Origin of the sequence: Collinsella sp. CLA-ER-H5 (assembly GCF_040092375.1) — a bacterium.
Classification (GTDB): Bacteria; Actinomycetota; Coriobacteriia; order Coriobacteriales; family Coriobacteriaceae; genus Collinsella.
The window spans coordinates 1-113,431 of sequence record NZ_JBBNLR010000004.1 but is presented as its reverse complement, the minus strand read 5'-3'; the positions used below and the strand labels follow the sequence as shown (position 1 = coordinate 113,431).

Annotated in this window: 108 protein-coding genes, 1 tRNA gene and 1 pseudogene (1 of these 110 cut by a window edge); 33 read left to right on the top strand and 77 right to left on the bottom strand. The window is 59.0% G+C overall.

From position 1 onward, the window contains the following. Together AAAX31_RS02860 and AAAX31_RS02855 are read right to left on the bottom strand one after the other, a co-directional pair. A protein-coding gene (locus AAAX31_RS02860; protein ID WP_117769879.1) for an ABC transporter permease crosses the window boundary here: on the bottom strand, nt 1–198 show its beginning. It extends 2,025 nt beyond the left edge of the window; only the first 198 of its 2,223 coding nucleotides appear in the window; the start codon lies at nt 196–198; the stop codon falls past the left edge of the window. Further along, nucleotides 188–973 carry an ABC transporter ATP-binding protein gene (locus tag AAAX31_RS02855; protein WP_117769880.1) on the bottom strand — a complete coding sequence of 262 codons (786 nt, stop codon included), beginning with the start codon at nt 971–973 and terminating at the stop codon, nt 188–190. The genes AAAX31_RS02860 and AAAX31_RS02855 overlap by 11 nt, the downstream gene beginning before the upstream one ends. Nucleotides 974–1,121: 148 nt before the next feature. On the opposite strand from AAAX31_RS02855, the gene vsr reads away from it, so the two are divergent. From vsr to AAAX31_RS02840, 3 genes are all read left to right on the top strand, one after another. Further along, nucleotides 1,122–2,108: a DNA mismatch endonuclease Vsr gene (gene vsr, locus AAAX31_RS02850; RefSeq protein ID WP_349076102.1), complete on the top strand. Its 987-nt coding sequence runs from the start codon at nt 1,122–1,124 to the stop codon at nt 2,106–2,108. Between the two features lie 498 nt (nt 2,109–2,606). Continuing rightward, entirely contained in the window at nt 2,607–3,536 is a 930-nt protein-coding gene (locus AAAX31_RS02845; RefSeq protein WP_158556899.1) for an AraC family transcriptional regulator, read from the top strand. Nucleotides 3,537–3,592: 56 nt separating this feature from the next. Then, on the top strand, nt 3,593–4,216 hold the full coding sequence (locus AAAX31_RS02840; protein ID WP_117769883.1) for an HAD family hydrolase: 624 nt from the start codon (nt 3,593–3,595) through the stop codon (nt 4,214–4,216). A 224-nt stretch (nt 4,217–4,440) separates the two neighbouring features. Here the strand turns inward: AAAX31_RS02840 and AAAX31_RS02835 are convergent, their stop codons facing one another. Continuing rightward, complete coding sequence (locus AAAX31_RS02835) at nt 4,441–5,298, bottom strand: class II fructose-bisphosphate aldolase (protein WP_022095149.1); 858 nt, start codon at nt 5,296–5,298, stop codon at nt 4,441–4,443. A gap of 335 nt (nt 5,299–5,633) precedes the next feature. Here AAAX31_RS02835 and AAAX31_RS02830 point away from each other — a divergent pair, with 335 nt between their 5' ends. After that, complete coding sequence (locus tag AAAX31_RS02830) at nt 5,634–6,437, top strand: DeoR/GlpR family DNA-binding transcription regulator (protein ID WP_117769884.1); 804 nt, start codon at nt 5,634–5,636, stop codon at nt 6,435–6,437. A 65-nt stretch (nt 6,438–6,502) separates the two neighbouring features. On the opposite strand, the gene AAAX31_RS02825 is transcribed toward AAAX31_RS02830, so the two are convergent. Then, on the bottom strand, nt 6,503–7,663 hold the full coding sequence (locus AAAX31_RS02825; RefSeq protein ID WP_187364997.1) for an FprA family A-type flavoprotein: 1,161 nt from the start codon (nt 7,661–7,663) through the stop codon (nt 6,503–6,505). A gap of 129 nt (nt 7,664–7,792) precedes the next feature. Beyond that, nucleotides 7,793–8,779: a LacI family DNA-binding transcriptional regulator gene (locus AAAX31_RS02820; protein ID WP_117769957.1), complete on the bottom strand. Its 987-nt coding sequence runs from the start codon at nt 8,777–8,779 to the stop codon at nt 7,793–7,795. A 383-nt stretch (nt 8,780–9,162) separates the two neighbouring features. Between AAAX31_RS02820 and AAAX31_RS02815 the strand changes: the two genes are divergently transcribed. Then, nucleotides 9,163–10,368, top strand: a complete 1,206-nt coding sequence (locus AAAX31_RS02815; RefSeq protein ID WP_117766485.1) for a galactokinase family protein — start codon at nt 9,163–9,165, stop codon at nt 10,366–10,368. After that, nucleotides 10,359–11,987 carry a UDP-glucose--hexose-1-phosphate uridylyltransferase gene (locus AAAX31_RS02810; protein ID WP_187364996.1) on the top strand — a complete coding sequence of 543 codons (1,629 nt, stop codon included), beginning with the start codon at nt 10,359–10,361 and terminating at the stop codon, nt 11,985–11,987. The genes AAAX31_RS02815 and AAAX31_RS02810 overlap by 10 nt, the downstream gene beginning before the upstream one ends. 343 nt (nt 11,988–12,330) lie before the next feature. Here AAAX31_RS02810 and AAAX31_RS02805 read toward each other — a convergent pair whose 3' ends face one another. The 7 genes from AAAX31_RS02805 to AAAX31_RS02775 all read right to left on the bottom strand — a co-directional run bounded on the left by AAAX31_RS02805 (nt 12,331) and on the right by AAAX31_RS02775 (nt 18,588). Further along, nucleotides 12,331–13,266: a hexose kinase gene (locus AAAX31_RS02805; RefSeq protein ID WP_117746107.1), complete on the bottom strand. Its 936-nt coding sequence runs from the start codon at nt 13,264–13,266 to the stop codon at nt 12,331–12,333. Nucleotides 13,267–13,322: 56 nt separating this feature from the next. After that, nucleotides 13,323–14,204: an aldose 1-epimerase family protein gene (locus AAAX31_RS02800; RefSeq protein ID WP_117766479.1), complete on the bottom strand. Its 882-nt coding sequence runs from the start codon at nt 14,202–14,204 to the stop codon at nt 13,323–13,325. Between the two features lie 203 nt (nt 14,205–14,407). Beyond that, nucleotides 14,408–14,932 (bottom strand): galactose-6-phosphate isomerase subunit LacB, encoded by a 525-nt coding sequence (lacB, locus tag AAAX31_RS02795; RefSeq protein WP_006234831.1) that lies wholly within the window; start codon nt 14,930–14,932, stop codon nt 14,408–14,410. Nucleotides 14,933–14,995: 63 nt separating this feature from the next. Continuing rightward, a complete protein-coding gene (gene lacA, locus AAAX31_RS02790; protein ID WP_006234830.1) occupies nt 14,996–15,424 on the bottom strand; it encodes a galactose-6-phosphate isomerase subunit LacA in 429 nt (142 codons plus the stop codon). A 307-nt stretch (nt 15,425–15,731) separates the two neighbouring features. Then, nucleotides 15,732–16,745 carry a hypothetical protein gene (locus AAAX31_RS02785; protein ID WP_117766477.1) on the bottom strand — a complete coding sequence of 338 codons (1,014 nt, stop codon included), beginning with the start codon at nt 16,743–16,745 and terminating at the stop codon, nt 15,732–15,734. A 285-nt stretch (nt 16,746–17,030) separates the two neighbouring features. Next, the gene (locus AAAX31_RS02780) at nt 17,031–17,369 is read right to left on the bottom strand and encodes a PTS lactose/cellobiose transporter subunit IIA (protein WP_006234827.1); all 339 of its coding nucleotides are present in this window, start codon (nt 17,367–17,369) and stop codon (nt 17,031–17,033) included. 214 nt (nt 17,370–17,583) lie between these two features. Further along, nucleotides 17,584–18,588 (bottom strand): LacI family DNA-binding transcriptional regulator, encoded by a 1,005-nt coding sequence (locus tag AAAX31_RS02775; RefSeq protein WP_117766475.1) that lies wholly within the window; start codon nt 18,586–18,588, stop codon nt 17,584–17,586. Nucleotides 18,589–18,945: 357 nt separating this feature from the next. On the opposite strand from AAAX31_RS02775, the gene AAAX31_RS02770 reads away from it, so the two are divergent. After that, complete coding sequence (locus AAAX31_RS02770; protein ID WP_117766473.1) at nt 18,946–20,721, top strand: lactose/cellobiose PTS transporter subunit IIB; 1,776 nt, start codon at nt 18,946–18,948, stop codon at nt 20,719–20,721. Between the two features lie 66 nt (nt 20,722–20,787). Further along, a complete protein-coding gene (lacG, locus tag AAAX31_RS02765; protein ID WP_349076101.1) occupies nt 20,788–22,227 on the top strand; it encodes a 6-phospho-beta-galactosidase in 1,440 nt (479 codons plus the stop codon). A gap of 334 nt (nt 22,228–22,561) precedes the next feature. Here lacG (AAAX31_RS02765) and AAAX31_RS02760 read toward each other — a convergent pair whose 3' ends face one another. Further along, on the bottom strand, nt 22,562–23,563 hold the full coding sequence (locus tag AAAX31_RS02760) for a LacI family DNA-binding transcriptional regulator (RefSeq protein ID WP_117766469.1): 1,002 nt from the start codon (nt 23,561–23,563) through the stop codon (nt 22,562–22,564). A gap of 283 nt (nt 23,564–23,846) precedes the next feature. Between AAAX31_RS02760 and AAAX31_RS02755 the strand changes: the two genes are divergently transcribed. From AAAX31_RS02755 to AAAX31_RS02745, 3 genes are all read left to right on the top strand, one after another. After that, nucleotides 23,847–25,625, top strand: coding sequence for a PTS lactose transporter subunit IIBC (locus tag AAAX31_RS02755; RefSeq protein ID WP_117769885.1), 1,779 nt, complete (start codon nt 23,847–23,849; stop codon nt 25,623–25,625). Between the two features lie 75 nt (nt 25,626–25,700). Then, entirely contained in the window at nt 25,701–27,122 is a 1,422-nt protein-coding gene (lacG, locus tag AAAX31_RS02750; RefSeq protein WP_199411358.1) for a 6-phospho-beta-galactosidase, read from the top strand. Nucleotides 27,123–27,432: 310 nt separating this feature from the next. After that, the gene (locus AAAX31_RS02745) at nt 27,433–27,591 is read left to right on the top strand and encodes a hypothetical protein (protein WP_171021499.1); all 159 of its coding nucleotides are present in this window, start codon (nt 27,433–27,435) and stop codon (nt 27,589–27,591) included. Nucleotides 27,592–27,678: 87 nt separating this feature from the next. Here AAAX31_RS02745 and AAAX31_RS02740 read toward each other — a convergent pair whose 3' ends face one another. Beyond that, a complete protein-coding gene (locus AAAX31_RS02740) occupies nt 27,679–28,047 on the bottom strand; it encodes a hypothetical protein (RefSeq protein WP_147333352.1) in 369 nt (122 codons plus the stop codon). Between the two features lie 106 nt (nt 28,048–28,153). Here AAAX31_RS02740 and AAAX31_RS02735 point away from each other — a divergent pair, with 106 nt between their 5' ends. Further along, nucleotides 28,154–29,065 carry a hypothetical protein gene (locus AAAX31_RS02735; protein ID WP_147333353.1) on the top strand — a complete coding sequence of 304 codons (912 nt, stop codon included), beginning with the start codon at nt 28,154–28,156 and terminating at the stop codon, nt 29,063–29,065. Here AAAX31_RS02735 and AAAX31_RS02730 read toward each other — a convergent pair. Both AAAX31_RS02730 and AAAX31_RS02725 read right to left on the bottom strand, forming a co-directional pair. Further along, complete coding sequence (locus AAAX31_RS02730; RefSeq protein ID WP_117769888.1) at nt 29,034–29,330, bottom strand: hypothetical protein; 297 nt, start codon at nt 29,328–29,330, stop codon at nt 29,034–29,036. The two genes, AAAX31_RS02735 and AAAX31_RS02730, sit on opposite strands and share 32 nt — an antisense overlap. A gap of 76 nt (nt 29,331–29,406) precedes the next feature. Beyond that, entirely contained in the window at nt 29,407–29,724 is a 318-nt protein-coding gene (locus AAAX31_RS02725) for a hypothetical protein (RefSeq protein ID WP_117769889.1), read from the bottom strand. A 175-nt stretch (nt 29,725–29,899) separates the two neighbouring features. Here AAAX31_RS02725 and AAAX31_RS02720 point away from each other — a divergent pair, with 175 nt between their 5' ends. From AAAX31_RS02720 to AAAX31_RS02705, 4 genes are all read left to right on the top strand, one after another. Then, nucleotides 29,900–30,097 carry a hypothetical protein gene (locus tag AAAX31_RS02720; protein ID WP_117769890.1) on the top strand — a complete coding sequence of 66 codons (198 nt, stop codon included), beginning with the start codon at nt 29,900–29,902 and terminating at the stop codon, nt 30,095–30,097. Nucleotides 30,098–30,236: 139 nt separating this feature from the next. Then, complete coding sequence (locus tag AAAX31_RS02715) at nt 30,237–30,689, top strand: hypothetical protein (protein ID WP_349076098.1); 453 nt, start codon at nt 30,237–30,239, stop codon at nt 30,687–30,689. Next, nucleotides 30,670–30,921: an ABC-three component system middle component 6 gene (locus tag AAAX31_RS02710; RefSeq protein ID WP_320677919.1), complete on the top strand. Its 252-nt coding sequence runs from the start codon at nt 30,670–30,672 to the stop codon at nt 30,919–30,921. Before AAAX31_RS02715 ends, AAAX31_RS02710 begins: the two co-directional genes overlap by 20 nt. After that, nucleotides 30,902–32,626: a DUF2326 domain-containing protein gene (locus tag AAAX31_RS02705; protein ID WP_117769893.1), complete on the top strand. Its 1,725-nt coding sequence runs from the start codon at nt 30,902–30,904 to the stop codon at nt 32,624–32,626. The genes AAAX31_RS02710 and AAAX31_RS02705 overlap by 20 nt, the downstream gene beginning before the upstream one ends. A gap of 17 nt (nt 32,627–32,643) precedes the next feature. Here AAAX31_RS02705 and AAAX31_RS02700 read toward each other — a convergent pair whose 3' ends face one another. From AAAX31_RS02700 to dcm, 3 genes are read right to left on the bottom strand one after another with little or no spacing between them, the layout of a single operon-like run. Further along, entirely contained in the window at nt 32,644–32,949 is a 306-nt protein-coding gene (locus AAAX31_RS02700; protein WP_117769894.1) for a hypothetical protein, read from the bottom strand. A gap of 38 nt (nt 32,950–32,987) precedes the next feature. After that, the gene (locus AAAX31_RS02695; protein ID WP_117769895.1) at nt 32,988–34,205 is read right to left on the bottom strand and encodes a type II restriction endonuclease; all 1,218 of its coding nucleotides are present in this window, start codon (nt 34,203–34,205) and stop codon (nt 32,988–32,990) included. Further along, a complete protein-coding gene (gene dcm / locus AAAX31_RS02690; protein ID WP_117769896.1) occupies nt 34,186–35,358 on the bottom strand; it encodes a DNA (cytosine-5-)-methyltransferase in 1,173 nt (390 codons plus the stop codon). The genes AAAX31_RS02695 and dcm overlap by 20 nt, the downstream gene beginning before the upstream one ends. A 731-nt stretch (nt 35,359–36,089) precedes the next feature. On the opposite strand from dcm, the gene AAAX31_RS02685 reads away from it, so the two are divergent. After that, entirely contained in the window at nt 36,090–36,356 is a 267-nt protein-coding gene (locus AAAX31_RS02685) for a type II toxin-antitoxin system Phd/YefM family antitoxin (RefSeq protein WP_117769897.1), read from the top strand. Continuing rightward, entirely contained in the window at nt 36,346–36,651 is a 306-nt protein-coding gene (locus tag AAAX31_RS02680; RefSeq protein ID WP_117769898.1) for a type II toxin-antitoxin system RelE/ParE family toxin, read from the top strand. The genes AAAX31_RS02685 and AAAX31_RS02680 overlap by 11 nt, the downstream gene beginning before the upstream one ends. 97 nt (nt 36,652–36,748) lie before the next feature. Here AAAX31_RS02680 and AAAX31_RS02675 read toward each other — a convergent pair whose 3' ends face one another. After that, nucleotides 36,749–37,513, bottom strand: a complete 765-nt coding sequence (locus AAAX31_RS02675; RefSeq protein WP_349076097.1) for a DeoR/GlpR family DNA-binding transcription regulator — start codon at nt 37,511–37,513, stop codon at nt 36,749–36,751. A 205-nt stretch (nt 37,514–37,718) separates the two neighbouring features. On the opposite strand from AAAX31_RS02675, the gene AAAX31_RS02670 reads away from it, so the two are divergent. Further along, on the top strand, nt 37,719–38,771 hold the full coding sequence (locus tag AAAX31_RS02670; RefSeq protein ID WP_349076096.1) for an aldose epimerase family protein: 1,053 nt from the start codon (nt 37,719–37,721) through the stop codon (nt 38,769–38,771). A gap of 326 nt (nt 38,772–39,097) precedes the next feature. On the opposite strand, the gene AAAX31_RS02665 is transcribed toward AAAX31_RS02670, so the two are convergent. Then, nucleotides 39,098–39,580 carry a PTS sugar transporter subunit IIB gene (locus tag AAAX31_RS02665; RefSeq protein ID WP_271738170.1) on the bottom strand — a complete coding sequence of 161 codons (483 nt, stop codon included), beginning with the start codon at nt 39,578–39,580 and terminating at the stop codon, nt 39,098–39,100. 207 nt (nt 39,581–39,787) lie between these two features. Here AAAX31_RS02665 and AAAX31_RS02660 point away from each other — a divergent pair. Continuing rightward, nucleotides 39,788–39,863, top strand: a tRNA-Thr gene (locus AAAX31_RS02660). 271 nt (nt 39,864–40,134) lie between these two features. On the opposite strand, the gene AAAX31_RS02655 is transcribed toward AAAX31_RS02660, so the two are convergent. Then, nucleotides 40,135–40,662, bottom strand: a complete 528-nt coding sequence (locus AAAX31_RS02655; RefSeq protein ID WP_271807475.1) for a hypothetical protein — start codon at nt 40,660–40,662, stop codon at nt 40,135–40,137. 24 nt (nt 40,663–40,686) lie between these two features. After that, on the bottom strand, nt 40,687–41,094 hold the full coding sequence (locus AAAX31_RS02650) for a hypothetical protein (RefSeq protein WP_250787248.1): 408 nt from the start codon (nt 41,092–41,094) through the stop codon (nt 40,687–40,689). 296 nt (nt 41,095–41,390) lie between these two features. Between AAAX31_RS02650 and AAAX31_RS02645 the strand changes: the two genes are divergently transcribed. Then, on the top strand, nt 41,391–41,639 hold the full coding sequence (locus AAAX31_RS02645) for a hypothetical protein (protein WP_349076095.1): 249 nt from the start codon (nt 41,391–41,393) through the stop codon (nt 41,637–41,639). A gap of 36 nt (nt 41,640–41,675) precedes the next feature. On the opposite strand, the gene AAAX31_RS02640 is transcribed toward AAAX31_RS02645, so the two are convergent. The 4 genes from AAAX31_RS02640 to AAAX31_RS02625 form a co-directional block, all read right to left on the bottom strand. Continuing rightward, nucleotides 41,676–43,313 (bottom strand): ABC transporter ATP-binding protein, encoded by a 1,638-nt coding sequence (locus tag AAAX31_RS02640; protein ID WP_349076093.1) that lies wholly within the window; start codon nt 43,311–43,313, stop codon nt 41,676–41,678. 610 nt (nt 43,314–43,923) lie between these two features. Beyond that, nucleotides 43,924–44,127 (bottom strand): hypothetical protein, encoded by a 204-nt coding sequence (locus tag AAAX31_RS02635; RefSeq protein WP_195404844.1) that lies wholly within the window; start codon nt 44,125–44,127, stop codon nt 43,924–43,926. Further along, nucleotides 44,128–45,216, bottom strand: a complete 1,089-nt coding sequence (locus tag AAAX31_RS02630) for a radical SAM protein (protein ID WP_271807472.1) — start codon at nt 45,214–45,216, stop codon at nt 44,128–44,130. A gap of 8 nt (nt 45,217–45,224) precedes the next feature. Beyond that, complete coding sequence (locus tag AAAX31_RS02625) at nt 45,225–46,085, bottom strand: PqqD family protein (protein WP_195404846.1); 861 nt, start codon at nt 46,083–46,085, stop codon at nt 45,225–45,227. Nucleotides 46,086–46,430: 345 nt separating this feature from the next. On the opposite strand from AAAX31_RS02625, the gene istB reads away from it, so the two are divergent. Beyond that, nucleotides 46,431–47,225, top strand: a complete 795-nt coding sequence (gene istB / locus AAAX31_RS02620) for an IS21-like element helper ATPase IstB (protein ID WP_349076092.1) — start codon at nt 46,431–46,433, stop codon at nt 47,223–47,225. Between the two features lie 496 nt (nt 47,226–47,721). Here the strand turns inward: istB and AAAX31_RS02615 are convergent, their stop codons facing one another. From AAAX31_RS02615 to AAAX31_RS02595, 5 genes are all read right to left on the bottom strand, one after another. Further along, nucleotides 47,722–48,657, bottom strand: a complete 936-nt coding sequence (locus tag AAAX31_RS02615; protein WP_225093920.1) for a relaxase/mobilization nuclease domain-containing protein — start codon at nt 48,655–48,657, stop codon at nt 47,722–47,724. A gap of 26 nt (nt 48,658–48,683) precedes the next feature. Further along, complete coding sequence (locus AAAX31_RS02610) at nt 48,684–50,588, bottom strand: type IV secretory system conjugative DNA transfer family protein (protein WP_349076091.1); 1,905 nt, start codon at nt 50,586–50,588, stop codon at nt 48,684–48,686. A gap of 9 nt (nt 50,589–50,597) precedes the next feature. Further along, nucleotides 50,598–50,936, bottom strand: coding sequence for a plasmid mobilization relaxosome protein MobC (mobC, locus tag AAAX31_RS02605; protein ID WP_349076090.1), 339 nt, complete (start codon nt 50,934–50,936; stop codon nt 50,598–50,600). A gap of 325 nt (nt 50,937–51,261) precedes the next feature. Beyond that, nucleotides 51,262–52,128, bottom strand: a complete 867-nt coding sequence (locus tag AAAX31_RS02600; protein ID WP_225093923.1) for a DnaB-like helicase C-terminal domain-containing protein — start codon at nt 52,126–52,128, stop codon at nt 51,262–51,264. Continuing rightward, nucleotides 52,116–52,370: a helix-turn-helix domain-containing protein gene (locus AAAX31_RS02595; RefSeq protein ID WP_225093924.1), complete on the bottom strand. Its 255-nt coding sequence runs from the start codon at nt 52,368–52,370 to the stop codon at nt 52,116–52,118. The genes AAAX31_RS02600 and AAAX31_RS02595 overlap by 13 nt, the downstream gene beginning before the upstream one ends. A 292-nt stretch (nt 52,371–52,662) precedes the next feature. Here AAAX31_RS02595 and AAAX31_RS02590 point away from each other — a divergent pair, with 292 nt between their 5' ends. Further along, nucleotides 52,663–53,397, top strand: a complete 735-nt coding sequence (locus tag AAAX31_RS02590; RefSeq protein WP_225093925.1) for a hypothetical protein — start codon at nt 52,663–52,665, stop codon at nt 53,395–53,397. 37 nt (nt 53,398–53,434) lie between these two features. On the opposite strand, the gene AAAX31_RS02585 is transcribed toward AAAX31_RS02590, so the two are convergent. Continuing rightward, on the bottom strand, nt 53,435–54,712 hold the full coding sequence (locus AAAX31_RS02585) for a tyrosine-type recombinase/integrase (protein ID WP_225093926.1): 1,278 nt from the start codon (nt 54,710–54,712) through the stop codon (nt 53,435–53,437). Between the two features lie 1,053 nt (nt 54,713–55,765). On the opposite strand from AAAX31_RS02585, the gene AAAX31_RS02580 reads away from it, so the two are divergent. Further along, complete coding sequence (locus tag AAAX31_RS02580; protein WP_117564756.1) at nt 55,766–56,131, top strand: hypothetical protein; 366 nt, start codon at nt 55,766–55,768, stop codon at nt 56,129–56,131. Nucleotides 56,132–56,266: 135 nt separating this feature from the next. On the opposite strand, the gene AAAX31_RS02575 is transcribed toward AAAX31_RS02580, so the two are convergent. The 3 genes from AAAX31_RS02575 to AAAX31_RS02565 form a co-directional block, all read right to left on the bottom strand. Next, nucleotides 56,267–56,740 (bottom strand): YhcH/YjgK/YiaL family protein, encoded by a 474-nt coding sequence (locus AAAX31_RS02575; RefSeq protein ID WP_117778978.1) that lies wholly within the window; start codon nt 56,738–56,740, stop codon nt 56,267–56,269. Nucleotides 56,741–56,944: 204 nt separating this feature from the next. Beyond that, a complete protein-coding gene (locus AAAX31_RS02570; RefSeq protein ID WP_117778979.1) occupies nt 56,945–57,880 on the bottom strand; it encodes a hexose kinase in 936 nt (311 codons plus the stop codon). Nucleotides 57,881–57,939: 59 nt separating this feature from the next. After that, a complete protein-coding gene (locus AAAX31_RS02565) occupies nt 57,940–58,821 on the bottom strand; it encodes an aldose 1-epimerase family protein (protein ID WP_349076089.1) in 882 nt (293 codons plus the stop codon). 157 nt (nt 58,822–58,978) lie between these two features. Between AAAX31_RS02565 and AAAX31_RS02560 the strand changes: the two genes are divergently transcribed. After that, entirely contained in the window at nt 58,979–59,563 is a 585-nt protein-coding gene (locus AAAX31_RS02560) for a hypothetical protein (protein WP_117648434.1), read from the top strand. A gap of 75 nt (nt 59,564–59,638) precedes the next feature. Here the strand turns inward: AAAX31_RS02560 and nagA are convergent, their stop codons facing one another. The 21 genes from nagA to tmk form a co-directional block, all read right to left on the bottom strand. Further along, nucleotides 59,639–60,808, bottom strand: a complete 1,170-nt coding sequence (gene nagA, locus AAAX31_RS02555; protein ID WP_117646248.1) for an N-acetylglucosamine-6-phosphate deacetylase — start codon at nt 60,806–60,808, stop codon at nt 59,639–59,641. Nucleotides 60,809–60,926: 118 nt separating this feature from the next. Beyond that, nucleotides 60,927–62,093 (bottom strand): SIS domain-containing protein, encoded by a 1,167-nt coding sequence (locus tag AAAX31_RS02550; protein WP_250787258.1) that lies wholly within the window; start codon nt 62,091–62,093, stop codon nt 60,927–60,929. Nucleotides 62,094–62,207: 114 nt separating this feature from the next. Beyond that, nucleotides 62,208–62,939: a GntR family transcriptional regulator gene (locus tag AAAX31_RS02545; RefSeq protein ID WP_349076088.1), complete on the bottom strand. Its 732-nt coding sequence runs from the start codon at nt 62,937–62,939 to the stop codon at nt 62,208–62,210. Between the two features lie 184 nt (nt 62,940–63,123). Further along, nucleotides 63,124–64,206, bottom strand: a complete 1,083-nt coding sequence (locus tag AAAX31_RS02540) for a PTS system mannose/fructose/sorbose family transporter subunit IID (protein ID WP_349076087.1) — start codon at nt 64,204–64,206, stop codon at nt 63,124–63,126. After that, nucleotides 64,196–64,996 (bottom strand): PTS sugar transporter subunit IIC, encoded by an 801-nt coding sequence (locus AAAX31_RS02535; RefSeq protein ID WP_022094610.1) that lies wholly within the window; start codon nt 64,994–64,996, stop codon nt 64,196–64,198. The genes AAAX31_RS02540 and AAAX31_RS02535 overlap by 11 nt, the downstream gene beginning before the upstream one ends. Nucleotides 64,997–65,086: 90 nt before the next feature. Beyond that, on the bottom strand, nt 65,087–65,569 hold the full coding sequence (gene agaV, locus AAAX31_RS02530) for a PTS N-acetylgalactosamine transporter subunit IIB (protein WP_022094611.1): 483 nt from the start codon (nt 65,567–65,569) through the stop codon (nt 65,087–65,089). 36 nt (nt 65,570–65,605) lie between these two features. Next, nucleotides 65,606–65,887 carry a preprotein translocase subunit YajC gene (gene yajC, locus AAAX31_RS02525; protein ID WP_022094612.1) on the bottom strand — a complete coding sequence of 94 codons (282 nt, stop codon included), beginning with the start codon at nt 65,885–65,887 and terminating at the stop codon, nt 65,606–65,608. Then, entirely contained in the window at nt 65,887–66,330 is a 444-nt protein-coding gene (locus AAAX31_RS02520) for a PTS sugar transporter subunit IIA (protein ID WP_035137680.1), read from the bottom strand. Before AAAX31_RS02520 ends, yajC begins: the two co-directional genes overlap by 1 nt. A 631-nt stretch (nt 66,331–66,961) precedes the next feature. Next, on the bottom strand, nt 66,962–68,056 hold the full coding sequence (locus AAAX31_RS02515) for a hypothetical protein (RefSeq protein WP_349076085.1): 1,095 nt from the start codon (nt 68,054–68,056) through the stop codon (nt 66,962–66,964). 126 nt (nt 68,057–68,182) lie between these two features. Then, a complete protein-coding gene (locus tag AAAX31_RS02510) occupies nt 68,183–69,268 on the bottom strand; it encodes an isocitrate/isopropylmalate family dehydrogenase (protein WP_349076084.1) in 1,086 nt (361 codons plus the stop codon). Between the two features lie 6 nt (nt 69,269–69,274). Then, on the bottom strand, nt 69,275–69,973 hold the full coding sequence (locus AAAX31_RS02505) for a hypothetical protein (protein WP_117564743.1): 699 nt from the start codon (nt 69,971–69,973) through the stop codon (nt 69,275–69,277). Between the two features lie 15 nt (nt 69,974–69,988). Then, nucleotides 69,989–70,417, bottom strand: a complete 429-nt coding sequence (locus AAAX31_RS02500; protein ID WP_055310425.1) for a hypothetical protein — start codon at nt 70,415–70,417, stop codon at nt 69,989–69,991. 5 nt (nt 70,418–70,422) lie between these two features. After that, nucleotides 70,423–71,502, bottom strand: coding sequence for an NAD(P)-binding domain-containing protein (locus AAAX31_RS02495; protein WP_349076083.1), 1,080 nt, complete (start codon nt 71,500–71,502; stop codon nt 70,423–70,425). A 98-nt stretch (nt 71,503–71,600) separates the two neighbouring features. Continuing rightward, entirely contained in the window at nt 71,601–72,554 is a 954-nt protein-coding gene (locus AAAX31_RS02490) for a DegV family protein (protein ID WP_349076082.1), read from the bottom strand. Nucleotides 72,555–72,633: 79 nt separating this feature from the next. Next, a complete protein-coding gene (gene raiA, locus AAAX31_RS02485) occupies nt 72,634–73,218 on the bottom strand; it encodes a ribosome-associated translation inhibitor RaiA (RefSeq protein ID WP_035137685.1) in 585 nt (194 codons plus the stop codon). Nucleotides 73,219–73,535: 317 nt separating this feature from the next. Continuing rightward, nucleotides 73,536–74,561, bottom strand: coding sequence for a transporter substrate-binding domain-containing protein (locus AAAX31_RS02480; RefSeq protein WP_349076106.1), 1,026 nt, complete (start codon nt 74,559–74,561; stop codon nt 73,536–73,538). A gap of 732 nt (nt 74,562–75,293) precedes the next feature. After that, a complete protein-coding gene (locus tag AAAX31_RS02475; RefSeq protein WP_349076080.1) occupies nt 75,294–76,403 on the bottom strand; it encodes a hypothetical protein in 1,110 nt (369 codons plus the stop codon). A gap of 11 nt (nt 76,404–76,414) precedes the next feature. Next, on the bottom strand, nt 76,415–77,221 hold the full coding sequence (locus tag AAAX31_RS02470) for a phosphoribosyltransferase family protein (RefSeq protein ID WP_349076078.1): 807 nt from the start codon (nt 77,219–77,221) through the stop codon (nt 76,415–76,417). A 102-nt stretch (nt 77,222–77,323) separates the two neighbouring features. After that, on the bottom strand, nt 77,324–79,024 hold the full coding sequence (gene ricT, locus AAAX31_RS02465) for a regulatory iron-sulfur-containing complex subunit RicT (RefSeq protein WP_349076077.1): 1,701 nt from the start codon (nt 79,022–79,024) through the stop codon (nt 77,324–77,326). After that, the gene (locus tag AAAX31_RS02460; RefSeq protein WP_349076076.1) at nt 79,015–80,142 is read right to left on the bottom strand and encodes a DNA polymerase III subunit; all 1,128 of its coding nucleotides are present in this window, start codon (nt 80,140–80,142) and stop codon (nt 79,015–79,017) included. Before AAAX31_RS02460 ends, ricT begins: the two co-directional genes overlap by 10 nt. A 1-nt stretch (nt 80,143) precedes the next feature. Beyond that, nucleotides 80,144–80,827 carry a dTMP kinase gene (gene tmk / locus AAAX31_RS02455; protein WP_349076075.1) on the bottom strand — a complete coding sequence of 228 codons (684 nt, stop codon included), beginning with the start codon at nt 80,825–80,827 and terminating at the stop codon, nt 80,144–80,146. 226 nt (nt 80,828–81,053) lie between these two features. Between tmk and AAAX31_RS02450 the strand changes: the two genes are divergently transcribed. Then, the gene (locus AAAX31_RS02450; protein ID WP_349076074.1) at nt 81,054–82,037 is read left to right on the top strand and encodes a zinc-ribbon domain-containing protein; all 984 of its coding nucleotides are present in this window, start codon (nt 81,054–81,056) and stop codon (nt 82,035–82,037) included. A 122-nt stretch (nt 82,038–82,159) separates the two neighbouring features. On the opposite strand, the gene AAAX31_RS02445 is transcribed toward AAAX31_RS02450, so the two are convergent. The 7 genes from AAAX31_RS02445 to AAAX31_RS02415 all read right to left on the bottom strand — a co-directional run bounded on the left by AAAX31_RS02445 (nt 82,160) and on the right by AAAX31_RS02415 (nt 89,100). Further along, nucleotides 82,160–84,736: a DNA topoisomerase I gene (locus tag AAAX31_RS02445; RefSeq protein ID WP_349076073.1), complete on the bottom strand. Its 2,577-nt coding sequence runs from the start codon at nt 84,734–84,736 to the stop codon at nt 82,160–82,162. A 54-nt stretch (nt 84,737–84,790) separates the two neighbouring features. Further along, nucleotides 84,791–85,474 carry a hydrogenase nickel incorporation protein HypB gene (gene hypB, locus AAAX31_RS02440; RefSeq protein WP_117736066.1) on the bottom strand — a complete coding sequence of 228 codons (684 nt, stop codon included), beginning with the start codon at nt 85,472–85,474 and terminating at the stop codon, nt 84,791–84,793. Nucleotides 85,475–85,529: 55 nt separating this feature from the next. After that, nucleotides 85,530–85,886: a hydrogenase maturation nickel metallochaperone HypA gene (hypA, locus tag AAAX31_RS02435; protein ID WP_117565013.1), complete on the bottom strand. Its 357-nt coding sequence runs from the start codon at nt 85,884–85,886 to the stop codon at nt 85,530–85,532. A 6-nt stretch (nt 85,887–85,892) separates the two neighbouring features. Then, nucleotides 85,893–86,684 carry a twin-arginine translocase subunit TatC gene (gene tatC / locus AAAX31_RS02430; RefSeq protein ID WP_055285525.1) on the bottom strand — a complete coding sequence of 264 codons (792 nt, stop codon included), beginning with the start codon at nt 86,682–86,684 and terminating at the stop codon, nt 85,893–85,895. Beyond that, nucleotides 86,684–87,277, bottom strand: coding sequence for a twin-arginine translocase TatA/TatE family subunit (locus AAAX31_RS02425; RefSeq protein WP_349076072.1), 594 nt, complete (start codon nt 87,275–87,277; stop codon nt 86,684–86,686). Before AAAX31_RS02425 ends, tatC begins: the two co-directional genes overlap by 1 nt. Nucleotides 87,278–87,429: 152 nt before the next feature. Beyond that, on the bottom strand, nt 87,430–87,744 hold the full coding sequence (locus tag AAAX31_RS02420; protein ID WP_349076070.1) for an STAS domain-containing protein: 315 nt from the start codon (nt 87,742–87,744) through the stop codon (nt 87,430–87,432). A 51-nt stretch (nt 87,745–87,795) separates the two neighbouring features. Then, entirely contained in the window at nt 87,796–89,100 is a 1,305-nt protein-coding gene (locus tag AAAX31_RS02415) for an aminotransferase class I/II-fold pyridoxal phosphate-dependent enzyme (RefSeq protein WP_117847893.1), read from the bottom strand. A gap of 149 nt (nt 89,101–89,249) precedes the next feature. On the opposite strand from AAAX31_RS02415, the gene AAAX31_RS02410 reads away from it, so the two are divergent. Beyond that, entirely contained in the window at nt 89,250–89,504 is a 255-nt protein-coding gene (locus tag AAAX31_RS02410) for a hypothetical protein (RefSeq protein WP_117847892.1), read from the top strand. Between the two features lie 86 nt (nt 89,505–89,590). Here the strand turns inward: AAAX31_RS02410 and nhaA are convergent, their stop codons facing one another. The 3 genes from nhaA to AAAX31_RS02395 all read right to left on the bottom strand — a co-directional run bounded on the left by nhaA (nt 89,591) and on the right by AAAX31_RS02395 (nt 93,215). Further along, nucleotides 89,591–90,949, bottom strand: coding sequence for a Na+/H+ antiporter NhaA (gene nhaA, locus AAAX31_RS02405; RefSeq protein WP_117847890.1), 1,359 nt, complete (start codon nt 90,947–90,949; stop codon nt 89,591–89,593). 267 nt (nt 90,950–91,216) lie between these two features. Then, the gene (locus AAAX31_RS02400) at nt 91,217–92,140 is read right to left on the bottom strand and encodes a manganese-dependent inorganic pyrophosphatase (protein WP_117840131.1); all 924 of its coding nucleotides are present in this window, start codon (nt 92,138–92,140) and stop codon (nt 91,217–91,219) included. Between the two features lie 121 nt (nt 92,141–92,261). Beyond that, entirely contained in the window at nt 92,262–93,215 is a 954-nt protein-coding gene (locus tag AAAX31_RS02395) for an ROK family protein (protein ID WP_231500764.1), read from the bottom strand. Nucleotides 93,216–93,497: 282 nt separating this feature from the next. Here AAAX31_RS02395 and AAAX31_RS02390 point away from each other — a divergent pair, with 282 nt between their 5' ends. After that, nucleotides 93,498–94,217 (top strand): GntR family transcriptional regulator, encoded by a 720-nt coding sequence (locus AAAX31_RS02390; protein WP_117840133.1) that lies wholly within the window; start codon nt 93,498–93,500, stop codon nt 94,215–94,217. A gap of 68 nt (nt 94,218–94,285) precedes the next feature. Beyond that, nucleotides 94,286–95,224 carry a type I phosphomannose isomerase catalytic subunit gene (locus tag AAAX31_RS02385; RefSeq protein ID WP_117840134.1) on the top strand — a complete coding sequence of 313 codons (939 nt, stop codon included), beginning with the start codon at nt 94,286–94,288 and terminating at the stop codon, nt 95,222–95,224. Nucleotides 95,225–95,502: 278 nt separating this feature from the next. Here the strand turns inward: AAAX31_RS02385 and AAAX31_RS02380 are convergent, their stop codons facing one another. Both AAAX31_RS02380 and AAAX31_RS02375 read right to left on the bottom strand, forming a co-directional pair. Beyond that, entirely contained in the window at nt 95,503–98,403 is a 2,901-nt protein-coding gene (locus tag AAAX31_RS02380) for a UvrD-helicase domain-containing protein (RefSeq protein WP_117847888.1), read from the bottom strand. Nucleotides 98,404–98,698: 295 nt separating this feature from the next. Continuing rightward, the gene (locus AAAX31_RS02375; protein ID WP_117847886.1) at nt 98,699–99,679 is read right to left on the bottom strand and encodes an undecaprenyl-diphosphate phosphatase; all 981 of its coding nucleotides are present in this window, start codon (nt 99,677–99,679) and stop codon (nt 98,699–98,701) included. A gap of 247 nt (nt 99,680–99,926) precedes the next feature. Between AAAX31_RS02375 and AAAX31_RS02370 the strand changes: the two genes are divergently transcribed. After that, entirely contained in the window at nt 99,927–100,364 is a 438-nt protein-coding gene (locus tag AAAX31_RS02370) for a universal stress protein (RefSeq protein ID WP_006235921.1), read from the top strand. Between the two features lie 214 nt (nt 100,365–100,578). On the opposite strand, the gene AAAX31_RS02365 is transcribed toward AAAX31_RS02370, so the two are convergent. From AAAX31_RS02365 to AAAX31_RS02350, 4 genes are all read right to left on the bottom strand, one after another. Then, complete coding sequence (locus AAAX31_RS02365) at nt 100,579–101,622, bottom strand: sensor histidine kinase (RefSeq protein ID WP_117847885.1); 1,044 nt, start codon at nt 101,620–101,622, stop codon at nt 100,579–100,581. 9 nt (nt 101,623–101,631) lie between these two features. Then, nucleotides 101,632–102,303: a response regulator transcription factor gene (locus AAAX31_RS02360; RefSeq protein WP_117847883.1), complete on the bottom strand. Its 672-nt coding sequence runs from the start codon at nt 102,301–102,303 to the stop codon at nt 101,632–101,634. 169 nt (nt 102,304–102,472) lie between these two features. Beyond that, entirely contained in the window at nt 102,473–103,603 is a 1,131-nt protein-coding gene (locus AAAX31_RS02355; RefSeq protein WP_117847881.1) for an aminotransferase, read from the bottom strand. A 24-nt stretch (nt 103,604–103,627) separates the two neighbouring features. Continuing rightward, complete coding sequence (locus AAAX31_RS02350) at nt 103,628–104,662, bottom strand: ornithine cyclodeaminase family protein (protein WP_349076069.1); 1,035 nt, start codon at nt 104,660–104,662, stop codon at nt 103,628–103,630. 214 nt (nt 104,663–104,876) lie between these two features. Between AAAX31_RS02350 and AAAX31_RS02345 the strand changes: the two genes are divergently transcribed. Beyond that, nucleotides 104,877–106,058, top strand: coding sequence for a PucR family transcriptional regulator (locus AAAX31_RS02345; RefSeq protein WP_117847878.1), 1,182 nt, complete (start codon nt 104,877–104,879; stop codon nt 106,056–106,058). Nucleotides 106,059–106,076: 18 nt separating this feature from the next. Here AAAX31_RS02345 and AAAX31_RS02340 read toward each other — a convergent pair whose 3' ends face one another. Beyond that, complete coding sequence (locus tag AAAX31_RS02340) at nt 106,077–106,787, bottom strand: hypothetical protein (RefSeq protein ID WP_199412364.1); 711 nt, start codon at nt 106,785–106,787, stop codon at nt 106,077–106,079. Between the two features lie 277 nt (nt 106,788–107,064). Next, a complete protein-coding gene (gene purH, locus AAAX31_RS02335) occupies nt 107,065–108,672 on the bottom strand; it encodes a bifunctional phosphoribosylaminoimidazolecarboxamide formyltransferase/IMP cyclohydrolase (RefSeq protein WP_117847877.1) in 1,608 nt (535 codons plus the stop codon). Nucleotides 108,673–108,949: 277 nt separating this feature from the next. Between purH and AAAX31_RS02330 the strand changes: the two genes are divergently transcribed. Beyond that, the gene (locus AAAX31_RS02330; RefSeq protein WP_117847875.1) at nt 108,950–109,591 is read left to right on the top strand and encodes a GNAT family N-acetyltransferase; all 642 of its coding nucleotides are present in this window, start codon (nt 108,950–108,952) and stop codon (nt 109,589–109,591) included. A gap of 138 nt (nt 109,592–109,729) precedes the next feature. On the opposite strand, the gene AAAX31_RS02325 is transcribed toward AAAX31_RS02330, so the two are convergent. Beyond that, on the bottom strand, nt 109,730–111,673 hold the full coding sequence (locus AAAX31_RS02325; protein ID WP_349076066.1) for a DUF2207 domain-containing protein: 1,944 nt from the start codon (nt 111,671–111,673) through the stop codon (nt 109,730–109,732). Nucleotides 111,674–112,188: 515 nt separating this feature from the next. Here AAAX31_RS02325 and gluQRS point away from each other — a divergent pair. Beyond that, the gene (gene gluQRS, locus AAAX31_RS02320) at nt 112,189–113,190 is read left to right on the top strand and encodes a tRNA glutamyl-Q(34) synthetase GluQRS (RefSeq protein ID WP_117847874.1); all 1,002 of its coding nucleotides are present in this window, start codon (nt 112,189–112,191) and stop codon (nt 113,188–113,190) included. A 15-nt stretch (nt 113,191–113,205) separates the two neighbouring features. Here gluQRS and AAAX31_RS02315 read toward each other — a convergent pair. Then, nucleotides 113,206–113,431: pseudogene (locus AAAX31_RS02315) on the bottom strand (metallophosphatase); the annotation flags it as partial.

Sequence of the window (113,431 nt, the reverse complement as noted above, 5' to 3'; positions counted from 1 at the left end):
CAAAAAGTACGTTAGGTCGCCGAGTATGCTGCCCATAACCTGCGCCAAGCCCTCTTCATCGATGCCGGCGATGTCGACCTGCATCGAGATGGTGTTAAAGGCATAGAAGACCGTGACGCCCAGGGTGAGCGTCAGCAAGTAGACGAGGTAGTCGCGGCCGGCGCGGCGGACGTTGCCCCAAGCGAGTTTACAGAGCATCGGAGCCCTCACCGCCCATCATGGCAACGACCTCCATAATGCGGTCGAAGAACTCTCGGCGGTCGATGTCGCCGCGGCGCAGCTCGGTGAAGATCTTGCCGTCGCGAATAAACAGCACACGGCTCGTGTAGCTGGCGGCAAAGCTGTCGTGCGTGACCATGAGCACGGTGGCGCGTAGGCGGCGGTTAAGGGCCTCTAGGCTCTCGAGCAACAGGCGGGCGCTTTTGGAGTCGAGGGCGCCGGTAGGCTCGTCGGCCATGATCATGGTGGGGTCGGTGACGAGCGCGCGAGCCGCGGCAACGCGCTGCTGCTGACCGCCGGACATCTGGTAGGGATACTTGTCGAGCACCTGGCTGATGGACAGGCGCGCTGCCACATCCTGCACGCGAGTCGAGATCTCTGCCGAGTTTGTGCGGGCGATGGTGAGCGGCAGAGCGATGTTCTCGCGTGCCGTGAGCGTATCGAGCAGGTTGGAGTCCTGGAAGATAAAGCCGAGCTCCTCGCGGCGGAACTGCGAGAGTTTGGCCTGCTTCATGCGCGTCACGTCCTGGCCGTTAATGCGGATCGTGCCGCTCGTGGCGCTATCGATGGTCGACACGCAGTTGAGCAACGTCGACTTGCCCGAGCCCGAAGCGCCCATGATGCCAACAAATTCACCGCGGTTGACGGTAAAGCTGACGTCGTTGAGCGCGCGGGTCACGTTGCCCAGCGCTCCGTATACCTTTTCGAGATGCGCGACCTCCAGTACCGGGGTCGCCATGTGCGTGGTTTGCATACCGAGTCCTTTCTTGCAATTAGTCTACGGCATCTATAGTCGCAAGAAGACGAGTCGGCTACCATCGATATGGCTTACGCTTGCCTTACCGTTGTGTAAGGTACGCGTAGCTACCCTGCCACGCGTTGATGTTGAGAGAGGACTCCTGTTGAAGACTGTTCATGTTGCCGCTGGGATCATTCGCAAGGATGGATCTGATGAGCTGCTTGCCGTGCAGCGCGGCTATGGCGACATGCAGGGACTTTGGGAGTTCCCCGGTGGCAAGCTCATGCGCGGCGAGACGCCCGAGGACGCCGTACGCCGCGAGCTTATGGAAGAGCTGCAGGTAAAAGTCACCAACCTGCGCGATTTCTACACCGTTGAGTATGACTACCCCGATTTCCATCTCTCCATGGAGTGCTACTACTGCTCGCTCGCCGATGAATCCGATGAGCCTCAGAAGCACGACCGCCAGCTCGATATCCGCTGGATTCCGCGCACCTCGCTTGCCACGGTGGAATGGATGCCCGCCGACAAGGGGCTTATTAATGCCCTGATTGAGCTGAAGGAAGACCGGCTTGAGGCAAGCGCCGCCGATGACGCCGAGGCCGCCATGGCCGACGAGTCTGCCGCCAAACCCAAGCGCGCACCTAAGCGCCGTAGCAAAAAGCGCCCCAAGCCCGGCCTGCTGGACGGCATCGATACCTCGGACCTTTCTGCCGACGAGCGTGAGCTCGTGCGCCGTCGCGCCGCTATAAAAAAGTCCATGAAGGGCAACAAGCGTGCGAACACCAAACCTGAGCTGCTCGTTCGCCAGCGCCTGCGCGCCGCAGGCCTTACGGGATACCGTCTGGAATGGAAGGTGCCCGGAAAACCCGACATCGCCTTTCCCGGGCGCAAGATCGCCATCTTCGTCAACGGCTGCTTTTGGCATCGCTGCCCCAAATGCAACCCAAGTCAGCCCAAGCGCAATGTTGAGTTTTGGGAGGCAAAGTTCCGCCGCAACGTCGAGCGCGACCGAGCCGCCGTGGCAGCACTCACTCAAATGGGCTGGACACCCATAACCATCTGGGAATGTGAGCTCAAAAAGGACCGCATCGACGCCACGATGGAAAAGGTCATCGAGCAGGTGCGCACCGCAGAGCTGCAGCGCTAGGAACGAGCCGTCCACACGCCCCGCACGTCCGCGCCACATCCACGTCACAAACCTTAGAAAGCTCTTAAGCCCAAAACCTTTCAAGAGTGTTACTCGATAGCTTTTACCTGCGGTTTCATCGTAACACCAAACCAGGTTAAGCCTTTCTTTAGCGCTTCTTTGCGACGTCCGCGGCATAATACTGCCAACGCACGGGATCTAGCAGCACACCCCGTGCGCAAACTTTTGGTGGACATCGAGGAGGCCGCATAAGCATGCATTCTTCCAATGACGCAGCACAGCAGCCATCCCTAAATCATGCGAACCTTTTCTCCTTCCCCCCGACACAGAGAAACGGCTTCCTCGACTCCCCCACCACAAAAGCCAAACGCTCAACCGACCAGAGCCACAACTTGCGAGCATCGTTCGAAAAGCTCCAAGCATCCCTAGACAAGGCGTTCCCCGAACAGGCAAGAGCAATCTAAGCCCATCGCGCTTTATACTGATGCCATGCGAAACATGGATCACATAGAATTGCACCGCGGAGGACGCGAGGAAGCGTTTCCCGAGACCGGCGAAGACTGGCCCTATATTGCCGAACGCGCAGAATTCGCTCGCTATCCGGGCAATTCCGTCCCCTGGCACTGGCATTCCGAAGTTGAGCTTTTCTACATGGAGCAGGGAGCGATTGACTATCGAACGCGCGCGGCTCATGAGCACGTACGCTTTGAGGAAGGGTCCGCCGGCTTTATCAACGGCGGCGTTTTGCACAGCACGCTGCAATCACCCAATTCGGCACCAGCCATTCAAATGTTGCATATCTTTCAGCCGTCGATGCTCGGCGATCCCGCGGGACGCCTTCAAAAGCGCTATATCAATCCTTTGCTGCAATGTCGAGGCGTCGATGTGCTCAAATGGTCGCCCACCAACCCCGACGATATGCCCTTTATCGATTTGCTAAAGAGTTCCTTTAACCACGACCTTCAACGGCCGCAGAACGAGATGGCGCTTCGAAATAGTTTGTCAGAGCTCTGGATTCAGATTTACGCCAAGGCCGAACCGCTCTTTTCCTCCGACAACACCTCTTGGATGACCAACCGCGACGTACAGTTCAAGGCAATCCTGGACTATATCCGCGCAAACTATGCAGCCGCTATAGATGTGCCCCAGATGGCATCTGCATCCGGCGTAAGCGAAAGAGAGTGTTACCGCATTATCGAAGCTTGCGCAGGAACGACCCCGGCGGCATATCTGCGCGCATACCGCGTAAACCGTGCTTGCGAACTTTTGGCACACACCACGCGAACGGTCCAGACAGTCGCGCGCCAATGCGGCTTTGCGACAGCAAGCCATCTTGGCCAGGTATTTAAAGAACAAATGGGATGCACTCCTTCGAGCTATCGAGCAGCGAGGCAGAATCTCGATAGTACCAGGCAGAAATCCCGCTAGCCCTTTTTCTGTCACTGCATCAAACTTGCAGGCAAACAACAGAGAGGAGCAATCATATGAAGCACTTTGACCATATCGTGTTTGACGTTGATGGGACATTGGCAGATACAGAAGAAAGCGTGCTGTCATCGCTTGGCCAGATTGTCCAAGAAGAAACCGGCAAAACGCTCCCCCGACACGAGCTTGAATTTGCCCTCGGCATACCCGGCAAGAACGCCCTTGAGAAACTTGGGATCTACTCACAGGCAACGCTGGATCGCTGGTGCCAAGTTGCCGCCAGCTTTAAAAGCACCATCAGCGTGTTTCCCGGCTTGCACCAAGTTATCGCAACACTCTCCGACAATGGCTGCAAACTTGGCATCGTCTCCTCACGTGCGCGCGACGAATACGCAGAAGAAATTGCACCCCTTGGCTTCGATAAGTATTTTGAGCACATCATCCTTGTCGAAGACACAACCGAACATAAACCCGCACCCGCTCCCATGCTCGAATATCTCCGGCGTACGGGCGCGAATCCTGGCAACGTCGTCTACGTTGGCGACACCGTCTACGACGAACAATGCGCAACTTCGGCAGGGGTCAGTTTTGCCCGAGCAGCATGGGGATCACACCAAGATATCCCAAACGCCACCTACAACCTCAAAACCCCCAACGACCTACTAACCCTAACAACCAAATAACCCACGCGTCCCACCCTTTCAGCCCCAACGCCACAAGGGCGATTGAGCAGGACGGTTTGGGCGGGTCCCGTACTTAGTTTCCAAAATCATTCCGCAGCGCGAAGGCCCCCGTTGTCAACGCTTCGAAGAAGCGAGACAACGGGGGCCTTCATGCGCGAGGACGTTTTGGAAACTAAGTACGGGACCCGCCCAAACCGTCCGGTGGGATCAGAGTACCCTTGTTGTTACTCTGCTTTGCCCACAGAGTTGAGGTTGGTCATGCGGATCTTAACCAGCTCGGTGATCTCACGCATGCCCTCCTTGGCCGGCTTCTTGGGATCGAAGCAGGCGGGGTTCTCGGCCATGTAGGCCATGAAGCCCTTGGTGTAGGCCTGACGCAGCTCGGTGGCGTAGTTAACCTTGCAGATGCCGTTCTTCACAGCCTCGGCAACCTGCTCATCGGGCACACCGGAGGTGCCGTGCAGGACCAGCGGCACGTCGACGGCGTCGCGGATGGCCTTGACCACGGACTGCTCGATGTGCGGATCGCTCGTGTACACACCGTGGCTGGTGCCAACGCCAATTGCGAGGGAGGTGCAGCCGGTACGCTCGACGAACTCCTTGGCCTCGGCCGGATCGGTGTAGGGGCTCTCGCCCTCAACCGCGGGACCGTCGTCCTCCTTGCCGCCAACCTTACCGAGCTCAGCCTCGACGGGCACGCCCATGGCGCGGCCAGCGTCGGCGACGGACTTGGTCAGGGCGATGTTGTCCTCGAAGGACTCGTGCGAGCCGTCGATCATAACGGAGGTGTAGCCCGTGCGGAAAGCCTGCATGCAGCGGTCATAGCCATCGCCGTGATCGAGGTGCAGGGCGACGGGTACGGAAGCGCGCTCGGCAGCGGCCTTGACCATGCCGTAGAAGTAATCCAGGCCAGCGGTCTTGATGGTGCCCGGGGTGGTCTGCATGATGACTGGGGACTTGGTCTCCTCGGCAGCGGCCAGAACGGCCATAACAAACTCGAGGTTCTCGACGTTGAAAGCGCCAACAGCGTAGTGGCCGGCCTGAGCGTCCTTGAGCATCTTTTCGGTGGTAACAAGTGCCATGAGCGTTTGCTCCTCTCCCTCGCCCGCATCTGGACATCGGGCGTAGTTGTTCACAAGGCGTTTTACCTTGCGTTTTGCTGCGCTCATTGTATGAAATTCAGCGGGTATGCATGTGCGAGATATTGTCATCGCGCGAGGTCCAACCTTCATTTTTGAAAAGTAAACGGAAGGGGTCGAACCCGAGCGCGCGTGTTCGAAATTGAGTTTTGAGCCTTGATTATCTTTCTTTTATAGAAAAAGTAAGTAATCGAAAGGCGTTTTCTTACTTAAAAAGAAAATGAACGAAAATAGACTCAACACAATTCCTGCAAATTTCAGACGATGATGGAGCGGATATGGCCCATGCAACAACCCGAGCTTTCGCCGATGAGCGTCGGTCCGCCATTATGGAAATGCTCGAGCATAATGCCTCGGTGCAGGTAGCAGAAATCGCCCAGACCTTTGGCGTGTCCTCCGTCACCGCCCGCGCCGACCTGGACGCGCTCGCCGAAGCAGGCAAGCTGCGCCGCACACATGGTGGTGCCGTATCGCTCCACAAACGCCTGACCGTTTCCACGCAGGATCGCCGCATCAATGTCAACGTCGCTGCCAAGCAGGCCATCGCGCAAAGCGCCATCGAGCTTGTCAATGACGGCGACACGCTGCTCGTCGATTCGGGCACCACGGCGCTTGAGTTCGTCCGGCTCCTCGACCAGCGCGACGGCATCACCGTTATCACGGCCGACATTACCATCGCTGATTATATCGACGAGAGCATGCCCTCGGTCGATGTCGTCATGCTGGGCGGGGCACTGCGCAAAGGTCATCGCTATCTGTACGGCCCACTTACCATGCAGGCGCTCCAAATGGTCCACGCCGACCTTGCCGTCATGTGCCCCGGCGCTTTTGTTCCCGGCTGCGGCTTTACGACCGACTTTCCGCAGATGGCCGAGACCAAAGCGGCTATGGTCGGTGCCGCCCGTCAAAGCGTCGCCCTCATGGATGCCAGCAAGGTCAACGGACGTGGCATGTACCGCTTTGCCGAGCTTACCGACGTCGACACCATCGTGATGGACCGCGACCCCGATCACACCGTAGCCACCTCAATCGCCGATATCGTCGACGACGCCCGCCCAAATCTCGTCATCGCCGGCGCTTAAACAAAAACCACCACAAAGGTGCCTGTCCCCTTTGTGGTGGTTTGAGCGTTAAAAGCGATATATCGCTACTTGGAAAGCTCGTCGGCGAGAACCTCGATCTGAGCGCGCGAGGCGTCGTTGAGCGAGCCCAGCACGGTCACCTTGTTCTGCGCCAGGGTGATGTCCTTCATGCCCTCGAGCTCCTTGGTCATAACCTTGGCAGCGGTGGGCGCCCAAGAGCCGGCCTCGACGAGTGCCACCGTACGGTTCTGATAGGCGTGCTCGGCAAGCGTATGGATAAAGGTGCTCATGAACGGGAAGATCTCGCCCTGATAGGTGATGGAGGCGAGCACCAGACGGTCATAGCGGAACGCATCCTCAACGGCCTCGGCCATATCGTCGCGTGCCAGGTCAAAAACGGAAACCTTCTGGCCGCGAGCCTCGAGCGCAGAAGCGAGCTCCTCAACAGCAGCCTTCAGATGGCCATACACGCTCACATAGGCGATCGTGATGCCCTCGTCCTCGGGCTGATAGCTCGACCAGGTGTTGTAGGTGTCGAGGTAATAGCCCAGATTCTCGGTCAGCACGGGGCCGTGGAGCGGACAGATAATCTGAATGTCCAGGTCGGCGGCCTTCTTGAGCACGGCCTGCACGAACTTGCCGAACTTACCGACGATGCCAAAGTAGTAGCGGCGCGCCTCGCAGGCCCAGCCTTCCGGGTCCTCGATGTCGTTGGCGCCGAACTTGCCAAAGCCGTCGGCACTAAAGAGCACCTTGTCGGTAGACTCGTAGGAGAAGATCACCTCGGGCCAGTGCACGTTGGGGGCGCAGACAAACGTTAGGCTGTGGCCACCCAGGTCGAGCACGTCGCCCTCTTTGACGACTATCTTACGCTCGGGGTAGTCGGTGCCAAAGTAGTTGACCATCATGCGGAAGGCGCCCATGCTGGCCACAATCTGTGCCTGGGGATAGCGCTCCATAAAGGCGGCGATACCGGCGGAGTGATCGGGCTCCATGTGATGGACGACCAGGTAGTCGGGCGTACGGCCATCGAGCGCGGCCTCGAGGTTGCCGAGCCATTCGTCGACAAAACCGCCATCGACTGAATCGGCGACAGCGATCTTTTCGCCCAAGATAACGTAGCTGTTGTATGCCATACCGTTCTCGGACACGTCGTACTGGCCCTCGAACAGGTCAATGTCGTGATCGTCGACACCGATGTAGCGGATATCCTTGGTGATCTCCATCAGGCAAAGCCTCCTAGATAGACAAAAGAACCCGTCTATCATAACACTCGGCAGTATCCCAGCTGTTATCTGCCGGCATCCATACCGATTGTTATTGAAATACGATAAATCGCCGTTTACCTGCGCAAACTATGCGCGCGGTATCGCCGTGCTATGTCGAATAATGAGCTGGCCGGGAATACGAATGGCAACGGTTTTGCCCGCCGTACCCGCCTCGGGAACCGCATGCTCGAATACCTCGCGTCCGCGCTGATGTAGATCAAATCGCACGGTCGTGAGCTCGTTGTGTGCCACAAAATCATCGAGCGAATCATCGACGCCCACCACGCTCACGTCCTCGGGCACGCGCAAGCCACTATCGCGCAGCGCTGCAATTGCGCCGTTTGCCATCTGGTCGTTTGCCGCGTAAATCGCCGTCATGGTGCGGTCGTGCTCGGCCAGATATCTGCCGGCCTCGTAACCGCTGTTGGCAGACCAGTCGCCCTCGAGCGGCGTCTGCGGCTTAATGTGCCTACGCTCGAGCGCATCCTGCCAACCGGCTCGACGAAATTGCTCGTCGACCGAGAACGACGGGCCGCCAATATAGCGAATTTGCTCATGCCCCAGCTCAAACAGGTGATTCATAAGCAAGAGCGAGCAGCCGTAATGATCGGAGTCTACCGTGGTCACCCGCGGGTGCGCGTACATGGTAACGATGACCGTGCCAATGCCCGGCAGTGGATCAAACGTCTCAAAATCGGGCGCCATACGGCTCATGCCGATAATGATGCCGTCCACCGGCAATGCGGCCATACGACGCGTGGCCTCGGCAAGCGAAAACTCCTCGGTCTTGGACATCTCGACCAGCGTGATGGCGCAATTATGCTCGCGAGCAGCGCTGGCGATGCCGTCGATCATTGAGAGGTTGCCGAACTTGGTGACATCGTTGACGCACAGGCCGACCGAATGATAACGGCCGTCGCGCAGCGAGCGACCGGCATAACTCGGACGAAAGCCGAGCTTTTGCATAGCGGCCTGTACGCGCTGGCGCGTCTGCTCGTTAACGTTAGGCAAGCCGTTGGCGACGCGCGAAACCGTCTGCTGCGAAACGCCGGCAGCGCGGGCGACGTCGGCCATGGAGACCGGACGCGAACTGGTATCGTTGGACGGGCGCCTTGCCACAGGATCACCTTCACCCTTGCGAGATCTGAATAGCGTGAATGCCGGCCCGGGCAGAAATACATCCCGCGCCGAGGCCCGCTATCGTCGGACGCATGTTAACGTACTCTACTTTTTCTATCTGCATCTCTTCTGCTTTATAAGTCCATACGGCAGTACCGTTCACGGCTGAATTTCTACCGATTACCAGATTCTCAAAAAGTGACAAGCGATGTGTTATGAGTACGTTAACATAGCCCGTAACGTGCGGTATTGTGAACACTTGGTTCATGCCGCTTCAAGTTGTTAACGTACTCATAACGACGCAAAACCCACCCGTGCGCGCCAAGGAAAGGACTCCCATGACCACCCCCGACGAAAAGACATTCGCCACGCTCACCAAGCTGTTCGAGGAGGAGTTTGGCCCCATCGGCGACCGCCAGGTGCTCTACGTGCACGCGCCCGGCCGTTCCGAGATCAGCGGCAACCACACCGACCACGAGGGTGGCCACGTTATCGCCGGCTCGCTCGATGTCGCCGTCGACGGCATCGCCGTGGCAACCGATTCCAACAAGGTTCGCGTTGCCGACGAGGGCTATCCCACGTTTGAGATCGCGCTCGACACGCTAGACGTTCAGGAGTCCGAGAAGGGCACGTCCGCAAGCCTCGTGCGCGGTATGGCCCACGAGGTCGCAGCCCTTGGCGTTGAGCCCAAAGGCTTCGACTTTGCCTTTACCTGCTCCGTCCCCTCGGGCGGCGGCCTTTCCAGCTCTGCCGCCGTCGAAGCCGCGTACGGTCGTGCCATGGAGACGCTCTGGGGCGCGCCCGCCATTGAGCCCGTCACGCTCGCCCAGATGAGCCAGCGCACCGAGAACAACTACTACGGCAAGCCCTGCGGTCTGATGGACCAGGCCGCCGTTTGCTTGGGCGGACTCGCCTACATGGACTTTGAGGATCAGGCCCAGCCCAAGACCCAGAAGCTCGAACTCAACTTTGAGGATCACGGCTATGCACTCGTGCTCGTTAAGGTCGGTGCCGACCATGTGGCAGCTACCGACGACTACGCCGCCGTTCCGCGCGAGATGCAGGACGTCGCCGCCGAGTTTGGCAAGGCGCGTCTGTGCGAGGTAAACGTGGCGGACTTTGACGCCAAACTCCCCGAGCTGCGCGCCAAGCTGGGCGACCGTGCCTGCCTGCGCGCCGTTCACTACTGGTACGAAAACGGCCTAGTCGACAAGCGCTGGGCTGCCCTGAACGCCGGCGACATCGACCAGTTCCTGGTCCTGACGCGCGAGTCCGGCGCCAGCTCTGCCATGTACCTGCAGAATGTCGTTGCCAAGCTGGGCTCCGAGCAGCCTTCCATGTACGCCTTGGCACTGGCCGAGCATGTCCTCGACGGCCGAGGCGCCGTCCGTATCCACGGTGGCGGCTTTGGTGGCACCATCCAGGCCTTCGTGCCGCTCGACCTGGTCGACACCTTCATCGCCAAGATGAACGGCTGGCTGGGCGAGGGCTCTGCCCGTCATTACGCTATCTCTGACAAGGGGGCTTACGCGGCATGGCTGTAATGACTGATGTGCGCGAGGCTGCGCAGGGCCTGACTGAGTATGCTATCCACCGATCGATGATCGGACAGGACGACCGCATCTGGGCCTACAACACCATTCTGGAGTGCATCGGCGCCACGGGCCCCGCGCTCGACATGACCTGGGCGTTGCAGAACGAGAAGCTCTCGCTCTTGCACCCCGATACGCTCCCCGATTTTGACCTGGAGGGCACGCTTGCCGCGCTTTCCGAGGCCGCCGTCGCCAACGGTGCCGCCGAGGACACGGCATCGGGCCGCGACCGCATCGCCATGCGCATCATGGGCGTGCTGATGCCGAGGCCTTCGATTGTAAACGAGGAATTCAACGGCCGCATGGGCGTCGACGAGCCCCGCGCCGCGACCGACTGGTTCTACGGCCTGTGCTGCGACGCCGGCTACGTGCGCCGCGCCGCCATCGCGCGCAACATCAAATGGAGCACCTCCACCAACTGGGGCGACCTCGAGATCACTATCAACCTGTCGAAGCCCGAGAAGGACCCGCGTGACATTGCCGCGGCCGGCGTTGCAAAGAACACGGGAGATAAGTATCCCGCCTGCCAGCTCTGCATCGAAAACGAGGGCTATCCCGGACGCTCTGCCGCAGCCGACGGCGGCGCTCACCCCGCCCGCCAGAATCTGCGCGTTATCCCCATTCAGCTCAACGGCGAGCGCTGGGGCTTCCAGTACAGCCCGTATGCGTACTTTAACGAGCACTGCATTGCCATGAGCTCTGAGCATCGTCCGATGCACGTCGACCGCAAGGGGCTGACCTGCCTGCTCGACTTTGTCGACCTGTTCCCGCACTACTTTATTGGCTCCAACGCCGACCTGCCCATCGTAGGCGGCTCGATTCTGTCGCACGACCACTTCCAGGGCGGCGCGCACGAGTTCCCAATGATGCATGCCACCGAGGTCTCGCAGTTTAGCGTGCCTGGCTTTGACCAAGTCAGCGGTACCGTGTTGCAGTGGCCGCTTTCGGTGCTGCGACTGCGCTCGCACGACCGCGCCCAGCTGCTCGACGCCGCCGAGAAGATCATCCTCGCTTGGCGCGAGTGGACCGATGAGTCGGTGGGCGTCATCGCGCACACAGCCGACGGCGTAGCGCACAACACCGTGACGCCCGTCATCCGCCGCGTCGACTCCCGCGGCAACGCCGGCGGCGAGATCTACGAGGCCTACCTGGCGCTTCGCTGCAACATCACGACCGGCGAGCATCCGCTGGGCGTTTTCCACCCGCATGCCGAGTACCACCATATTAAGAAGGAGAACATCGGCCTGATCGAGGTCATGGGCCTGGCCATTCTTCCGCCGCGCCTGGTTCCCGAGCTCGGCGCTGTCCGCGAGCACTTGCTAGCGGCCAAGGCCGATGCCAGCTACGACCTTGCCGGTGCGCTCGAGGGCGATGATCTATGCCGTAGCCACGCCGCATGGGCCGAGGACGTCTTTGCCCGCCGCGCCGACGAGCTTACGGCCGAAAACGCCATCGACATCCTGCACGAGGAGGTCGGCGTGGTGTTTGGCCACGTGCTCGACAACGCCGGCGTCTTTAAGTGGGACGAAGCCGGCCGCGCCGCCCAGCAGCGCTTTATCGACTCACTGTAATGGTCCCTTGGGGACGGAGGAAAACAGATCATTTCGTCTTCAAGACAACGGCGCCCGCCGGCAACATCGCCGACGGGCGCCGTTTTTGAGTGTAGTCATTGGGGTCATTCTTAAGGGGCGTTCTTAAACGACTAGTCATTAAAGAGCGTCCCCAATGACTACTTGCGACCAAGGCAACGCCGGTGTCTTGGCAACGACAGCGAAAACGCCCCTAAGCGAGCAAGGTGACGTGAAAGAGGAGGGCATTGACCTTTTGGTCATGCCCGACGATTGAACGTCAGATTGCCGCTTAGGGGCGTTTGCAGCGTCGCGCCGTTACGCGGTTTGGTAAAACCGCGTAACCCTACAGTTCAGTCACGACAACGCTGTTGTAGACCTCGTCCCAGCGGTCCATGACCAGGTGGCCGGTCTTGGGATCCATGGCGTTGAGCTTGCCGCAGGTATTGGCGGTCTTGAGCACCGTGACGTCGTCGGCGCCGGCAGCAATGGCATGCGCAAAGCCGGCGATGGTCGAGTCGCCGGAACCCGTCGCGTTCACAGCCGCAATCGCGGGCGTCTTGGCGCGGAACGCGCGACCCTCATGGAAGCCAACCGAACCGGCAGCGCCCATCGAAACGACAACCCAGGGAATACCGGCAAAGCGGTCATCGGCGGCGAGCGCCTCGCGCAGGGCATCGACATCATCGGTCGTAAAGGACGTACCCAGCAGGCCGTTAATCTCGGTCAGATTGGGCTTTACGAGCTCGGGCTTAGCGTCGGACTCCAGCGCGGCCTCCAGCGATGCACCCGAGGTGTCGAGCAGCACCTTGGCGCCCGCCTCCTCGGCGATCTTGACGAGCTCGGCATAGTAGCCGGCATCGACGCCACGCGGCAGCGAGCCCGAAAGCGTCACAACGTCCGCCTTCGCTGCAAGCTCGGCGAACTTGGCCGTAAAGGCCTCGAGCTCGGCCGGGGCGATCTGCGGACCGCTCTCCAGCAGCTCGGTCTGATTGCCCTCGTGCAGAATATTCAGGCAAATGCGCGTCTCACCGGCGATGGGCACAAAGTCGTTCTTGACGCCGTCGGCATCCATAAGCTCGGCCATATAGGCACCCATGTGGCCGCCGAGCAGACCGGTCGCGAGCACATCGTCGCCCAACTGCAGCAGCACGCGGCTCACGTTGAGGCCCTTACCGCCAGCGGTCTTTTCGGGCGTCACACGGTTAACATCGTCGATGATCAGCTTGTCGAGCTGATAGCGCGTATCAATCGACGGATTCATGGTAACGGTCAGAATCATATTGAACTCCTGTTTCCGGGGCACGGCACGCGCGGCCCCAAACATACGATAACTCGTTAAAGGATCTCGATCTCAAAGCCGCAAGTGACGGTCTCTCCCGGCTTGGCCACCAGGCAGCCACGCTTGTGCTCCAGAATATCGTCCTCGTCGGAGCAGGTGGACAGACCACCCCACGGTTCAACAGCCACAAAGTCGCCCTCGGGCTTGCTCCACACAATCAGGTACGGCATATCGGGGAACGTCAGGCGCACGCCCTTGTCCTCGGTTTTCTTGGTCAACGTAACCACGCGGCTCTCGAGCACGTCAAAGATGGTCTCCGCGAAGTCGAAGAGTTCGTGGGTAAGCGGCAGGTTCTGGCCGATCATGGGGTTCTTGCTGCGATGCTCAACATCAATCAGGCCCGTCGAGGGAACGGCAGTACAGAGCTCGGCAGCCTCGCGCTGCTCAAAACGGAGCTCGTAGTCGTCATAGGACTCGCCCTCATCAAGCGGGCACTTAAAGCCAGGGTGACCGCCCACAAAGAACGGCATGTCCTCGGTGCCCTCATTGGTCACCTCGTACGACACGGCCACCTTTTCCGCATCGATCGTGTAACGAGCAACGATCTTAAACGGATACGGGTACTGCTCGAGCAACTCGGCATGGTCGGCAGAGCTTAGGCTCAGCGCAACCATGTTGTCGCCCTGCTCATCGAGCTTCCACTCCTGTTTGCGCGCAAAGCCGTGACGGGCAAGCTTGACCTCGCGGCCGCCCATGGTCATTGCGCGACCGTCACGAAGGCCGCCGCAGATCGGGAAACAAATGGGTGCCTGGCCCGACCAGACCGCCGGGTCACCCTGCCACAGGTACTCACGGCCGTTGGCCGTAATAGAAGTGAACGATCCGCCAGCCGTGCTCAACGCAATGCGGACAGAGCCGTTATCAAGAACAAACTCCATGGGAATCTTCTCCTTCACATATCATCTCGCACGATCCATTGTGAACGTCGTGCCTTTAGCAGAAAGGTAATGAGGCAGCGCCGCAAACAAAAGAACAATGCACGTCCAGCCCGCTGGGCCAATTGGGCTGATAGAAAACCGGCTCGCGCCCCCTCACAGAAACGCGAGCCGTCAACGGACTAGTTAATTACGCCGGATACCCGCTAATCGTGGTATTCGCCGCGGTCCCACTTCTCGAGGAACTCGTCAAAGAAGTGCGGGTCAGCCTGAGCCTCGGCATCGGCCTTATTGCAGGCATCGATCTTGGCGATCAGGGCATCGTGCTCGGGGGTCTTCTCGTAGGGCTCCTCCAGGAAGGCAAGCATGATATCGGCCATCAGGAACTCGCCGGTGATCTTGCCGCCAAAGCCCACGATGTTGGCGTTGAGCTCGCGACGGGCATACAGGGCAGAGGTCATGTCGCGAACCAGGGCGCAGCGGGCGCCGGGAACCTTGTTGACGGCGTTGGTGATGCCAATGCCGGTGCCGCACAGGGCCACGCCAAAGTCGGCCTTGCCGCTGGCAACAGCCTCGCCCACGGCCTTACCGTAGATGGGATAGTGCGTACGGGTGTGGCTGTAGGTGCCGCAGTCGAGCACCTTGTAGCCAGCCTGCTCCAGGCGGTCGGCCAGATAGATCTTCTCGTCCGTAACGATATGGTCGCAACCGATTGCGATGGTCTTCTTCATCAGAACGTCCTTTCGTCTGAATTCACAAGTTGAGGTAGAAGTTCGAGTTCTCGGTGGCTCTCGTTAGGCCATCTTGTTGAGCATGTCGACACGGATCTGGTGACGGCCGCCGGCGTACTGGGCGCGCAGGAACTCGCGGGCGATCTTCTTGGCAACCTCGGTGCCCACAACGCCCGGGCCCATGGTGACCATGCGCGAGCCGTTGTGCTCGCGGGTCATGTAGGCGGAACGCTCGTCGGAAATGTTGGCGACGACCATGCCCTTGATCTTGACGGCGGCCATATAGGAGCCGACGCCGTACTTATCGAATGCGAAGCCCTGGGAATCCTTGTGCTCCAGCAGGTCCTTGGCAACGGCGGTCGCGGAATCGACAAAGTCCGCGGCAGGGGTCTCGGAATAGTCGACGACCTCGTGACCGTCGGCGATGAGCATCTCCTTGATGGACTCCTTCATCGACATACCGTCGGCATCGGAAGCGATTACAACCCTCATGACATCCTCCTTGAGAGATACGCAGGTGCGTAGTTTCTGTTTGGAAGTGTTGAATCGCGTTCAGGTCCGGGCATCTGAATGTGCGGTTCTTCACTGTTCGTGTTTATTTGAACACATTCGAACATCAACTGCAAGAATTATTTGTTTATCTTTGTTCTTTTTTGAACAAATACCGTTCACGGATGATTGCCGACCGTCTGGACCCGGCGCGGACGTAGCGACCGCGTATTCAACAAACAAAAGGGCGGCCGAGAACGTGTCTCGGCCGCCCTTCTTACAGTTGATCTTCCAAAGAACGCTTTGCCGCCTACTCAGACTGCCTGCCCTTCTTGGCGTGCTTGGACGGAGCACTCAGAAAGCGGCCCGTCAAATAGTTCGCCGGGCCGGAAATATCAATCCCCAGCAGGGTGTGGCCCAGCCACAGAAACGCCGCGAGCACCAGCAGCGGGATAACGCACGAGGTCACGATCATCACAATGACGCCTTCGATGAGATCGGTCACCTGCTGCACGATCTCGTCGGTCATCTGCTTGGCGCCGCTGGTCACCGACGTGACGAGACCCGAGGCGCCGTCGGCAAGCTGCTCAAGCACATTCTTGGACTCTGTGGACTCGGTCTTTTTCTTGCTTACTTTGGAGCTGTCGCTATCTGCCGCACCCGCAGCGTCGGCCGCCTTTTGCTCGGCCGTCTCGATGCTCACTCGATACGTTTCATCGACCTTCTGCGACACCCATACGCTCGCGGGCACGAGCGCCATGCCGATCACGGCAACCACCAGCACGCGCGTCGCCACACGGCGCAGGACGGCGCTCGTGCTCCAGCGCCCGTGAATGCCGAGCGACACCGCAAAGAGCACCAACGCAAACGGGATTAAGATGCCCAGGCCAACCGACCACAAAATGGTTAGCAGGTATTTCTCGAGGTAGAGCACAGCAAGCACGATACCAAGGTTGCCTGAAAGCTGCGCGAGCTGCTCGGCAACTGGCGTTCCCGTATCGCCCGGCAGCGCAGTGATACCCGCAGATAGGGCGACGCACGAGGTCGTGAGCGCCAAAACATTGCCCTTCTTTTGATCGATGACCTCGATGGTAGAGTCCCAAGTTTTGGTATCGGCAAAATGCGGACGAGCTACAAAGCCCGACAGCAGCGCCAGTACCACGAGCGCAACGATAAAGCCAATCTGCAGCTTTTTGTTTGCGCACACGACATCGGACAGGCTGGGCTGCAGCTCGGTTACCGTCGTATGCTCGGTTATCTGGACAGGACGCCCATGAGCCATCTCGTGCGCATCTGTCTTTTGAATCAATCCGTTGTCCGGCATTTGGACACCTCCTCATTCCGGCCTGCATTGCGGATGGAAGTATACCCACCCATCGAAAAACCGAACGGGAGGGCGTGCAGAAGCTCCAAGACTGTCCCCAACGACTAGTCGTTTAAGAACGTCCCCAATGACTGTCTCGGGATGAGTTGCGGTGGAATAGGGTTTGTTTTGTGCCCGCCGGCCCCTATTCAGTCCCTATTTCACCGCAACTTGGAGGAGGACAGAAAAAGCCCTGCCGCGGGTAGCGGCAGAGCTTTTGGAAGGGGACTTGGTTGTGCGGGCTCGTTAGGCGAGCTTGGCCTCGAGCTCGGCGATGCGCTTGTAGGCATCGATGGTAAAGCGGGTCTGCTTCTCCAGGATCATAGTGGTCATGAGGGTGTCCTGAGCGTGAGCCATGATGAAGGTCATCTCCATCTCGCCACCGCCGGCCTCCTGCGAAAGCAGCTTGGTCTGCGTGTCGTGGGCACCGATGAGCGCATCGCTGGCATCCTTGTGCAGCTGCTCGGCCTTCTCAAAGTCACCCTCGCGAGCAGCATCGAGCGCTGCAAGCAGATCGGTCTGGGCGTCACCTGCGTATGCGACAATCTCGAATCCAACCATCGAGATTTCTTCTTTGGTTGCCATGTTGCGTTCCTTTCACATATGAACCAATGGAGAGCATCGCGTCCGGGCATACGCGCTGCGTTGTGTATGACAGAAACAATAACATTCAAACAAAAAAGAACAGCACAAAACGTAATTTCGAGCTATGAACGGTTACTTTTCGTCCGTGAACGGTTTTTAAACCAATCTGAACAATATCGAACACAATTAGCGGCAACCCAAACAGATCCGCGCCCTAGCGTACATCGCGCACCGTATCGCCCTCGACGAGCACGCCCGGAAACAGCATGTGCTCCACACCGGGTTCAACGCCCTCGGCGCCGGCAATCTTGTCGACCGCCCACATGCCGACGCGCTTGTTGTCAAAGCGCACCGTGGTCAGGCGACGATCGGGCACGATATCGCCCAGACTATCGTCAACACCCACCACGCTCACGTCCTGGGGCACGCACTTCCCGCGCGACTCCAGCCCGCGGATGCAGCCGTAGGCCATGGCGTCGTTGGAGGCATAAATGGCCGTGCAGGTCGGATCATCCGCAAGCACCTGGCCGGCAGCATATCCACTCTGCGCCGTCCAGTCACCGCGCACGAGCTGCGGTGGCTCAATGCCATGCGCGCGCAATGTCTCGCGCCAGCCTTCCTCACGCCGCATGCCCGAAAGCGAGCGCTCGGGACACGAGATAAAGTGCACGGTTTTGTGCCCCCGCCCCAGCAAGTACTCGACCACCTGGCGCGAACAATCGAACTGGTCGTTATCGACCGTAGAACAGAGCGGGTGCTCCAACATCGTAACGAGCACCGTCTGCATGCCGGGCAGCGGCTCGAAGGTGCCAAAGTCCGCCGGCATGCGGTTCATGATCACAACCATACCGTCCACCGGCAGTGCGCTCATACGCGACGATGCGCTCTCGAGGGTATACGGATGCCCGTCTACTTTAGTAAGGGTGATGGCATAGCCATGTTTGTCAGCCGCGGCGGCAAAGCCCTCCATACGATCGAGGTTACCGGTACCGGTAATGTTGAACATGGCGACACCAACGGTCTTAAACTTGCCGCGGCGCAGCGATCGACCGGCAAAATTGGGGCGATACCCCAGCTCGCGCATGGCGGCACGCACGCGCTCCTTGGTCTCGGGGCGCACGCTGGGCGAATCGTGCACCGTACGCGAAACTGTCTGCTCCGAGACGCCCGCGAGACGCGCCACATCCTTAACGGAAACCGATTTTTTAACAGCGGCCATAGGTCGATCTTTCTATGTCGACGATGCCATTGGCGGCACCCTACGCAGTCATTTTTAACGCCTCCAAGTATATCCAACGCCTCCCCCGCAATACGCTCACCACCCAAAACCTACCGTTCACCGACAATCCTGCTTCCCCGAACGGCTTTTGTCGCACAAATGTTAACGTTGCCATTGTGCAAACACAGAGCCACCGGGCGGCTCAAACGTTTACGCGTAAGGAATCGACGGTTCGCAGGCACAGGAACCACCGGTTCGCGTCTTTTTTTGTGTCGCAAAATGGCAACGTCAACATTTTGGCAACCGAACGCCAAAAGCTACCATCGTTGCTAACCCACCGACTCTTAGGAGCATTGCATGGAGCAACTCATCGCCATCATCGAAAAGGGCCAGCCCTTTTTCAACGCGATCGCCCGCAACAAGTACCTCAAGGCAATCCGCGACGGCTTTATCTCCGTCATCCCCATCATCATCTTCTCGTCCATCTTCTGCCTGGTAGCCTCGGTCCCCAACATCTGGGGTTTCTACTGGCCCGATGACATCAACAACGCCCTGTGGAAGTGTTACAACTACTCCATGGGCATCCTGGCCATCGCCTGCGCCGCCACCACAGCCAAGCACTTCGCCGACGCTCAGAACCGCGACCTGCCCAAGAACAACCAGATCAACTTCATCTCGTGCATGTGCGCGGCCATCATCGGCTTTCTGCTCCTTTCGAGCGACACGATCGCCACGGACGCCGCCAGCGGCTTCAACACCACCTACCTTGGTTCCAAGGGCCTGCTGACCGCCTTTATCGCTGCGTTTGTGACCGGCATCATCTACAAGTTCTTCATTAAGCGCAACATCACCGTTAAGATGCCCGAGCAGGTTCCGCCCAACATCTCGCAGACCTTTAAGGACATCATCCCCTTCTCCGTCTGCATCACCGTCTTTTGGGTCTTTGACATTGTCTTCCGCGCCGCCTTTGGCTTCTGCTTTGCCCAGGGCGTCATCCAGGTGTTCCAGCCCCTGTTCACCGCCGCCGACGGCTACATCGGCCTCGCTGTGATCTACGGCGCCATGAGCCTCTTCTGGTTCGTGGGCGTCCACGGCCCCTCGATCGTCGAGCCCGCCATCGCCGCCGCTCTCGTTGCCAATATGACCGACAACCTGGCTGCGTTCCAGGCCGGTCAGCACGCTTCCGCTGTCCTGACCCAGGGTGCCCAGTACTTCGTCGTCTGCATGGGCGGCACCGGCGCCACGCTTGTCCTGGTCTTTATGTTCTGCTTCCTGGCCAAGTCTCAGGAGATGCGCGCCGTCGGTAAGGCCGCCATCGTCCCCGTGTGCTTTGCCGTCAACGAGCCGCTGCTGTTCGCCGCACCCATCGTGCTCAACCCCGTCTTCTTTGTCCCGTTTGTCTTTGCCCCGATCGCCAACATCTGGATCCTCAAGATCTTTATCGACTTCTTGGGCATGAACGGCTTTATGTACACCCTGCCTTGGACCGTCCCCGGGCCCATCGGCACCATCATGGGCCTGGGCTTCCAGCCGCTCGCCTTTGTGATGCTCGCCCTTATCCTGGTCGTCGACTTCGTTCTGTACTACCCGTTCTTCCGTGCCTATGACGCCCAGAAGTGCGCCGAGGAGGCCGAAATTTCCAAGGAGGAGCTCGCCGCCAAGAACGCCGAGAAGGCCGCCAAGCTCAACGATGCCTTCCAGGGCAAGGCTGACGCCAAGAGCGTTGCCGCCGGCGCTGCTGCCGAGGCCGTGAAGGCCGACTCCCCCGCCGCTTCTGCAGCACCCGCTGCCGAGGCAACGACCGCCAGCGACCTCAACGGCAAGCGCGTGCTCGTGCTCTGCCAGGGCGGCGGTACCTCGGGCCTGCTCGCCAACGCGCTGGCCAAGGCTGCCAAGGAGCGCGGCATCAATCTTGAAACCGCTGCCGAGGCATATGGCAACCACGTGGACATGCTCCCCGACTTTGACCTGGTCGTCCTGGCCCCGCAGGCTGCCAGCTACCTGGCCGACCTGCAGAAGGACTGCGAGCGCGTGGGCAACAAGTGCGTCGCCTGCCGTGGCAAGCAATACATCGAGCTCTCCCAGAACGGCGATAAGTCTCTCGCCTTCGTCTCCGAGCAGCTCTCGAAGTAAGTAACGCTCAGGGCCAGCCGACCATCCAAGACCGGCTGGCCCTTCGATTTAGACGATTGGATCATCATGTCCGTTAACCCTGCTAGCGTCACCAACCCGCCCGCGCAGTTTCCCGAGGACTTTGTCTTTGGCGGCGCCACTGCTGCCTACCAGGTAGAGGGCGAGACTCGCACTCACGGTAAGGGCAAAGTCGCCTGGGACGACTTCCTGGAGGCCCAGGGGCGCTTCTCCCCCGATCCCGCTTCGGACTTCTACAACCAGTACCCCGTCGATCTGGAGCTGTGCGAGGAGTTTGGCATCAACGGCGTTCGCCTCTCCATTGCCTGGAGCCGCATCTTCCCCAACGGCACCGGCGAGATCAACCCCGAGGGTGTCCAGTTCTACCACGACCTCTTCGCCGAGTGCCATAAGCACCATGTTGAGCCGTTCGTCACGCTGCATCACTTTGACACGCCGCTTCCCCTCTTTGAGAAGGGCGACTTCCTCAACCGCGAGACCATCGACGCCTTTGTGGACTTTGCCACCTTCTGCTTTAAGGAGTACGCCGACCAGGTGACCTACTGGTTCACCTTTAACGAGATCTGGGCCGACGCCTCCAACACCTACATCGAGGGCACCTTCCCCGGTGGCGTCAAGGCGCATCTTGCCGAGGCCTTCCAGTGCGAGCACAACATGATGCTCGCCCACGCCAAGGCCGTGCTGGCCTTCCACAACGGCGGTTTTAAGGGCAAGATCGGCGTCATTCAGTCGCTGGAGTTCAAGTACCCGCTCAACGAGAACGACCCCGCCGATATCAAGGCCGCCAACAACGAGCACGTGCTGCAAAACCAGTTCTTGCTCGACGCCACCTTCCGCGGCGACTACGCGCCCGACACCCTCGAGTGCGCCAACCGCCTGGCCGCCGTCTCGGGTGGCACCATCGAGATCCTAGACGAGGATCTGGAAATCATGCGCGAGGCCGCGCTCTACAACGACTACCTGGGCGTTAACAACTACCAGTGCCGTTTTTTGAAGGCTTACGATGGCAAGAACGACCTGCACCACAACGGTACGGGCGAGAAGGGCACCGGCCGCTGGCGCGTCAAGGGCATTGGCGAGCACGTGAACAAGCCCGGCATCCCCACCACCGACTGGGACTGGATCATCTATCCCGAGGGTCTGTTCGATCTGCTCGTCTACATTAGGCAGCGCTACCCCAACTACAAGCAGATCTTCATCACCGAAAACGGCATGGGCTACAAGGACCCCTACAAGGACGGTTTTGTGGACGACCAGCCGCGCATCGACTACATCGAGCAGCACCTGCGCTGGCTGCTCAAGGCCATGGAGGTGGGTGTCAACGTGGGCGGCTACTTCCTATGGAGCCTGCAGGATCAGTTCTCCTGGACCAATGGCTACAACAAGCGTTACGGCTTCTTCTACGTTGACTTTGAAACCCAGAAGCGCACGCCCAAGGCAAGCGCATACTGGTATAAGCACGTGGCGCAGACCCGTCGTCTGGACTAGCTAACGCCATCGGCCGCCGTGACCATCACGCTGCCGTGCACCTTACCATTCCCGATCGCATGAGCGCTGCGTCCATGCACCTCTTTCCATGTGGCGGATACGACCTTCCCGGTGGATGCTTCAGCATCCTTGGTCGTATCCGCCGTTTTGTTTTTGAGCGAGCTGGGCCGCGTTCGTTTGTCTCGATCTGTAACATCTAGACCACTTTTGACCGTCTAGTTGTTACAAATCGAGACAAACGGAATAAGCCGGACCGAATTGTCTAAATCTGTAACACCTAGTCGAGTTTTTTGGTCCCACCTGTTACAGATTTAGACGAACAGGCCGAGCACGTCTACGCCCGCAGATCCCGCACGCTCGCGCGCTCGACCAACACGCCCGAGACGAGCGTACGGCTTCTGGAGCTCGGGGCTTCCAGACCTGCGACGACCTCGTTAAGCGCACGGATGCCCAGCTCGCGATGGCGAAACTTCACCGACGTCAGAATCGAGTTGGGAATCGTCTTGTAGAGCTCATCGTCGAAGCCGATCACGGACACGTCGTCGGGCACACTGAGCCCTTTGTCACGTAGAGCCATCATCACGCCGTTTGCCATGCAGTCGTTAGCGGCGAGGACCGCCGTGCAATCGGGCTTATCGGCAAGCACAAGGCCCGCGGCATAGCCACTATCCGCATTCCAATCGCCTTGCAGAGGCTCGGGCGGCTCAATGCCACGCGCCTCGAGTGCCGCACGCCAACCTTTCATACGGCACTGGCTCGACAGCGACTCTTTCTTACCCGAAACGAAATACACGTTCTTGTGACCATGATCCAAGAAGTACTCGCACGCCATGCGCGCGCCGCCCTCTTGGTCGTCACTGACGGTGGAGCAGGTAGGATGTTCCATCGGTGTGATAATCACAGTCTTGAGGTCCTTCGGTGCCTCAAAGGTATCAAAGTCATCGACCATCTGACGCAGGTTGAAGATCATGCCATCAACAGGCAGCTGCGACATCCTGCGCGCCGCATCGGCAAGGGTCATCTTCTCCCCTGCGCGCTTCTTAATCATCGTGAGCGCAAAGCCGCGTTCCTCGGCGGCATCGGCGATACCGTCAATCATGTCCACGGCACCACCCGACAAGTGAAACAGCACGACGCCGATGCACCCGTAACGGCCCAACTTGAGCGAACGCGCGGCAAAGTTAGTTCGAAACCCGAGTGCCTCCATTGCGGAATGGACCTTATCGCGTGTCGACTCTCGCACGCTATCGGGCTCGTTGATCACACGCGAAACCGTCTTGAGAGAAACACCCGCGGCAATCGCCACATCGTTCATCGAGACGTTTTTCTTGTCCATCGTTGCCACTGCTTCTCCAGTCGGTTTTGCATCGCTTGCTTTTTGCGTTCTAGCATACACTACCTGCCTGACTGATAAATCAACCGTTTACCGGACAATATCGACCACTCACCCGTATATCCTTGTTGCTCTTCCAATAATGTCTTACGTTGTCATTAACGAAATGACAACGTTGTCATTTCGCAATGCCTTCCTTAGTAGGAAGGCTTCCGGGCAGTCCTGACCATCCATCGACGACCAGTTCCATCCACATGCATCGCGCATCAAGTAGTAAAGGAGCTCTATGGACGCCATCGTAAAAATGCTCGAAAAGCATCAGCCGTTCTTTGAGAAGATCTCGAGGAACATATACCTCCAGGCCATCAAGGACGGATTCCTTGGGTGCATGCCCATTGTCCTCACCTCTTCGATCTTTCTGCTCATTGCCACCCTTCCCGGCGTAGTCGGCATCACGCTGCCCCAGCCGCTCATCGACTGGTGCAACAAGCTCTACAACTTCACCATGGGCGTCATGGGCATCATGGTTGCCGGCACCACTGCCAAGAACTTCACGGCATCCATGAACCGTCGTATGCCCGCCGGCAAAGTGCTCAACGACGGTTCCACCATGGTGGCCGCCCAGTGCAGCATGCTGCTGCTCGCAGTCACGCAGTTCACCACCAAGTTCAACGGCTCCGAACTTTCGGTCTTCGATTGCACCAGCATGGGCACGCGCGGCCTGTTCTCGGCCTATATCGCCGCGTTCATTACCGTGTGGGTCTACAAATTCTGCGTCTCGCGCGATCTGACCATTAAGCTGCCCAAGGAGGTCCCGGGCGCCATCGCTCAGAACTTCCGCGACATCATCCCCTTCGGCGGCGCCGTCATCATCTGCGGCATCATCGATGTCGTCGTGCGCAACCTCATGGGCGTTCCGTTCTCCGAGCTGCTTATCAAACTGCTCTCCCCGCTCTTCACCGCTGCAGAAACCTATCCTGGCCTTATCCTTATCCAGGCAGCCACCGCGTTCTTCTGGTTCATCGGCGTCCACGGCCCCTCGATCGTCCAGCCGGGCATCGACCCCATCCGTCTTGCCAACCAGGCCGAGAACCTGCAGGTTCTGCTGGCAGGCGGCCACCCCGCCCATTCCCTCACCTTTAACATGTCGCTCGTGGGTGAGTTCGGCGGCACCGGCGCCACGTTCATCGTGCCGCTTCTGCTGATTCTCTTTATGAAGTCCAAGCAGCTCAAAGCCGTCGGCAAGGCCTCGATTGTTCCTGTGGCCTTCGCTGTCAACGAACCGCTGCTCTTTGGCGCGCCGATGATCCTTAACCCCTACATGCTCATCCCCTTTGTTGCCGCCGGCTGCGTCAACGTAAGTGTTGCCAAGTTCTTTATCGATAACGTGGGCATGAACGGCTTCTCCTTCGTGGTGCCTTGGGCCACCCCCGCCCCCATCGGCATTTTCATCACCACGAACTTCCAGCTTATCGCCCTGGTGTTTGTCGCGATCATCATCTTGCTGGACGCCATCATCTACCTGCCGTTCTTGAAGGCATACGATAAGCTGCTCTGCGACCAGGAAGCCGAGCGCGCCGCCGAGCTGGGTCTCGAGTCCGATGGCGCTGTCACCATCGCCGCCAACGCCTCTGCGCCCGCTGTCGAGCAGACTACCGCTTCCGTCGAGCCGACCGCCGCTGCCGTCAACAGCGAGCCTGTCGCCGATCAGCCCGAGCCCGCCGCCGGCGCATCCGCCAAGAAGGATGTCGACGGTCTGAAGGTCCTCGTCCTGTGCGCTGGCGCCGGCACCTCCGCCATGCTTGCCAACGCCATCAAGGAAGGTGCCGCGCAGACCGGAGAGAACATCGCTTCCTCCGCAGGTGCCTATGGCCAGCACACTGCCATCATGGATCAGTACGACGTTATCGTGCTTGCCCCGCAGGTCCGTAGCTACTACAACGACATGAAGGCCGACACCGATCGCCTGGGCATTAAGCTGCTCGCCCCGCGCGGCAAGGAATATATCGACCTTACCCGCGACCCCGCTGGCGCCATCAAGTGGCTCCGCGAGAACCTCGACTAGCTCCTCCCTCTGTTGGTGCCCGGATCCCCAGTTCGGGCACCTCTCCCTATTCGTATCCCACAGAAAGGATGACTCATGACCAATCCCATGAAGTTCCCCGACGGCTTTGTGTTTGGCGGCGCCACCGCCGCTTACCAGGTTGAGGGCGAGACCCGCACGCACGGCAAGGGCAAAGTGCCCTGGGACGATTTCCTGGCAGCCCAAGGTCGTTTCTCCCCCGACCCCGCAAGCGATTTCTACAACAAGTATCCGGTCGATATCGACCTGTGCCAGCGTTTTGGCATTAACGGCATTCGTGTCTCCATCGCTTGGAGCCGTATCTTCCCCAGTGGCACTGGCGAGATTAACCCCGAGGGCGTCGCTTTCTATCACGAGCTTTTTGCCACCTGCAACAAAGCTGGCGTTATCCCCTATGTCACGCTCGATCACTTCGATACGCCCGAGGCCTTCTACCAGGACGGCGGCGAGGGCTTCCTGACGCGCACGACCATCGATGCCTTTGTCGAGTACGCCAAGTTCTGCTTTGCCGAGTTCGCCGAGGTCAAGCACTGGTTCACGTTTAACGAGATTCCCGCAACCGCCGAGGGCAGCTTTATCGTCGGCAACTGGCCGCACGGCGAGAAGTACCGCCTGGACAAGGCCTTCCAGCTCATGCACAACATGATGGTGGCCCACGCCAAGGCCGTCGTCGCCTTCCATGAGGGCGGCTTTGAGGGCGAGATCGGCATTGTCCAGAACCTGGAGCCCAAGTATCCCCTCGATCCCAACAGCGCTGCCGACTGCGAGGCCGCCCGCATGGCCGACGTCATCAACAACCGCTGGGTGCTCGACGCCACTTTCCGCGGCCACTATGCAGCCGACACCATGGAGGCTGCGACCAAGCTGGCCCATATCGCCGGCGGCGAGCTCGACGTCCGCGACGAGGACATCGCCGCGCTGACCGCCGCGCTCCCCTACAACGATTGCCTGGGCGTCAACACCTACAAGTGCCAGTTCCTGCGTGCCGCCGAAGGCGAAAACGACATCAACCACAATGGCACCGGCGACAAGGGCTCCTCGCGCTGGTTCCTCAAGGGCGTGGGCGAGTCATGCGTGCGCGAAGGCGTACCCACCACCGATTGGGACTGGATCATCTATCCCGAGGGCCTGTACGACCTGCTGCTCCGCATTAAGAACGATTACCCCAACTACAAGAAAATCTACATTACCGAGAACGGCATGGGCTATAAGGACGACTTCGAGGACGGCTTTATCGATGACGCCCCTCGTATCGACTACATGCGCCAGCATCTCGCGTGGATCCTCAAGGCAATCGACGGCGGCGTAAACGTCGACGGTTACTTTGTGTGGTCGCTGCAGGACCAGTTCTCCTGGACCAACGGCTATAACAAACGTTACGGCCTGTTCTACATCGACTTTGAGACCCAGAAGCGCTATCCCAAGGCGAGCGCGTACTGGTACAAGAACGTCGCGGAGACCGGCCTGCTCATGGCCTAGTTTCAGTCACATACCCTGTCGGCCGCATGTGAATCCCCCACGGGCTCGCATGCGGCCTTTTTGTTTTCGCGCGGGTCGGCAGCCGTTTGTCTAAATCTGTAACATCAAGTCGAGTTTTTTGCCTCTACCTGTTACAAATCAAGACAAACGGGAATCACTCTGCCGAAACGTCTCAATCTGTAACAGATATCTGCTCAAATCGAGTCTAGGTGTTACAGATTGAGTTTTTGATTTGGGAGGTTGAGGATGGGGGATCGCGTGCCGAAAGCATGGTCCCCGGATAAAAAAGCTCGCCGGCCAGGCCGAAGACATGGCCCACATCAAGGCAGACCTTTGCCCCTGCTCGCCCGAGCAAAAAGTCATGCCCCTCGATGCGCTCTGCCAGTCCGGCACCGAGACCCCGCAATGGCGGTGGGATGTGCTGGTCGGAGAGGGCGACCCGCTCTACTGCAAGTCCCGAGAGATCTAAGTATCCGCTGCAAGGTATAAGAACGAATTGGAGCCCTGGTACATACCGGGGCTCCTCGTGGTAGTGGCTGTCTAATGAATCTGGTGGCTAGGCCTCTTCGCCGCCACTGGATTCAGTTACCGTTTCCTCCTCACTATGTTGCGTCTCTCTCGTAGCCTCATCAACTTCTGTTGACGAATGTGCCTCTTCGTATACTTCGATGTTCGCCTTGAGAATGGTTGCACTCTGTTCAGCAAGAGCGATCTTCCTCTGGTGCTTGTCGTAGGCATACAGTCCGATTCCACCTGCGACTAGCGTGGCTACAGAACCGATTACTCCACCCTGGATTCTTCCAACGGAAATCCCGCCCGCTCTGATATTGCTGATCAGCGCCTGAGGCCCACCGAGCTCTTTCGCCAGATGCGACAATTGCGCATAGTCCCAAGTCGTCATTGCCTTTTCCTCACTTTCTTTCACTTCAGCACCGCTTCCACTGGGGTGCTCACTTTCGACAGTGCTATCATGCCATCGGTAAATAAGACGGTATATGTCCTATAATTGTCTTATCTGTTGTTAATGAGGAATGATTAAGACAATGTACGTCCGCAAAGATCGCCCTAAGGACATTTTTCCAAAGAGACTCAGCGGTTTGATGGAAAGCTATGAAATAGAAAAGGGGCGCAGAGGCATTAGCAATATCGGCCTTGCGCGTCTGCTCTATCAAAAGCGTAACGGTACCGATGATGCCTCGCTAGCCGATGACCGCTATGCAGTGGAAAGGGAGAACGGCCGCAAGGCGATTGCGAGAAAGATCAGCCGATTTCGAAAAGGAGATCAGTTTCCTCAATGGGATGACCTCGTAGATCTGGCTGACATATTCGGAAAGCCAGTAGGTTTTCTCATCGGGGAGACCGATTGTGATACGTACGAGCTCCAAGATATTGCTGACTTCCTTGGTCTCAGCGGCGAGGCTGTTCTGTCCATCGAGCGTATGACGAGAAAAGTTAGTGCGGAGTGGCTTCCGGAACAGTCTGGCGGCAACGGCGGAGACCATGAGGAATGGGAAAAATACCTCGTGAATGATATGGTCGCGAAGGCGAATGCCGAGCCAGAAGCTTGCAGGGCAGTGCTCAATCGAATGCTGACCGCAGCAGCGTTTAAAGACCTTGTGCTCTGCCTGTCTGAGGTCGGCGATGCCCAATACAATCTGCTTATGGAACGCATTGCAAGTGCGGAAATAGAACTGAGAGACGCAGACGTACTCAGTGACAACCACCCAGACTCCATCATGGGGCAAATGGCGGCAAAATCCCGATTCAGGGATGCTGCAACACGCCTGCAGGAAGCGGAAAATGCGGTGAGGTCCAGCAGGTATGCAGCTTATGAATGCCATGTCCGCATCGTTGATGAAATGTTCTCGGATATTACCCAGACTGACGCAAATACCGTAGCCAAAGAGCATGTCAAGCAGAGACAGTCAGGTAACCAGGCGTAGCCGTCGTATCGATACGGAAGTGGGTATAAACCGTCCTGCTGCTTGCATACGTGGTTCCGTTGCCGCCCGTCAGCTTGTAGCAGTTATAGAAGCACTGCGAGTCCGAAACCCCGCTCGAAGGCAGCGCCCAGGTGGCGTCGGCGTAGATCGTCACCAGCGACGAGCACCCCGAGAAGCAGTAGGTCAGGTCGGTGAGCGCAGACGGGTCGAAGCCTCGGAAGTCCAGCTCGGCGGGCGACGAGCGCGAAGCGAACGCGAACCGCACGACTTGACACCTGCGAGGTTGCCCAAACCGGAGACCACCTCCAGCGCCGTGCATGAGTAGAAGAGGTGGGTCAGGTTCATGGTTGCGAACGTCGCCATGTCTGCCGCGAAGGCGATGCGCTCATCGGCCGCCTGGCCTTCACCTGCTGGATTTCGCCGCGCAGGGCGTCCGCCACCTCGGCGCTCTTGGCAGCCTCGGCCACTTGCCCCTCAAGCTCCTTGATGCGAGCCTCCTGCTTGGCGAGAAGCGCCTGGTAGCCCCTCTCCGAGTCCACTGCCTGCGGCTCTTCCGCCTGCGCGACCCCTTCTTGGCCGCCCGCCTGCGCTGCGACCTCTTCCTCGTCGTCGATGCTATGGTCGTCTCCGTCCATGTCGGCCTGCCTTTCGATTGACATAGGCCAGCACAAACGAACCGTCCCTTAACCATGCAAATAGGCTAAAGGTCGGTCACAAAGTGAGGTCATCCAGTCCGTTCGGCAGTTTGTGACCATTAGCAAGAATTAGAGGCAACGCAACGAGCGAACGCTCGATAATGGTCTAGAATATTGGACTTGACATTTGGGAGGCAAGATGGAGACTGTGAACCTTATCCTTGGAATTATCGCGTCTATCGCATCCATCGCCGCCGCCGTCATCTCGCTCCAAAACAAGCAAGAGATCAAGTCAATCAAAAAGAGTCTAAGCGACAACTCGCAGACCGCTACAGGTAAAGTTGCCACAAACGTCGTAGGCAGCAACAACTCGGCGAACATCCATGCTTCGCGATAAGCCAACGCAGACAAGCCAGAGCGCAATTGGAAAGGTCGCCACGAACATAACCGGCGACTCCAATAGCTATGACTCACATGACATAAACATCTACCAGCCCGTCTCGTCTGGCCCGCACCGGCCGCTTACAAAGACGCTCATGTATAAACTCCTGCAAATCATGATTTCGTCGACTGAGCAAACGGGCGAAGATTTCCCCCTTACGCCTCCGCCTCCTATAGAGAAGAAGCTGATTTACAACCACGCACCGCGTTACCTAAACATCATCAACGAGTATTCTGAGAACTACGCTCGTCTCGACAGCGTGATCAAGGAATTCCCCGACAGCGAAGCCATCATCCAAAGGCTGAACAAGATGTTTGTCAATGTGGCAGACGTTCGCGATGACGGCAAGCTGTGCGTAGGAAACGGCGATGCACAGCTCAAGCTCATCGAGAACGAGATCTATAACATGATTGTGAATGACGCAGGCTTTCAGGCTGACGAGGTCCCCGAAGAAATCATCAACCAGTTCTGCGTTGCGTTGATTGCCGTTGCCGTGGCAAAATGCAGAGTCCTTCTGAGGCCAGGTGATGACGATGCTGCTGCTTGATCGCAATAATGAGCCGACGAGCACGGTCTATTACATCGCTGCCGCCTTGGATGGCTACATCGACCAGAACCCAGGCTTGGACGCCGGTCAACTCTATGAGGTAACGGCGAACACTCTGGTCAAGAAAGAAGTGAGCTACGACTTCTTTGTCATGGCTTTGGACTTTCTCTTCCTCCTCGGACGCGTGTCAATAGACGAGAAGGGAGGGCTACATGTTCATCAAGTCGCTTAGAATTCGCAAGACAACAACTGACGAAATAGTTCGCGAGGTCTTATTCCACAAGGGTGCCAACCTCATCGTCGATACCGAGGACTCCGAATCGCACAATCGCGTTGGAAAAACAACCTTCCTCAAGCTCATTGATATCGCAATGGGCGCCAAGGACAGGAAGCTCATTTACACAGACGCCGACACGGGCACGGTGACCGAGGAGCTACGCGATTTCATCGTCACAAACAAGATCGCCGTCGACATGACACTGACATCGGATTTTCCCGATGGCGATGACGTGATTCTCACAATCGACCTCTTCCCGAATGGAAGGTACTACATAGACGGCGAAAAGATGGGGCAGAAAGCTTACCAGCAACGACTCAATGTCTTGCTTTTCGGGAACGAAGCGAATGTGCCCACGTTTCGCCAATTGATCAATTCATTTGTCCGCGTGTCCGTAGGCGGGGATGATAATTCCTTCCTCAAAACCGTTCCCAGCGGCAGCACATCCATCTACCGGAGTGTCTACAACGCTCTGTTCGGCATCTCAGATCCGGCACTCGACAAAAAGCGTGACGACCTCAACAAGGACTTGAACAAGACGCGTGAGTCCATCAAACGCTATAAGAAAGTCCAGAACGTCGATACGGTCAGCGAGCAGCAGCAGATACTTGCAGGGCTCGAAGCCGAGCATGAAGAAGTCCAGTGCAAGCTCAACAGCATCATCGACGCCGATGTCTACAGGGCCAACCGCGATGAAATCGCGGCTACACGCACCCGATACGCATCTCTGACACTGCAACTCTCAGACATAGACTACAGGCTGCAACGAAATGAAGAGGCCCTGCAGACTGCTATGCAAGAGCGCGGTAGACAAGCCGACGTTAATTTGAGCAGACGGTTTTTCGAGGAAGTCTGTTCGATGATCCCGATGGTGAATGCAACTTTCGAAGAGATGGTCGCATTCAACAACCAGCTCTGCGACAACAAGATTGCCTATTTCGCGAGTGTGGCAGAAAAACTGAAGGCCGAGCGTGCATCTGTGCAACGTGAAATCAGCCAACTGTCATCGCAGAACAGCCAATTCATGTCATTGGTGGAGCAAGACCTCATCGATGAGTACGAGTCGCTTCAGGCACGCCTAGTTGAGCTTTCGAGCAGTATCGGCAAATGCCGAGAAGTAATAGATACGCTCAACAGCTTTGAGGTAGAACAGACCAGCATTGAGGGAAAAATCGCATCGCTTGGCTCGTCTGATGATGGCGACGAGCCGCAATCCAACGATTTTGCTGCAATGATGCTTGCGTTTAACGCATTCTTCACTCCGCTTGCCAGGGAGTTCAACAACGAATCGCCGCTGCTCGTTTACTATGAAGAGTCGAACAAGTTCCCCGTTGCAATACGTGATACCGCTGGCTCCAGCACGGGCACACGCAAGTCACTCATCGCCGCATTTGATTTAGCGTATCAGCAGTTTGCAGAATCAAAGGGCATCAAGACTCCGCGCTTCATAGTGCATGACGTCCTTGAAAACATCGAGGGTAAGGTGTTGCGTGACATAATCGCACGCGCCAGCACAATCAACTGCCAGTACATAGTCGCAGTCCTTAAGGAGAAGCTCGATTCGTCGCTGATACCAGCCGAGGAGCAGGGTAAACTGCAAATCCTGCAGCTTTCGATTGACGATATGCTTTTCACGCGTGGCAAAGGTGTTGCGTCGTAGGAGTGACCTGTACTCTCCTACTCCCGTACCCCCACCGAGAACTCCCCGCCGAAGTTGTTCACCTCGAACCGCTCGTCAGCCACAAGTTCCTCCTTGCTCACACGGCACGCGAACGGAAACAACTCGGCCACGTCCTGCAGTTCCAGGAACGTCCGGTAACTCGACCGGTTTACCAGCATGTCGGCAAAGACCAAAAACCGCGTAAGCTCGTCATTCAGTTCGATGGGCTCTGCAATCACGTAGTGCCCCCGCCTCACGCGCCGGACAACGCCGAACTGATTGAGCGATGCCACAATCTTTTCGGAGCCCTTCAGGATGGTCATGCGCTTGCGCGCCGCCTCAACGCTCTTATTGTCCCGGCCTAGTCAAGTACCCGTTGCCTCTCCTCGACCATCTCGCAGAAGCCTCCCACATCCATGAGCCATTCTTGCTGTGAAGGCGTGTAGGTGGGGAAAAGCTGGGAGGGGATGACGAGCTGGAGCTTGCTGTCACGCATGGCGTTCGTGTAGTCCACGCTCACGGCGGGCTCCAGCGTGATAAGGTGCTTACGCTCGATGCGGTTCGCCTCCTCGAGCACCTGCCTCCAGCGCTCCTTGATGGTCGTCTTCGCACCGAGCATCGTAAGGCTCGAGGAGGGGAACCCCTCATCCCGGTAGCACTCGATTGACGGAAAAATGAAGTCCGGCTTCGACTTTCCCTCGGTGTAGGGCTGTGCGGAGTATCGGATTCCCCTACCCTTGAACAGGAACTCAAGCTGGTGCTCGAACGCTGTGCCCGCGCGGGACTTCCTGCGCTGGAAGGTCGACATGGTGGTCTTCAGAATGCCGTCGACGTCGAGCTGGCCGTTCAAATAGGGCGCAAGGTCTCTCTCAAGCAGATGGCGCTCAAACACCTTGAACAGCAATTCCTCGCGCTCGTAGCACGCGAGCAGGCTTCGATCGGGGTCATCCGCCCAGTCGAGACCTTCAAGGGTTGAGATGGAGTACTCCGTAAAGTCGATGCCCTTCGGAAACGTATGTCCAAACCTCTTGACCATATCGTCCAAGTAGATATCCGCGCTCAAGGGAGCGCGCGTCTCGATACCAATCATGCCGAGGATGCGCGAGGCCACCGCACCGATACGGTTGCGCTCGCCCTTTGATACGGCATAGCCCGAGCGGTCGGGCTCCTCGAAGCCGAACAGCCACCTCAGCTGCGACTCGATGGTCGAGCCTTTTTTAGCGAAGATGATGAGCAGCCCGAGGTCATCGGAGTTGGCGACCACCATGAGGTCGCCAGCGGATGCCTGCCTGATGGCGGGGTTGTCCTTGTAGTAGAGACGGTACTCGGTTCTCGTGGGATGTTTGCGGCGCGCATCGTACCAAGTCACGGTCCCGTCGCACATCTCCGGCTCCGCCTCGTCGCACATGTAGGCGAACGTGGTGCGGATGTCGCGGATGTCGTCGTCACCGAACAGCGACCTCAGCGGCAGCGTGCCGTTGAACTCGTGCTGATTACTCCTACCTGCGTCGATATCGACGTCCGCGAGGGTCTTCGAGACCGCGCCGTCGAAGTAGCTGCTAAGCGCCCCGTAATCCATCCTGACACGCTCCCATCATGAGCTTGGCCACCGACCGTATTACAGGGACCGTCACCGAATTGCCGAACTGGCGGTAGGCCTGTGTGTCGGAGACCGGGATTATGAACCGGTCGGGAAATCCCTGCAAGCGCGCGCACTCTCTAGGGGTCAGCTTACGGGGGTTCTCGCCCTCGCCGCGCGAGACCAAGATCTCACTACCGTCCTTATGATAGCGTGCGGAGAGCGTCCTCGTGGTGTCCGATGGAGTGATAAGACCGTAGCCGAACCCGTTGCCGGCGGCCTCGTGCTTGGCCTTGTATGCTTTCAAATATGACCACAGCTTGTCGGAGAGCACGTACCTCGCGTCCGCATCCTCCTCCAGAATCTCCGCGGCTTTCTGACCACTGTTCGGGCAGTCGAGGTCGTCCCAAGAGAACTCCACATCGTCGCGAAAGCCAACAATGTAGATGCGCTCGCGGTGCTGGCATGTCCAACCCTTGGAGTCCAGAACCTTGTAGTGAACGTGGTAACCGAGCTCGTCCTGGAGGACCTGCATGATGACGTCGAACGTTCTGCCCCTGTCGTGACTGATCAGATTCTTCACGTTCTCGAGCAGGAACGCCTTCGGGCGCTTCTCGTTCAGGATGCGTGCAACCTCGAAGAAGAGCGTGCCCTGCGTCTTGTCTTCGAAGCCCGTAGCGCGACCAAGGGAGCGCTTCTTGGACACACCCGCAAGCGAGAACGGCTGGCATGGAAAGCCAGCGAGCAGCACGTCGAAGTCGGGGATGTCTGAAGCGGCGACCTCACGGATGTCCCCCGCCGGGGTTTCGCCGTAGTTCATGCGGTAGGTCTTCTGCGCAAACTTATCCCACTCGCAGGAGAAGACGCACCTGCCGCCCAGCTCCTGGAACGGCATGCGGATCCCGCCGATGCCCGCGAACAGGTCGATGAAGGTGAAGGCAGGCTTCCCCTCCCCTGCGGGTGCAAAGGGGGCGCGATGGCCGAGGGTGGAGATGTACTTCGACTCGGCTGCGGTGGGCCTTGTTTCGCCTGCCTCCCAGCGGCGCACCGTTCGCTCGCCGTTGGGGCCCATGCCTAGGGCAGCGGCGAATTCCTTCTGAGTCAAGCCGAGCTCCTGTCTCTTGGCCTTTACCTCATCTGCTGATAATTGCATGACGCACCTTCTGGATAGATAACAGGACAATATGTCCTCATTTTGCCACAGGGATGAAGAGATAAACTCGTCAGAATAGCAACCTTGCCCCAAACCATGGGTTTCTCACGTCTCCCACATCCGACAATCCATGTACCACTCAAACCGCGAAGACCCATCTAACCACCGCTGCGTTCTATACGATAGTCGTTCGCCAGGACATTTTTCTGCCGCCGCAGTCATTAGTCCAAGTGAAAAGCGGCAAGCCGAGAACCTCACGCCTCTCCATCATCAATCATTCCATTTCACAAATGACGCAGCGGCGCAATTAGCAACGCGGAGCATGGAACCATGCTATACCCGTCCAAACGATATTGTCCGCGCCCAACAGCTATCAATCAATTTACCTTGGCCTGCTGGCGCAGAGAGTGCAGCCAAGCCTCATGATCATCGTAACAATAAAGAACATGGGATCGCGAGGATTTGCCGAGGCGAATGTACTCCGGCCCCTTACTAGGACAGCGCCAATTTGCAAGGGTCTTCGCGCTTACGCCAATCAACTTTGCTGCCTCTTCACTCGAAAACGCAAGCGGGCGTACGGATTCAACAGCGCATGTCACGCCGTTTGCTCCACCCATAAAGACCCTCAGACTCTCCGATCACACCCACCCGTTACAGATTGAGACAATTTGACGGTACCGAATTCTTGTCAAGGCGTGGTACAATTGTGTCCCAACGCAAAGGAGGTACCTATGCCCACCTGTGTGCCCGTCCGAGATATGAAGGACACTGCTGCATTCACTACGCTTGTTGAGTCTGAGCGCGACGTCACCGTAACTAAGAACGGCTACGAGGCCATGCACTGCATCAGCAGCGACCAGTATCGCCTCATGCAAGAAGAAATCGCCAAGGCAAAACTGCTGTCTCGTATGATGTTGGCAGAAGACGAAATATCGCAAGGCGACTACAGCGATTACGAATCCTTCGCGGCTTCGATACGAGACAAATATGACCTATAACGTCGTCATACTCAAAAGCGCGCGATATGAGTACGAGAGTATTGTCGGATACCTTGCCCAGATCCTCAAGAATCCGCGCGCAGCAGGCATTTTTGTCGCTGAGTTTGAATATCAGCTTGATCTGCTTCGCGAGCAGCCACTCCTACGTCCCCTCTCGCGCATGCAAGAGCTGGCGGCACGTAATTACCGATCGTTTCCCGTCAACAACTACGTGTGTCTTTACAAGTTTGAGCACGAAACGATCTATATCGCCCACGCCTTTCATCGGTCACAGGACTACGCCCGCCTGGTCTAACCCACAAGCTGAATACTTGGCCCGAGCACATTTGCGTGTCAACGTGAAGCGATAATCCCCGCGTCGACAGGGGCAGAAGTATCGCCTGCAGCGTTAGCTAGCAGATGACCTGCGTGTGCTCCTCGATGGCGGCGCGATCCTCGGCGGCGATGCCCGGCTCGCACACCACGGCGTCCAGGCTGTCCAGACGGCAGAAGGTGTAGAAGTCGCGCTTGCCGATCTTACTGGAGTCGGCGATCAGATAGCGCGAGTCGGCCTTGCTAAAGGCGAGCTGCTGGATACGACCCTCATCCATATTAGACGTAGACACGTCGCCATCCAGAATGCCGTTGGCGCCGATAAACGCCGCGTCGATACCCAGCGCACGCAGGGTATCCTCGGCCGTTGGTCCCACAAAAGCGGCGGTGCGGCGACGGTACATACCGCCCACGAGGCACAGGTCGCAGTCTTCTCGCGCCTCGAGCAGGTTAAACACCGAAAGCGAATTGGTCACGATGCGCAGACGAAACGCCGGCAGCATCGAGGCCATCTGCTCAACCGTGGTGCCCGTACCCAAAAAGATGGTCGAGCCTTCCTCGATGAGCTCCACGGCGCGGCGCGCAATCTGCAGCTTTTCTTCGGCATGCTTGGTACGCTTTTCGCTGTGCGAATACTCGTGGCGCAACATAGCGTGGGGACGGCTCTGTGCACTACGGGCTCCACCGTGCACGCGCTCGATCTCGCCTAGGCTCGCGAGCTCCTCAAGATCGCGACGAATCGTCATGTCCGAGACGCCCAGCGCATCCGAAATCTCCTTGACCGAGACCGTGCCCTGCTCTTCGAGCAGCTGACGAACCTTATCCTGTCGCTCCGCTTTAATCACGATGAATCCTCGCCGTTCTTTGCGCGCATATCATTCAAACAGTAACGAACAAATTGTATCAGACTCGTACGCGTCAAAAACGAAGCCCGCACAGCTCCAATCATCACTTTTTTGAGAAAAATACCCCCTGCTTTAGTGGGGTGTAGTGATAATCTCGCCTGTTCGCGCTACAGTTTGTCCGAAATACCTCGATGTTAGGAACCAAATGATCACTTCCGAGCTTTTCGGCACCGCGCCGTGCGGCACCCCCGTTCATCGTTACACCCTCAACGGGCCCGAGATCTGCGTTCGCATTATGGACTATGGCGCCACCGTGCTTGGTATCGAAGTGCCCGACATTCCCGGCAACGTGCGCGATGTGGTGCTGGGCTTCGATAAGCTCGATGATTACTTTGACAACCCCGCCTGCTTTGGCGCGACCATCGGCCCCGTGGCAAACCGCACCGCTGGCGCCACGATCGCCATCGACGGCACGGACTGGCATATGCCGGCCAACGAGGGCGTCAACAACCTGCACAGCGATCTTGAGCACGGCTTGCATAAACGCGTGTGGGATGTTGAGCTCGACGAGGTCCATAACGCCGTACGCATGACCACCTCGCTTAAGGATGGCGAGCTGGGCCTGCCCGGTAACCGAACTTTTACGGCCGTGTTTACCGTTACGCGCACCGGCGTCTTCCGCATCGAGTATGGCTGTGAGAGCGACCGTGCCACCTACGTGTCCATGACCAACCACACATACTTTAACCTTGCCGGCCATAACGCCGGCATGGACTGCGAGCACTTCTTTGTTGCCAACGCCGCCCACTACCTGCCCATTGATGACCAGAACATTCCCACCGGCGAGATTGCTCCGGTCGAGGGAACACCGTTTGACTTTCGCGAGCTACGCCCCGTCGCTCCCGGCATGGAGGCCGACGACCCGCAGATTAAGCAGGCCCGTGGCTACGATCACTGCCTGTGCATCGATGGCTATCAGTACGGCCGCAACCTGCGTCGCGCCCTGCATGTCGAGGAGATGTGGACCGGCCGCGAGCTGGACTACTACACCACTGCCCCGGGCGTGCAGCTCTACACCGGCAACTGGCTGGGCGACGAGCACGCCAAGGACGATGCTAACTATGGCTGGGGTGCCGGCTTTGCCCTCGAGGCCGAGATGTACCCCGACACGCCGCACCGCCCGCTGTTCCCCCAGGGCATCGTGGGACCGGGTCATCCCTACAGCAATGTGATCGAGTACCACTTTATGAGGCACTAAGCCCACAACGCAACATATCGCACAGCAACGCCCGCCGGCACCACCGCCGACGGGCGCTGCTTCATGCCTAAATCCTTCTTTTCGATGCCACCGAATTGGTGACATAACAAAACTATGCCGAATTACTACGATGAACCCACTATGTCCGACCACGCGCTGGTTTATAAAAAATTAGCAACTCGTCTACCTGCGGTTTTATTCTCTGCAAATTTGGCATGCTCGGCGATAAGCAATTCATCGTAGTAAACCGGCATAGTTTTGGCGGACAGCGCCACACAGATCCCCTACGAAGGCAAAATGATCCGTTTTCCTCCGTCCCCAAGGGATCAGTTGAACAGATTGCCGATGGGGTCGGGGGCGGAACTGGGGAGATGGCGGATTTCTAGCTCTATACCGAGCTTTTGCAACTCTTTGAAGGCGGCGATGTCTGTATCGCCTACGGCAACGGCAGGCGTTGCAGAGCGCTTGCCCTCCCCCGCCCGCATATGGCCGATACTAATCTTGGTTATTGGCACACCGCCCTTAACCAGCGCGAGCGCATCGGAGGGTGAGGCCACCATGATCAGAATCAATTGGCGAGGCGTTGCGGTATGAATGATGTCGATGACCTTTTGTACCGAGAAAAACCGCGTCCAAACGCCTTCTGGCGCCGCCACCCTCATGGGTGCCCATTGGCGCGAATCTGCCGCGATCTCATCGTTGACGATTAGGACAAGGTTGGAACCCACGGCTTCGTTCCACAGCTCAACGTCTTGTCCGTAAATGAAACGGTCGTCGATACGTGTGAGAAGGATCTTGGGTTGAGCCATGGCTGCCCCATTCTGTTTGAGACCCATACGAGCGGGACGTCGACCACCAACTCAACAGCTGGTCAAGCGCCAGATGGACGCCGCAGACATCACGCCTCTAATATTAGTGCATTTAAAGTGAGAAAAGCCGTCAGAACCCTTGCGCGGATGTGCGATGTCCCGTATCATAGACAGCCGTTGACGCCTCAGTTGCGCCATCACATGACCGCCAGCGTAGCTCAGTTGGTAGAGCACCGCTCTCGTAAAGCGGGGGTCACCGGTTCGAGCCCGGTCGCTGGCTCCATTGCATTAGTGCAGCTCAGAAGCGTAATTGCTTCTGAGCTTTTTTGTTTTCGCGTCTCTTTCCTCCTTCTCCGAGGAGTGAAAAAGGGGTGAAAAACTTTTTTAACTGTTTTCCATAAATAGTTAGCATCATCCAACGTTCACATTAGATCGAACAACAATCCTGTTACGCATAGCCTAATTCCGCTGAGTATCAGAGAAGAACGTCCGGATTATATGCATCCAGCTTCGCTTCTCCAGTCGCCAGTGACTCCTCCAGCCGGTCAGCATATTCAACAATAGAGCCGTAGAATATGGGAGTAAAATCCGAACTTTTCGATAAAGAGGGGTTCCGCTACGTCAATCCTCTTCTTGGCAACCGCGGCCTCATCCTTTTCATAGTACCCAGTGCCAGGAATCCGCTCGTTTGCCTGCGGCAAGCACTTAAGCTGCCTACACAAGCGCGCCGACCCCTTTGAAAGACCCATAAAGGTGATAGCACCAGAGATTACGCCACCGACGCCCACAACAACCTTGCCAGCGGCATCCCCCACCGTCTGCTTTGTTATCTTGATACCCATGAAGCTCAAGAGCTTCTTCAGGATCGGATACCAACTGGTCTTGGTTAGCGACTGGCGAGCGACCTTTTTCGCGACCGCCTCTTGGGCGTTTTTGGCGATTACGGTTAGCATCGAATTCGCGCTGCCTACACCCATCATCACACCGAGCAACACTGCCATTTCGTAGAGAGTCTCGTCATCAACGTCGTCACATTCTTCAAAAAAGGTCTGCCAGCCATACAGGTATGCCAGTTTCTGCATAATCCTGAATGCGTGCACGTAGTATTACGTAATATCGGCAGGAATGGTGCCCACCATCGCGACACCTCCGGGAAGACCCGCTGCAAAGGAAAAGGCGGTTGACTTCTTTGCCTCATAATCAATTACTTCTCTAGCAATTCTATCGATCAGGCCCACATCGATTCCGGCGGTAACGGGGGTCGTTTCCACGGCAAACTCGCCGACATCTTTATGGACACCCTTCCTCCTCAGCTCCGAGCGGAGGAAATGGGGCCGATCAATTCTCACTCCCTTTAGCCGAGCAACTTTTTTCATAAAGTCAATCAAAAATCTCTGGGCCTCCGCCAACTGCTCATCGCTCTTGTCTTTTAACTCTGCAAAAGCCGAATCAACGAGAACAGCGACCCCAAGGCCCTCGCCCTCGTTTTTCTTTCCAAGCAGCCTGACGTCCATACGGCCTTCCAATCAATGCGCCGCGCGGGCTATCGCGTTCTGCGACAGGCCGGACGCACGGAGCCTGAGGGCCTCCCTGGCCCTTATCCTTCTCGCCATGCTGTACCTCCTTGGTCTCGGCTGCATGGACAGCCGGAACGTACCAGGGGGACGGTGCCGACGGGAATATCGGCGGTGCCGAACGGCAATATTCGGGATGTGAGCGGACGGTGTGTAAGCGCAATATCGCCGGTGTCAAAGAGGACAATTACTCAAACAGGTGAAGGAGGGCATCGAGGAGGATAAGGAGATTTACGGTGGCAATTAAGAAGCCAACTCGCCGCGTCATGCCCGTTGGAGAGGCGAGCATGACCCTCATGGGTAATCAAGACACACGAAACAAAGGGGATTCGACAAGTCGCAAGAAAGGGGAGTGCATCACCTTTTGGGTTACGGAAGAGCAGAAGCAAGAGATGAGCACCTACGCGGCGGAACACAACACCACGGTATCAAGGATCATCATCGAAGGCCTTGAGATACGCATGGGTATAGGGCAATCATTATAGCTTAGCCTTCTGCAATTGCTGCGACTCGATGCGGTCCTATCGATTTGCGCAACGGTGTGACGCGTTATCTAGACTGACGATCGTTTCCGCTGCATTTGCCAGCTCATTATCATGTGAAACAATGATAATGAGCTGTTTCAATTTGTTGTTTCTGACATACGAAGCGAGTTCGGCTCGGCTTGTTTCATCCAATCCAGTTGTAGGCTCATCGAGCACCAAGACTGATGGATTACGGGAAATTGCCGACCACAAGTATACACGGCGCAGCTCACCACCCGAAAGTTCAGGACAACGTTTCTCAAGCAAGCCCTCTATGCTGGTTGTCAACGACGGTAGCTCATTCATATGCTGGTGCTTTGTAAAAAATGGGGTGTTGAAATAATCCAACAGGTCCCGAACCGTCTCATCTGGAGCGAAGCACGGTTGGGGGCAGCACGATATCGTGTCTGAACGTATGTAATCCAAATTGCATTTTTCAATCGGCATGTCGTTGTATGTTACTTTGCCTGCCGATGGATACAGCCCAAGGAGCAGGTAAAGGAGCGACGTTTTTCCTCTTCCATTTTCTCCGGTTATGCAGTATGTTCCAGGGCCGGAGAAATCGAAGGAAAATCCGTCAAGAACCTTTCGGGGAGATCCGTCTGGAAGGGGTACCGTAAAATCCAACTTGGAAACAGAAATGCGATTTATTGTGTCAATCTTGACTAAACCTGTCTGATCTTGCTCTGGTTCCGGTCCTACCTTTCCCATGGCGCTCATCCTGTCCCACGAAGCCTTGGCATCCTGATAGGACTTGAACAGGTTCATCGTGTTTTTCAAGGTTTTAAATTGGACGGCAAAATATGCACCGACGATGGTGTATTCGCCTATCGTCATGGTTCCATTGATGATTCGCACTCCGGATACGATGAGTATTATCGCTTGAAACACGGCAGCAAAAAGGCTGTCAATCGATGTTAGTGAGAATGAGAGCTTTCCCGAGTGCAAGACCTTTGGAAAATACTTTTCAAATCCGGTGTCAAGTGCTAGCTCGCTTTTATTGTATGAAGACGTTAACTGAATGTTGAGAATCTGATTCAACTGCGATGCTATTACGGCATAGAAAGCGCTATCTGCCTCCTTCTTCTCGTACATGACTTTATATAGAAGCTTTCGCAATCCGGTAATAACGAAGAGATATGCCACAAGAAGGAGGATGGAGAATAGTGCGAGGAGTGGATCAACCGACCATATGACGAGCAACACGAAAGGAATGGCGACAACAGACAGGGGAGCGCTGATAAAGTTTGTTAGAACGAAAGAAGAAACAACACCTGAGTCAGTGAAAATCCTTTGCGTCGTATAGGCTGAGTCGGTTGTTCGGTTCGTCAGAAAATTAACTCGCTCAAAGCGCAAGACGGTTTCCCTGAGTAGGTCAAAAGAAAGCTTTGTGGATATACGGATAGATAACGTTCCTGCAAAATATGAAAATAAGGCAGAAAAGACCCCTATTGAAGCTACGAAGAGCGCAAAAAGCACAGCATCCTTCTCGCTGCGATTGGCAAGAAGGAAATCTAAGAACTTTCCGTTCACATATGGTGCGGCATAGGAAAGGGCGATTCCAATCGTCGTGATGGCAATGAACGTGAAAGCACCCTTTGTTTTACTAAACTTCGATAAGACGTACCGAATCAAGAATGGCCCCAATCTATCAGGTATGAAATACCAACTGATGACACCTTACACCGCGGTTCGGTGGAAACGAAGCGGCGACTAATCGGCACGAGCGCTTCCATAGAGAGTCTTTGCGAGCTGGATCCTCATAGAAACGGGAATTTTATGTTCGATCAATAGGCCGCGCACGGCAGTCGGACGGCTGAAAAATAAAACAGCCGTCCGACTAAAGCTGTAAATTTTTTCATTGTTTGTTGGGCATGCGCCTGAAGTTTCATGCAATAGGAAATCCATTATGACCATGGTCGAAATGTGAACACTACGATCGTTAGCAAGGAGACGCCAAGACCGGCAAAGATTATGATGAGCGGCAGAATGAAAGCCGCCGATGCCGATAATGGGATTTGGGACGCAAAGGCAATGATGCCCGCGAGAACGAGACCGGCTCCCGTCAACGCTATTCCGAGTCCGACCAATCTGGCAACAAGAGGAATCTTCTCGCTTGGAATATGAGCGATATGGTAACTGTGAATCAGGCCGGGATTGCCGGTCTTTACCATTAACACCCCGACAACGAGAAAGCAGATTCCTCCTACCATGCCGCCAATGGATGATCTTAGCGCTTCAGGACTCATTGCTCGTCTTGGCCACCTTGCTCGCTGAGGGGAAGTGCTGCGGCAAAAGTGATGAGGACCAGTTCATAGGCTCCAACTGCGGTGACTCCGACCGCCACATTTGCTCCCCACACGATGTAATACATGTCGAACCAAGTTTCCGTTCCAAGAGTCGATGCTCTGGTCGGATTCATGTTGTCTACTACGGGCTTCTCGTACATTTAACCCAACATCTCCTTCAACGATGAGTTCAACAGTTCATCCGCGGTATCATCAATCAGGTCAACGTGTAGATCACCTCCCATATCTATATCGCAAATTGTGTCGGACATACGCTCCATGTCGTCAATGGTCCACATGTGGTTACAGAGGTCTTGAACCAGTTTTGTGGACCAAATTGAGCTAAGTCCGTTGTTCCAGTAATCCTCAAGAGGGTGGTTTCTGATGTTGCCAACCACTAACGGGATATACGGAGAAACGACGATGTCGCCGTTTGCGTGCACTGAAACCTGATCTAATAGATATCGGTTATCAGAGAAGCGAATTAGATGGTCGACGGGGTCGCCCCATTGCGGTCGGACATTCGGGTGCTTCCGAAGGAAGTCGTCCTCTTGAATGGCGTGAATCAACGTACGGTATTGGGAATAGTCCGGTCTAATAAATGTGTTCTTTCGCGCACGGCCCAAAACCATGAGGGGTTGGACACGTAGTTCGATAAAGTCACCCGGCGTCCTCTTCGGCCTGTTAGATTTGGTGAAAATCTCATCTAATAGTGAGATGACATCGGGAAACTGTTCGGTGTTGAACGACGTGGGCGTAAATGCGATAGCAAGGTGCAAATCGGAATGGTTGAGTACGGTGGCAACTGCTTCTTCGACGATTTCGAAGGCTCCCTCATGTCCCCTCAGCCTATCGTGAGCTGACCCAATGCCGTCTAGGCTAAATTGGATGCTTTTGAGTCCGGAATCTTCTAAATCTCGGAGAAGGGATTCCGTGAGGAGAAGCCCGTTGGTTACCAGGCTCGCTGCAACATTCCCATCTCGCAATATGGGAAGGCAGCGCAAGATATCTTTACTGCGCAACAAGGTTTCTCCTCCACAGAAACACATGCTGTAAAGCGACATGTCTGCCATTTCCTTTGCGAAAACAAAAAGTTCATCTGAGGTCAACTCGTCGTGCATGACCTCATTCTCGCCGCTGCTGTTATAGCAGTGCAGACATCTCAAGTTGCACTTGTTTGTTATGTCAAGGGCGACGTGATGTGGCGCTCTGAGAACGTTGGTGTACTTGTTTTCCGAAACTCGTCCCATGGTTCCTCTTAACAGACTTCTGAAAAACAGTATACATTCATGCAGTCGCCGTCGCTGCACTCACCTGGAAAAGTGCCAGCGCAAGTGAATTCTGGCTCATTGATAAGATTTCGAATTCCTTCGTTTGATGCAATTTCCTTGCTGGTTAGGTTCAGGTGGAAAAAATTGGGAACATCGCAAAATTCTTGACGATAGAAGCTGGCCGCAGCGGCAATACATTGAACGGCGATGCTTGCGGGGCACAAAAGAAGACAGATGTCTGCGTATCTGAGTAAGGGATTGCTGGAGGGGGCGAGGCCGAGTAGACCGGTTGGTCTCCCTGACTCATATACAATGAAAAATTCCTTGCTCAGATTGAACAATCCGTTTCGCACCTCTAGCGGTCGTTCATACTGCTCGACGGAAAGAGGCCAACCGTAGACAATTGTGGGACTTTCTGGTTCTGATGAGCTCGCCTGGCTTGCCAGGGAGCAAATCAGGCGAATATCGTTTTCTTGGGCAAGCCGTATATGGGTCCCATTGTCCACGCAAATCTCATCGGCAATGGGTGTGCCATTTTCGGTCGGAGTTTTGACCCATCCTATTAGTCTCGATACGCTGAAACCTCTCATTGCCGAGGCTAAGTCAGATTTGAGCATGTCCGGATTGGCGTCTGGAAACTTGTCGCACATCCGATTAAGGATTGTTTCGACGGTGTTTTTACCATCGCACAGAGAGACGATGTAGCTCCCGCTTCCGTTCAACATGATATAGTTCAGCTCATCGCGTCCGGTTAGAACAGAGCGGTACCCGTTCTTTTCCTCTCTTGAGTATGGGAGAGAAATCGATTTCGGGATAAATCCCCTTATTTCGTCAAAGCTCCATTCCATAATTAATCCCTCCTTGTGTCTGTTTGAATATGAGCCGATTTTAGGCTCTTCGGTAGTTTCTGTGGGCGAGACATCAATTTTTCCGCAGGTGGATGCAAAAAAGTTCCGCATATAAGGGAAACGGCCCCGAGAGGGGGCCGTTTCCGCGCCGGGCAGGGTAGGATTTCGCTTGCTACATCAACCTACCGGAAAGGCCCTGACGCATGAACAGGATACTAAGCCGCGCGCTCGCGCTGGTCCACACCGTGATCGAGTACGCCAGCATCGACGGCGGCAGGATAATCGTCGGCGTCAGGCCGTGGACGAGTTTCGGGCTGCGGTGCCCCGTCTGCGGGAGGGCAGCGAATGCTACGACAGGTCGCCAAGGCCGCGGCTGTGGCGCGCGATGGACCTGGCGAGGTCGACCTCTCCGCGCTCGGGCTGCACGAGATGGCGGCGTCCCTGCCCGACTACGTGAGGATGGTCGCCGCGGGCGAGCGGGGCTTCGCCTCCGCCTTCGAGGAGATGACGCGCGTCGAGGTCGCCGCCCGGGAGGTCAGGATCACCAACCAGCGCATTCGGTCGTCGGGGTTCCCCTACGTCAAGGGGCTGGCGGACTTCGACTGGGACTTCCGGCCGTCGGTCCCTCGCGCCGAGATCGAGGAGCTCGCGACCCTCAGGTTCGTGGAGCGGGCCGAGAACGTCCTGTTCGTGGGAAGCCCCGGCGTGGGCAAGACGCATCTCGCCGTCGCGCTGGGCATCGAGGCAGTCAGGGCGGGGCGCGAGGTCAGGTTCGTGGACTGCGCCCGGCTCGTCGAGGACCTTGAGGACGCCTCGTCGCGCGGCATCCTCAAGAAGAGGCTCAAGTACTACGCCCACTCGAGGCTGCTGATCATCGACGAGCTCGGCTACCTCGACGTCGGCAGCGTGGGCGCGGACCTGTTGTTCCAGCTGATATTGACGCGCTACGAGCAGCGCTCGACGATCATCACCGCCGACGTGGGGATCGGCGGCTGGGGCAGGGTGTTCGGGGACGACGTGGCGGCGAGCGCGATCGCGGACAGGGTGTGCCACCACTGCCACCACTGCCACCTGGTCAAGATAGCCGGCAGGTCCTACAGGCTGAAGGACCTGCCGAGGGACGGACCCGTCAAGGCGTGACCGGAATCGGTGAAAATACGTTAGCGCAAGCGGTGAAGCCGCCTTTGCGCGAACGGCGCGTTTGATTAGTGAAACTGGTGAAAATTAGATTGACGCTAACAGGGGCGTGCCCGTCGCGGCGTTTCACGGGGATGTCTCGCGCCATCCCCGGACCCCTTCGCGCCAAAGGGACGAGTCCCCTTGGAACCCCGGGCCGCCGCCGGCGGGCCGTGAACGGCGGGACAATCACTCGGCTTCAACTCGCGATCGCCCCGCCGGCTCTCGCTCCGGCTCCGTTCGATGGCTCCCCTGGGTCGCCATCACTGCGCCTCCGCTCACCTGTCCCGTTGCACTCCGGTCGATTCGGCCTACGCTTCTCGGGGCATGCAAGATATGTATTCCGTGCAACGGAATATCTTGCCCGGCCGAAGCCGGGATGTGCGAACCGCTCCAAAGTCGCTCCCGCAGAACCGTGCAACAGGCTTACCGGCTGTTGCACGGACCTCAGATATGAAAGTCAGTCCCGGCCTCTTTCGTCATCCACACCCTCGCGAGCCAGCTCCCACGCGGCCCGTATGGCAAGGTCGATTCCCCTTGCCGTGAACCTCATAATCCGCCCGGTCGAGCGGTTGACGGCGTAGCCGAGCCTCGCGCCGTTGATCTTCCTCGTCTTGCCGAGGGACTCCGAGTGATAGCGGTATTGCAGCGCCCCCCGCTTGGATCGGGCGATCTCGATCCCATCCGATTCCAACCGCCTTGCAAACTCTCCGAAGCGGTCGGGGCAGCTCTTGAGCCTCCCGACCTCCTCTGCCCTCTGGGCGACAATCGCTCGGACCCTTGCGTTCTCGGATTTGTCGGATCTCCCCTTCTTTGCCATCTCGCGCTCCTCGCGACCGGGCTGGCGCGCGTGCACCTTCGAGTTCGAGAGGCCCCTTTCGAGCTGGCTCAGGCCGTACTTCGTATCGAGCTCCTTCACCGTTCTCACGCGGGATTTCGCCGCCGCCCTCGCCGGCCCGTCGTTCAGACGCCGCCCAGTCTCGAGGTCCGTCCTATTGATGGCGAGGTGAGCGGCGAATCGGGCCGATCCATCCGACCTGCACCTCTCCTCATGCAGCACAATCACGATCTCCTGGTTGGGATAGCGCTTGGCGATGTAGTCCCTCGCGTACTCCATGCAACGCGAGGGCGTCATCGGCCCGCCGTTGCAGGAGCACTCGTCCGGGTTGAAGCCGATCACCTGATGCTGCATGTACGTGCACCTTGCGCCCTGCTTCCCGGGCCGGTTGTGCCCGGCCGCCTCCCGGGTGGCGTCCATTTCCTCGAACCATCGATCCTCATCGATGATGTGCTGGGTATCGTGGTCCAGGACTTTCTCCCTGTCCCAATCGAAATACCGCTTGAGGTTTTGGAGGTGCTCCCCGCTCATGACGCTCGCCTGCTTGATTGCGGTCATTTTCCAACTCCCTTCAAAAACCGCCGTCAGTCGACGAAGAGGCCGGACCATCCGTCGGCAACAGGCGGCTCCGCGGCCTCTTCCTCGAATTCGGGAGTCCAGAGATCGACGCCGTCCTCACGACCCATTTGCCTTGATATCAGCCTGGCCTGGTATTCCATCCTCTTGGCCGCCTCGTGCTCGCGCGTCCCCAGATCGAAGTGCTCCTTCGTCGGCATCCGCGTGCAATCGCAGACAGGGGCCCGGAAGCACCCCGCATGTTCCCTGCCCACGCCGTTCTCCGCGGTCTTCACCACGATGACGCCGTCCTTGTCGGGGGACATCTCCGTCCACTCCCAAGGATGAATCAGGTCGTCGGCGTGCTCGCTGTAGGATGTCGACCCCGTACCGCCCGAAGGCCCCCTGCTCGAGCTGGTTCCCATGGTGTGCCGCGTCGTCTTCCCGACTAGCTCGGTGAAATACTGGCGGTCCTCGGCCTCGCCCAGTTTCATGGCGACCTTGACGCCGCAGTTTGCCAGGATCTTCTTCCGTCCGTCGCGCTCGCCGTACTTGTTCAGCTGAGAGATGTTCTGGACTGCGCCCATCCAGAACAGGTCGTACGAGCGCCCAAGGCTGAGAAGGCTAGGCAGGCACTCGACCTTCGGCAGGTTCCCCCATTCGTCGCCGAGGATGGACACCGGCCGCGGCAGCTTTCCACCAGCTGCGTCCGCGATGGAATACACGGCAGCGTAGAGCTGCTCGAACAGGACCGCCGCGATCGCGTTGTAGGGGGAGCCCTCGTCCATCACGTGGAGGAACAGCGCGGTCTTCTCGCTCAGGATTCTACTCGGATCGATATCATCGCCCGAGACCATTCGTGCAATCGGCGCCGAAGCGTAGATCCTCAGGTTGACCTTTAGCGTGGAAACGATGCTCCTCAGCTCGTTGCCGCCGCTCGAGATGAACTGTGAGGCACGCGAGCGGGCCGGATGCCCCTGCGGCAGGGAACGGAACAGGCCCTTCAGCGGCTCACACGGATCCTCGCCGGCCCCCTCCGTCCCCAGGCACATGATGTGGTAGACCGTCGCGAGGTGCTTGCAGCCCCGCGGGCAGCCCTCGTCCAGCACGACCAGAAGGATCGTCGCGGCGAGCAGCGACCGCGCGGATTCCGTCCAGTGGCTCGCCTTCGCATCGCCCTCCCCGGCGATGAGCGTACGGGCGACGGCATCCGCGGCCTGCTCAGCCCCCGGCAGATTCCCCCCGTTCGCGAGCCTATCGACCATTTCCAGTGGATTGAACGTGTCGCTCTTCTCGGGATGCTGGGCGTCCAGCAGAAGCACCCGGCACCCGCGACGCTCCAGCTCGTCGCCCGTCAACTCGATGAGCTCACTCTTCACATCGGACACGATAATGGTCTGCGGCCTCGATTCCCCGTCATCCGCCCCATACGTCAGCAGATCAATTGTCGGGATCAGCAGCGATCTTGATTTTCCGGCACCCGTTGAGCCGTCGAGGAACATGTGCCGCCTCGGTTCGAACAGATACTTGGAGCCGAACAGCGTCTTCTCAAACCCGTACACGAATCCTCTGCTTTTCGGCTGTCCGTGCCCGTCCCAAATCTCCGAGCCCCGGATGGTCTCCGGCCCCGTTTTCACCCGCGCCTCCCCAAGTACACCTCCGTCGGCGGCTCGCTCCTTCGAGGAAGCCGATAGCTGCATGAGCACGAATACCGACAGGAACAGCGCGAACGAGGCGAGACAGCCAGGGACGCAATGAGGCCCCACGTTAATCCACCACCAAATGGTGTTATCCACGCTCAGGGTGAATCCGATCGAGCTCAGCTCGATTGGAAATCCGAGGATCATGCAATCGAGGGGAATGGCGATAAGTGGCGCAAACCCCGCGGTAAGCAGCGCTGCGAAAACCAGCGCCATGACCACCTTCTCCTTCACGAGAACCACCTACTCTCTCGCACGGGCGAGTAGGTCGTTGACCCAGCCCACCGCCGTCGAGACGATTGATGTCGCCCGGTTGAGATTATTGAGGACGACCGGATCGGACCCGTAGGTGTTGAGGGCGCGGACCGCCTGGTTGAGGTTCGTGCCGATCTTCTTCAACTCAGTCCTGATACCGGCAAGTTCCCCCGCGTCGGCGACCCTGACCGGCTTCTCGCCGCAGAGCAGGGCGGCATCGCGCATGAAGGAGGACGCCGGCATGTTCATGGCCGCCGCCCTCTCCTCGATAGCCTTACGCTGCGACTCACTCATCCGTACGTTGATATGCGTATTCATGGAAGTCATAACCATCCAATCCGAGCGGGGCCGACGCATCGGCCCCGCCCCTTTTATTAAGTTGAAATTGTTTGGAGCATCTGACCGATGCGCCCAATCCTCACCCTCGCCCAGACATCGAAGGGGACTCCCGGCAAGCTGCCGAGATATATACGGTATGGTCGCCATTGTTCTCTATAGATATCGAGAGCATCGAGCAGGCGCTTCCATTCCCAAATGAGCTCATCGGCCGAGAGCAGAGGAAGATCCCTGTTCTCGGCGCGCGCGAGCTCATCGGACGACAAGCATGGATTGGGAGCCCGGTATCCACCAATGTAGGGTCCGGGCTCCATAATTAGCCGATTTCGGTAAACATCGCTGCTGGTGCGTTGAACTCAAACTCGACAATACCGCAGGAACCGTAACGGTTCTTTGTGATTGAAGCAATGACGGGCCGTTTTTTAAGCAACATATTGGCATTACGCTCTTCGGGCTTATCGCCCTTAATAGAAAGCGACATAACGAGATCTGCCGAATACTCGAACATGTTGCACCCGCCTATCGCCTGAAGCCCGGTGGTCTGCTTGTCGTAATTAACGCGGTTAATTGATGAGATAGCGAAGAGCGGACAATGGGCCTCATCCACGATTCGGCGGAGCTCGGAAGCGACGAGCTTGAGACCGATACGCTCGTCGGCAATGCGCAGTTCCTGCGGCAAAGAGACGATTTGCGCGTAATCAACAATAACCAGTGGCGGTTCGCCATGTTTATCGGCAACCTCTTCGATTGCCTTTCGCATCCCGGCATATTTAATTTCACCAGGAATGATATACATTCGCTCGGCGATGCTGCGGGCGTAAATGTCGAGAACCTTCTCGAAGAGCCCGCGTTTGTCCTCAGACATGCCATCGCCGTTCATATCATCGTGCGTGAGCTCGCCGCCCGAGATGCGGGTGAGGCTCTTCGCGAGCATGCTGTCTCGCCCGAGCTCGCCCTCAAAGATGACCACCGGATGGCCAGCAATGGCCCATCCGTCGGCGATTTGCTGCATAAACGTTGTTTTACCCGTACCGGGTCCGCCGGGGACGATGCACAGGTATTGACGAAGACCTCCGAGGATAGTATCCAGCGCACCGTGTTCGATATGCCCAAGCGGCCTATTCTTTAAGATACGCAAGGCGGTCTCGTCGAGGCCGACGCTCATGGGATTTAAAGCCGGCACGGTTCGCTCGCCTCCAATTCATGGAGGTATGCAAAGAAGCTCGATTCAAGGATGTAAATGCGGCGGTGCAACGCAATCGCGCGCCCGCTCTCCTTCATCATCTTCGAGGCCGTAACCGGACTCAAGCCGGTTATCTTGCACACTTCAGCGATGCCAAGAAGGCGCTCGTGGCCCAAGTTGGAATCAGAAGAAACCGCAGTTGATGCTTGTACGGCAGCGTACGGTTCAGGCTCTACAATCATGGTAGAATCCTTTCAGGCTAGCTCGCCCCTCCCCCTTCGTCGCCAAACTTAGATAGGGAAGGGCGGGCGGCTTTTTAATCAATGACCGAAAATAAAATAACTCCTTTCAAACAAGCTGGTCAGGCGCTTACTGTTTATATTGTAACACTGTCTGTTGCACAATCATATCTAGTTACAGTTCTAATTTCTAATTCACTTTCTGACTGTATAGACTTTATTGTCTGACTGATTTAATATATATACAACGATGATTGGAGTGGTTATGGGACGTTTACCATTATCCGGAAGTAAGATGCGGAAAATTAAGTTCGGAACAACTGTTCAGGCGACGACCCCGGAGAAAATCGAAGAGCTACGCCTCAAGAACCCCGAATCAGTCAGAAGCACCGGCGAGGCTATCGACTATCTATGCAACCTGCTCACGGGGTTGCAGCCGAGGGTCGCCAGGGCCCTCGATGAGGCGTGCCTCAGGGAAGCTCGGCAAATCACCAATGAAATGAAGGCCCTTCCCGTTGACGGATCAGAAGAAATGAGTTTTAGTCAATTGGAACTTTATCGAGAGCAATTCCAGAGGCTCCACGACCATTTCTCTTTATATTGCGAGAAAGAGGAGAGGCCCCAGGGAATGAGACGGGTCGATCTCCTCGGCGGCGATTACGCTGTCCTCCCCTCCTCTTGGACTTTATTGGAAACAGAGGAATGCGCGAAGTCTTGCAGCCAGGTCGGAATTATCGAAATTCGCGGCGGCGCAAAATACGATGCGCCTCATTTTGCCTTCTTCCATAACGGAGAGTACAGTCAAAAGGACAAATTGCAGCGCGCAACCAAACTCTGGCCCCGCATGACCGACGTGATGCGCGACGAGGTCAAACTGGTCACAGATGATGAGGGACATTACCTAAATATGGACGAGCACCTAGCCGCCCCCATCATTTGTTATTTCAACCTTCTAGATGCCAGCTACTATCAGTCTATGGAGCTGGAGCCGCCATATGGCGCAATGATCTACCGAAACAATGTCGCTTAAAAAAGAGGCCCCTTTGGGGCCTCTTTTTTAGCCCTTTTTAGCCCTTCAGCAGATCATCCAGCACTGATGCTGCCTTCTGGTCATTTGCCTCGATAAAGTGGCTATAGATAGACAGCGTCGTCGATGGGCTAGCATGGCCCAAACGCGCCTGGATCGTCTTAATGTCCGCATTGGCACCAACGAGCAAAGTCGCTTGCGTATGTCTAAGCTCATGAGGCTTCAGCCCGCTATAACCCGTATAGCGGGTACGTTTGACGCCGTCACTCCCAATGACTTCCCTGCTCTCCTTAAAAGTACCGAAGCCGTTTTTCGCCGCAAACAGCCTAAACGCCCTTGAATAGTTATGTCCATCCATCCGGGTCACAAGAGCCCGTTTGCCGTTGGCGGCGTCAACGATCCCAATGGAATGGACAATGGGCGTTTCTCCAGTCTGCCCCACTGCAAAGGAATCGAACTCACTCCGCTGAATGGCTTTCCACCTGTCCAGATAGTCGGCAAGTTCATTTCCAACCGAAATCTTACGCCTGCTCATCTTTGATTTAGGCGGCCTCAATGTCCTGTCGTTCGTATATTGCTTTACTATCCTCAGAGTCTTGGCGTCGGGGTCATAATCCTCCCATGAGAGACCAAGGGCCTCCCCCTTCCTCAAACCGCAGAGAAGTAGAAGCATTGTGCATGTGATAAAGGAAGATGGCTTCTCCTCCAAAAGGACCGCAAGAAGCCTTGCCGCCTCATCGGCGCTCAGCGCCTTACGAGCCTCGACATTCTGCTTGGGCAGTTTCACTCCCCTACAAGGGTTTTTGCCCACGAGGTCGTTATCGACGGCATCCTCCATTACCTGTTTGAGCTTGATGTGGATGCGGCGAATTTCACTTTCGCTGAATCGGCCTTCTTTTCTAGCCTTGGCATAAGCAGTGCGAACGTCATCCGATTTAAGCCGAGTGAGATCGGGATTGCCGAACAGCTCGCGTATGTGACGAATGTCCAAACCTTCACGCTCATAAGCAAGAGGTGATCCCATGGTCGACTCCCTGTTCGCGTGAAACCTGTCCGCATAATCTGATAGGCCCAGAGGACCATTGCCACGGTTGGAAGCGCCCTCAAGTTCAGCTCTATAGGCCTCCAGCGCCTTGGCGACTTCACTCGGCCAGTTTTTCGGGTTCTTGCTTCTGCAGTGAACCCTGCGTGACGGACTACGGCGGTACCGTCCTGTCTCCGGATCTTTTCCCAGGGAAAAATAAATCCGATAGACGCCTTTGCTCTTATCGATGCATTCCGATGTGCCGCGAGCGGTCTTTTTTATCAATCCCTGCAATCATATCCCTCGTTAGATTTTCGATTAGGCTTGCTGGCAAAGCCTTTAAAGCTTTGCCAGCAAGCCTAATCGAAACTTTTCACACTTTCAAGTCTCTCTAAGTGTGAAAATAGTGGGAAATATGATTCTAATAGCTAGCTCAATAATTGTTAATTACCTATTTCTACCTGCGCTTCCTTTTAATTCAGTGAAATTGGCCTCATCTCGTCAAATGCCGAATTCACGTACTCGTAAAGCGGGGGTCACCGGTTCGAGCCCGGTCGCTGGCTCCATTGCTCAAGATAGCCGCCTTCGGGCGGCTTTTTTGTTGCCGATTTTGAGTGCGTGCGCGCCAATCCAAGCATCGCCACGTCAACAGCGGCCCACTCGGTGGACTTCGGGTTTAATGCTTAGGGGCGGGGATTTACCAAAGTGAAATCTTAATGAAAAGAAACCCAGCTGCAACAATTGCCATGGTGAGGGCTCGAATTGGCCATATAGATCTAAAATAGTCACAATATACAAATGTCGAGAGATATTGGCGATATAGATGAAAAGAACTAAGGGTTTTCTTTTGCTGGTATTGATGCTGCTCGGACTGTTCTGCCTGAGTGGCCCTTCTTGGGCCAAGGCTGCCTGTCCTGAAGGTGAGCCTTAGCAGTCTTTTACGGGCAGCCTGCTGATAACTGCTAAGGAGGGCGATGCCGACTCTCAGTCTGGGGTAAATCCCCTTGCCACTTTTGAGGGGGACGGCGGAACGGTCAAGCTTGACCATATTGGTAGCGGGATTTTGAGGTGGCAAGTTCTTCCGGACAAAATTGCGAACGATCCCTTCTCTTTTGCTGGAACGATTTATCTATACAAGGTTGTGAGCGGAAAACAAAAAAACGTCGATTGCTATCCGACAAACGGGTATGGAATTGCATTCACCGGCATTTCGGGGCAGATTGATACACATGTACGAAAGGGAACCTAAGTGGTGCGTTGGGTTGGAGCTGCTGCAGGTCCGATACGGATTGCGGTCTTGCGCCCCGATGTCCAAATAGGTTTCTCTCTCTAGACGGGAAGTTGCTCATGGACGCCATATATGACGGAGATGACTGGGTCGATCATTATACTTGGCGCCTGGTCGGCTCGAACGACAATGGGGATGTGGTGTTTGATGGACTATGTCCAAAGCATCTCCATCCTTTTGTCTCGTCGTTAATTGAGAGTTCCGCTCGTGTTGCCCCCTACAGCTCGGCATCGCTTCATGATACGGACGTTTTGAAGACCATAAGGGAATCAATTGACGATGGCACGATGAGCGGCCCGCTGTTTTCTCGGCTTGTGGGGCTAGATGAGATTGGCTCGAAACGACTGCTTGCGGGCGAAAAAGTGGAACTCACTTATCGGTCGATGATTTCAATCCTGCGGCTAGCCGATGTTCTTCGCAAATAAATGAGGCTTCCCCATTCAAAAACAGAAAACCCCGCCAAACGTGATTTCCCTAGGGAAAACCCGTTTGGCGGGGTCCTAGCGTGATTTCCCTAGGGGAATCACGCCATCAGACGAACAGCTCAGCCGAGCAGCTCGCTACTCCTCCCAGTAGGCGTCGGCAAGCAACTTAAAGCAGATCTTCTTGACCGGCTGTGCGCCATCTCCCGGGAACTCGAGCGTGGGCATGTGGGGCTCGCCGGCAACGAACAGCGCGAATTTGTCGTCGGCAAGATCGCCGGCGATCGAGGCGTCGGAATCGACCAGGTCGTAGTCGTCCTTCTCGTCAAACTCCTGGACCAGCGTCAGGCTGCCCGTGGCAACCTTAAAGGCCTCACGACCCTCGACGTCAATCTGCAAGTCGTGATAGCGCTGATGCGTCTCGTAGTGAGCCTCGGCCTCGGGACGCGTCGTGGGAGCCATGACGTTCGCAAAGACCTTGTCGCCCAGAATCGGATGGCTGCCGACCTCGAGCTCCGCCGGGTCGTTCTCCTCGAGCCAGTCAATCAGCACGTCGAGGCCCTTGAGCATTCCGCGGTATTCCTCGATATCGCCCAGTGCACCGTAAATCATCTAAATCCCCTCTCGGATCGTTTCTTTGGCGGCTACTCGGCAAACACGTTACCGACGCTGTTGCCACCCACATACGTCTCGACCAGGCTAAGGTCGGGATTGAACACGACAAAGTCGGCGTCGCGCCCCGGCATAATGCTACCGCACTTGTCATCGGCTCTAACCACAGGCAAGCAACCGATACCGGGGCCGCGGCACAAGCTCTTACAGCTCGGTCACGACAACGCCGTTGTAGACCTCGTCCCAACGATCCATAACCAAGTGGCCAGTCATGGGATCCATGGCGTTGAGCTTGCCGCAGGTGTTGGCGGTACGCAGCACCGTCTCGTCATCCGCGCCGGCTGCGATGGCGTGCGCGAAGCCCGCGATAGTGGAGTCGCCAGAGCCCGTAGCGTTAACGGCGGGGATATCGGGGGTCTTGGCGCGGAATGCACGGCCGTTATGGAAGCCAACGGAGCCGGCAGCGCCCATGGATACGACGACCCAGGGAATATCGGAGAAGCGAGCATCCGAGGCGAGCGCGGCGCGGAGCTCGTCCACATCGTCGGTGGTAAAGCTCGTGCCCAAAAGGCCGTTAATCTCGGTCAGGTTAGGCTTGACCAGCTCGGGCTTGACCTCAGACTTGAGCGCAGCCTCGAGCGAAGCACCCGAGGTATCGAGCAACACCTTGGCGCCGGCGTTCTCGGCAATGCCCGTGATCTTGGCATAGTAGTCCGCCTCGACACCGCGGGGCAGCGAACCCGAAATGGTAACGACAGCGGCCTTGCTCGCAAGCTCGGTAAACTTGGCGGTAAAGGCATCGAGCTCCTCGGGGGCAATTGTCGGGCCGCTCTCGAGCAGCTCGGTCTGGTTGCCGGCATGAAGGATATTGAGGCAGATGCGGGTCTCGCCCTTGATGGGCACAAAGTCGTTGTTAATACCGTTGGCGTCCATGAGCTCGGCCATGTAGGCGCCCATGTGGCCGCCGAGCAGACCGGTTGCCACAACGTCGTCGCCCAGCTGGCCCAACACACGGGCCACGTTGAGGCCCTTGCCGCCGGCGGTCTTTTCGGGCGTCACACGGTTAACGTCGTCGATAATGAGCTCATCGAGCTGATAGCGCGTATCGACAGACGGGTTCATCGTAACGGTGAGGATCATTTTTAGCTCCTTATCTCGCAGGCTCCTTGTGCCTCGCGATACGAGTCGACAAAACGGAATTACAGAATCTCAATCGTGAACGAGCGAACGATGGTCTCCTTGGGCTTGGCGACAAGGCAGCCGCGCTTATGCTCAAGTACGTCGTCCTCATCGGAGCAGGTCGAGAGGCCGCCCCAGGGTTCAACTGCCACAAAATCGCCCTCGGGCTTACTCCACACAATGAGGTACGGAAAGCCCTCAAAGCTCAGGCGGACGCCCTTGTCCTCCCCCTTCTTGGAAAGCGTGACCTGACGACTCTCGAGTACGTCAAAGATGGTCTCCGCAAAATCGAAGAGCTCGTGCGACAGGGGCAGCGTCTTTCCCACCATGGGGTTCTTGGAGCGCCTGTCCACATCAATCAAGCCAGTCGAAGGAACGGCGGTGCAGAGCTCCGCAGCCTCATCCTTCTCAAAGCGCAACTCGTAGTCCGTATAGGCCTCGCCCTCATCGAGCGGGCACCTAAAGCCGGGATGCCCACCGATAAAGAACGGCATGTCCTCGGTTCCCTCGTTGGTCACCTCATAGGAGACTCGCACGGCGCTGTCCTCGAGCGTATAACGGGCGACGAGCCTAAACGGATACGGATAATCGCTCAGCAGCGCGGCGTTATCCTCCGAAGCCAGGCACATAGCCAACTCGTTCTCGCCTTGGCTCAGCAGCTTCCACTCCTGCTTGCGCGCAAAGCCGTGGCGAGCGAGCTTTACATGATGCCCGGCAAACGTCATGGCGCTGTTGTCGCGCAAGCCTCCGCAAATCGGGAAGCAGACCGGCGCCTGACCGGACCATACTGCGGGGTCGCCCTGCCACAAATACTCGCGACCGTCGGCCTCAATCGAGGTAAACGAGCCGCCGGCAGTGGAAACCTTAATAGAAATCGAATCGTTGGAAAGAGCGTATTCCATTACCCATCCTTTCGAACAACTGCTTTATTTCACGCAAGCGCCCGTTTCAATCCTAACCATAGAACAAACCCGCACGCTCATCGATGCGTCCGGTATCCCGGCCATGTAACGGGGTACCATACAGACATTGATGCAATTACAGCTGAAAGGCCTTCTTATGCGAACCATCATTCTTTATGCCTCACGCCACCACGGCAATACGAAAAAGCTCGTGGACGCCATCGTCGAGGCGCACCCCGAAATCGATACCCTCGACGTGAAAACACTCGGCAAAAACGAGTATCCCAACCTGCACGAATACCATCTGATTGGTGTCGCCACGGGCATCTATTACTCCGAGATCGACAAGGACATGGCACGCGTGCTCACTAACGTGTTGCAGCCGCAGGACAAGGTGTTTGGCCTTATGACCTACGGTGGCAAAAACAAGTGGTACGGCAAGGATATCGATGGCATCTGCCGCATGAGGCAGGCCATCTTTATGGGTGTCTACGGCTGCCCCGGCTTTGATACGTGGGGGCCGTTCAAACTCACCGGCGGTGTCCAAAAGGGGCACCCGACCGCTGAGGAAATTAAGGGTGCCGTCGACTTCTTCGACAAGATCGAAGACGAGTATGGAGACATCATCGTCGAAGAGTACGCCAAGCGCGAGAAGCGCCTAGCATACGAGAAGGAGCATCCTGCGGGGGGTCTTGTGGCCGGCGTCAAGCGCACGGCAAAGAAGATCGCTAACAAGCTGTAACTGTTAAGGTGCTTTTGAGCGTTTAACCCATACGGCGGGTCCGAGCAGATTCGGGCCCGCCGTCTTTTTCTATCGTTACTCGGTAAAGGCGTTGCCGACGCTCTGGCCGCCAACATACGTCTCGACGAGGGTGAGCTCATGGTCGAACACGACAAAGTCGGCGTCGCGACCCGGCATGATGCTGCCGCACTTATCCTCGATGTGCGCGGAGCGTGCCGGCACCTCGGTTGCCATGCGAATGGCGATATCGGCGCTGGCGATGCCCCAGTCGACGATGTTCTTGACGCCCTGGGCAAGCGTGAGCACCGAACCGGCAATGCTCTTGCCATCGGCGAGCCAGCACAGGTTGTCCTTCATGATGACGTCCATGCCGCCGCTGGTGTAGCTGCCCTCGGGCATGCCGCCGCAGCCCAGGCAGTCGGTGATGAGTACCGTGTGCTGCCAGCCCTTGGCCTGCAGCAGCGCCTTGATGGCGGCAGGGTTTACGTGCTTGCCGTCACAGATGATCTCGGCGTAGGTCTCGGACGTGGACATAGCAGCACCCACGACACCGGGCTCACGGTGATGCAGCCCGCGCTGGCCGTTATAGGTATGCGTAAAGCAGCTGGCACCGGCGTTGATGGCGGCGATGCACTCATCGTAGGTGGCGTCGGAGTGACCGATGCTGGTCACCACACCCTTGGCGTTCAGAGCGGCCGCATAAGCAGCGGCACCGTCGCGCTCGGCCGCCATGGCGCTCTTAACGATGCGACCGCCCGCAGCCTCCTGCCACTGATCAAAGACCTCCTCGGAGGGATCGATAAGATAAGCGGGGTTCTGCGCGCCCACGTGCTTCATGGTAAAGAAGGGGCCCTCCAGGTAGATGCCCTGAATGCGAGCACCGCAGAAGTCGGGGCCGCGACCCTCGTCCGCCTGAGCGATGGCGGCGCAGGCGTCCTTGATCTGCTCGACGCCATCGGTGAACGTCGTGGGTAGCCAGCTGGTGGTACCGCGACGGGCGAGCTCAGTCGAGCTGATATCGATACCCTCGGGGTCGTTATCGGTAGTCGAGTGGTTATAGAAGCCATGGATGTGGGTATCGACCATACCCGGTGCGATCCACGATCCCGTGTAGTCCTTGATCTCGCAAGAGGGCTCGTCGGCCTGCCAGGCGCCAAAGACGCCATCCTCGACCATAAGATAGCCGCCCAGCTGCGGACCTGCCGGCAAGAAGAACTTGTCAGCCTTAATTGCGTACGTGCTCATATGCACTCCTTGCTTCTAAAGCAGTTGACTGTGGTGATGCTTATACCCAGCCCACGTAATAACAAAAAGCGCCCGCCCGCCGTTATGAGCGGACGGGCGCCCTTACAGGGGGACGCGATTAAGCGGTGAAGGGGTGAATCGTCACGCCCTTAACCACGCGGTTGACCGTACCGGTGGGGCTCGGCGTGTCGGGCGTGTTGCCCACGCGCACGGAGTTGAGCAGGCTGATAGCCTGAGCAAACATCACGAACGGCAGAGCAAGGTAGCCCTCGGGAAGCGCCTCGTAGCCCTTAAAGGTGAAGGACTCGCCCTCGTAGACGGTAGCGCCATCCTGCTGAACGGCAACGGTGTGCTGAGCGATCTTGTCGCCACCGATCTCATTGAGGATGTCGATGTCGTACTGACGGGTGTAGGCGTCGTTGTTGACGAACACGAAGACGAGCGTCTTATCGTCGACGAAGGACTTAGGTCCGTGACGATAGCCCATGGAGGTGTCGTAGGAAGTAGCGACCAGACCGTGAGCGAGCTCAAGGATCTTGAGCTGGCTCTCCTGGGCAAGGCCACCGAAGGAGCCAGAACCCAAGTAGGTCACACGGTTGAAGTCGCCAGCCAGGTAATCGGCGATCTCGGGCTCACGGGAGATGACCTCCTCGCCCATCTTGGCAATCGTCTCGACCCACTCGGCCTTCTGCTCGTCAGAGGCAGTGTCGAAAATAAGGGTGGAGAGCAGGGTCATGCAGGAATAAGAACCGGTCATGGCGAAGCCCTTGTCGTTGGCGCGCGGAATGAGCAGCGTCAGCGCGTTGGGATCATCGGCAGACTCGACGGCGAGCTTGCCCTCGGGAGCGCAGGTGATGTTGAGGAACTTGACGTTGTGGACGAGCTCCTTGGCAACGGCAACGGCAGCAAGGCTCTCGGGGCTGTTGCCAGAGCGGGCAAAGGAAACCACGAGTGTGGGATCCTCGGCGCGCAGGAAGTCACGCGGGGCGCTCACGATGTCGGTCGTGGCGATGGGCTTAAAGTCGTAGAGATCAGTGTTGCCAGCGTGACGCAAGTACGGGGCGCAGGTATCGCCAACGTAGTCGGACGTACCGGCACCGGTGAAGACAACGGACAGACGGCCCTCGCCCATAGCGCGAGCCTCGGCCAGGAAGGCCTCGATGGCCTCCTTGTTCTCGCGATAGATGTTGAGCGTATCACGCCAAAGCTCAGGCTGCTGAGCAATCTCGGCCGTGGTGATCTGGGCGCCGAGCTCGGTGAGCTCCTCGACACTCTTCTCGAACATTTCTAATACCTCTCTCTAGAAGTAATCCTCTGACGTGCAATTATACACTTCAGTTGGTTATCTGGTAGTAACCAGTTAAATGCAAAGAATCATCATATGGAAACGATGCGAACACTAGTCGCTACGCTGGTGGTAAACCTTGTATTTAAACTGATCGGCACGAGCAACCGAGAGTGTATACTCCACAACCTCGTTTGACTCGTTATACGTAGTCCTGACCAAATCGAGCACAGGCGAGCCCTCGACAATTCCCAAAAGGTGGGCGTCGGTGGGACGGGCTATGCTCGCATAGAACTCCTCTTCGGCCACGCGTATCTTTTGCTGAAAGTCTTGCTCAATCACATCGTAAAGCGGCTTACGCTCCAGTAGCGGTCGCTTTAGGGACAGAAATTGACGAACCGGTAGATAGCTGCGTTCGACCATCATGGGCATGTTGTCGGCAGAACGAAGGCGCTTGAGCTTAAAAATGCGATCGCCGATGCGCAATCCCAGATGCTCGGCCAGATTCTTATCGGCCTCTATCTCGCAAAACTCGAGAATCGTGGTCTCGGGGTCGCGACCCATCGCGCGCATCTGCTCGGTAAAGCTGTAGGACTGCATAAGATTGGTTGCCTTTGCCGAACGGTCGGTCACAAAGGTACCGCGACCGTGCTGCCGAACCACCAATCCTAAACGCTCCAGTTCCTGCAGAGCCAGGCGTACCGTAGTGCGCGAGAGACCATAGCGCTCCGATAGTTCGCGCTCGGAAGGAATCATGTCACCGGCGCGATATTCATGGTCGATCTTTTCGGTCAGAATATCGACCAGCTGATCGTACAGCGGTTGCTTACGCGCTCCGATCGCCATCCTATCCTCCCATTTTCTCAAACTCGGCTACTACCTTGGGTGTTTAGCATTATCTGTCTGCCACACCCGAATCAACAAGAAAACAAAAGCCGCGCGCTCTTTCGAGCACGCGGCTTTTAACATACACATGGCTTAAGGGGTCGGGGTGTGAGCCGCGTAGGGACACACCCCTCAAGCTAGAGCCTTACCAGATGCTCGGCCAGAGACCAAGCGGGCCAGCGCCCAGGATGCCGAGGACGAAGAGCAGCAGAATGCCCTTGGTCGGGGTCCAGCTGTGCTTAGCGAACATGTAGTAAAGCAGCAGCGTAAGCATAAGCGGGACGAGCTTCGGGACGATGGTGTTGAGGGTGTCGGCAACAGAGAAGTTGACCGGATCCTCGGTGACGGTAGCGTAGGTCACGGACTCCATGCCGTTGCCCAGATCGGCGACGCCGCACTTGACCTCGTTGCCGTCGGCATCGACGGCGGTGAGGGCGTTGCCGTCCTCATCGGTCATGGCGATGGTACCGGCCTCAGCGGTCTCGGTATCGATGCCCTCCATACCGGTGAAGTTCTCGGCCTCCTTCTCGGAGACGATCACGGTAGTAGGGGCAAGGCCACGGGTGGTGCCGTTGGGGATCTGGAGGTTGATCTGGGTGCCACCCATGGTGACGACCAGGCAACCGACGACGAAGACGCCCATGATGGAAGCGGCACGCGTGAAGGCCTGCATGTTGGCGGTCAGAGCGTCAATAGCGCTGGTGCCAAGCTTGTAGGACCAGTTCATGAGCCAGAAGCGCAGAGCGAACTGGACGGCGTTGAAGATCACCAGGAAGATGATCGGCGCAGCGGCGTTGCCGTTGATGGCCATGTTGGAGGTGATGCCGGCCGTGATAGGCACGAGCGTCAGCCAGAACAGGGCGTCACCGATACCACCGAGCGGGCCCATTGCGGCGACGCGGACGGCGCGGATCGTGGGGATGTCAACCTTGTTCTGCTCGAGCGAAAGCACGATGCCCATAACAAAGGTGACGAGGAACGGGTGAGTGTTGAAGAACTCCAGGTTGTGGCTCATGGAAGCCGCGAGGTCGTTCTTGTTGGTGTGGATCTTCTCCAGACCGGGGATGATGGAGTAGAGCCAGCCAGCGGCCTGCATACGCTCGTAGTTGAACGAGGCCTGCAGGAAGCAGGAGCGCCAAGCCATCTTGTTGAGGGTCTTCTGGTCGAGCTGCGGAGCAGGAGTGAGATCCTCGTAGTGCTCCGGGATCACATACTCATTAGATGCCATCTTCGAAGTCACCTCCGTCAGAAACAGCTGCACCCTTCAGCTCGGTCTGCTGCTGGAAGTCCCAGAAAGCGATGCCGAAGCCGATGAGAGCGAGGATGAGCAGAGCAGGGGTTGCCAGCGAATCGTTGGCAACGGTGATGAGCGCGAGGCCAAAGCCCATGAGGAAGAAGCCCCACATATCGCGGTTCATCATAACCTTGAGCAGGACGGCGAAGCCGACGAAGCGCATCATGCCGCCTGCAGCGGACAGACCGGTCTGCAGCCAAGTCGGGATGGCGGAAGCGATGGTCTGACCAATGGTAGCGCCAGCGATGAAGAACAGGGTGACGACGACAGCGAAGATCAGGCCGAGCAGAGCCATGGCGAAGTAGTTCAGGCGCTCGATGCCCTTGGTGTCCGCGTTATGAGCCATGTTATCGGCCGTGGACATAAGCGGGGACATAAGCGTGAAGACCAGGGTAACGCCGAGCTGACCAAGCAGAGCGAACGGAATGGCAAGGCCGACTGCCGCGTTGGGCTCGAGGCCCGTGGCGATAGCGAGAATGGCTGCCATGATGCCGCCGATGACGGCGTTAGGCGGCTGAGCGCCTCCGATCGGCATGTTGCCAATCGTCATAAGCTGATAGGTACCACCCACGAGAAGACCGGTGTTGAGGTCGCCAAGGATAAGACCGATGACGGCGCCGGTGACGATGGGCTGATAGAGAGACTCGAGGAAGTCAAACTGGTCGATTGCCGCGATGAACGTGACGACGAAGACCAGAGCGATCTGGATGATCGAGTATTCCATCTTGCTCCTCCTTTCAAAATGAATGTACGCACTTTGGATTTTACGTACAGAATGTCAGGGTTTCATTCCTGACAACGTGGATCATGAGGATTACGAGAAGAGCTTGCTCGTGTCCTCAACAGGCGTGCTCGGAACGCGCCTGATCTCCAACTCCACCCCCAATTCCTGCAGCTCTTTAAACGCAGCGACATCCTCGTCGTTAACTGCGACGGAGGTGGCGACTTGGCGCTTTCCTTCCGACATGTGCATGTTGCCGATGTTTACCTTCTTTATAGGCACACCGCCCTTGACGAGCGTAAGCACGTCTTCCGGTGTTTCGGCCACGATGAAGATCTTCTGGCGCGGGCTCGCCTTGCCAATGACGTCGATGGTCTTCTGCAGAGAGAAGAAACGCGTAGCGACGCCGGCGGGAGCGGCCATCTTCATGAGGTTCTGGCGCATGGTGTTGGACGCCACGTCGTCGTTGGCGACGAGGATGAGGTTGGAGCCCAGGGTGGAGTTCCACTGGGTGGCAACCTGACCATGAACCAGTCGGTTATCGATGCGGGTAAGAAGAATGTTGGGTTCTGCCATGTTGATCAGCTTCCTTTCGTTATTTGCTGACGACAGTTACTTGATCTCCTGAATCGCGTAACGCGAAACATCTACGACGGCTCCGGATCGGACTTTGATCTGGACCTTCTCGCCTTCGATGCCTTTGACGGTTCCGTAGATACCGCCGGCGAAAAGAACCTCTTGACCCGGCTTGAGCTCGGTGTGCAGCTCCTTGAAGTACTTCTGCTTCTTCTTCATGTTGATTTGCGACCAGATGGTGTAAATCAAGCCCATGATGACAAGCAGGCCTAAAAGGGCGACCGAGGAGCTCAGGACGTTGGCTCCGAAATCGGCCATTAGATGCCGTCCTCGTCGCCGAAGATATCCTCTTCCTCGGAGCCGGCAACGGATGCGACCGTCTGGGCGGTGACGCCCGTCTGGCCAACGGTCACGGCCTGCTCGCCAAGCTCGGCGAGCGTGGCATTGCCGCGGAGGAACAGAAGCTCAATAACCATGGGAAGGTTGGTGCCAGTCAGAACCTCGACGTTGTCGACATCCTGGGCAATCATCATCGACTGGTTGAACGGGGTGCCGCCAAGCAGGTCGGTAAAGACGAGCACGCCATCGCACTCCTCGCGCATGGCGGTAATAGCGGCGCGGAGATCCTCACCGTAGGATGCGGCCTGGTCGCCCTCAAAAGGAACGACGGTAAAAGCAGGCTGGTCGCCGGCAACCATAGCGATAGCGCTTGCAAGGCCGGGTGCGAACTGTCCATGACCGGTAAGAATAAAGCCAACCATTCAAATTTCCCTTCCGAAGGTGTGTACGATCTGAGTCCGATGATTTTCGGAAGCCAGCGGGCACTCGCCCTTAAAGCTTCTTAGAAAGCGTTCTTTGAAGACCAGTGGTTTCTAAACTGGTAGTAACCACGTGACGTGTTGTTGTCACTATATCACCCTAGAAGAGGTCGCTTTCGCTGATTCAAACAGTAAAACGTTTTTGCACCGCTCACGGTGATATTTCGACCGTTTACCGGTCGTTAACACTTCTACCTGCGGTTTTGAAACCGTTTCGAAACGCTTTGGCAAAAGATCGGAACTTTTCCTGTCCCTAAACAACGCAGGGCGGCTAAAAATAGCGTGTAGAAAAATTGCAGGTCATTGTGAAGATATGTGAATTGGTCTTTTTGACTTAATACCAGTTAGAACCAGTTTTGAGATTATCGGTGAACGGTAGTTTTCGACCGCTCACCGGTTACTTGCAATCGTTTGCAGTTGTTTTCCCAGATGAATTAGGGAAGCGCGATGGAGCGCTTGCGCGGGCGCGAGGCCTACCCCAGTGGTTTCGGCAGCAAAAAGCCCGCTAGAACGTTGTCCGTTCTAGCGGGCTAAATCAGGCAGATCGGCTAGCGCGCAGTAGTGCAGGCAAACCTTACGCAAACAGGCCGTAGATGCTGATGTTGGCCTTGGCGTAGAGGCCGTTAGCATACTCGGTCCACTTGGAGCTGGCGCTCGAAGCCTGCGAGGAATACTGCTGGTAGGCGGTGTAATAGGCGGTCATGGCCTGCTTATAGGTAGCGCTATCGGCCGTAAAGGCATCGTCGGCAAAGGCCTTAGCATAAGTGCCGTTCTCGTCCTTCCAGGTGCCCTTAGAGCTATCCCACTCGTCACCGGCAAGGTTGATGATGTAGTCGGCGTAGTCCTTGCTCGCGGTCTCCTCGTTGCCGTCAGAAGGCTCGGTCGGGGCGGTCGGCATGCTTGCGGAGCTATCGCCCACCTTCTTCTTGTAGAGCTTCTGCAGCGTCGCGGACTGGCGGACGATCTGCTTGGCCTGGTCCTTGGACACGCCATACTGCGTGGCCATGGTCTTGTAGTCAGAAGTGCCGATGGAATCCTCGGCGTACTGCTTCATCTCCTTGGAAGAGACGGTAATGCCCTCGTCCTCGGCAGCATCGAGCAGGATCTTGTTGCGCACGTAGGACAGGATGACGTCGGCAGAAGGAGCGGTGTAGTTGCCATCACTATCCTTGACGGTATCGAGGCTGTACTGGCTCTCGATGGCCTCGCGCGCAGTGATGTCGCTCTTCTTGCCGTTGTAGCTATAGCTTGCCACGGTCGAATCGAGCTGATCCTCGGTGAGGGTCGCCGAGCCGACACCCTTGCCGCCAAAGCCGCCATTGCCAATAAAGAAGCCGACCACCGCAGCAATCACGACTGCAACCACAAAGGCGGCGATCATCGTCTTCTTGTGCTTGGATGCATGGTCGTCTTCGTCGGAACCCAGGATATCGTCGTCCTCATCGGTGGCCTCGGGCATCAGATTCTCGTCAGCGGCATCTGCGGCGATCTGAGCCTCCAGACGGGCGTCCTCTTCCTCGGCCGTCGTGCCGGCGGCAATGTGCTCGGCAGACGTGCCGGCGACCAGGTCGATCTTCTCGTCCTCATCACCGTCGGGGCCTTCGCCGCGCTCGATGATCTGGATGCCGTCGATCTCGTCCTTCTCGTCCTTCTTTTGAATCAGACCCATATCAGTTACTCCTTGTTAGGAAACATAGTCCTCAATAGAATACGCCCGACGAGGCGCCGGGCGTATTGATTCTTAGGTTATACGCAAACACTTAAGTACTATTTAGGCGTTTGCAGCGTGCATACCTTAGGCCAGGTGCGCGATAACGGCATCGGCAAAGGCCTGCGTGCCCACAGCGCCCTCAACGGAGCCGGTCTGGGCACGACGCACGTCACCGGTAACCTGCTCGCCCTCGTCGAGCGTGGCAGATACGGCGGCACGAATGCGATTGGCAGCATCGTTCTCGCCCAGGTGGTCGAGCATCATCGCAGCAGAGAGGATCTCGGCCGTGGGGTTGGCGATATCCTGACCGGCGATATCGGGCGCGGAGCCGTGCGTAGCCTCAAAGATTGCGCAGTCGGCACCGATGTTGGAGCCGGGGGCCATTCCTAAGCCGCCCACCAGGCCGGCACACAGGTCGCTCACGATGTCGCCGTACAGGTTGGGCAGCACCAGGACATCGAAGTCGTTGGGGTTCTGGACCAGGCCCATGCAGGTGGCGTCGACGATCTTGTCGTTGAACTCGATATCGGGATAGTTGGCTGCCACCTCGCGCGCCACGCGCAGGAACAGGCCGTCGGTCGCCTTCATGATGTTGGCCTTGTGCACGGCCGTCACCTTTTTGCGGCCGCAGCGGCGGGCATACTCAAAGGCATACTCCACAATGCGACGGCTCTTGGCGATAGAGATCGGCTTGATCGAGATGGCGGAATCGGAGGCGAAGGTCTTCTGGCCCGAGCGCTCGACAAGCTGCGAGAGCTCCTCGACCTCGGCAGCGCCCTCATCGAACTCGATGCCGGCGTAGAGGTCCTCGGTGTTCTCGCGCACGATGACCAGGTCGACGTCGCGGAAGCGCGAGCCGTCGCCCGGCTGCGACAGGCAGGGGCGCACGCAGGCGTACAGGTCGAAGTGCTTGCGCAGGGCGACGTTAACGCTGCGGAAACCCGTGCCGACCGGCGTGGTGATGGGACCCTTGATGGCAACCTTGGTCTGGGCGACCGCATCGAGCACGTGCTGGGGCAGCGGCGTGTCAAACTCGTCCATGACGCCGGCGCCGGCCTCCTGGACGTTCCAGTTGATCTGGACACCGGTGGCCTCGACCACGCGGCGCATGGCCTGCGTAATCTCGGGACCGATACCGTCACCGGGAATCAGGACTACATCGTGCGCCATAATCTGTTACTCCTCGTCTTCGGCGTCGTCAGATTTTTTAACGCTAGCACGCTTCTTCTTTTTGGAGAGATCCAGGCCAAAACGTTTAACAAGCATTTCGCAAATCTCGCTCGAACGGGCCTTGAGATAGCTGCCCTTACCGTTCTCGGCATCGAACTTAAGGCGCAGCGCAAGCTTCTCGGCAACCTCGGCGTCGATCTCGCCCTGGCAAAACTCGTACAGGCAACCGAGCATGTCGCGATACTCAAGGTCGCCGTGGTAGCACTGGATGGCCTCGTCCAGGATGGGCCAAGCCTCGCGCGAACGTTCGACACTCGTGGCACCCCACACGCACAGCAGGCGGAAGGCGGCATAGCGCAGCGTGGAGGAGATCTCGTCGAACAGTGCGGTCTCGGCGCCCTCAAAGGCATCGCCCAGCTGCTCGGGGCAGGTGGTGGCGAGCGCCGTCAGGGCATCGAGGGCCTCCCAGCGGGTCTGCGCCTCGGGGCGGTCGAGCGCCTCGATCAACGCGGGCACGCAGGGCACGACGCGCTGCGGATCGCGCTCGGCAAGCAGGTGCAGCACGCGGGCGGCAAACTGGCGGATGCGGCGCGTGGGGCAGCCGAGCTCCTGGACCAGGCGATCGACGGCGTTCTCGTTCTCCTCTGCCAGCTGGAGCTGTGCCAGCTCCTCGTCGGTGAGCTGTTCGTCTTTGTTTTCTGCCATAGTTACCTCTTCTTACTATTTCTTAGCGTGCTTGCCAGCACCCTTGCTGTCATCGGTGACCGAGATGAGCTGTCGGTCGGCCGCGCCATTGCGACGTGCGCGGCGGCGCTCCTCGGCGTCGCCCGCGTCGGCGGCGGCGCGATGAGCCTTGTTGACGTTAAAGACCTCGTCGTGCTTGCGCCACGGACCGACGGACTCGCCAAAGCTCATCTTAAGGCCTGCGATAAAGCCGCCGAGCCAGCCGATCGGCGCAAACTGCACCAGCGGGAACAGCGAGAACACCCAGGTCAGCAGGACGACTGCCGCCGCACCCGCAAAGTTGGCAATCCAGTAGTCGCGCTTGGTGATCACGCGCTTTTCGCAGGCCCACTGGCCGCACAAAAAGCCGATGTAAATCGCAAAGAGAAAGAGCACCAGCGCAAGCACCACGAACGTCCAGCTCATAGGCGCTACTCCCCGTGATGGTGGCCGCAGCAGCACTCGTGGCCGTCGTCATGGCCGTGGCCACCGCAGCACTCGTGGTCCTCGCCATGGTGATGGCCACAACCGCACTCATGGTCCTCGCCGTGCTCGCCGCAACCGCAACCTTCCTCGTGAGCGCCATGCTCCTCGGGACGATACTGCGACCAGTCCAGACCGGCGGCGATGGCATCGGCCTCCTCCTTATAGAGGACCGTGATGGCCTGGGTGCCCAGCTTGGCGCCACCGATAGCGTCGAGCATGTCGTAGAGCGTAAAGGCCACGTCGGCGCCGGGCAGCGCGAGCTCGCGGTCATCGGCGTAGGCGAGCGCCAGACGCAGGTCCTTAATGAAGTGCTCGACCATAAAGCCGGGCTTGTAGTCGCCATCGAGCGCCTTGGGCGCCAGGCTCTCCATGGCGCCGGACTTGCCGGTGCCGCCCAGGATCATCTGACGGGTCTTCTCCAGATCAAGGCCGCTCAGCTCGGCAAACGCCAGCGCATCGGCCATGCCGACCATGCAGGCGCCCAGCGACACCTGGTTGGCGAGCTTGGCAGCCTGGCCCTTGCCAGCGCCGTCGAAGCAGCAGATGTTGGCCGCGAAGGTGGCAAGGATGTCGCGGACTGGGGCGATATCGTTCTCGGTGGCGCCCACGATAGCCGTGAGCGTGCCGGCGATAGCACCAGACTCGCCGCCGGTGACGGGGCAGTCAAACGCCATGTGGCCGGAAACCTGGGCGGCCTCGGCAATGTCGCGCGCCAGCTCGGGGGAGCTCGTGGTGAGGTCGATCAGCACCGCGCCCGGCTTGGTGCACGCGAGCAGGCCGTCGCCCGCCAGGTAGAGCTCCTCGACCTCGGAGGGATAGCCCACCATGGTAAAGACGACATCGGCGTTCGCCGCGGCATCTGCCGGCGTATCGGCCCAGACGGCACCGCGCTCGATAAGCGCCGCCGCCTTGGACTTAGTGCGGTTGTTGACCGTGACGGGATAGCCGGCGTCCAGAATGTGGCCGGCGATGGGGGCACCCATGATTCCGGTGCCGATAAATGCGACAGAGAGCTTGTTTGCCATGAAGCCTTTCCTTTTGGGTTGGGTGTTATTACCAGGTTGAATACTCGGTGCCAGCGTTTGGGCTGTGAGTTGGGATCGATTACGGCCGCGTTACTTGCCTACTGACCGCGCACGCGGCGGGCGATGCGGTCGGATAGCGACGCCTTGTCGGCGCGGTTCTTACCCCAAAACGCGCAGGCCACCATGCCGGGGCCCACGTGCGAGCCAATGGTGGGACCCACGGAGCTGCGAATGATCGTGACGTCGGCGCAACCCTCCTCCTTGCGGATGGCGGCTTCGAGCCAGTCGCCGTCCTTTTCGGCGTCGGCCGTCATAATGGCGATGGGCATGGTGCGATCGGGCACATAGTTCTCGCGGAACGACTTGAGAATGGACTTGAGCGCCTTCTTGCGGCCGCGGTTGACGCCGATCAGCGACAGCGAGCCGGCAAGGTCGTAGGAAAGCTCGGGCTTGACGTCGAGTTTTGCCGTGAGCTGCGCCGCCGCGGGCGGAATGCGGCCGCCAGCAGCCAGTGCGTCGAAGCTCTCGAGCGTAAAGTAACCGTGGACATAGGTCTTAGCCTCGTTTACCCAGTCGACCAGCTGCTTGGCGGTCAGTCCCGCCGAACGCTGGCGCACGGCCTCGAGCGCCAAGAGCGCGCCGGTCGCGCAGGGCAGAGCGTTGTCGACCACGTAGATCTCAAAGTTGGGATACTCGGCGCGCACGGCATCTGCCGCCTGGCACGCGGAGTTGTAGCTCGACGACAGCGCCGAGGTAAAGCACAGGTAGACCGTGGGCGTGCCCTCTTTGGCGCACTCGGTAAAGAACTCGATATAGCGACCGAGCGACACAGCCGAGGTGGACACGCGGGCACCGGCGCGCATGCGGTCGTAGAACTCCTTAGGGCTCATGCTCGACCAGATGTCGTCCGTACGCTCCTCGCCATCGATAATGAAGGGGAAACCCAGGATATCGACATCGAGGTTCGCGGCGACCTCGGGGCTAAAGTCGCAGCAGGTATCGACGACGATGCGGCAACGGTCCGAATGACCGGCGGATGCGGCCTTGTCCATCAAAGCGACTCCTTACGTAAAAAGGCGGCCACCCGCATGGGATGGCCGCCAACCGTTAACTCATGCAAGTTAACGTATTTTACTCGTCAAGTGTTTCGATGCGGGGCTTGATGATGCCATATCCACCATTCTTACGGTGATACACCACATTGATGAGACCGGTCGTCGCGTTCTCGAACACGTAGAAGTCGTGGCCCAGCAAATCGGTCTGCACCAGCGCCTGCTCCTCAGTCATCGGGGTGACGTCGATAACCTTCTCGCGGACGAGCAGGTCGTCCTCCTCCTCGGGCAGCAGCAGGTCGGCCAGATCCTCGACGCGCTCGACCGGCGCGACATCCGCGGCGCTGGCACCGCCCTGGCGGTTGTCCACGACCTTGGTCTTGAACTTACGCAGCTGGCGGGTGACCTTATCGGCAGAGAGGTCGATGGCGGCGTACATATCTGCACCGTGCTCGGCAACGCGAATTACCGAACCGCGGGCACGAACCGTAACCTCGACGATTGCCGGGTTGGGGTTCGAGGGGTTCTTCTCATAACGAAGTACAACGTCGACCGTCATGGGCTCGATATCGAAAACCTTGAGCGCCTCGCCGATCTTCTCATCCACATGCGCACGCAGAGCATCGGTTACCGTCGTCTTGCGTCCAGAAACCTTGATATCCATACGTGGCTCCAATCTGCCTCGGGGACTTACTGTACTGGCTATGTACCCATTGCCGTGCATTTAATCACGCGGATTCCTAAAGACCCGAATAACGACTGCTTGATACCGCATACCGAAGTCTCGCACTTTTCTGTGGCAAAGTGCGCTATGGAAGAGCGACGGCGACTTTGGTTTTGCACCTAAAAAATGTCTTTGACCTGCTGGTTTTATGGAAACGAAAAAGCCGGGCTCCCCTGTTGGGAGAGCCCGGCGATGCGTGTTGAAACCGTGAAGAGGCGTCCCTCCTAGCGCATAGGAGACGCCACCCCTAGCAATAACTAGCTATTGAGCTTGTTAATGTCGTCGTCGGTGATAGTGCCCTCCTGGCTGGACGATTTATCCTCGGAGGATGCGGTCTCATTGTTGGAATCGGAGGACTCGCTGCCGGAGGATGCGGTCTCACTGGACTCAGAGTCGCCCGGCTGCACGTTAGCGCCCGAAACCGTCTTAGTGGTGAGGTCGTAGGGCATCCTGCCATACCAGACAGAGTGGACCGCCTCGAGCGTGCCGTCGGCTGTAATACCGTCGAGGGCATCGCTCACGGCACGGCACAGTTCGTCATTGGACGAGAGGCCCGCAACACCAAGCGTCGAGGGCGCCTCGAGCGAACCGGCATAGGAGACCTCGCTCATCAGGCGTGCAAGGTAGCCGCCGGCCGTGGAGTCGCAGATTACATAGTCGACCTCGCCGGACTCGAGTGCCTCAAAGCACTCGTTGATGTTGGAGTAGGTCTTTTGGTTGGCGGTAATGCTCTGCTTAGCAAGCGCCTCCTGCGAGGCCGAGGACATCTGGACACCAAGGGTAGACGTGTTAAGGGTATCGGTGGAAACGCTTAGCGACCCACCATCGCTGGTTTTACCGAACACAGAAGCGGCATCGTACAGGCAGGTGCCGAGCGAGCTAACGTCCCCGTCTGTGGAGTTGATCTCGCCGATAAAGATATCAGCCTTTTTGTCGCCGAGCGCGGAACCTGCCGAGGACGCATCGACAAAGGCGACCTTAAGGCCCATGCGGCTTGCGAGGGCGCGGGCGGCGTCAACCGCATATCCCGTGAGCTCGCCGTCGGCGCCTTGCATGGCCTGCGGCGCATCGGAAGTATCGAGGGCGACCGTCAGGGTTCCGGGAGTGACCAGGGCATCGTCCGACACCGCCGGCGTGACGGTCTCGTACTCGATCTGGTCGATCGTGGGAGTCGTGAACGTAGACAGCGGGTTGAACGCGCATCCGCTCAGGCCCAAAACGGCAATGACCGCTGCGGTCCCAGCACCTAACCGAGCCGCGTGCATCAAGCTGCCCCTCACCATGTCCACTACCCTGCCTTCTGTGTCGTATACAATCCGTGCGTTGCGCGGAATATCAGATTGTTCCCACCAGCTGACCTGGTATTTGACCCCACACTTGCGCACCGGGGTGTTTGCTCGGGAGGCCGCAGCCACCTTCACGACTGACCCGCTCGCCCGCGAGGCGGTATTGCCCCAAAGAAAGTAGAACGGACGGTGCGGCTTACATCTAGGACGCGCCATGATCGCGCCGCGCGCACGCGGTCGCTTACGTGGATCCCTTTGACCGCGTCTGTCTTGGACTAGGACGGGCATTTCGTCCGTCCGCAACCACAGCCTGGTAGGAACGTAGCGCATTATAGCTAAGTTCAAGCTAAAGTTTAAGGTTAGGGGCGTCATTCGCATCGCGAGTACAGATTTCGCAGGTCGGAGTGGGCTATTCGTGCCCCTGTGAAGCCCGGAGCTCCCCTATGGGGAGCTCCGGGGCACCCTTCTTGGGGTGCCCTGGCCAAAAAATGGCAAATATGAGTACTGTCACCAATTTAGTAACAGGCAATTTTGACCTCTCGGACAGATTTTGCGCTCAGTGTCGCCAATCTGATGCTTAGTTATTCTACATTTGTTTATTATCTTCTTACTTTATGCCGCCTCCGAGTCCTAAATTCTTTGATTTTGCTGTTACTGATTTAGTGACAGTACTCATATTTGCCATATTTTGGCCAGGGCATATGATTAACCCCCTCTTTTCGACGTGAATTAGACCGGCTTAAGCCCAAAACACGCCCGCAGCGTGTTAAGCAACGCCTCTTGCTTCTTCCTGCGGGCATCGACACGATTCCGGTACCGCTTTCGCATACGCTGGTGCATGCGCCATGCGAGCGCTTCCATCGCTTCCATGTCACAGAGCATTTCGCTATTGACCGTCGCGACCTCGATTCCCATAGTAATCAAGCCCGTGTTGCGCTTTTCATCATGGATACGTCCCCTCCGAGAGGAATGGCCCAGCTCACCGTTGTATTCCAGGTCAAACCGGGCCGCTTCTTGATACGCATCGCAAACTGCATGAGGCATCCCCGAGATTGCCTGCGCACGGTCATCGAACTCGATCTTGTAGTCGGTCTTAAAAGGTCCGCAGGCAAACCCGCCATAGGAAAACGGAAGCGAAAACAGAGCGAGCATGATGCACTCCATGGGCGAGAGCAGGTTTTCTGACAAGTAGGGACACAGACGCTGCAATTGTTTGGCCGTGCTTCCCTTGCATGTCGTAAGGTAATCTGCCAGGCGATCGGGCGTCAGCACCGGTTCGACTTCAAAGTAGCCCACGTCTGCTGGCTGGTCCTTGTCCTTTGCAAGTTTATTCGTAACAGGCGAGGTGTAGGGAGGCAGATACTTCCCGCGGTCGCTCAGTGAAATCTTAGAGCACAGCTCCTGGGCCAGGGCAAACGCCTGGATGCAGCCGACCTCGCGCGCAACGGCAACACAAAGGGCCTCGGGAGATAGGCTGTACACCCCCGGTTCCACCTCTAGAATCGAGCCGGCGGGCAACCCGGAACACACGGACCAGCCTACGCCAGGCATGCGGCGGCGCTGCGCCGCAGATCCCACCAGCAAGCACAGATCCTCTTGCACCTCGCCGCCTTTAGCTCCAATTCGCACCAAGTCGGGAAGATAGATATCCTCGCTCGAAGGCGATGACGTACACAGCACGCGGCGCTCCTCATCGGGCTCAAGGTCCTTCCAGCCGATGTAGCCCATCTGCCGGCGCTCGGCTCGAATCATACGCAACGCCGAGGCACCCGTCAGGATCACGGAAGCCGCTAGCTGCTCTTTTGTCGGTTTGTTGCACTGCCTGATTGTTACCGCCACATGAATCACCCCTACCAAACGCGTGCGAGAGCGAGGCCATCAACGGCCGCGGCACCGGCGCGCTTGAGTTCCGCCGAAGCTGCCGCCATCGTCGCACCCGTGGTGATAACGTCGTCGATAAGCAGCAGGCGGCGGCCCCGCACGTCCTCAACGGTCTCGTACATGCCTCGGGCGCGTTCACGGCGTTCTTCACGGCCGAGTTCACGCTGGTCGCCATGGCCGTACTTAACGAGGGCATCGAGCAACGGAACACCCGACAGCTCGCAAAATGGGCGCGCGATGGCTTCCATATGATCGAAGCCGCGTCGCCGAAACGCCGCCGCCGTCGCGGGCACAAACACCACTGCATCGGCGCCGGACAACACGCCGCCGTAGCGTTCGGGCGCCGCGACCTGGGCATGTAAGGCGGTGTCGTATAGCAGCTCTGCCAGATACGGCGCCAGGCGTCGCTCGCCCGCGTCTTTGTACGCTTTAATGATCCGTGGCAGCGGATGCGTGTAAACGGCACATGCCAGGCATCGGTCGAGTGCTTCGGCCATCGCCGAGGACGAGCCCTCGACCGAGCACTCGGTGCACAGCAAGTCTCCAAACGGGGCACCGCATCGAGTGCAGCTATAACGTGGGTCGATAAGCGCAAGCGCCGCCAGGCAGTCTTGGCAAATAAGCGCGCCGGAGCGCTCGCAGCCGGCGCATCGCGTAGGCGACAACGCCTCAAGCGCCTCGTGCGCCGCCAGCTCGGCAAACGGTAGCAATTCGTCCGCAAACGGCAGGATGCCGACACCTTGCAGGCATCCCAACACATTCAAATGTCTCTTCACGACACAACCCTCCCTACGCTCGGTCGCAGGGAGGGTTGTTGATTCAGCGCTATGGTACCCCGACGCGTTTGGGGTCAGGCAGGTTAAATCCGCTCGCGGGCGTTATTCGCCGGTAGGCGGTTGTGGTGCAGACGAAGACGGGGTCGAGCCCTCGCCACCATCTTGACGCGGCTTGCGGGAACGACGACGGCGACGGCGCTTCTGGCCCTGGTCGGCCGAACCCTCGCCACCACGATCTTCGCGCGACTCGCGTTCGTCGCGAGCGGCGCCGCGCGCGGCCTTGGCAGCCGCCCCTCCGCCATCTCCAGGGCGACGACGTGTGACCTTGACCTCGCCATCCGAGACCTGATCGGCCACGGAGGGCACCGAGGGCTTTTGCTGCGTGCCCGAGGAATGGCGGCGACGCGGACGCGGGGCGCGCTCGTCATCGTTGCGCTGCTTGCCACCCTTGTCGGCAGGCGTATCGGAACCCGAACCACCCTTGGGGGCGGCACCGGCTTCGCGAGCAGCTGCGGCGCGGAAGGCGTCCTCGCGCTCCCCACTCGACAGATGACGGCGGCGACGACGCGTGGGGTTCATGCCACCGCCGCGATTCTGCTGCTGGGGCTGCTGAACCTCGCGCTCGCGAGAGGCGTTCTTGCCCGCGGCTGCAGCCTCGGTAGAATCGCCCGAGCCCGCGCGCTTGCGACGACGACGGCCACCGGCGGCCTCCTCGGCCTCGGGTGCCTCGGCCTTGCCGCGGCCCTTTCCACGGCCACGGCCCTCGACCTGGCTCTGAGCAGCGCGGGTATCGGAATCGGCATCGCGACGACGGCGCTTGGGCATCGACGTGCCGGCAAGACGGTCGGCGCTCGACAGACCATCGCCCACGTCGACGCCGTTCTCGCGATCGAGCTCCATGAGCGCCAGGCACATCTCGGGCGACTCGATGCGCTCGAGCACGTCGCGCGTCACGCAGTCGGGGCGGCAGTTGCAGCCCTGCTCGGCGGCCTTCTTTTTGCAGCCCTCCGAGCACGTCATATCGGCCAGGTTGACCTTAAAGACTTTGCCGTTCTCCAGGCGCAGCACCAGCTGCTCACGCGGCGTGTCATATTCCTGAATACGCGCCTTGCCAAGCGGCGTATCGATGAGCGTCTTCTTTTTGGGCGCACGGCTCTTAAAGTCCTTGTACGCCTCGAACTCATAGCGCAAGCAGCACATCAGGCGGCCGCACACGCCGCTGATTTTGGACGAGTTGAGCGGCAGGTCCTGCTCTTTTGCCATGCGGATCGAGACGGGCTCAAACTGTCCGCCAAAGCGCGTGCAGCAGAGCTCCTGTCCGCATTGGGCGTAGCCGCCCACCAGGCGGGTCTCGTCACGCACGCCGATCTGGCGCATGTCGACGCGAATGTGCAGCGTCGAGGACAGGTCCTTGACGAGCTGACGGAAATCGACGCGTTCCTCGGCAGCAAAGTAGAACACGGCCTTCTCGCCGCCAAACAGGTACTCGACGCCAACCGGCTTCATCTCGAGGTCGAGCTCCTTGACCAGGCGGCGGAAGTCGACCATGGCCTCGTCACCCTGGATAGCCAGGTCGTCGGCAAGCTGCAGGTCGATGTCGCTCGCCACGCGCAGCACGGGCTTGAGCGGCTGACCGATCTCGTCTTGCGGCACCTCGAAGGGATCGGCCGTGACCAGGCCGATCTCGGTTCCGCGCTCGGTGGAGCAAATGGCATAATCGGCCTCGAGGATATCCAGGTCCTGCGGGTCAAACCACAGGTCGCGCGAGGCGTAGGTAAACTTAACGGGTACGACTAACGGCATTTCAGTGCCTTCCTGATATCGAACAGCATGACCTCGATGGCCAGCTGGGGAGTAACGTTTCTGGCGATGTTGCGCTCGGCGGTCGCGACCGCCTCGAGCGCCTGGGTGGCACCCGCAACATTGGTCGCGGCGGCAAGCCGACCGATCGTGTCGCGCACATCCTCGTTCACCACGTCGGCTGCCTCGTCCTGAAGTGTCAGCAGCACGTCGCGCATGAGCGTCCGCGCGCTCGCCAGCGCTTCCATGATACCCGAACGCTCGCGCGCGTTGAGTTCGCGCTTGTTGCGGTCCTCAAGCTGCTTCAATGCTCCACGCGACAGGTAGTCGGCGTTTTGCTCGAGTACCTTTTCCTGCGTGGACTTGACCTCGGCAAGCGGCGCCTTGACGGCGACGATGAGCGACTTGGCGCGACTGAGCACATCGGCCTCGTCGGCGGCAATGAGTGAGTCGATGGCACGGACCATCTGACGGCGGGCGTCCTGGCGCTCGGCGCTCTTAAGAAACTCGATGCCGCGTGTGGGGCTTCCCGCCACGGCGACCGCCATGCGGCAACGCGCAGGGTCCTGACCGGTGGCGCGGCTCACGGCCTGCGCGGCGACGGCGGGCGATACCAGCCGAAACGGCACACACTGGCAACGACTCACGATAGTGGGCAGCATCACGTCGGCCGAGGTGCCCAGCAAGATAAACATAACGCCCTCGGGCGGCTCCTCGAGCGTTTTGAGCAGTGCGTTGGCGGTGTTGGCACGCAGTTGCTCGGCACGGTCGATGATGTAGACCTTGGCCTTGGCACGGATGGGCGCCAGTGGCACGTCATCGAGCAGCTCGCGGGTCTGGGCAATGAGGTAACCCGTGGCGCTCTCGGGCGTGTAATAGTGCACGTCGGGGTGCGTATGGCGGGCGACGCGCACGCAGCTATCGCATGAGCCGCAGCCATCCTGCTCGCACAGGAAGGCTTGGGCGAGCGCCCACGCGGCGTCGAGCTTGCCCGCGCCGGGCGCTCCCAAGAACAGATAGGCGTGCGATGCGCGACCGCTGGCGACGGCGTTGGTCAAAAAGTCGCGCACGCGCTCTTGGGTATCGAGCTTGGCGAGCAAGCTTGTCTGCGCGGGGGCCATGCTACTCGGCCTCCTGGGCAAGCGCGGCGGCAACGGCTTCCTGCGGAATGTCGAGACCATACGCGCGAACCTGCTCGACCGTCTTCTCGAAGACTTCCTCGATGGTCGCGGTGGCGTCGATGAGCTTTACGCGGTTTGGCTCCTCGGCGGCAATTGCGCAAAAGCCCTGGTAGACACGCTCTTGGAATGCCATGCCCTTTGCCTCCATGCGATCTGCCGCACCACGGGCCGCCATGCGCAGCGCCGCCTGCTCGGGCGTGATGTGGTAGACGAGTGTGAGCGCCGGGTGCGTACCCGCGACGGCCAGGTTGTTGGCATCTCGCACCATCTGGCGATCAAGGCCGTCGGCAAATGCCTGATAGCAGGTTGTGGAATCGTAGAAGCGGTCGCACAGGACCACCCTGCCGGCAGCAAGGGCGGGCGCGATGACCTCGTGCACCAACTGAGCGCGTGCCGCCTCGTAGAGCAACAACTCGCAGGTGTCGCCCATCGCTGTATTGGCGGGGTCGAGCAGCAGAGCACGGATCTTTTCGCTGATGGCGGTACCGCCCGGCTCGCGCAGGCTCACAACCTGGTGGCCAGCGAGTTCGAGCGCGCGGGCAAGCAGGCGCGCCTGCGTGGACTTGCCGGCGCCATCGGCGCCCTCGAGCGTGATAAAGCTATGTTGAGCGGGCTCAAAAGCCATGGGCGCAGCCCCTTCCTACAAGGCGCGTAAATGCGAGTTATAGCAACCAAGCCATGATACCCCAGTGCTCGGCGCGTCCCAAACCCCACCTAGCCAATGGCTACTCAGGCAGCAGTTAGGGACGTTCCTAAACTGCCGGCCGAAAAGGAATGTCCCCAACTGCCGGCTTTTTGGGGTGCTGGGTATAATCGTCGTATTGCATTGAAATGTGGCGAAAGGAGTGGCAATGTCTCGGTATTGCGCCTCGTGCGGCAAACTTCTTGCAGATGATGCCAAGTTCTGCACCTCGTGCGGTGCACCCGTTGAGCAAACAACCGCGAGCGATAGCCAGCCCGCTTTTGAGCAGACCGGTTCCCTCGATACGCCGCAAGCCAAGGCGGACGACCCCCTCGCCTATCGCCCCGACCCCGCCGCAGGCCCCGCGACCGTCGAGACCACGCAGCGCATACCCGTCGCGAGCGGCTCGCCCCAACAGCAGCAGGCTCCCGCATACGCGCCCGCTTCGCCACAGACCCCCGCTCCCAAAAAGAGCGGCACCGGGCCGCTTATCGCCGTTATCGTTGTGCTGGTGACGATCATCATCGCCCTGGTCATCTTCTTTGCGATCAGACCGTTCGACAACGCCGCCACGCAGACGACTGCCGAGGTAGCTAAGCTGCACCATGACGTCGACGACGATGACCTAAAGCCTCTCGGCGATCCCAACAGCCTGTACGACGATGATGACGATGACGACGAGGATGGCAGCGAAGCAACGCTCTCCGAGCAGAACCTCTACCGCCGACTGAGCGAATACTACGACCTGCTCGAAGACCTCGACAACTACGTCCGTGGCTGCGCACAGAACTTCAACGGCAGCTATCTGGAAGAAGATCGCACCACCCGTCAAAATCTCGCCGACGTCGCCGAGCGCACGGAAGACACCATCGAGCAGTACTACGATATCGTCGAGGACCTGGACGTCCCGACGAGCTCCAAGAACTACAGCTCTTGGAAGGACATCGTTGCCCTGTACGACGACCTAGATCACCGCATTGACGCGATCTGCGATGCCTGGGAGATCAGCCTGAAATACGCCAATCCTGCGGACCACAAGAATGAGATCGTGGCGCCGCTGTCGCGCGACAACGTGGCGGGCACCAATGACAATAAGTACCGCCTAGACTTTGAGGAGCGCTATCCCGGCGCCAAACCCGTCGAAGTGAACTAGTCGCATGCGACGTTCTCAAACGACTAGTCATTAAAGAACGTCCCCAATGACTGCCTAGAAAATGAGCGAGGATCGCGGGGTCCTCGCTCATTTTTGTTTTGGTCAATGTTTCGGCTGCGCTGTTACTTGTCGGTGGCCGCTTTCTTGGCAGTCGACTTCTTCGCGGTCGTCTTCTTGGCGGCAGTGGCTTTCTTAGCCGTCGTCTTCTTGGCCGTGCTCGCCTTAGTCGTGGTCTTGCGGCCGCGGGCGGGCTTCTTCTCCTTGGTCGGGCAGTCCATGTTCACGCAGATGCGCCACGGACCGCGCGCCGTGTTGACCACCACGATGGGGGCGCCGCACTCGGGGCAGGTCTCACCCGTCGCCTCGAGCTTACCGCGCGCCGGCAGAGGATAGCTCACGCCGCAGTCATCGTAGTTGGTGCAGCGGATAAAGCGCTTGCCGCTCTTCTCGCTCTTGTGCGCAATCAGGTCGCCATGGCGTCCGGCCTCGGCGCACACCTTGCACTCGCCCACCTTAAGGTCAGGCTCGTAGTTGGTGGGGCACGTGGGGTTCACGCAGATCTCGAAAGCCTTCTGGCGGAACGGCTGACACTTAATGCGCGGCGCACCGCATTCGGGGCACACGGCGGCCTCGCCCTCGAGCGGGCTCACCTTGACGCCGCTCGGCACCGGATAGGTCACATCGCAGTCGGGCCAGCCCATGCAGCCGATAAAGCTGCCGCGGGTCTTGGCGCTCGTCTTCATAACCAGGTCCTTGCCGCACTTGGGGCAAGCGCCCACGCGTGCATCGGCCGTGACGGCGTCGCTGATGGCGTCGCCTAGCTCCTGCGTGTGCTTGAGCAGCTCGTCGAGCACGCCGGCCAGCAGCGCGCGCGAGTGCGTCACGACATGCTCTTCGGTGTCCTCGCCGCGCTCGACGCGGGTCATATCGCCGTCGAGCTCGCTGGTCATATCGGGGCTCGTGATGCGCGGGGCAAATTGCGTCAGCGCGTCGATGATGGCGATGCCCAGCTGGCTCGGCTCAACGGGGTCGTTTTTGAGATAGCGCACGGCATACAGGCGCTCGATGATGCTCGCACGCGTGGACTTGGTGCCCAGGCCGCGCTTTTCCATCTCCTGCACGAGCTTGCCCTGGCTGTAGCGCGCGGGCGGCTCGGTCTGCTTGGCCTCGAGCTTAATGTCGAACACGTCGACCGTGTCGCCCTGCTCCAGCGGTGGCATCTGCTCATCGCGCTTAAGGCCGTACGGATAGGCCTCGCGGAAACCCGGGGTCACGAGCACGTCGCCCGAGGCTACAAACGGCTCGCCGTTGACGTCGAGCTCGAGCTTGGTGTTCTCGATGGTCGCAGGACCCATAAGCGTCGCCAGGAAGCGACGAGCGATGAGGTCATAGAGCTTGCGCTGGCCGCCATCGAGCGTGGACGGATCGCCCTCGCCCGTGGGATAGATAGGCGGGTGGTCGGTGGTCTCGACCTTGCCGCGCGTGGGCTTCATGGGACCGGCGAGCACCTTTTTGCACACGGGCGCCAGCGCCGGGTTGATCTTTGCCAGATCGCTCACCACGGCGCCCAGATCGAGCGTCGCAGGGTACACGGTATTGTCGACACGTGGGTAGCTGATGAGACCGGCCATGTAGAGGGACTCGGCGATTCGCATCGTACGCGCAGGCGAGATGCCCTCGGCCGCGGCGGCAGCCTGCAGCGAGGTCGTCGCAAACGGCGTGGGCGGTTGCTGCTTACGCGAGCGCTTGGTCACCGCGGCAACGGTCGCCGTCTTGACGCCGTCGACGTGGCCGTACGCCGTCTCGGCAGCATCTTTGTCGGTAAAACGTGTCGTCTTGTGCGCAATCTTAAAGCGGTCATCCTCGGCAGCACCCTGAGCGGCACCCATGCCGCGAATCTGCCAATAGTCCTCGGGCACAAACGCCATGCGTTCGCGTTCGCGCTCGACCACCAGGGCGAGCGTCGGAGTCTGCACGCGGCCGGCGGAGCGCACGTTGCCAAAGCCGCCAAACTTGGCGAGCGTCAGGTAGCGCGTGAGCACCGCGCCCCAAATGAGGTCGATGTGCTGGCGGCTCTCGCCGGCGTCGGCCAGATTCTGGTCGAGCGAGACAAGATTATCGAAGGCCTGCGTAATCTCGGCCTTGGTAAACGAAGAATACTGGGCGCGGGCGACCGGCAAGTCGGGCGCAACCTCGCGCACCTTGTTGAGGGCGTCCGAACCGATCAGTTCGCCCTCGCGGTCGAAGTCCGTGGCGATAATGACGCTGTCGGACTTCTTGGCAAGGTTCTTGAGCGAGCGGATGAGCTCCTTTTCGGCCGGCAGCTTAATGACGGGCGCCCAGGTGAGGTAAGGCAGGCTCTCGAGCTTCCAGCCCTTGATGGAGATACCATCGGCAAGGAACGGCTTGCGCTTGGTATCGTACGGCGGGCGAGCCAGGCCATCGGGCATATCGGCCGGCAGCATCTCGCCGTCCTCGGTAACCGAATACCAGCCCAGCTTTTTATCGAACAGCACGCTGTCGCAAAAATCGGGCGCAAGGATGTGACCGGCCAGGCCGATGGTCACGCACTCCTCGCCCTTCCACTCAAAACGGTAGATGGCGGTGTTGTACACCTTGTCCTTTTTGGGTTTGCCCGTGGACAGACGCTCGGCAATCTGACGCGCGGCGTCGTTTTTCTCTGCGATGATGAGCTTCAAAAGAGGCTCCTATCTCGTGTCTCTGCGGCTACGCCCGCCCGTATGGCGGCCGATTTACGCCCTTGCTTGCTCGATCTGCCCGATGAGCCAATCGCACCAGGCATCCATGCCCTCGCCCTTGCGCGCGCTCACGGCAAACCGCGGCGCCTGCGGATTGAGGTCATCGAGTGTCTTAGTATACCTATCCATGTCAAAATCGAAAGCCGGGGCCACGTCGACCTTATTGAGCAGCTGCGCGCCGGCGTGCTGGAAGATGCCCGGGTACTTGATGGGCTTGTCGTCGCCCTCGGGCACCGAGAGGATCATGATGGACAGGTTCTCGCCCAGGTCAAAGTCGACCGGGCAGACCAGGTTACCCACATTTTCGATAAAGATGACGTCGATGTTCTCCAGACCGACGGCCTGGTCGAAGGCGTCGACGGCCTCCATGATCATGTTGCCCTCGAGGTGGCACAGGCCGCCCGTGTTGATCTGGATGGCGGGCATGCCGGCTTCCTTCATGGTGATGGCGTCGACGTCCGAGGCGATATCGCCCTCGATAACGGCACAGCGCAGGCTGGCTTTGTCACGCAGGCGCTCGTTGGTGCCCAGAATCGTGGTGGTCTTACCCGAGCCAGGGCTCGACAGCACATTGATCACGTAGGTGTTCGTCTGCTCAAACCGCTGACGCAGCTGATCTGCCAGGCGCTCGTTGCGCGACAGAATCGGCGACGCGATATCAATCGTTTTCTCGGCCATACTTAGCGCTCCTTACTTTGGCCTTTTTATACCCCATCGCTAGATGGCGAGCGTGCTAATCGTCGGGGGTCTCGATCTCGATACTTGCGATGTCGAGTTCGCGGCCATGCAGCAGACGCACGTTGGCACCGCCACATTGGGGACAACGGCAATGGAAACGGTCGTGCTCAAAGACCTCACCGCAGTCCAGACACTCGCTTTGTGGATGGACTTCCTCCACGGCAAGCTCGCAGCCGCGCGTGAGCGGGTCCTCGTCGCGAAACGTCTCCCACGCAAAGTCAAGCGCCTCGCGCACGACCTCGGTCATATCCCCGATACGCAGCGTTACCAAAACGGCGCGCGAGGCCCCCGCCCCACGCGCCGCGCGAATCACTGTATCGAGTATGCCGTTGACAATGCCAACCTCGTGCATACCGATTTACTCCTCGTCGTCCTCGTCGTCCGAGAACAGGTCCAGACGGCTCACGAACAGGCCCTCCTTGCCCTCGCGCGCGGTAATGACCACGCGAGCGATGGCGAGCGAAATCTCGTAGAGCGAGAGCAGGGCGCCATACATGAGACCCAGCGTAACGGGCGAGCCGTCGGGCGTAATCACAGCCGAGCCCACAAGCAGGCCTACGTACACGTAGCGCCAGGCGCTGCGGAAGGCCGCATAGGACACGATGTGAAAGACGGACAGATAGAAGATGATGAGCGGCAGCTCAAACGCCACACCAAAGCCGATCATAAAGAGCAGCTCCATGTTGACGTAGTTCTCCAGGTCGGGCAGCGCCGTAGCGACGGCCGAGGTCTCGCCGATGAGCCACTCAAAGCCCGCCGGGATGATGATGAAATAGCAGAAGATGGCACCCAGGAAGAACAGCACCGTCGAGGCGAGCACCGTGGGCACGACCCACTTGCGCTCGTTGGGGCGCAGCGCCGGCAGGAAAAATGCCAGGATCTGCCAGATGATCATGGGCGTGCACATGACCACGGCCATCTTGATGGCCAGCGAGAAGCGCAGGCCAAAGCCGCCGAGTGTGGTGGTGATGTAGAACTTACCGTCCGGCACAAACGAGCGGATGGGGTCTTCCAGGATATCGAGCACCACGGGCGTGGCAAAGTACAGCACGATGGCGGCGGCAAACACCGACACGACCACGATGGTCAGGCGGCGACGGAGCTCTCCCAAGTGATCGAAGAGCGGCATACGAGCAGGTCCGATAGGCATTACTCATCGCCTCCCTTCGGGGCGTCGGCGGCAGCAGTCTCGGCAGCGTCCTCGGCCTCGAGCTCGCGAGCGAGCTGGTCGACGACGGCCTTGCGCTTGCGGGGACGACGGGCGTAGAGGTCAGCCGTCGTGGGCTCTGCCGGCTCGGGCTCGGGCCCTGCAGCAGGCTCGGGCTCGACGGCAGGCTCGGCGGCAGCGGCAGGCTCGGCCTCGGCACCCTCGGCCTCGGACTCCTCAGCAGCACCCTCGCCCTCGGCGGCAGCCTCGCTCGCGGCCTTCTCGGCAGCAAGGCGGGCACGACGCTCGGCAAAGGTCTCCTTCTTGGCGGGCGCTACCGTCTCGGCGGCATCCTCGTCCGCATCGGAATCGTCATCGACGGCAGCCTTCTTGGGCTTGACCGGAGCCGAAGCGGCCTCGCTTACCGGATCGATGATCTCGGACTGGACAACCGCCGTCATCTTTTCCTGCGTCTCGCGGAACTGACGGATGGCACGGCCGATCGTACGGCCCATCTGCGGGAGCTTATCCGGGCCAAACAGCAAAAAGCCGAAGACCACGATGATTGCCAGCTCACCTTCTCCAATACCAAACACACATACCTCCAAGGCTCGATGTGATTCGAGCCCGCACCGCGCCATTCGGCCGGAACTCGTCTATTCATTCGGTCAAGTATAGCGCCCGGACGCCAAAACGTCCGAGCGCATCACAAACATATGCCAAACGGCACGCCCTTTTGGGGCAGGGCTTATGCCGCCGTGATTGAGATCTCCTGGTCGACGCCCAGCAGCTGAACCACGCGCATCACCGGGGGCTGCACGTTGACGCAGCCAAAACGCTTGCCGTGATCGACTGCATGATGAGCAGCGCCCACGAGCACGCCAATGCCCGTCGAGTCGATATAGCTCACCTGGGCAAAGTCGAGCTCGACGGCCTCGGTGGGCTGCTCGAGCGCCAAGTCGATAGCGTTACGCAGGCTGTCGGCATTAGAGATATCGATCTCGCCGGTTACCTTAATGGTGTAGATCTCCGGCGTGGGGTTGGTGGAAATACCCAAATCCATGTATACGCTCCTTTACGTATCGAAAGTGCGGATAGTACGGGAAGCCGCGCGTTAGGCGCGCTCGGCACGCGCAAGCTCGGCAGCGACAAGCTTGACGGCCAGCACCAGCACATCGAGCGCGGCCTCCAGGTCCTCGACCGTGGGATAGCTCGGCGCGATGCGGATGTTGGTGTCGCGCGGGTCCTTGCCATAAGGCCAGGTGGCACCAGCCGGCGTGAGCTTGACGCCCAGGTCGGCGCAGAGCGCGGCGACCTTCTGGGCTGAACCCTCGGGACCATCGAAGCTTACAAAGTAGCCGCCGCGGGGGTGCGTCCAGGTGGCGCAGCCCGTCTCGCCCAGGCCCTCGGTGAGCTTGCGCTCAACGGCCTCAAAGCGCGGGCGCAGAAACTCGGCATGCTTTTTCATGTGCTCCTTGACCGCCTCGATGGTGGGAAGGAAACGCACGTGACGTAGCTGGTTGAGCTTGTCGGCGCTGATGAGGCCGGCCTTCAGGCGCTTGGAGAACTCGGCGATGACCGCGGGGCTCGCACCGATAAAGCCGATACCGGCGCCCGGGAAGGTGATCTTGGACGTCGAGGCAAATGCCACCACGCGGTCCTCGGTGCCCGCCGCGCGAGCGAGGTCAAAGATGTTTGCGAGCTCGTCGGTCTCGTCGTACAGGTCGTGCACGCAGTAGGCGTTGTCCCAGAAGATGCGGAAATCGGGTGCGGCCGTGGGCATCTCAACCAGGCGGCGCACAGTGTCCTCGCTAAAGGTGATGCCCGTGGGGTTGGAATACTTGGGCACGCACCAGATGCCCTTGATGGAATCGTCGGCGGCGACGAGGCGCTCGACCTCGTCCATGTCGGGGCCGTTGTCGGTCATCGCGACGGGGACGTTCTCGATACCCAGATCGGCGGTGATGCCAAAGTGGCGGTCGTAGCCGGGAACAGGGCACAGGAACTTGACCTTCTTGCCGTCGTGGGCAGCCTCGTAGGCATCCCAGGGCTCGCTGCCGCACGAGCCGCAGCGCCAGAACATACCGGCGATGTCGTGCTCGATCAGCAGGCTCGACGAACCCAGCACGAGCGTCTGCTCGGCGGGGCAGCCCAGGAACTCCCCCGCCAGCTTGCGTGCCGAGGGAATGCCCTCAAAGCAGCCGTAGTTGGAACAGTCGACGTTGCCGTCGTGCAGGTCGGCATCGGCATTGAGGATATCGAGCATGGGTCGAGAGATGTCCACCTGGGAGGGCGACGGCTTGCCGCGGGCCATGTCGAGCGCCAGGCCCTTGGCCTTGACCTCGGCGACCTCGGCTTTGAGCGCCTCGATGGCGGCATCGAGTTCGGTGGTTTCCATCTTCTGGTAGATCGTCTGCATGGGTGCGACCTTTCACGAAGCGGTACGTTGCAATTCTTCTAAGTATAGACCGCCACCGTCACAACGTTATGAAGCCGTGATAGATTAAGTCCATCGCAATAAATTACGAATCGCCGCGCATGCCGGCGTGAAGCGCCCAAGGAGGCACTATGGAGTACGGATCGTTCCAGGCCGAGGAATTCGGCGACCTGCAGCGCCTGGTCGACGGACTGTTTTACGACCGCCACACCATCGACCGCCTGGATCTCATCGTGCAGGCCGAGATCTTGGACCTCGCGCCCGATCTCATGGAAATCGTCAACCTGCTACCGCCCGGCTATTACGACCGCCAGTCACTTTGCGACCAGCTCAACTCCGCCTTGGCCGCCCACGGCTGGGGCGCCATCTACGGCACCGTGGAATAAGCCTAGTCATTTAAGAACGTCCCCAATGACTAAAACGCCGCTTGTGATGGTGTTCACAGGCGGCGTTTTCAAACTTGTATGTGCTCTTACTCGTCCTTGGGCGCGGGGTGTTTGCAGACCACGCTCATGTAGATCATGCCAAGCACGGCCGCGGTGACCGAACCGGCAAGGATGGCGGCCTTGGCAGCCAGAACCTCAAACTGGGCCGTCGGGAAAGCAAGACCGCTGATGAGAATCGACATCGTAAAGCCGATGCCGCCCAGAATGCCCACACCGGCAATCATGTGCCAGTTGACATTGCGCGGCAGCTCGGAAATCTTGAGCTTAACCAGGGCAAACGTCATGCCAAAGATTCCGATCGGCTTGCCCAGCAGCATGCCAAAGTACACGCCGAGCGTCACCGGGTCGGTGAGCAGCGTGCTCATGTCCACGCCCACTAGGCGAACCTGCGCGTTCACGAACGCAAAGATCGGCAGAATCACAAAGTTGACCGGCGTGGAGATCAGACGCTCCATGCGGATGAGCGGCGGGGTCACGCGGTGCATGACGCGCTCGACCTTGGTGGTCGAGACGGTAAAGTCATGCTGACCCAGGATGTGCGCCTCGTCATCGTAGCGGTCATCGAGCAGCGGCAGGCACTCCCCCAACCAATCGGTGAGGCTATCGAGCTTGACGCCGCACTTGGCCGGGATGGTGAAGGCCAGGATGACGCCGGCAAGCGTAGCGTGCACGCCGCTCTTGAACATGCAGAACCACAGCAGCAGGCCCAGCACCGAGTACGGGGCAAGGCGGTAATGCTGCGTCCTGTTGAGCCACACGAGCGCGCAGGTCACAAGCGCGGCGGCGCCCAACCAAAACGGATTGGGGCTCTGACCGTAGAAGATGGCGATGGCGGCGATGGAGATGAGGTCGTCGGCGATGGCGAGCGTCGAGAAGAACACACGCACGCCGTTGGGCACGCGATTGCCCAAAAGCGACAGCACGCCCAGCGCAAAGGCAATATCGGTTGCCATGGGAATGGCCCAGCCGTTGTGCGCGCCGGCATGGTTAAAGATCAGATAGATGCAGGCGGGAACGACGACGCCGCCCACGGCCGCCAGCATGGGAAGCATAGCCTGGCGCGGGTTTTTGAGCTCGCCGACCGTCATTTCATACTTGAGCTCAATGCCCACCAGCAAAAAGAAAATCGCCATGAGGAAGTCGTTGACGAAAAGCTCAACGGTGAGACCGGCCGTAAGGTTGCCCAGACCCACATACAGCGGGGTCTCCAAAAAGTGATGGATGGCCTCGTAGGCATCGGTATTGGCGCAAATGACGGCGGCGATGGCGGCGAAGACCATGACGGCGGCGGAAATCGTGCCGTTCTCGGCGATGCGCTCCCAGATGTCGTGGCGCTCAAAACGCTTGCGCTCACGAACGTTGAACAGCTGCTCAGTTGCTGCCATGGGCGGCTCCTTTCACGGGAAAGCTCCCGTCTTAAAAAAGCACGGCCCGCCCAAGTGGCGGCGCCGCGCTCTAACGTATTACGCTTGCATCTAGCCTACCCTGCACGACAAGCACGCAGGCGTGACCGAAAAGCGGAACCACAGGTTGAACATTATTTGCTCAACGGCACGGGCACGCCTGTCCAAGAGACAACGCGGCACCGCGCACAAAAAACGACCGGAGCGCGGGGCGTCCGCGATCCGGTCGTGGCGTTTGGTCAACTAAACCTAGCAGGCGGCCATGATGGGGGCAGCGACCTGCTTCTTACGGGAGAGGACGCCCGGCATCCAGACGCCGTCGTGCTCGTCGGCAATGCCCAGACCCTTCTGAGCAGCCTCGGTCTCGCCCTCGAGCAGGACCTGCGAGCCCTCCTCCATGATGTCGGTAATGCACAGGACAATGCCGTCGGCACCCTTCTCGGCGGCGTAGGCGCGCATGGCCTCGCGGATCTCGTCAATCATGCCAAGCGCACGGCTCTTGTCGACGGTCTCGTACTGGCCGATGAGCAGCTTCTTGCCGGCGGGCTCGAACATCTTGATGTCGTTGCCGACCATCTCGGCTGCAGTGAAGGAGCCGGACGGACGGGTGAGGAAGACCTCCATGCCAAACTTGACCGGATCGACGCCCACCTGCTCGCCGAGCTTGGCGGCGACGGCGCGGTCGACATCGGTGGTGGTGGGGCTCTTGAGCATGAGCGTGTCGGTCATCATGGCCGAGAGCAGCAGCTTGGCCTGGACGTCGGAAAGCTCAACGCCGAGCACGCCGGCAAGCTTGGTGACGATGGTGCAGCTGGAGCCCCAGGGCAGGCAGATGTAGTGCAGCGGACCGGCGGTCTCGAAGTCGCCGATGCGGTGATGGTCGATGACGCCAAAGACCGTGGCGTCCTTAAGGCCGGCGACGGACTGGGCGGACTCGTTGTGGTCGGTGAGGACGACGAGCTGACCGGCCTCGACGGAATCAATCACGCGGGGCTCGGCAATGCCAGCGTCGGCGAGCAGCTTGGCGGACTCGGCCGGAAGCTGACCAAGGGCGCAGGCCTCGTAGGTGTTGCCGGCATACTCAACCTGGTTGAGCAACTGGGACAGGACGAGTGCGCTCATGATGGCGTCGTTATCGGGGTTCTGGTGACCAAAGACAAGAACGTTTGCCATGGATATCCTCCACTTGATATGTGTACTTGGACGTAGCTATGGTAGCACGCCGATGCCGAGCCTTCGCAGACGGAAGGGCCACGGCATATTTTGGGGCGCAGCCTTGGCCTCCTTGCACCAGCTATTTGCCGGCGGCGCGCAGGGCTACGTAGGCGGCACCGATGATGCCGGCGTCGTTTCCGAGCGAAGCGACCTTAATGGGCGTCTCGCGCGAGGCGGAAAGCGCGTACTGCTTAAAGTGCTCGCGAACCTTGTCGAGGTAGACATCGGCCGAGGCAGAGGCGCCGCCGCCGATGAGGAACATCTCGGGATCAACCACGTTGGCAATAAGCGCCAGTGCGCGACCGAGATAGTCGGCCATGGTATCGGCCGCGGCCAGCGCAAGCTTGTCGCCCTCGCGGCAGGCCTGGAACACGTCCTTGGAATCGGAGGGGCCGGTGAGCTCGATGGGGTCGACGCCCGCCTTCTTGCACTCGGCAAGGTAGTTGCTCACCACGCCGGTGGCGCTGGAATACTGCTCCAGGTGGCCATGGCCGCCGCAGCCGCAGGTGCGCTCCTCAGCCGGGTTCAGGCACATGTGGCCGATCTCGCCGCCAGCACCCACAACGCCCGATACCACATCGCCGTTAACGATAACGCCGCCGCCCACGCCGGTACCGATGGTGACCATAACTACGTTCTGCACGCCCTTGGCAGAACCGAGCCAGGCCTCGCCCATGGCAGCGGCGTTGGCATCGTTCTCATACTTAACGACCGCATCGGGGCAGTGCTCCTGAATGGCGACCCTCAGCTCGGGCAGGTTAATGGCAATGTTGGCCTTGACCTTGGCATCGCCCGACGCCGGGATGGGACACGGAACGGCCAGGCCAATGCCCGCCACAAAGGCACGCGGAATCTGTGCCTTGGCGACCACCTGGTCGATAGCCTCGGTCACCGCGGCAAAGCCCGCAGCGTCAACGATAGGAGGCGTGGGCACGCTGGCCTTGGCAAGCAGGTTGCCGTCCTCGTCGAACAGGCCCTCCTTAACCGAAGTGCCGCCGACGTCGATGCCGATGTAGTACTGCTTAGGTTCCATGGGAGCCCGCCTTTCTCGTTTAAACATTGCCTGTATGGTACCGCTCCCAAGGCAAAAACCTACCAAAAAGGGACAGGTTTGTTTTGGCAGGTTTTATCTGGGAAAACGCGAATGGCCGCTTAACACGACATTACTCAGATGTTTATCTATTTAGAGCGCTCTAATTTATATGCAAAGCGACTTTTAATTATATCTTTCTCGAACTTTTTAAATATATAATAGGGATGCTTAGGTGTTAACTATACTTTCTTTTATACTCAACCAAGTTGGAAAGGAGGTTCCATGATTCCCAAATACGAGGCGATAGCTGCAGATATTCGTCGCACTATCGAGGATGGCGCTCTTAAACCGGGCGACAAGCTTCCTACCGTCGTTGAGTTCTGCAAGCTCTATAACGTTTCCAAAATCACCGTCAAACGAGCTATTGAACAAATCACCGAAGAAGGTCTTATTACCAGCCGGCGTGGATCGGGTACCTACGTTAAGGACACGGCGGGGCTTCCCGGCCAGGCGTTTTTCCAGGGCAAAAACGACCGTGCCCAGGGTTTTTCGTATGAGCACCGCGGGGAGAAGGTGACCTCGGTGGTCTACGATTTCTCGATCGTTAATCCACCGGCGGACATCGCAGCCCAGCTGGGAATTGCCGAGGATGACTTTGCCTATCACGTTGTGCGCGTGCGCCAGGCCGATGAGAAGCCCATCGTTATCGAGTACACCTACATGCCCCTCGAGCTGATTCCGGGGCTGAAAAAGAAGGACCTGTACGGATCGGTCTACCGCTTCATCCGCGAGCAATGTGGGCTGAAGATTTCGAGCTTCCACCGTACCATTCGCGCCGTGGCAGCAACCGAGGAAGAAGCCGAGCGTCTGGACACCAAACTTGGCTCTCCCCTGCTCGAGCTCACCCAAATTGGCTTTTTGGACAGCGGCGCCGCCTTTGAGTATTCGATCTCGCGCAACGTTGGCGACCGCTTTGAGTTGCACAACGTAACGTTGGCATAGGTTTTTGTAGTCACGCGGGCGCTCGTTTTGAGCTGTTTTGTGCAACGCCCGCGCAACATAATGGGGGTATGAATATGTCCGATTTGATTAAACTGACGCCGATCTTCCACGAGAAGATCTGGGGTGGCCGCCAGCTCGAAACCGTATTTGGTTACGACATTCCCGAAGGTCCCATCGGTGAGTGCTGGGCCATCTCGGCCCATCCCAACGGTGACTGCCAGATTGCGGAGGGACCGTACGCCGGCCACACGCTGTCGTGGCTGTGGGCCGAGCACCGCGAGCTCTTTGGCAACTGCGAGGGCAAGGAGTTCCCGCTGCTCATCAAGATTCTGGACGCCAAGGACGACCTTTCGATCCAGATTCATCCCAACGACGAGTACGCCGCCGAGCACGAGAACGGCAGCCTGGGTAAAACCGAGTGCTGGTACGTGCTGGATTGCGAGCCCGGCGCCACGATCATCGTCGGCCAGCGTGCTAAAGACCGCACTGAGGCCGCACAGATGATCAAGGACGGCCGCTGGGACGACATGCTCAACGTACTACCGATCCACAAGGGCGACTTTTTCCAGATTGATTCCGGTACCGTTCACGCCATCAAGGCCGGCACGCTCATTTTGGAAACGCAGCAGTCGAGCGACGTGACGTATCGTCTGTACGACTATGATCGCCCGGGCACCGACGGCAAACTGCGCCCGCTGCACATTAAGCAGAGCCTCGACTGCATCGACTTTGACGTCCAGGCCCCGGTCGATGGTACCGTGACCGCGCCCGAGGTGGACGGCGTGACCGAGCTCGAGTCTAACCCCTGCTACACCGTCGATCGCGTGCGTGTCGACGGCAGCAAGATCCTCGACCAGCGCTGGCCCTTCATGTGCCTGTCGGTCATCGACGGCGAAGGCACCGTCTGCGGCGACCCCGTCCACAAGGGAAGCCACCTGCTGGCCCCGAACACCGTCAGCTCCATCGACCTCGAAGGCAAGATGGAACTGATCATCAGCCACCTCTAGGTCGCAGCAACAACCAAAACGCAACAAGGGGCTCCCCCGTCCACCAACGGAGGAGCCCCTTATCCATATATATCAGCCCACCCGGCTCTCCAGATCAAAAAAGCGGACGAGCAGAGCGACGTTCGCAAGCAACGTTATCTAAGGACCTGGGCGGGCGTATGGGGCAACATCGATCGCGAGTTCCGCACGAGCCGGAGAGCACTTAATGTGCTCTCCGTGCGAGCAGGACTGCCCGAGCAGGCGATGTTGCCCCATACGCCCGCCCAGGTCCGCCGGGATCACGACAGCTTGACGATCGGAGCAAAGCCCTTCATAAGCTTTTTGGTCTGGCCGGTCTTTTCGAATTGGACCTCGATCATGTCTCCGACGACCGAGAGCACGGTACCCGTGCCAAAAGTCTTGTGGCTCACGGTATCGCCCGCGGCAAAGTCCTGCGATGCGCTGGCACGATCGACCTTGCGCTCCACCGTCGGGGACACCTTGGACGACGGCTTTTTGGCTCGCGGCGCACCCGAACCAAAGGTCGAGGCAACACGGCCGGCATCGGGCGAAACCCCACGATGGCGCTCGGTCCCGTAGCTGCTGCCGCCAAAGAAATCGTCAAAGCTCGATCCACCACGTGAACCAGAACCGCCGGTCGAGCGCGTATGCGAACCAAACACCTTGCCGCCATACATGTCCGAGCCCATACCCGATCCAAAGGTGCCGTGTCGGTCGCCGCGTTTCTCCCAGCCCGTGCCCTCAAAACCGGCAGAACCGATGCCGCTAAACTCGATATCCTCAAACGGAATCTCGTTGAGGAAGCGCGAGCGCGGGTTGGCAGAGGTCGAGCCGTAGGTGCGACGCGTGGCCGCATAGGTCAGGAACAGGCGCTTGCGAGCACGCGTGATGGCGACGTAGGCCAAGCGACGCTCCTCCTCGAGCTTGCCCGGATCGTCACTACCGCCAAAGTCGTGCACGTGCGGGAAGATACCCTCCTCCATGCCGGCCACGAACACCGCCGGGAACTCCAGGCCCTTGGCGGAGTGGATGGTCATCATGGTAATGGCATGCGTCTCGCCGGCCAGGGAATCCAAGTCGGAGCGCAGGGCCAGCCACTCCATGAGCGCCGGCAGCGCCTTACAGGTGAGCGGACCGTAGGTGCGCTCGATCTCGTCGGCATGCACGGCACCCGCCGGCATCTCCGTCGGCGCGGCATACGCGTTGCCCGCGATGGCGGCGGCCAGGGCATCCTGCGGAGACAGCGCCGGAGCGGCCAAGCTATCGAGCGGATTGGAGCCCGCGGCGTCACGCGCGCCAACGAGCGCCTCAAACGAGGATACCGGGGCAGATGGCCCCGGTTCGGGCGCAGGCGCGCTCACCACGACAGGCTCGGGCTCGGCGCTAGCAGGCACATCGGCAACACCGGCAGCGCGCAGCTCTTCCAAGCTCTCGAGCGTACCTTCGATATCCTCGTGCGTCTCCTCAAATTCGGCGGCGACGCCCAGGAATTCCTGGATGTTCTCGGCGCGGCTCTCGGACTCCATGGTGCCCTCGGCGCGGAAAGCCTGCAGTAGGCCCGTCTTATCGACAATCATCTCGACAACGTCCTTGAGCTCGCCGTCCATGCGGCGACCCTCGCGCACCAGCGACACAAAGCTCGACAGGCCATTGCGCACCTTGGCGCTAAACATACCGGTCTCGGCGCACGCGATCTCGCAGGCCTGGAAGAACGAGCAGCGGTTGTCGCGCGCCAGCTGCTCGATCTTTTGGATCGAGGTGGAGCCGATACCACGGCGAGGTGTGTTGATGACGCGCTTGACGCTCATCTCGTCGGCCGGGTTCACGATCATCTTGAGGTAGGCCATGACGTCGCGGATCTCGGCACGGTCGAAGAATCGCGTGCCGCCCACAATCTTGTAGGGCACGCCCGCGCGCAGGAACATATCTTCGAGAATACGCGACTGGGCGTTGGTACGGTAGAACACGGCGATGTCGTCGTAGCTCGTGCCCTTGGAGTGCAGCTTCTCGATCTCACCGGCAATCCAGCGGCCCTCGTCGCGCTCATCGCTCGCCTGGAAGGCCTGGATCTTCTCGCCATCGCCCTCGGCCGTAAACAGGCGCTTGTCCTTGCGCTGCGAGTTGTGGCGCACCACGGCGTTGGCGGCGCTCAGGATGTGACCCGTGGAACGATAGTTCTGCTCCAGCTTGACGGTCTTGCAGTTTTTAAAGTCCTTCTCAAAGTCCAAGATGTTGGTGATGTCGGCGCCACGCCAGCTATAAATGGACTGGTCATCGTCGCCTACGACCATGAGGTTTTGGTACTTGGCGGCCAGCAGGTTGGCGATCTCGTACTGGACGTGGTTGGTGTCCTGATACTCGTCGACGCTAATGTAGCGGAAGCGCTCTTGGTACTTATCGAGCACCTCGGGACGGGTGCGCAGCAGCTCGAGCGCGCGCACGAGCAGGTCGTCGAAGTCCATCGCATTGGCGGCGCGCAGGCGGCGCTCCAGCTCTAGGTAGACCTGCGCGGCCTTTTTGTCGTTGGGGCTATCGGCGCTCTTGAGCATGTCCTCGGGGCCGATCATGGCGTTTTTGGCCGAGCTGATCTTGCTGCGGATCATGTTGATGGGGAACTGCTTTTGCTCGATGCCGAGCGCCTGCATAATGTCACGCACCATGCGCTTTGAGTCATCGTCATCGTAGATGGTGAACTGGCCGGTGTAGCCCAGCAGGTCGGCGTCCTCGCGCAGCATGCGCACACACATGGCATGGAAGGTGCACACCCACATACCGCGGGTGCCGCTGGGGATGAGCGCTGCCAGACGCTCGCGCATCTCTGCCGCGGCCTTGTTGGTAAACGTGATGGCAAGAACCTGCCAAGGCTTAACGCCCAGATCGCCGAGCATATGTGCGATGCGGAAGGTCAAGACGCGGGTCTTGCCCGAGCCGGCGCCGGCGAGCACCAGCAACGGGCCCTCGGTGGTCAGGACGGCCTCGCGCTGGGCGGGATTAAGGCTGTCGATGTCGACGAGCGGCTTGGCGGGCTTGGGCGACGGCACGGGAGCGTCGTAGATGTCGAGCGGAACGAGCTCGGGCTCCGGCGCAGCGGGGGCGGTGTATGCATCGAACGGCACGGGTTCCGGCGCGGGCGGAACGGGTACCGTGGCGTTCTTTTCCCAGGGCAGGGGCTGGGTCATGGGCGACTCCTCATCTGACGGACGGCGCGCCTGCGGGCGGCGCCATAGTTTGAGCCGTACCAGTATACCGAGCCGCGCGGACACCGACGCAAATCACACCACGACTCCGTGCGCCACCGTCAGGCCCGCCCCAGCGGATTTGGTGCAATGGAGCCACCGATGTCACGGCAACGGCAGCGAGCGGCGGCCAGAACGAACAAATTGGCATGAAAAGAGGGCGGCATAGACCTTTTGGTCATGCCACCCTCTTTGAATGACAAGTTGTCGTTCTGGCCGCCGCGCAGCGTCAACCAAGTTACAGGCCGAGCATAGGCTCCAAGACGAAGAAGTACGCAAGCACCACGATGCCCAGAATGATGCGGTAGACGCCGAAGCACTTGAAGTCGTGACGGCGGACGAAGCCCATAAGCCACTTGATGGCGATGAGCGAAACCACAAAGGCCACAACGCAGCCCACGCCCAGGATGGCGACCTCGTTGGCACCGAACGTACCGCCCTTGATGAAATACTTGACCAGCTTGAGCGCACTCGCGCCAAACATGACAGGGATGGCCAGGAAGAACGTAAACTTGGACGCCACCGAACGCGTGCAGCCCAAAAGCAGGCCGCCGATGATGGTGGAACCGGAGCGCGACGTGCCCGGAATCAGCGAGAGCACCTGGAAGCATCCGATGCCCAGTGCGGTCTTCCAACTCAGGTCCTCGAGCGTGGTGATGGAACCAAAGTCCAGATCCTCGTCATCGCCCTCATCCTCAGCGGTAGCCGCGGCGGGCGCCGCAAAGTGCGCACCGGCGGGACGTCCACCCGACACCACAGCACGCGAACCAAACGAACCGGCAACGGCCATTTCCTCGCGCTTGTTCGCGCGCCAGTTCTCGATCACGATAAACAGCACGCCGTACACAATGAGCGCCAGCGCCACGACGGGAGCATTGTAGAAATGCTCCTCCATCCAGTCGTTGAGCGGCAGGCCGATCGCCGCGGCGGGAATGCAGCCGAGCACAATCTTGCCCCACAGCACCCAGGTGTCGCGACGGCCCTCCTTACCCTTGCTGGGCGAGAACGGGTTGAGCTCATGGAAGAACAGCACACAGACGGCCAGAATGGCGCCGAGCTGAATCACAACCAGGAACATATTCCAGAACGTCTCGCTCACGTTCATCTTGACGAACTCGTCCACCAAGATCATGTGACCGGTCGACGAAACAGGCAGCCATTCGGTGATGCCCTCGACCAGGCCCATGAAGGCAGATTTTAGAAGCTCGATGATATCCAAAGGGACCCCCTCGTTAGACACCCGCCGATATTGTTCTGCGGACGGTGCGGGCGATGTCCCATTATCAACCGTTCGGGCGCGCCTGCGCCTACCCTTACCAAAAAACTCGTCCGTTCACAGAATTGCGAGCGGTCAAACCGAAATCCTTGGGTATAACTGCAACAAGATAAAGTGTCCGGCGGCCAACGCGCCCGCGCCCGCCCGACGCACGAGCCCCGCGCCCGTGCGATAGACCAAGGAGGAAACCATGAACGAGGGCTACACCAAGGTATTTGTTTCACTCGACGGTACTGAGCAGCAGGATTTTGTGCTCGCACGCGCCATCAAGGTCGCCGCGAACAACGGCGCCAAGCTAATCATCGGCCACGTTATCGATTCCACGGCACTCGAGAGCGCCGGTTCCTATCCGGTCGATCTGGTCAACGGCCTAGAGGAGGCGTTTAAGAACTCCATCGCCAAGCAGCTCGAAGAGGCTAAGGCCAATCCCGACATCCCCGAGGTCGAGGTCATGATTCGCGCCGGCCGCATTCGCGAGACGCTTAAGGACGAGATGCTCGACGTGGTTAAGCCCGACCTGGTGCTCTGCGGCGCCCGCGGCCTGTCCTCGATCAAGTATGCGCTGCTGGGTTCGATTTCGACGTTCCTGCTGCGCAATACGGACTGCGACATCTTGGTCGTGAAGTAGCGTTGCTCCCACCGGCCGCGGGGCCTGCGGGGTTTCCACGGGCACGTCCTCGCCGCGTTGCGGCTGCGGGATGTGCCCTTAGGAAACCCCTCCCGGCCCCGCGGCCTTACTTCAGCGAGTTGTCTGATAGAAAAATGGCGTGCCGCCCCATTTGGGGCGGCACGTTTTGTTTGAGGCGGCACGTTTTTGTTTGGGCGGGCGTCTGCCGTGTGCGTTACTCAAAGTATTGGAACTTGTTCGTTGAAAAAGCGAATGTTACGACGAAGCCTTCGCCCGGCTCCGATGCCGCGGTGACGTCGATGCCCATCTTGGAGCACAGGCGCGCCACCAGGTAGAGGCCGATGCCCGTTGCACGCTTGGTGGTGCGGCCGTTGTCGCCGGTAAAACCCTTCTCGAACACACGCGGCAGGTCGGCCGCGCTCACGCCGCAGCCGTTGTCCGCAACGGTAAGCTCGATGCGCTCGCTTGCCAGGCCCTCGTCCAGCAACGCGCCCGAAAACACGATCTTCGCGCCGTCCTCGCACGCATATTTAATGCTGTTCTGAATGAGCTGGCCCAGAATAAACTCGAGCCACTTCTCGTCGGTAAAGACCTCGAAGTCGAGGTTCTCGCACACCGGGGCCACATGCGCCGCAATGAGCTCGCGCGCGTTGGCTTTAATCGCGCCCGTCACCAAGGTCTTAAGGTCCCAGCGGCGAATCAGGTAGTCGCGTTCCACGACTTCCGAGCGCGCGTAGTACAGCGCTTGATCGATATAGCGCTCCACGCGGGCAAGCTCGCGACCGAGGTCATCTACGCGCGACAGATCATCTTCGCTGCCGTCCAGGTTTTCCAAAATCAGATGGGCTGCCGCCAGAGGCAGCTTGGCCTCGTGGACCCAGCTCTCGATATAGTCGCGATAGTCATCGGTCTGGCGCCTGCCTTCGGCAACCTCGTCACAAGCGGCTTTGCCCACCCGGCGCAAGACCTCGTACTCGAGCTCGCCCTCGGCATAAGTCGGGCACTGCACCATCTCCTGCACCCATGCGGGGCTTTCCAGCTCCTCGGCCGCGCGCTCCAGCTGGTGCAAAAATCGACGACGGCGCGCGTACTCGATCACGATGCCGAGCATGCCAAAGATGAAGGACACGCCAACCGCCACGACCACGATGGAAACGGGTGCGCCGGCGACCGTCAGCACAAAGCAGCTCAGCAGCACGCCGCACGTCCACACGGCGACGGGAAGCAGCGCATCTTTAAAGAACTTGCCAAACGACATAGCCGGCCCCTAGACCGAATAGCCCTGGCCGCGATGCGTGGTCAAATACCCCTTGATGCCGATTTTTTCGAGCGTGGTACGCAGGCGGTTGATGTTGACGGTGAGCGTATTGTCGTCCACAAAGGCGTCGGAGTCCCACAGGTCCTGCATGATGGCCGAGCGCGAAACGATCTTGCCCGCGCGGCTCAGAAGCAGCGAGAGGATACGCAGCTCGTTTTTGGTGAGCTCGGTGCTGGTGCCCGTTTGCGTGTTGGTGACCATGGAGCGTGCGAGGTCAATCTCCAGTCCCTTGTGGACGAGCGTGCTGCGCTCGCCCGCCGCCGCGGTGCGACGCAGCAAGGCATTGATGCGCGCCACGAGCACACGGGCGCTATAGGGCTTGGGAACAAAGTCGTCCGCGCCGAGCGTCATGGCCATGACCTCGTCGATCTCGGTCGTGCGCGACGTGAGGACGATGATGGGGACCTCGGATTCGCGACGGACCTCATGGCAGATGTGCTGGCCGTCTTTGACAGGGAGCGTGAGGTCGAGCAGCACCAAGTCGGGCGCGGCGGCGAGAATATCGCGCGAGACATGCTCAAACGATTCGCAGGCCTCGATTTCAAACCCGGCGCGGGCAAGGATGTCGACAAGCTCACGACGAATGGGCTCGTCGTCCTCAACGACATAAATCAGCGCCATGTGTCCTCCCATTTCGCGTAACTTGCACCTTCCACACCATTATGCCCACGGCGTCGCAGCGATGCGACCCCGTGGGCACCTAATATGACAAAAGTGTTCGGTAGCCTTGAGAAAAAATAGGGGGCCTCGGTCCTAAACCGATCGACCCCATCACTTCGCCCTCGAGCCTCTACTCGAGCGTACGCATGTACGCAGAGATGGCATCCAGACCCTTCTGCAGGTCGTCGGTGTTATCGGAATATGCATAGCCGATGCGCATGCTCTTGGGCTCCTCGAAGCAATCGCCCGGGGTGACGAGCGCGCCGGACTTCTTAATCATGTCGATGCAGAACGTCCTGGAGTCGATGTCGTAATCGTAATACACGAGCGCGGTGGTACCCGCCTCGGGCTTGACAAACGACAGGTGCGGCTCGCTCTCGACCCACTTCTCCAGAACAGCAAGGTTCTGACGGACGATGCGACGGCTGCGCTCAAGGATCACGGAAGCGTTGCCCAGAATCAGCTCCGCCACCGTCTCGCTGAATATGCCGGCGGAAATCAGGTTGTAGTCGCGATGCGAGAGCAGCGCGCGACGAAGTTCCGGGCTCTTGGTGACCGCCCAGCCCAGACGCAGGCCGGCGAACGACCAGACCTTGGACATGGATGCGGTGACGACGGCCTTGTCGTACAGGTCGATCACGGACTCGCAGTACTCATCCGTCTGAGTAAGCAGACGGTAGACCTCGTCGCAGAGCACCCACGCGTCGTGTTTGCGCGCAACCTCGACAATCGCCTTGAGCGTATCGATGTCGAGCAGGGCGCCCGTGGGGTTGTCCGGGTTATTGATGCAGATGAGCTTGGTATCGTCGGTCACCAGGGCATCGAGCGCGTCGACGTCGACGTGGTAGCCGTTCTTGCGATCGAGCTGAAGGATATCGACCTTCGCACCGCACATCTCGGGAATCGAGTAAAGCTGCTGGTAGGTGGGCTTGACGGAGACTACATGATCGCCCGGTTCGACGAGCGTGGAAATAACCAGGGAGTTGGCACCGGTCGCGCCGTGCGTGGGCACGATATGCCCGGGCTCGACCGTCTTATAGAGACGCGCGACCCCCTCGAGGAAGCCGGGCTGCCCCTCGATGTCTCCGTAGGTGAATCGGCGCGAGCACAGGCTGTCGAGCCACGCCTTCTTGTCGGTGTTCGTAAGCTCGAACAGCTGGTCGAGCGTGAGGGAGTAGACGCACGTCTCCGCAACGTTGTGGGTGCACTTGGTCTCCCACTCGTTCATCCACTGCTCGACGGCGAAATCCTTAATCTGCATTGTCGTTTCCTTTCCTTGGCTTTCTTACAGTTCCACCACGGTGCCCAGCCCCGCCTCGACGGCGCGGCCGTAGGCAATTTTCGATGCCGAAAGGTCCTGAACGGCAATGCCCGACGTATCGAACACCGTCACCTGCTCGCCATCCGAACGCCCCGTGGCCGTGCCGGCGATGACTTCGCCGAGCTCCGCTTTGATGTTCTCGGGCGCGATGGCACCCTCGGCAACCGGAATCTCCAGCTCACCGGACGCGACCGATTGCTCGCGGTCGTCGACGTAAACAGCGGCGCGGGCGACAAGCGCCGAGGCGAGCTCCTGCTTGCCGGGCATGTCGGCACCGACGCAGGAGATATGCGTACCGGGGCGCACCCATGCATCGGGGATGATGGGCTTGGTCGCCGGCGTGATTGTCACGATGATGTCGGCCTCTGCCGCGGCACCTTGGCCGTCGGCCGTCGCCTCGATGGAATAGGTGGATGCCTCGCGAGCATGCTCGCAGGCGCCCAAGATATGGGCGACCTCGTCACGCATGCGCTCGACGCGGGCCTCGGGCGCGGCATCGGAAACCGGCTCCCACACCTTGACCTCGCTCACTTTGGGACAGGCGGCGAGCACGCCCGCCACCATATAGGTGCTCATATGGCCGGCACCCGCAACAAGCAGTTTGGACGCATCCTCCCGAGCCAGCCACTTGGCACCGAGCGCAGCGGCGGCACCGGTGCGAAGCCCAGTGACGGCGGAGGCATTAAGCAGCGCCAGTGGCTCGCCCGTCGCGTTGTCGCACAGCAGCGTGGTGCCAAAGATCTCGGGCAGCCCCTTTTTGGGATTCTGAGAGAACAAAGCAGTGAGTTTGAGGCCGAAGAGACCGCTTCCCGCCAACTCGCCCGAGCGGATATCCATATCGGCCACGCCGGGTTCGAACTGCTCATATACCATCGGCCACGCAACACCCTTGCCCGTTGCCTTCTGGCGATATGCATCCTCCACGGCAGCGATTGCATCCTCGATCGTCAGCACCTTGAAAACTTCCTCGGCCGAAAGCACCACCATCTGCCCCATCATCGCTCCTTTCAGCGAAAGCTTTACGTTGCTTCACTGTACGGTTTAGCAATGATGCCGCCAAGGATCATTTCTTGTTGGAATCTACAACGATTCTCAATCTGATTTTTCGTTCTATCAGCAGGTATTTGAATTATTTCTTGCATCAACGGCATACGGATGTGCGATTATCCTATTTATACCTGTACTAATTGTAGTGATTTACAAGGTGATGTTGATGCTATACACCATCTCGGACTTCTCACGGGAATATGAGGGGTCGGTTCGTCTAATCGCCGGCAGCGATGGCGTCTCGCGTGCCGTCTCCGGCGTCGGGATCCTCGATTATGAACTCATGCCCGGCCTCAAGAACAAGTACCAGCGCGTCAACTTCAGCTCAGACGAGATCGTCCTCAGCACCTTTCTCTATGCGAAGGACGACCCGTACCTCATCACTGAAGCCGTGAAATACCTCGTCGCCAAGGGAACGAGCGGTCTTATCATCAAAAACGTCCTGCACATCCCGATTCCCGACCAAGCCATCCGCTACGCCAACGCGCGGCACTACCCGGTCTTTCTCACGACCGACGACTCACTGTTCTTTGACGGCGTCATCTATGAGGTCAAACGGCATATCGAGCAGCTCGCGTCCATCGACTTCGCGCAGCGCGAGATCGATGCCCTAAGGACAGATGTATCGCCTGAGTCCATCTGCCGACGCATCCGAGGCCTCAACCCGTCATTTCTGGACGAAGCGGTCGCCCTGTTCGCATCGTTTGCAGAGCCCCTCGACCCGCGTACGTTTTTGCAAATCGAACGTCTCTGTGCAAAATCGACCCTCGCCGGATGCCACAACATGCTGGCACCCTATGACGGAGGTTTGTTATTCGTAGCGACAAGTGACTCGGAGCAGACGCTCGATGTGGAGCGAATCGTGCAGGCGCTCACGGAGCTCATCGAGACTAGCGGTATCGACGGCGGAGCGGAAGGGCTCGGCATCAGCGATATTCTGTTTGGAGACGAGGCTGTGGCGCAGGCGATCTCGCAGGCGATTTACGCACAGCGCCTATCTTGTCAACGAGCCGAGAGTCCCGTCCGCTATACGCAGCTCGGCATCCTGAGAACCGTGATGCCTTTTGCGGAAACCCCGGAGATGCGATCGTTCTCGGAGGCGATTCTCTCGCCGATACGCGAGCACGACAGTGAGCATGGCAGCGAACTGGAATCCACACTCGCCGCATTCATCGAGAACGACCGACGTATCGAGCAAACCGCCAAGCAGACTGGCCAGCACCCGAACACGATTCGATATCGCCTCGATAAGGTGACGGCTCTCACCGGACTGAGCTACAAATGCGCCCCGGAGATGGAGCAGCTGTCGCTCGCCTACGCCATCGAACGCGCTCGCTCGCTTCAGTAAGCCCACCCCACCTTGAGGTTAGGAGCGGCGGGCGCGGAGCTTTTCGTAGCCTTCGGCGAAGAAGGCGACCGTGGCGGCGTCGGCCTCGGCGGCGTCCGTCTCGGCGGCAGGGACCACGCCGTGTTCGTCGCTCACTAGGAACAGCGCGCCCTTAAGCTGAGCGGGAATATCTACGCGCGTGACCGGGATGCCCTTGGTCTGGGCCAGCTGTTCGATGAGCGTCGCCGTGCCGCACAGGCACTCGTCCGCCGGCGCCACAAAGGCAAGCTCGCCGTTGTTGACGGCGGCGAGCAGCTCGGGCGCCACGCCGGTCTCGTCGGCCTCGGAGCGGGCCTCGGCGGAGCGGGCACGCAGTACCTTGGCCGACGTATCGGCGAGCGGCTCGTACTCCCCCACCGTCATGGCGGCGTTGCCGTTGATGTCGATCACCAGCATGAGCACGCCGTCGCGTGCGGTGTAATCGCCCTCGGCAAGCGACCACTCAACGTGCTGTTTGGCCCAGCTGAGCATGTTATGGGTAAGCGGCTCGCCCCGCACCAGGCGCTCGGACAGCGCGCGGATGTGGCGGTTGAGCATGGGCACCTTTTTGTTGGACATGCGCCAACGGCAGACAAGCGCGGGCTTGTCGAGCGTAAACTTCTCGACCGCCTCCTGATTGGCGCAAAAGTCCTCGTACGCACGCTGATCCTCGGCATTGCCAAACAGCTCGGCATCATCCACAACGGCCATATCCAACCTTTCTCAAAAACATACACCGCACCGTTATACCCAAAAAAGCCGCCCGCACCAACCGGCACGGACGGCAATAGATAGCTTTAGTTCGGGGCGAGCCAATACCGCTGGTGGAGCATAAGCCAGCGAGCCGGACCCAAGTGCCTCAGGTCGCTGCGAAAGAGGAGCGACGCGTACTTCTGTACGCGAGCGACGGTTTGAGCGGCGAGATGAGGTGCTTGGGGCCGGCGCAGCGTCGAGCAGTTACGCGGTTTGGTAAAACCGCGTAACGATATTAGTGCCTAAAATGCCTGGCCCCCGTGAAGACCATCGCAATGCCATGCTCGTTGCAGGCCTGGACGCTCTCGTCGTCGCGCTTGGAGCCGCCGGGCTGAATGATGCAGGTCACGCCGTGCGCGGCAAGCACGTCGACGTTGTCGCGGAACGGGAAGAACGCATCGCTTGCACAGGCAAAGCCGCCCTTCTCCACGCCCTCGCGCTCGCAGAAGTCCTCGGCGCGCTCGCAGGCAAGCAGCGCAGAGTCAACGCGGTTGGGCTGACCCGGGCCCATGCCAATGCCGGCCTTACCCTTGGAGACCAGGATGGCGTTGGACTTGACGCCCTTGCAGACCTTCCAGGCAAACTCGAGCTCGGCCATCTCGGCGTCGGTGGGCTTGCGGTCGGTGGGGAACGTGAAGGTCGCGGGGTCCTCGGTCACGTGGTCGACTTCCTGCACCAGCATGCCGCCGTCGACGGAGCGCAGCTCCACCTGGGCACCGTGGTCCACGCCGCCGGTAGCCAGCACACGCAGGTTGGGGCGCTTGGCCATGCGCTCGAGCGCCTCGGCAGTGTAGCTCGGAGCAATGATAACCTCGACGAACTGCTTGTTCTGATCGGCAAAGTGCTCAACCAGCTCATAGGGAACCTCGCGGTTGCAGGCGATGATGCCGCCGAAGGCGCTCTTGGGATCGCAGGCGAAGGCGCGGTCGTAGGCGGCCGTGATGTCCTCGGCCACGGCGGAGCCGCAGGGGTTCTGATGCTTGAGGATCACGCAGGCCGGCTCGTCGAACTCGCGGACCAGGTTCCAAGCGGCGTCGGCATCCAGATAGTTGTTGTAGCTGAGCGGCTTGCCCTGGATCTGCTCGGAGCCCACGAGCGGGAACTGCGAGCTCGCGGTATTCTCGCAGCCCTCGGCAAAGCGATAGACCGTGGCCTTTTGCTGCGGGTTCTCGCCATAGCGCAGGTCGTCGACCTTCTCCAGCGAGATCTCGAGCTTGGCAGAGGTGTCCGCCACGTCGCTTGCCTGGGCGGCAAGCCAACGGGAGATAGCCGTGTCGTAGGCGGCGGTGGTCTGGTAGACCTTCACCTGCAGGCGACGACGGGTGGAAAGCGTGGTGCAGCCACCGGTCTCGCGCATCTCAGCCAGGACGGCATCATAGTCGGCCGGGTCGGAGATGACGGTAACGCTCGCGGCGTTCTTGGCGGCAGAGCGCAGCATGGAGGGACCGCCGATGTCGATGTGCTCGATGGCATCCGCGAAGGTGACCTCGGGGTTGGCGACGGTCTTCTCGAACTCGTACAGGTTGACGACGACCAGGTCGATCAGCTTAATGCCGTGCTGTGCCGCCTCCTGCATGTGCTGCTCGGAATCGCGGCGGGCCAGCAGCGCGCCGTGAACCTTGGGGTGCAGGGTCTTAACGCGGCCGTCCATCATCTCGGGATAGCCCGTGAACTCCTCGATGGGGGTTACGGGGACGCCCGCGTCCTCGATGGCACGAGCCGTGCCGCCCGTAGAGATGATCTCGACGCCAAAGTCATCGACCAGCGTCCGTGCGAAATCGACGACGCCCGTCTTATCGGTAACCGAGATCAACGCGCGTGCGATCTTCACATCAGATCCCATGCAGTCCTCCTGTCTGGTACGCCGCCGTGCTCTGTGAGCCGGTGATACGTCGATCTGCAGCGCTCGCGCAGCGGCATTGAAAATACTGATTCAATGTAGCGCATCGAGCGCATCGATGCACCCCGCAACGGGCGCATATGCAGAAAAAGTTTGCGAGCGGAGGGGATGGGCACGGCACCGGGCACGGTGAGTTCATGGAACACAGGGGCACCATAATTAGATGCCAATAGCGTGGTAGAACTGTGCTCGATATGCATCCGCAAAAGAAAGAGGCACCATGGTCTCGCGGGTTCTCTACCGACCGTTTGATACCGAAGACTTCGACGCCATCGCGCTGATTCTACAGCAGCTTTGGCATGACAATTCGGATAACGATGAGTACAACCGCCTCGAGGCCGCGTGCGACCTTGCCTACTGCCTTTCGTCTTCGACGTTTTCGCAAGTTGCCGTAATCGACGGTCAGGCGCGCGGCATTGCGCTCGCGCGTGCGGGACAGAGCTCCGGCGCCACCGTTAAGGAACATTGGCTGGATACCGAACGCGCACTGCTATCGCAAATGCGCGAGCTGGAGCCCGATGCCTGCGCCGAGTATCTCTCGTTTGTGCGCGCAACCATCCGAACCAACAACCGCCTGCTCGAAAGCAGCCCGTTGCCACACGACAACGAGGTCACGCTGCTTGCCGTAGATCGCGACGTCCATGGCCTGGGCGTTGGCTCGGTGTTGCTCGACGCCGCAGTCTCGTACCTATCCTCGCGCGGGGCGACGAGGGCGCACCTGTACACCGACTCCAACTGCTCGTGGAAGTTCTACGAGCTGCATGGCTTTAAGCGCACGGCCACGCACCGCGCCAACCGCGAAGAGCGCCGTCACGACATGCCGCGCGAAAGCTTCCTCTACGAACTCGACCTAACAGCCTAGGCCCAGCAGCCATACCTAGTCATTTAGGAACGTCCCCAGTGACTAGTCGTTGGGGACAGTCTTCGTAGGTAGCGCATAAAAAGGGATGGGCTTCCCCCGACGGCTGTCGAGAAAAGCCCATCCCATAATTTACGACCGTTAGAACGTTCCGCCGCCGCCTCCGCCGACGCCGCCACCGCCGCCACCGGAAAAGCCGCCGCCGCTGCCGCCGCTCGAGCTATCGGAACTCGAAGCCAGCTCACGGATGCTCTCGTGATACACGTCATCGAACGAATCGAGCGGAGACTCGTTGCCGTAATGATGGTAGTACCACCAGTAGCAGGGATAATTGTCATAGAAGCCGTCGGCCTCGCGCACCTCGGGCGGCACGGCCTCGGCAAGCTGACGCAGCACTTCCTTGGAAACACCCAGCGCCACGCCCATCACCAGCAGCTTGTTCCACAGCACCAGATCGCCGGGGACGGCTTCCTTTAGACGCGTGAAGTCCTCGAGCCAATGCTTAAGTGCCTTGCAGCGAGCCGCCACCTCGGCGCCCTCCGGCGTAAAGCGGCGGAACGTAAGGCCCACGCCGATACCCACCAGCACAATCGGCACCGAGATAACCGCGGCGGTAATGTTCGCCTGCGCGCCATCGGTAAAGAAGATGGATCCCACGGGAACAAAGGCAATCAGGATACCAAGAACCAGGCAAAACACCATTGCAACAATGCCGTCCGAGGCAACGTACTCGCTATCGGCCAGCTTGCCCTTAACGGTGTTCTGATAGTCCTCGAGCTTGTCGCCCACGGGTGTAGCGTGCTGCTTGACGTAGTGCTGCAGCTCGTCGAACGTGCGCGAGCGATCGCCGTTCTCGTCAGGCTTAGCACCGGCAAAGAAGACCTTGAGCACCATGTGGTCAATGCCCTTGGCCGACTTCCAGCCCGCATCACTCACCGTCACGCGATACGTCTGCTCTTCTTTTTCACGCCCCAACAGACCCTTCTTGGCCTTGGTCACGGTCGCCTGCTCCAGCTTGATCACACGGTCGTCAGTGAGCTTCATGAGCGTGGCGATATATGCCTGATCGGGCACCTCGTTCCAGCTCATGAGGGCCGAAAGCACGGCGGGATGGTCGGCCGAAGGCACATCGCGGAAATATTCGTCCTGGAAAAGCGGCTTGGGCTTGCGCTTGCGCAGCTTGAGCATAACGATTGTGCCGGTAAAGGCCACCGCCGCAACAACACTTAGCACGGCAAGTGCATTGGCAATCATGCGAGCGTGAGCGCGGCGGGCGTTAGCTTCGTCGGCCCATTCCTTCTCTTCGCTCAGGATCGTTGACATGCGCTCTTCGCCCGAAGCGGCAAGCTGCGGCACCCAGTCGCTAGGGAAGGCGATGCGTGCCTCGGCGAATTCGCCCTGATGCACGCAGGGAATGATATAGGTGACCATGGGTTCGTCCGCATCGAGCGATACATCGCCCGTCAGCGGGCCGTGGCCCCATGCGCGGAAGTTATCGCCCTTGACGGCCGCCGTCCCGGCAGCGGCATTTGCGAAGTACACTTCCATCTCAACGTCATCGGAGTCCGCGGACCAGCCGTCGCCCACAAACTTCCAGTAGAGCTCGGCGGTATCGGCCCAGTTCATGACCGCACCGGTCATGGTGTAGCTCACGTAATAGATCGCGCTGTCGCCGCTCTCGTGGGGGCTGAACACCTTAATCCTTACGCCGTCACCGGTCTGCTCGACCGTGTAGACGCCAGAGTCGCCCTTGTTCGCGCTATCGACTTTGTTAAACGCGGTGTCCTCTTCCTCGACACTCAGCACGTCGACGCCCGCCGTGCCGCCCTGCTGGTTGGAGCCCGTATTGATCTCCCAAAACACGCCGTTGATGTCGTCGTCGAAATCAAACTGGCGTCCCTCGACAACGGTCAGCGATCCATCGGCCTCGACCGTGGCACTGATATAGGTCTGGGTCATGGAGTAGCCGTCGGCGTGCGCGGCGACAGGCAGCAGCAACAACGCAAGCGTGACGAGCACGCAGACGGAAGCGAATCGCGCAAACAGGTGGCGCTGCCGGCTGACTTTGGCGGCGAGGGTGTTCATAGGCACATCCTTTGTCTGTAAAACCAACAGCGCCATTGTCCCACGTTTGCGGGTACGCATGGCGAACATCTAGGCGACCGGAGCGCCAAACGGGATGAAAGTCACACCAGCACCCCGGCAGCTAGTCATTGGGGACGTTCTTAAATGACTAGTCATTAGGGACACCCTTGGCATAGCCCGCCCCGGCAATAGATACCACTTCACAGCTCCGTCACAGGTGTAGCGGCTTTGTGTGGGCGCGGCACGCGCTGATTGAGCCGCCAGCCGAGGGGCATAAAGCAGTTGAGCGAAAACGGTTTGCCCCTTTGCCGTTCGCTCGAGGATCATGTCCCCCTTTTCCGCGGAAACCCCGGCAGTTGCGAAGAGCTGCCGGGGTTTCTGTCGTTTGTGAGGCTAAGTCGGTACGCAGCGATCGAGACCTTGAGCCGCAAACCCACCGTGCGCAATGCGTACCGCCGCCAACTTGTGAGCGCAGCAACGCCTTCCCTGCCAAGCCCCGCGCTATACTCGTCCGCATGGATATCAACGCACGCAACATAGCAACACACGCCGCGGACGCACCAGCAACGGCAGCGCCCACCCCCGTCGTGGGCCGCTTTGCCCCGTCGCCCTCGGGCCGCATGCACTTGGGCAACGTGTTCAGCTGCCTGTGCTCGTGGCTTTCGGCCCGCAGCCAAGGCGGCAGCATCGTGCTGCGCATCGAGGACCTGGACGATCGCTGCAAGCGCCCGGAACTTGCCACTCAATTGATTGACGACCTGGCCTGGCTGGGACTGGAGTGGGACGAAGGCCCCTACTACCAGCACGATCGCCTGGATCTGTACGAGGACGCCCTGCGTCAGCTGCAAGACGCCGGCCTCACCTATCCCTGTTTTTGCACGCGTGCCGAACTCCACGCCGCGAGCGCGCCGCACGCGAGCGACGGCACGCCCATCTACCGCGCCGCCTGCCGAGACCTTTCTGCCGAGGAGGTTGCCCGCCGCAGCGCCCTGCGCGCTCCGGCCACGCGCCTGCGCGTACCCGCCGTCGACGACCTCGCAAACGATGTGATCGAATTCGTGGACCGCACGTATGGAGCCCAATGCGAAGCACTCGCCACCGAATGCGGCGACTTTTTGGTGCGCCGCAGCGACGGCGTTTTTGCCTACCAGCTAGCCGTGGTGGTCGACGACGCTGCCATGGGCGTCACCGAGGTCGTGCGCGGATGCGATCTGCTGGGCTCCACGCCGCGCCAAATCTACCTGCAGCATTTGCTGGAACTTCCCACGCCGCACTACGCGCACATTCCGCTGCTCATGTCGCCGGATGGCCGCCGCCTTTCCAAGCGCGACCGCGACCTGGACCTGGGCGAGCTCCGCACCCGCTTTGGCGCGCCCGAGGCACTACTGGGCTGGCTCGCCGGGCAAACAGGCATCGCGCCGGACGCCACACCGCGCTCTGCCGAGCAGCTGGTCGAGCACTTTAGCTGGGATGTTATCCGCACGCATCGGGAAAACATCACTGTAACGGTCGAGTAGCCAGCCACCCCGCCCCTACGCGACATCCCAGGGCTGGAGTTCGTCGCCCAGGCGGACAATACAGTCGTAGAGCACGGTGTGGCACTCGGCTGGGTTGGCGTCACGATGAAAATGCCCGTAGTACCAGCGCTTGTAGTCCAGGTGGTCCTCCAGCTCGTCGAAAAACGTGGTGAGTCGATCGACATCGGGATAATTCCAGCCAGGTGCCGGGTAAAGCGTGGGCGAAAGCATGCGCGTGGAG

What these genes read in the sequence shown, in the direction of transcription:
- AAAX31_RS02855 (WP_117769880.1), bottom strand. Translation starts at nt 973, where the DNA reads ATGCAAACCACGCACATGGCGACCCCGGTACTGGAGGTCGCGCATCTC.
- AAAX31_RS02845 (WP_158556899.1), top strand. Translation starts at nt 2,607, where the DNA reads ATGGATCACATAGAATTGCACCGCGGAGGACGCGAGGAAGCGTTTCCC.
- AAAX31_RS02840 (WP_117769883.1), top strand. Translation starts at nt 3,593, where the DNA reads ATGAAGCACTTTGACCATATCGTGTTTGACGTTGATGGGACATTGGCA.
- AAAX31_RS02835 (WP_022095149.1), bottom strand. Translation starts at nt 5,298, where the DNA reads ATGGCACTTGTTACCACCGAAAAGATGCTCAAGGACGCTCAGGCCGGC.
- AAAX31_RS02830 (WP_117769884.1), top strand. Translation starts at nt 5,634, where the DNA reads ATGGCCCATGCAACAACCCGAGCTTTCGCCGATGAGCGTCGGTCCGCC.
- AAAX31_RS02825 (WP_187364997.1), bottom strand. Translation starts at nt 7,663, where the DNA reads ATGGAGATCACCAAGGATATCCGCTACATCGGTGTCGACGATCACGAC.
- AAAX31_RS02820 (WP_117769957.1), bottom strand. Translation starts at nt 8,779, where the DNA reads ATGGCCGACGTCGCCCGCGCTGCCGGCGTTTCGCAGCAGACGGTTTCG.
- AAAX31_RS02815 (WP_117766485.1), top strand. Translation starts at nt 9,163, where the DNA reads ATGACCACCCCCGACGAAAAGACATTCGCCACGCTCACCAAGCTGTTC.
- AAAX31_RS02810 (WP_187364996.1), top strand. Translation starts at nt 10,359, where the DNA reads ATGGCTGTAATGACTGATGTGCGCGAGGCTGCGCAGGGCCTGACTGAG.
- AAAX31_RS02805 (WP_117746107.1), bottom strand. Translation starts at nt 13,266, where the DNA reads ATGATTCTGACCGTTACCATGAATCCGTCGATTGATACGCGCTATCAG.
- AAAX31_RS02800 (WP_117766479.1), bottom strand. Translation starts at nt 14,204, where the DNA reads ATGGAGTTTGTTCTTGATAACGGCTCTGTCCGCATTGCGTTGAGCACG.
- lacB (WP_006234831.1), bottom strand. Translation starts at nt 14,932, where the DNA reads ATGAAGAAGACCATCGCAATCGGTTGCGACCATATCGTTACGGACGAG.
- lacA (WP_006234830.1), bottom strand. Translation starts at nt 15,424, where the DNA reads ATGAGGGTTGTAATCGCTTCCGATGCCGACGGTATGTCGATGAAGGAG.
- AAAX31_RS02785 (WP_117766477.1), bottom strand. Translation starts at nt 16,745, where the DNA reads ATGCCGGACAACGGATTGATTCAAAAGACAGATGCGCACGAGATGGCT.
- AAAX31_RS02780 (WP_006234827.1), bottom strand. Translation starts at nt 17,369, where the DNA reads ATGGCAACCAAAGAAGAAATCTCGATGGTTGGATTCGAGATTGTCGCA.
- AAAX31_RS02775 (WP_117766475.1), bottom strand. Translation starts at nt 18,588, where the DNA reads ATGGCCGCTGTTAAAAAATCGGTTTCCGTTAAGGATGTGGCGCGTCTC.
- AAAX31_RS02770 (WP_117766473.1), top strand. Translation starts at nt 18,946, where the DNA reads ATGGAGCAACTCATCGCCATCATCGAAAAGGGCCAGCCCTTTTTCAAC.
- lacG (WP_349076101.1), top strand. Translation starts at nt 20,788, where the DNA reads ATGTCCGTTAACCCTGCTAGCGTCACCAACCCGCCCGCGCAGTTTCCC.
- AAAX31_RS02760 (WP_117766469.1), bottom strand. Translation starts at nt 23,563, where the DNA reads ATGGACAAGAAAAACGTCTCGATGAACGATGTGGCGATTGCCGCGGGT.
- AAAX31_RS02755 (WP_117769885.1), top strand. Translation starts at nt 23,847, where the DNA reads ATGGACGCCATCGTAAAAATGCTCGAAAAGCATCAGCCGTTCTTTGAG.
- lacG (WP_199411358.1), top strand. Translation starts at nt 25,701, where the DNA reads ATGACCAATCCCATGAAGTTCCCCGACGGCTTTGTGTTTGGCGGCGCC.
- AAAX31_RS02745 (WP_171021499.1), top strand. Translation starts at nt 27,433, where the DNA reads ATGGCCCACATCAAGGCAGACCTTTGCCCCTGCTCGCCCGAGCAAAAA.
- AAAX31_RS02735 (WP_147333353.1), top strand. Translation starts at nt 28,154, where the DNA reads ATGATTAAGACAATGTACGTCCGCAAAGATCGCCCTAAGGACATTTTT.
- AAAX31_RS02725 (WP_117769889.1), bottom strand. Translation starts at nt 29,724, where the DNA reads ATGTCAATCGAAAGGCAGGCCGACATGGACGGAGACGACCATAGCATC.
- AAAX31_RS02720 (WP_117769890.1), top strand. Translation starts at nt 29,900, where the DNA reads ATGGAGACTGTGAACCTTATCCTTGGAATTATCGCGTCTATCGCATCC.
- AAAX31_RS02715 (WP_349076098.1), top strand. Translation starts at nt 30,237, where the DNA reads ATGTATAAACTCCTGCAAATCATGATTTCGTCGACTGAGCAAACGGGC.
- AAAX31_RS02710 (WP_320677919.1), top strand. Translation starts at nt 30,670, where the DNA reads ATGACGATGCTGCTGCTTGATCGCAATAATGAGCCGACGAGCACGGTC.
- AAAX31_RS02705 (WP_117769893.1), top strand. Translation starts at nt 30,902, where the DNA reads ATGTTCATCAAGTCGCTTAGAATTCGCAAGACAACAACTGACGAAATA.
- AAAX31_RS02700 (WP_117769894.1), bottom strand. Translation starts at nt 32,949, where the DNA reads ATGACCATCCTGAAGGGCTCCGAAAAGATTGTGGCATCGCTCAATCAG.
- AAAX31_RS02695 (WP_117769895.1), bottom strand. Translation starts at nt 34,205, where the DNA reads ATGGATTACGGGGCGCTTAGCAGCTACTTCGACGGCGCGGTCTCGAAG.
- dcm (WP_117769896.1), bottom strand. Translation starts at nt 35,358, where the DNA reads ATGCAATTATCAGCAGATGAGGTAAAGGCCAAGAGACAGGAGCTCGGC.
- AAAX31_RS02685 (WP_117769897.1), top strand. Translation starts at nt 36,090, where the DNA reads ATGCCCACCTGTGTGCCCGTCCGAGATATGAAGGACACTGCTGCATTC.
- AAAX31_RS02680 (WP_117769898.1), top strand. Translation starts at nt 36,346, where the DNA reads ATGACCTATAACGTCGTCATACTCAAAAGCGCGCGATATGAGTACGAG.
- AAAX31_RS02670 (WP_349076096.1), top strand. Translation starts at nt 37,719, where the DNA reads ATGATCACTTCCGAGCTTTTCGGCACCGCGCCGTGCGGCACCCCCGTT.
- AAAX31_RS02665 (WP_271738170.1), bottom strand. Translation starts at nt 39,580, where the DNA reads ATGGCTCAACCCAAGATCCTTCTCACACGTATCGACGACCGTTTCATT.
- AAAX31_RS02655 (WP_271807475.1), bottom strand. Translation starts at nt 40,662, where the DNA reads ATGCAGAAACTGGCATACCTGTATGGCTGGCAGACCTTTTTTGAAGAA.
- AAAX31_RS02650 (WP_250787248.1), bottom strand. Translation starts at nt 41,094, where the DNA reads ATGGACGTCAGGCTGCTTGGAAAGAAAAACGAGGGCGAGGGCCTTGGG.
- AAAX31_RS02635 (WP_195404844.1), bottom strand. Translation starts at nt 44,127, where the DNA reads ATGTACGAGAAGCCCGTAGTAGACAACATGAATCCGACCAGAGCATCG.
- AAAX31_RS02630 (WP_271807472.1), bottom strand. Translation starts at nt 45,216, where the DNA reads ATGGGACGAGTTTCGGAAAACAAGTACACCAACGTTCTCAGAGCGCCA.
- AAAX31_RS02625 (WP_195404846.1), bottom strand. Translation starts at nt 46,085, where the DNA reads ATGGAATGGAGCTTTGACGAAATAAGGGGATTTATCCCGAAATCGATT.
- istB (WP_349076092.1), top strand. Translation starts at nt 46,431, where the DNA reads ATGCTACGACAGGTCGCCAAGGCCGCGGCTGTGGCGCGCGATGGACCT.
- AAAX31_RS02615 (WP_225093920.1), bottom strand. Translation starts at nt 48,657, where the DNA reads ATGACCGCAATCAAGCAGGCGAGCGTCATGAGCGGGGAGCACCTCCAA.
- mobC (WP_349076090.1), bottom strand. Translation starts at nt 50,936, where the DNA reads ATGACTTCCATGAATACGCATATCAACGTACGGATGAGTGAGTCGCAG.
- AAAX31_RS02595 (WP_225093924.1), bottom strand. Translation starts at nt 52,370, where the DNA reads ATGATTGTAGAGCCTGAACCGTACGCTGCCGTACAAGCATCAACTGCG.
- AAAX31_RS02590 (WP_225093925.1), top strand. Translation starts at nt 52,663, where the DNA reads ATGCGGAAAATTAAGTTCGGAACAACTGTTCAGGCGACGACCCCGGAG.
- AAAX31_RS02580 (WP_117564756.1), top strand. Translation starts at nt 55,766, where the DNA reads ATGGACGCCATATATGACGGAGATGACTGGGTCGATCATTATACTTGG.
- AAAX31_RS02575 (WP_117778978.1), bottom strand. Translation starts at nt 56,740, where the DNA reads ATGATTTACGGTGCACTGGGCGATATCGAGGAATACCGCGGAATGCTC.
- AAAX31_RS02570 (WP_117778979.1), bottom strand. Translation starts at nt 57,880, where the DNA reads ATGATCCTCACCGTTACGATGAACCCGTCTGTCGATACGCGCTATCAG.
- AAAX31_RS02565 (WP_349076089.1), bottom strand. Translation starts at nt 58,821, where the DNA reads ATGGAATACGCTCTTTCCAACGATTCGATTTCTATTAAGGTTTCCACT.
- AAAX31_RS02560 (WP_117648434.1), top strand. Translation starts at nt 58,979, where the DNA reads ATGCGAACCATCATTCTTTATGCCTCACGCCACCACGGCAATACGAAA.
- nagA (WP_117646248.1), bottom strand. Translation starts at nt 60,808, where the DNA reads ATGAGCACGTACGCAATTAAGGCTGACAAGTTCTTCTTGCCGGCAGGT.
- AAAX31_RS02550 (WP_250787258.1), bottom strand. Translation starts at nt 62,093, where the DNA reads ATGTTCGAGAAGAGTGTCGAGGAGCTCACCGAGCTCGGCGCCCAGATC.
- AAAX31_RS02545 (WP_349076088.1), bottom strand. Translation starts at nt 62,939, where the DNA reads ATGGCGATCGGAGCGCGTAAGCAACCGCTGTACGATCAGCTGGTCGAT.
- AAAX31_RS02540 (WP_349076087.1), bottom strand. Translation starts at nt 64,206, where the DNA reads ATGGCATCTAATGAGTATGTGATCCCGGAGCACTACGAGGATCTCACT.
- AAAX31_RS02535 (WP_022094610.1), bottom strand. Translation starts at nt 64,996, where the DNA reads ATGGAATACTCGATCATCCAGATCGCTCTGGTCTTCGTCGTCACGTTC.
- agaV (WP_022094611.1), bottom strand. Translation starts at nt 65,569, where the DNA reads ATGGCAGAACCCAACATTCTTCTTACCCGCATCGATAACCGACTGGTT.
- yajC (WP_022094612.1), bottom strand. Translation starts at nt 65,887, where the DNA reads ATGGCCGATTTCGGAGCCAACGTCCTGAGCTCCTCGGTCGCCCTTTTA.
- AAAX31_RS02520 (WP_035137680.1), bottom strand. Translation starts at nt 66,330, where the DNA reads ATGGTTGGCTTTATTCTTACCGGTCATGGACAGTTCGCACCCGGCCTT.
- AAAX31_RS02515 (WP_349076085.1), bottom strand. Translation starts at nt 68,056, where the DNA reads ATGGGTCTGATTCAAAAGAAGGACGAGAAGGACGAGATCGACGGCATC.
- AAAX31_RS02510 (WP_349076084.1), bottom strand. Translation starts at nt 69,268, where the DNA reads ATGGCGCACGATGTAGTCCTGATTCCCGGTGACGGTATCGGTCCCGAG.
- AAAX31_RS02505 (WP_117564743.1), bottom strand. Translation starts at nt 69,973, where the DNA reads ATGGCAGAAAACAAAGACGAACAGCTCACCGACGAGGAGCTGGCACAG.
- AAAX31_RS02500 (WP_055310425.1), bottom strand. Translation starts at nt 70,417, where the DNA reads ATGAGCTGGACGTTCGTGGTGCTTGCGCTGGTGCTCTTTCTCTTTGCG.
- AAAX31_RS02495 (WP_349076083.1), bottom strand. Translation starts at nt 71,502, where the DNA reads ATGGCAAACAAGCTCTCTGTCGCATTTATCGGCACCGGAATCATGGGT.
- AAAX31_RS02490 (WP_349076082.1), bottom strand. Translation starts at nt 72,554, where the DNA reads ATGGACAAGGCCGCATCCGCCGGTCATTCGGACCGTTGCCGCATCGTC.
- raiA (WP_035137685.1), bottom strand. Translation starts at nt 73,218, where the DNA reads ATGGATATCAAGGTTTCTGGACGCAAGACGACGGTAACCGATGCTCTG.
- AAAX31_RS02480 (WP_349076106.1), bottom strand. Translation starts at nt 74,561, where the DNA reads ATGGTGAGGGGCAGCTTGATGCACGCGGCTCGGTTAGGTGCTGGGACC.
- ricT (WP_349076077.1), bottom strand. Translation starts at nt 79,024, where the DNA reads ATGCCGTTAGTCGTACCCGTTAAGTTTACCTACGCCTCGCGCGACCTG.
- AAAX31_RS02460 (WP_349076076.1), bottom strand. Translation starts at nt 80,142, where the DNA reads ATGGCCCCCGCGCAGACAAGCTTGCTCGCCAAGCTCGATACCCAAGAG.
- tmk (WP_349076075.1), bottom strand. Translation starts at nt 80,827, where the DNA reads ATGGCTTTTGAGCCCGCTCAACATAGCTTTATCACGCTCGAGGGCGCC.
- AAAX31_RS02450 (WP_349076074.1), top strand. Translation starts at nt 81,054, where the DNA reads ATGTCTCGGTATTGCGCCTCGTGCGGCAAACTTCTTGCAGATGATGCC.
- hypB (WP_117736066.1), bottom strand. Translation starts at nt 85,474, where the DNA reads ATGGCCGAGAAAACGATTGATATCGCGTCGCCGATTCTGTCGCGCAAC.
- hypA (WP_117565013.1), bottom strand. Translation starts at nt 85,886, where the DNA reads ATGCACGAGGTTGGCATTGTCAACGGCATACTCGATACAGTGATTCGC.
- tatC (WP_055285525.1), bottom strand. Translation starts at nt 86,684, where the DNA reads ATGCCTATCGGACCTGCTCGTATGCCGCTCTTCGATCACTTGGGAGAG.
- AAAX31_RS02420 (WP_349076070.1), bottom strand. Translation starts at nt 87,744, where the DNA reads ATGGATTTGGGTATTTCCACCAACCCCACGCCGGAGATCTACACCATT.
- AAAX31_RS02415 (WP_117847893.1), bottom strand. Translation starts at nt 89,100, where the DNA reads ATGCAGACGATCTACCAGAAGATGGAAACCACCGAACTCGATGCCGCC.
- AAAX31_RS02410 (WP_117847892.1), top strand. Translation starts at nt 89,250, where the DNA reads ATGGAGTACGGATCGTTCCAGGCCGAGGAATTCGGCGACCTGCAGCGC.
- nhaA (WP_117847890.1), bottom strand. Translation starts at nt 90,949, where the DNA reads ATGGCAGCAACTGAGCAGCTGTTCAACGTTCGTGAGCGCAAGCGTTTT.
- AAAX31_RS02400 (WP_117840131.1), bottom strand. Translation starts at nt 92,140, where the DNA reads ATGGCAAACGTTCTTGTCTTTGGTCACCAGAACCCCGATAACGACGCC.
- AAAX31_RS02395 (WP_231500764.1), bottom strand. Translation starts at nt 93,215, where the DNA reads ATGGAACCTAAGCAGTACTACATCGGCATCGACGTCGGCGGCACTTCG.
- AAAX31_RS02390 (WP_117840133.1), top strand. Translation starts at nt 93,498, where the DNA reads ATGATTCCCAAATACGAGGCGATAGCTGCAGATATTCGTCGCACTATC.
- AAAX31_RS02385 (WP_117840134.1), top strand. Translation starts at nt 94,286, where the DNA reads ATGAATATGTCCGATTTGATTAAACTGACGCCGATCTTCCACGAGAAG.
- AAAX31_RS02380 (WP_117847888.1), bottom strand. Translation starts at nt 98,403, where the DNA reads ATGACCCAGCCCCTGCCCTGGGAAAAGAACGCCACGGTACCCGTTCCG.
- AAAX31_RS02370 (WP_006235921.1), top strand. Translation starts at nt 99,927, where the DNA reads ATGAACGAGGGCTACACCAAGGTATTTGTTTCACTCGACGGTACTGAG.
- AAAX31_RS02365 (WP_117847885.1), bottom strand. Translation starts at nt 101,622, where the DNA reads ATGTCGTTTGGCAAGTTCTTTAAAGATGCGCTGCTTCCCGTCGCCGTG.
- AAAX31_RS02360 (WP_117847883.1), bottom strand. Translation starts at nt 102,303, where the DNA reads ATGGCGCTGATTTATGTCGTTGAGGACGACGAGCCCATTCGTCGTGAG.
- AAAX31_RS02355 (WP_117847881.1), bottom strand. Translation starts at nt 103,603, where the DNA reads ATGCAGATTAAGGATTTCGCCGTCGAGCAGTGGATGAACGAGTGGGAG.
- AAAX31_RS02350 (WP_349076069.1), bottom strand. Translation starts at nt 104,662, where the DNA reads ATGATGGGGCAGATGGTGGTGCTTTCGGCCGAGGAAGTTTTCAAGGTG.
- AAAX31_RS02345 (WP_117847878.1), top strand. Translation starts at nt 104,877, where the DNA reads ATGCTATACACCATCTCGGACTTCTCACGGGAATATGAGGGGTCGGTT.
- AAAX31_RS02340 (WP_199412364.1), bottom strand. Translation starts at nt 106,787, where the DNA reads ATGGCCGTTGTGGATGATGCCGAGCTGTTTGGCAATGCCGAGGATCAG.
- purH (WP_117847877.1), bottom strand. Translation starts at nt 108,672, where the DNA reads ATGGGATCTGATGTGAAGATCGCACGCGCGTTGATCTCGGTTACCGAT.
- AAAX31_RS02330 (WP_117847875.1), top strand. Translation starts at nt 108,950, where the DNA reads ATGGTCTCGCGGGTTCTCTACCGACCGTTTGATACCGAAGACTTCGAC.
- AAAX31_RS02325 (WP_349076066.1), bottom strand. Translation starts at nt 111,673, where the DNA reads ATGAACACCCTCGCCGCCAAAGTCAGCCGGCAGCGCCACCTGTTTGCG.
- gluQRS (WP_117847874.1), top strand. Translation starts at nt 112,189, where the DNA reads ATGGATATCAACGCACGCAACATAGCAACACACGCCGCGGACGCACCA.